The 115343-nt window shown below is 40.4% G+C and carries 110 protein-coding genes and 2 pseudogenes (2 of these 112 only partly in view); 61 read left to right on the top strand and 51 right to left on the bottom strand.

Features of this window, described 5'->3' with window-relative positions:
- Together SJY38_RS19285 and SJY38_RS19280 are read left to right on the top strand one after the other, a co-directional pair.
- Positions 1-1003, top strand: the final stretch of a protein-coding gene (locus SJY38_RS19285; protein WP_377110621.1) for a M4 family metallopeptidase. 5297 nt of this gene lie to the left of the window's left edge; only the last 1003 of its 6300 coding nucleotides appear in the window; the start codon falls outside the window, past its left edge; it ends in the stop codon at positions 1001-1003.
- A 145-nt stretch (positions 1004-1148) separates the two neighbouring features.
- On the top strand, positions 1149-1616 hold the full coding sequence (locus SJY38_RS19280) for a hypothetical protein (RefSeq protein WP_054981966.1): 468 nt from the start codon (positions 1149-1151) through the stop codon (positions 1614-1616).
- 1 nt (position 1617) lies between these two features.
- Here the strand turns inward: SJY38_RS19280 and SJY38_RS19275 are convergent, their stop codons facing one another.
- The 3 genes from SJY38_RS19275 to SJY38_RS19265 form a co-directional block, all read right to left on the bottom strand.
- A complete protein-coding gene (locus SJY38_RS19275; RefSeq protein ID WP_377110620.1) occupies positions 1618-2877 on the bottom strand; it encodes a Y-family DNA polymerase in 1260 nt (419 codons plus the stop codon).
- Positions 2865-3278, bottom strand: coding sequence for a S24 family peptidase (locus SJY38_RS19270; protein WP_004586327.1), 414 nt, complete (start codon positions 3276-3278; stop codon positions 2865-2867). The genes SJY38_RS19275 and SJY38_RS19270 overlap by 13 nt, the downstream gene beginning before the upstream one ends.
- 81 nt (positions 3279-3359) lie before the next feature.
- Positions 3360-3779 (bottom strand): MarR family winged helix-turn-helix transcriptional regulator, encoded by a 420-nt coding sequence (locus SJY38_RS19265; protein WP_004586326.1) that lies wholly within the window; start codon positions 3777-3779, stop codon positions 3360-3362.
- Between the two features lie 123 nt (positions 3780-3902).
- Here SJY38_RS19265 and SJY38_RS19260 point away from each other — a divergent pair, with 123 nt between their 5' ends.
- The 3 genes from SJY38_RS19260 to SJY38_RS19250 all read left to right on the top strand — a co-directional run bounded on the left by SJY38_RS19260 (position 3903) and on the right by SJY38_RS19250 (position 7054).
- A complete protein-coding gene (locus tag SJY38_RS19260; protein ID WP_286741509.1) occupies positions 3903-4646 on the top strand; it encodes a siderophore-interacting protein in 744 nt (247 codons plus the stop codon).
- 140 nt (positions 4647-4786) lie between these two features.
- Positions 4787-5776, top strand: coding sequence for an LLM class flavin-dependent oxidoreductase (locus tag SJY38_RS19255; protein WP_377110619.1), 990 nt, complete (start codon positions 4787-4789; stop codon positions 5774-5776).
- A 282-nt stretch (positions 5777-6058) separates the two neighbouring features.
- Positions 6059-7054 (top strand): patatin family protein, encoded by a 996-nt coding sequence (locus SJY38_RS19250; RefSeq protein WP_029772994.1) that lies wholly within the window; start codon positions 6059-6061, stop codon positions 7052-7054.
- Between the two features lie 67 nt (positions 7055-7121).
- Here the strand turns inward: SJY38_RS19250 and SJY38_RS19245 are convergent, their stop codons facing one another.
- The 3 genes from SJY38_RS19245 to SJY38_RS19235 form a co-directional block, all read right to left on the bottom strand.
- Positions 7122-7985 carry a DMT family transporter gene (locus tag SJY38_RS19245; protein ID WP_286741506.1) on the bottom strand — a complete coding sequence of 288 codons (864 nt, stop codon included), beginning with the start codon at positions 7983-7985 and terminating at the stop codon, positions 7122-7124.
- Positions 7986-8135: 150 nt separating this feature from the next.
- Positions 8136-8846 (bottom strand): AraC family transcriptional regulator, encoded by a 711-nt coding sequence (locus SJY38_RS19240; protein ID WP_286741504.1) that lies wholly within the window; start codon positions 8844-8846, stop codon positions 8136-8138.
- A 74-nt stretch (positions 8847-8920) separates the two neighbouring features.
- Entirely contained in the window at positions 8921-9352 is a 432-nt protein-coding gene (locus tag SJY38_RS19235; RefSeq protein ID WP_004586320.1) for an Lrp/AsnC family transcriptional regulator, read from the bottom strand.
- Positions 9353-9519: 167 nt separating this feature from the next.
- On the opposite strand from SJY38_RS19235, the gene SJY38_RS19230 reads away from it, so the two are divergent.
- From SJY38_RS19230 to SJY38_RS19215, 4 genes are all read left to right on the top strand, one after another.
- The gene (locus SJY38_RS19230; RefSeq protein ID WP_286741501.1) at positions 9520-10602 is read left to right on the top strand and encodes an ornithine cyclodeaminase; all 1083 of its coding nucleotides are present in this window, start codon (positions 9520-9522) and stop codon (positions 10600-10602) included.
- Positions 10599-11510, top strand: coding sequence for a citrulline utilization hydrolase CtlX (gene ctlX, locus SJY38_RS19225; protein WP_004586318.1), 912 nt, complete (start codon positions 10599-10601; stop codon positions 11508-11510). Before SJY38_RS19230 ends, ctlX begins: the two co-directional genes overlap by 4 nt.
- 126 nt (positions 11511-11636) lie before the next feature.
- The gene (locus SJY38_RS19220) at positions 11637-13043 is read left to right on the top strand and encodes a sodium:alanine symporter family protein (RefSeq protein WP_004586317.1); all 1407 of its coding nucleotides are present in this window, start codon (positions 11637-11639) and stop codon (positions 13041-13043) included.
- Between the two features lie 139 nt (positions 13044-13182).
- Entirely contained in the window at positions 13183-14205 is a 1023-nt protein-coding gene (locus tag SJY38_RS19215; RefSeq protein ID WP_377110618.1) for a patatin-like phospholipase family protein, read from the top strand.
- Between the two features lie 329 nt (positions 14206-14534).
- Here SJY38_RS19215 and SJY38_RS19210 read toward each other — a convergent pair whose 3' ends face one another.
- The gene (locus SJY38_RS19210) at positions 14535-14933 is read right to left on the bottom strand and encodes a hypothetical protein (protein ID WP_138684845.1); all 399 of its coding nucleotides are present in this window, start codon (positions 14931-14933) and stop codon (positions 14535-14537) included.
- Positions 14934-15100: 167 nt separating this feature from the next.
- Complete coding sequence (locus SJY38_RS19205; RefSeq protein ID WP_055019010.1) at positions 15101-15664, bottom strand: YSC84-related protein; 564 nt, start codon at positions 15662-15664, stop codon at positions 15101-15103.
- Positions 15665-15801: 137 nt separating this feature from the next.
- Between SJY38_RS19205 and SJY38_RS19200 the strand changes: the two genes are divergently transcribed.
- Together SJY38_RS19200 and SJY38_RS19195 are read left to right on the top strand one after the other, a co-directional pair.
- Complete coding sequence (locus SJY38_RS19200) at positions 15802-17013, top strand: tyrosine-type recombinase/integrase (RefSeq protein WP_054981980.1); 1212 nt, start codon at positions 15802-15804, stop codon at positions 17011-17013.
- Positions 17013-18212, top strand: coding sequence for a cation:proton antiporter (locus tag SJY38_RS19195; RefSeq protein ID WP_377110617.1), 1200 nt, complete (start codon positions 17013-17015; stop codon positions 18210-18212). The genes SJY38_RS19200 and SJY38_RS19195 overlap by 1 nt, the downstream gene beginning before the upstream one ends.
- Before the next feature lie 143 nt (positions 18213-18355).
- On the opposite strand, the gene SJY38_RS19190 is transcribed toward SJY38_RS19195, so the two are convergent.
- Complete coding sequence (locus SJY38_RS19190) at positions 18356-21403, bottom strand: FAD-binding and (Fe-S)-binding domain-containing protein (RefSeq protein ID WP_377110616.1); 3048 nt, start codon at positions 21401-21403, stop codon at positions 18356-18358.
- A gap of 145 nt (positions 21404-21548) precedes the next feature.
- Here SJY38_RS19190 and SJY38_RS19185 point away from each other — a divergent pair, with 145 nt between their 5' ends.
- Positions 21549-21758, top strand: coding sequence for a PGPGW domain-containing protein (locus tag SJY38_RS19185; RefSeq protein WP_154945509.1), 210 nt, complete (start codon positions 21549-21551; stop codon positions 21756-21758).
- 65 nt (positions 21759-21823) lie between these two features.
- Here the strand turns inward: SJY38_RS19185 and ppsA are convergent, their stop codons facing one another.
- Positions 21824-24199: a phosphoenolpyruvate synthase gene (gene ppsA, locus SJY38_RS19180; RefSeq protein ID WP_054981983.1), complete on the bottom strand. Its 2376-nt coding sequence runs from the start codon at positions 24197-24199 to the stop codon at positions 21824-21826.
- Between the two features lie 154 nt (positions 24200-24353).
- On the opposite strand from ppsA, the gene SJY38_RS19175 reads away from it, so the two are divergent.
- Complete coding sequence (locus SJY38_RS19175) at positions 24354-25163, top strand: pyruvate, water dikinase regulatory protein (RefSeq protein WP_004586305.1); 810 nt, start codon at positions 24354-24356, stop codon at positions 25161-25163.
- Positions 25164-25223: 60 nt separating this feature from the next.
- Here the strand turns inward: SJY38_RS19175 and SJY38_RS19170 are convergent, their stop codons facing one another.
- On the bottom strand, positions 25224-26573 hold the full coding sequence (locus tag SJY38_RS19170; RefSeq protein WP_024032363.1) for a class II 3-deoxy-7-phosphoheptulonate synthase: 1350 nt from the start codon (positions 26571-26573) through the stop codon (positions 25224-25226).
- A 986-nt stretch (positions 26574-27559) separates the two neighbouring features.
- On the opposite strand from SJY38_RS19170, the gene SJY38_RS19165 reads away from it, so the two are divergent.
- Positions 27560-28435, top strand: a complete 876-nt coding sequence (locus SJY38_RS19165) for a DNA replication terminus site-binding protein (RefSeq protein ID WP_286936486.1) — start codon at positions 27560-27562, stop codon at positions 28433-28435.
- A 62-nt stretch (positions 28436-28497) separates the two neighbouring features.
- On the opposite strand, the gene SJY38_RS19160 is transcribed toward SJY38_RS19165, so the two are convergent.
- Positions 28498-29712 carry a hypothetical protein gene (locus SJY38_RS19160; protein ID WP_004586302.1) on the bottom strand — a complete coding sequence of 405 codons (1215 nt, stop codon included), beginning with the start codon at positions 29710-29712 and terminating at the stop codon, positions 28498-28500.
- A 774-nt stretch (positions 29713-30486) separates the two neighbouring features.
- Between SJY38_RS19160 and SJY38_RS19155 the strand changes: the two genes are divergently transcribed.
- The 5 genes from SJY38_RS19155 (at position 30487) to SJY38_RS19135 (ending at position 39046) form a co-directional block, all read left to right on the top strand.
- Positions 30487-31725 (top strand): AAA family ATPase, encoded by a 1239-nt coding sequence (locus SJY38_RS19155; RefSeq protein ID WP_004586301.1) that lies wholly within the window; start codon positions 30487-30489, stop codon positions 31723-31725.
- Between the two features lie 15 nt (positions 31726-31740).
- A complete protein-coding gene (locus tag SJY38_RS19150) occupies positions 31741-32703 on the top strand; it encodes a transcriptional regulator (RefSeq protein WP_377110615.1) in 963 nt (320 codons plus the stop codon).
- A gap of 436 nt (positions 32704-33139) precedes the next feature.
- Entirely contained in the window at positions 33140-36283 is a 3144-nt protein-coding gene (locus tag SJY38_RS19145) for an SNF2-related protein (RefSeq protein WP_377110614.1), read from the top strand.
- Positions 36284-37242: 959 nt separating this feature from the next.
- Positions 37243-38709: a DNA recombination protein RmuC gene (gene rmuC / locus SJY38_RS19140; protein ID WP_055254232.1), complete on the top strand. Its 1467-nt coding sequence runs from the start codon at positions 37243-37245 to the stop codon at positions 38707-38709.
- A gap of 160 nt (positions 38710-38869) precedes the next feature.
- Positions 38870-39046, top strand: a complete 177-nt coding sequence (locus tag SJY38_RS19135; protein WP_377110613.1) for a hypothetical protein — start codon at positions 38870-38872, stop codon at positions 39044-39046.
- A 34-nt stretch (positions 39047-39080) separates the two neighbouring features.
- On the opposite strand, the gene SJY38_RS19130 is transcribed toward SJY38_RS19135, so the two are convergent.
- The gene (locus SJY38_RS19130) at positions 39081-39485 is read right to left on the bottom strand and encodes a MerR family transcriptional regulator (RefSeq protein WP_138685408.1); all 405 of its coding nucleotides are present in this window, start codon (positions 39483-39485) and stop codon (positions 39081-39083) included.
- An 88-nt stretch (positions 39486-39573) separates the two neighbouring features.
- Between SJY38_RS19130 and SJY38_RS19125 the strand changes: the two genes are divergently transcribed.
- On the top strand, positions 39574-40824 hold the full coding sequence (locus SJY38_RS19125; protein WP_377110612.1) for an NADH:flavin oxidoreductase/NADH oxidase family protein: 1251 nt from the start codon (positions 39574-39576) through the stop codon (positions 40822-40824).
- Positions 40825-40850: 26 nt separating this feature from the next.
- Here SJY38_RS19125 and SJY38_RS19120 read toward each other — a convergent pair whose 3' ends face one another.
- On the bottom strand, positions 40851-41576 hold the full coding sequence (locus tag SJY38_RS19120; RefSeq protein ID WP_377110611.1) for an aspartate/glutamate racemase family protein: 726 nt from the start codon (positions 41574-41576) through the stop codon (positions 40851-40853).
- Positions 41577-41687: 111 nt separating this feature from the next.
- Here SJY38_RS19120 and SJY38_RS19115 point away from each other — a divergent pair, with 111 nt between their 5' ends.
- Positions 41688-42572: a LysR family transcriptional regulator gene (locus tag SJY38_RS19115; protein WP_377110610.1), complete on the top strand. Its 885-nt coding sequence runs from the start codon at positions 41688-41690 to the stop codon at positions 42570-42572.
- A 205-nt stretch (positions 42573-42777) separates the two neighbouring features.
- Positions 42778-43785: a zinc-binding alcohol dehydrogenase family protein gene (locus tag SJY38_RS19110; RefSeq protein WP_377110609.1), complete on the top strand. Its 1008-nt coding sequence runs from the start codon at positions 42778-42780 to the stop codon at positions 43783-43785.
- 64 nt (positions 43786-43849) lie between these two features.
- Here the strand turns inward: SJY38_RS19110 and SJY38_RS19105 are convergent, their stop codons facing one another.
- Entirely contained in the window at positions 43850-44797 is a 948-nt protein-coding gene (locus tag SJY38_RS19105) for a LysR substrate-binding domain-containing protein (RefSeq protein WP_377110608.1), read from the bottom strand.
- A 1-nt stretch (position 44798) separates the two neighbouring features.
- Positions 44799-45704, bottom strand: coding sequence for a LysR family transcriptional regulator (locus SJY38_RS19100; RefSeq protein WP_377110607.1), 906 nt, complete (start codon positions 45702-45704; stop codon positions 44799-44801).
- Positions 45705-46002: 298 nt separating this feature from the next.
- On the opposite strand from SJY38_RS19100, the gene SJY38_RS19095 reads away from it, so the two are divergent.
- Together SJY38_RS19095 and SJY38_RS19090 are read left to right on the top strand one after the other, a co-directional pair.
- A complete protein-coding gene (locus SJY38_RS19095; protein WP_377110606.1) occupies positions 46003-46758 on the top strand; it encodes an SDR family NAD(P)-dependent oxidoreductase in 756 nt (251 codons plus the stop codon).
- Between the two features lie 186 nt (positions 46759-46944).
- Positions 46945-47736 carry a DODA-type extradiol aromatic ring-opening family dioxygenase gene (locus SJY38_RS19090; protein ID WP_377110605.1) on the top strand — a complete coding sequence of 264 codons (792 nt, stop codon included), beginning with the start codon at positions 46945-46947 and terminating at the stop codon, positions 47734-47736.
- Between the two features lie 117 nt (positions 47737-47853).
- Here SJY38_RS19090 and SJY38_RS19085 read toward each other — a convergent pair whose 3' ends face one another.
- Entirely contained in the window at positions 47854-48480 is a 627-nt protein-coding gene (locus tag SJY38_RS19085; protein WP_377110604.1) for a DJ-1/PfpI family protein, read from the bottom strand.
- A 150-nt stretch (positions 48481-48630) separates the two neighbouring features.
- Between SJY38_RS19085 and SJY38_RS19080 the strand changes: the two genes are divergently transcribed.
- The 8 genes from SJY38_RS19080 (at position 48631) to SJY38_RS19045 (ending at position 59211) form a co-directional block, all read left to right on the top strand.
- Positions 48631-49308: a haloacid dehalogenase type II gene (locus SJY38_RS19080; RefSeq protein ID WP_273611051.1), complete on the top strand. Its 678-nt coding sequence runs from the start codon at positions 48631-48633 to the stop codon at positions 49306-49308.
- 368 nt (positions 49309-49676) lie between these two features.
- Positions 49677-51215, top strand: a complete 1539-nt coding sequence (locus SJY38_RS19075) for a pyridoxal phosphate-dependent decarboxylase family protein (RefSeq protein WP_377110603.1) — start codon at positions 49677-49679, stop codon at positions 51213-51215.
- A complete protein-coding gene (locus SJY38_RS19070) occupies positions 51215-52534 on the top strand; it encodes a lysine N(6)-hydroxylase/L-ornithine N(5)-oxygenase family protein (RefSeq protein ID WP_377110602.1) in 1320 nt (439 codons plus the stop codon). Before SJY38_RS19075 ends, SJY38_RS19070 begins: the two co-directional genes overlap by 1 nt.
- Positions 52531-53709: an MFS transporter gene (locus tag SJY38_RS19065; protein ID WP_377110601.1), complete on the top strand. Its 1179-nt coding sequence runs from the start codon at positions 52531-52533 to the stop codon at positions 53707-53709. The genes SJY38_RS19070 and SJY38_RS19065 overlap by 4 nt, the downstream gene beginning before the upstream one ends.
- 25 nt (positions 53710-53734) lie before the next feature.
- Entirely contained in the window at positions 53735-56083 is a 2349-nt protein-coding gene (locus tag SJY38_RS19060; RefSeq protein ID WP_377110600.1) for a GNAT family N-acetyltransferase, read from the top strand.
- Complete coding sequence (locus SJY38_RS19055) at positions 56076-56714, top strand: hypothetical protein (protein ID WP_377110599.1); 639 nt, start codon at positions 56076-56078, stop codon at positions 56712-56714. Before SJY38_RS19060 ends, SJY38_RS19055 begins: the two co-directional genes overlap by 8 nt.
- Positions 56698-57777 (top strand): heparan-alpha-glucosaminide N-acetyltransferase domain-containing protein, encoded by a 1080-nt coding sequence (locus SJY38_RS19050; RefSeq protein WP_377110598.1) that lies wholly within the window; start codon positions 56698-56700, stop codon positions 57775-57777. Before SJY38_RS19055 ends, SJY38_RS19050 begins: the two co-directional genes overlap by 17 nt.
- 231 nt (positions 57778-58008) lie before the next feature.
- Positions 58009-59211: a multidrug effflux MFS transporter gene (locus SJY38_RS19045; RefSeq protein WP_377110597.1), complete on the top strand. Its 1203-nt coding sequence runs from the start codon at positions 58009-58011 to the stop codon at positions 59209-59211.
- 64 nt (positions 59212-59275) lie between these two features.
- Here SJY38_RS19045 and SJY38_RS19040 read toward each other — a convergent pair whose 3' ends face one another.
- Positions 59276-60145, bottom strand: a complete 870-nt coding sequence (locus tag SJY38_RS19040) for a LysR family transcriptional regulator (protein WP_055254265.1) — start codon at positions 60143-60145, stop codon at positions 59276-59278.
- A gap of 101 nt (positions 60146-60246) precedes the next feature.
- Between SJY38_RS19040 and SJY38_RS19035 the strand changes: the two genes are divergently transcribed.
- The 3 genes and pseudogenes from SJY38_RS19035 to SJY38_RS19025 form a co-directional block, all read left to right on the top strand.
- On the top strand, positions 60247-60747 hold the full coding sequence (locus SJY38_RS19035) for a lactoylglutathione lyase family protein (RefSeq protein WP_008130525.1): 501 nt from the start codon (positions 60247-60249) through the stop codon (positions 60745-60747).
- A gap of 200 nt (positions 60748-60947) precedes the next feature.
- Positions 60948-61196 (top strand): annotated as a pseudogene (locus SJY38_RS19030) (GNAT family N-acetyltransferase); the annotation flags it as partial.
- A gap of 166 nt (positions 61197-61362) precedes the next feature.
- Positions 61363-61548 (top strand): annotated as a pseudogene (locus SJY38_RS19025) (GNAT family N-acetyltransferase); the annotation flags it as partial.
- Between the two features lie 35 nt (positions 61549-61583).
- Here SJY38_RS19025 and SJY38_RS19020 read toward each other — a convergent pair.
- The gene (locus SJY38_RS19020) at positions 61584-61994 is read right to left on the bottom strand and encodes a hypothetical protein (RefSeq protein ID WP_248532920.1); all 411 of its coding nucleotides are present in this window, start codon (positions 61992-61994) and stop codon (positions 61584-61586) included.
- Between the two features lie 21 nt (positions 61995-62015).
- Complete coding sequence (locus tag SJY38_RS19015; RefSeq protein WP_377110596.1) at positions 62016-62498, bottom strand: DUF2938 domain-containing protein; 483 nt, start codon at positions 62496-62498, stop codon at positions 62016-62018.
- Positions 62499-62665: 167 nt separating this feature from the next.
- Between SJY38_RS19015 and SJY38_RS19010 the strand changes: the two genes are divergently transcribed.
- Entirely contained in the window at positions 62666-63550 is an 885-nt protein-coding gene (locus tag SJY38_RS19010) for a LysR family transcriptional regulator (RefSeq protein ID WP_377110595.1), read from the top strand.
- 229 nt (positions 63551-63779) lie between these two features.
- On the opposite strand, the gene SJY38_RS19005 is transcribed toward SJY38_RS19010, so the two are convergent.
- The gene (locus SJY38_RS19005) at positions 63780-64364 is read right to left on the bottom strand and encodes a TetR/AcrR family transcriptional regulator (RefSeq protein WP_377110594.1); all 585 of its coding nucleotides are present in this window, start codon (positions 64362-64364) and stop codon (positions 63780-63782) included.
- 297 nt (positions 64365-64661) lie between these two features.
- On the opposite strand from SJY38_RS19005, the gene SJY38_RS19000 reads away from it, so the two are divergent.
- The 3 genes from SJY38_RS19000 (at position 64662) to SJY38_RS18990 (ending at position 66491) form a co-directional block, all read left to right on the top strand.
- Positions 64662-65213, top strand: coding sequence for a carboxymuconolactone decarboxylase family protein (locus tag SJY38_RS19000; protein WP_141152358.1), 552 nt, complete (start codon positions 64662-64664; stop codon positions 65211-65213).
- 108 nt (positions 65214-65321) lie between these two features.
- On the top strand, positions 65322-66053 hold the full coding sequence (locus SJY38_RS18995) for an SDR family oxidoreductase (RefSeq protein WP_377110593.1): 732 nt from the start codon (positions 65322-65324) through the stop codon (positions 66051-66053).
- Positions 66054-66248: 195 nt separating this feature from the next.
- Positions 66249-66491, top strand: a complete 243-nt coding sequence (locus SJY38_RS18990) for a hypothetical protein (RefSeq protein ID WP_054982018.1) — start codon at positions 66249-66251, stop codon at positions 66489-66491.
- A gap of 120 nt (positions 66492-66611) precedes the next feature.
- Here the strand turns inward: SJY38_RS18990 and SJY38_RS18985 are convergent, their stop codons facing one another.
- On the bottom strand, positions 66612-67523 hold the full coding sequence (locus SJY38_RS18985) for a LysR family transcriptional regulator (RefSeq protein ID WP_377110592.1): 912 nt from the start codon (positions 67521-67523) through the stop codon (positions 66612-66614).
- A gap of 108 nt (positions 67524-67631) precedes the next feature.
- On the opposite strand from SJY38_RS18985, the gene SJY38_RS18980 reads away from it, so the two are divergent.
- A complete protein-coding gene (locus SJY38_RS18980) occupies positions 67632-67874 on the top strand; it encodes a DUF2798 domain-containing protein (RefSeq protein WP_377110591.1) in 243 nt (80 codons plus the stop codon).
- A 27-nt stretch (positions 67875-67901) separates the two neighbouring features.
- The gene (locus SJY38_RS18975) at positions 67902-68420 is read left to right on the top strand and encodes a hypothetical protein (RefSeq protein ID WP_377110590.1); all 519 of its coding nucleotides are present in this window, start codon (positions 67902-67904) and stop codon (positions 68418-68420) included.
- 117 nt (positions 68421-68537) lie between these two features.
- Here SJY38_RS18975 and SJY38_RS18970 read toward each other — a convergent pair whose 3' ends face one another.
- From SJY38_RS18970 to SJY38_RS18950, 5 genes are all read right to left on the bottom strand, one after another.
- Complete coding sequence (locus tag SJY38_RS18970) at positions 68538-69641, bottom strand: flavin monoamine oxidase family protein (RefSeq protein ID WP_377110589.1); 1104 nt, start codon at positions 69639-69641, stop codon at positions 68538-68540.
- A 3-nt stretch (positions 69642-69644) separates the two neighbouring features.
- Positions 69645-70319, bottom strand: a complete 675-nt coding sequence (locus SJY38_RS18965) for a cupin domain-containing protein (RefSeq protein WP_055018975.1) — start codon at positions 70317-70319, stop codon at positions 69645-69647.
- Between the two features lie 62 nt (positions 70320-70381).
- On the bottom strand, positions 70382-70726 hold the full coding sequence (locus SJY38_RS18960) for a carboxymuconolactone decarboxylase family protein (protein ID WP_055013540.1): 345 nt from the start codon (positions 70724-70726) through the stop codon (positions 70382-70384).
- Positions 70727-70750: 24 nt separating this feature from the next.
- Complete coding sequence (locus SJY38_RS18955) at positions 70751-71035, bottom strand: hypothetical protein (RefSeq protein WP_055017033.1); 285 nt, start codon at positions 71033-71035, stop codon at positions 70751-70753.
- Positions 71036-71100: 65 nt separating this feature from the next.
- A complete protein-coding gene (locus SJY38_RS18950) occupies positions 71101-71874 on the bottom strand; it encodes an SDR family NAD(P)-dependent oxidoreductase (RefSeq protein WP_377110588.1) in 774 nt (257 codons plus the stop codon).
- Between the two features lie 169 nt (positions 71875-72043).
- Here SJY38_RS18950 and gcvA point away from each other — a divergent pair, with 169 nt between their 5' ends.
- Positions 72044-72973 carry a transcriptional regulator GcvA gene (gene gcvA / locus SJY38_RS18945; protein ID WP_273611030.1) on the top strand — a complete coding sequence of 310 codons (930 nt, stop codon included), beginning with the start codon at positions 72044-72046 and terminating at the stop codon, positions 72971-72973.
- A 150-nt stretch (positions 72974-73123) separates the two neighbouring features.
- Positions 73124-73978 carry an MFS transporter gene (locus tag SJY38_RS18940; protein ID WP_377110587.1) on the top strand — a complete coding sequence of 285 codons (855 nt, stop codon included), beginning with the start codon at positions 73124-73126 and terminating at the stop codon, positions 73976-73978.
- Here SJY38_RS18940 and SJY38_RS18935 read toward each other — a convergent pair.
- Positions 73956-74105 (bottom strand): hypothetical protein, encoded by a 150-nt coding sequence (locus tag SJY38_RS18935; protein ID WP_377110586.1) that lies wholly within the window; start codon positions 74103-74105, stop codon positions 73956-73958. The two genes, SJY38_RS18940 and SJY38_RS18935, sit on opposite strands and share 23 nt — an antisense overlap.
- 397 nt (positions 74106-74502) lie before the next feature.
- The gene (locus tag SJY38_RS18930) at positions 74503-75477 is read right to left on the bottom strand and encodes a transposase (protein ID WP_377110585.1); all 975 of its coding nucleotides are present in this window, start codon (positions 75475-75477) and stop codon (positions 74503-74505) included.
- 172 nt (positions 75478-75649) lie between these two features.
- Here SJY38_RS18930 and SJY38_RS18925 point away from each other — a divergent pair, with 172 nt between their 5' ends.
- Positions 75650-75982 carry a gamma-glutamylcyclotransferase gene (locus tag SJY38_RS18925; RefSeq protein ID WP_029771802.1) on the top strand — a complete coding sequence of 111 codons (333 nt, stop codon included), beginning with the start codon at positions 75650-75652 and terminating at the stop codon, positions 75980-75982.
- Between the two features lie 44 nt (positions 75983-76026).
- On the opposite strand, the gene SJY38_RS18920 is transcribed toward SJY38_RS18925, so the two are convergent.
- Entirely contained in the window at positions 76027-76707 is a 681-nt protein-coding gene (locus SJY38_RS18920) for a hypothetical protein (protein ID WP_377110584.1), read from the bottom strand.
- 107 nt (positions 76708-76814) lie between these two features.
- Between SJY38_RS18920 and SJY38_RS18915 the strand changes: the two genes are divergently transcribed.
- The gene (locus SJY38_RS18915; RefSeq protein ID WP_377110583.1) at positions 76815-77690 is read left to right on the top strand and encodes a LysR substrate-binding domain-containing protein; all 876 of its coding nucleotides are present in this window, start codon (positions 76815-76817) and stop codon (positions 77688-77690) included.
- 75 nt (positions 77691-77765) lie between these two features.
- On the opposite strand, the gene SJY38_RS18910 is transcribed toward SJY38_RS18915, so the two are convergent.
- Complete coding sequence (locus tag SJY38_RS18910) at positions 77766-79847, bottom strand: TonB-dependent siderophore receptor (RefSeq protein ID WP_377110582.1); 2082 nt, start codon at positions 79845-79847, stop codon at positions 77766-77768.
- A 168-nt stretch (positions 79848-80015) separates the two neighbouring features.
- Between SJY38_RS18910 and SJY38_RS18905 the strand changes: the two genes are divergently transcribed.
- From SJY38_RS18905 to SJY38_RS18885, 5 genes are all read left to right on the top strand, one after another.
- A complete protein-coding gene (locus SJY38_RS18905; protein WP_004586267.1) occupies positions 80016-80639 on the top strand; it encodes a fused MFS/spermidine synthase in 624 nt (207 codons plus the stop codon).
- Positions 80632-81516, top strand: a complete 885-nt coding sequence (locus tag SJY38_RS18900; RefSeq protein WP_377110581.1) for a spermidine synthase — start codon at positions 80632-80634, stop codon at positions 81514-81516. Before SJY38_RS18905 ends, SJY38_RS18900 begins: the two co-directional genes overlap by 8 nt.
- Before the next feature lie 120 nt (positions 81517-81636).
- Positions 81637-82110 carry a MarR family transcriptional regulator gene (locus SJY38_RS18895; RefSeq protein ID WP_054982034.1) on the top strand — a complete coding sequence of 158 codons (474 nt, stop codon included), beginning with the start codon at positions 81637-81639 and terminating at the stop codon, positions 82108-82110.
- 8 nt (positions 82111-82118) lie between these two features.
- Positions 82119-83183 (top strand): HlyD family secretion protein, encoded by a 1065-nt coding sequence (locus tag SJY38_RS18890; RefSeq protein ID WP_054982035.1) that lies wholly within the window; start codon positions 82119-82121, stop codon positions 83181-83183.
- Positions 83184-83193: 10 nt separating this feature from the next.
- Positions 83194-84243, top strand: coding sequence for a DUF2955 domain-containing protein (locus SJY38_RS18885; protein WP_004586263.1), 1050 nt, complete (start codon positions 83194-83196; stop codon positions 84241-84243).
- Between the two features lie 81 nt (positions 84244-84324).
- Here the strand turns inward: SJY38_RS18885 and arfB are convergent, their stop codons facing one another.
- Positions 84325-84738 (bottom strand): alternative ribosome rescue aminoacyl-tRNA hydrolase ArfB, encoded by a 414-nt coding sequence (gene arfB, locus SJY38_RS18880; protein WP_024033019.1) that lies wholly within the window; start codon positions 84736-84738, stop codon positions 84325-84327.
- Positions 84739-84931: 193 nt separating this feature from the next.
- Here arfB and SJY38_RS18875 point away from each other — a divergent pair, with 193 nt between their 5' ends.
- Positions 84932-85504 (top strand): short-chain dehydrogenase, encoded by a 573-nt coding sequence (locus tag SJY38_RS18875; RefSeq protein WP_377110580.1) that lies wholly within the window; start codon positions 84932-84934, stop codon positions 85502-85504.
- 89 nt (positions 85505-85593) lie between these two features.
- Here the strand turns inward: SJY38_RS18875 and SJY38_RS18870 are convergent, their stop codons facing one another.
- From SJY38_RS18870 to SJY38_RS18850, 5 genes are read right to left on the bottom strand one after another with little or no spacing between them, the layout of a single operon-like run.
- Positions 85594-86340, bottom strand: a complete 747-nt coding sequence (locus SJY38_RS18870; protein WP_377110579.1) for an SDR family oxidoreductase — start codon at positions 86338-86340, stop codon at positions 85594-85596.
- A 10-nt stretch (positions 86341-86350) separates the two neighbouring features.
- Positions 86351-87055: a histidine phosphatase family protein gene (locus tag SJY38_RS18865; protein ID WP_377110578.1), complete on the bottom strand. Its 705-nt coding sequence runs from the start codon at positions 87053-87055 to the stop codon at positions 86351-86353.
- A complete protein-coding gene (locus tag SJY38_RS18860) occupies positions 87055-88128 on the bottom strand; it encodes a phosphotransferase family protein (protein ID WP_377110577.1) in 1074 nt (357 codons plus the stop codon). Before SJY38_RS18860 ends, SJY38_RS18865 begins: the two co-directional genes overlap by 1 nt.
- 12 nt (positions 88129-88140) lie before the next feature.
- On the bottom strand, positions 88141-88962 hold the full coding sequence (locus SJY38_RS18855; RefSeq protein WP_055254307.1) for an SDR family oxidoreductase: 822 nt from the start codon (positions 88960-88962) through the stop codon (positions 88141-88143).
- A 9-nt stretch (positions 88963-88971) separates the two neighbouring features.
- Positions 88972-90192 (bottom strand): acyl-CoA dehydrogenase family protein, encoded by a 1221-nt coding sequence (locus tag SJY38_RS18850; protein ID WP_377110576.1) that lies wholly within the window; start codon positions 90190-90192, stop codon positions 88972-88974.
- 115 nt (positions 90193-90307) lie between these two features.
- Between SJY38_RS18850 and SJY38_RS18845 the strand changes: the two genes are divergently transcribed.
- Complete coding sequence (locus tag SJY38_RS18845; protein WP_039037314.1) at positions 90308-91216, top strand: LysR family transcriptional regulator; 909 nt, start codon at positions 90308-90310, stop codon at positions 91214-91216.
- A gap of 55 nt (positions 91217-91271) precedes the next feature.
- Here the strand turns inward: SJY38_RS18845 and SJY38_RS18840 are convergent, their stop codons facing one another.
- From SJY38_RS18840 to SJY38_RS18830, 3 genes are all read right to left on the bottom strand, one after another.
- The gene (locus SJY38_RS18840) at positions 91272-92144 is read right to left on the bottom strand and encodes a bile acid:sodium symporter family protein (RefSeq protein ID WP_377110575.1); all 873 of its coding nucleotides are present in this window, start codon (positions 92142-92144) and stop codon (positions 91272-91274) included.
- Position 92145: 1 nt separating this feature from the next.
- Entirely contained in the window at positions 92146-94131 is a 1986-nt protein-coding gene (locus SJY38_RS18835; protein WP_377110574.1) for an AMP-binding protein, read from the bottom strand.
- Between the two features lie 126 nt (positions 94132-94257).
- On the bottom strand, positions 94258-95064 hold the full coding sequence (locus SJY38_RS18830; protein ID WP_377110573.1) for a class II aldolase/adducin family protein: 807 nt from the start codon (positions 95062-95064) through the stop codon (positions 94258-94260).
- A 90-nt stretch (positions 95065-95154) separates the two neighbouring features.
- On the opposite strand from SJY38_RS18830, the gene SJY38_RS18825 reads away from it, so the two are divergent.
- Complete coding sequence (locus tag SJY38_RS18825) at positions 95155-96084, top strand: LysR family transcriptional regulator (RefSeq protein WP_377110572.1); 930 nt, start codon at positions 95155-95157, stop codon at positions 96082-96084.
- On the opposite strand, the gene SJY38_RS18820 is transcribed toward SJY38_RS18825, so the two are convergent.
- From SJY38_RS18820 to SJY38_RS18805, 4 genes are all read right to left on the bottom strand, one after another.
- Positions 96068-98452 carry a TonB-dependent receptor gene (locus SJY38_RS18820; RefSeq protein WP_377110571.1) on the bottom strand — a complete coding sequence of 795 codons (2385 nt, stop codon included), beginning with the start codon at positions 98450-98452 and terminating at the stop codon, positions 96068-96070. The two genes, SJY38_RS18825 and SJY38_RS18820, sit on opposite strands and share 17 nt — an antisense overlap.
- 163 nt (positions 98453-98615) lie before the next feature.
- Positions 98616-99353: a phytanoyl-CoA dioxygenase family protein gene (locus SJY38_RS18815; protein ID WP_377110570.1), complete on the bottom strand. Its 738-nt coding sequence runs from the start codon at positions 99351-99353 to the stop codon at positions 98616-98618.
- Positions 99350-99940, bottom strand: coding sequence for a uracil-DNA glycosylase family protein (locus tag SJY38_RS18810; protein WP_377110569.1), 591 nt, complete (start codon positions 99938-99940; stop codon positions 99350-99352). The genes SJY38_RS18815 and SJY38_RS18810 overlap by 4 nt, the downstream gene beginning before the upstream one ends.
- Before the next feature lie 150 nt (positions 99941-100090).
- Entirely contained in the window at positions 100091-100447 is a 357-nt protein-coding gene (locus SJY38_RS18805) for a VOC family protein (protein WP_006793291.1), read from the bottom strand.
- Positions 100448-100669: 222 nt separating this feature from the next.
- Here SJY38_RS18805 and SJY38_RS18800 point away from each other — a divergent pair, with 222 nt between their 5' ends.
- The 3 genes from SJY38_RS18800 to SJY38_RS18790 are packed head-to-tail and all read left to right on the top strand — an operon-like array spanning position 100670 to position 102938.
- Positions 100670-101008: a hypothetical protein gene (locus SJY38_RS18800; RefSeq protein ID WP_004588277.1), complete on the top strand. Its 339-nt coding sequence runs from the start codon at positions 100670-100672 to the stop codon at positions 101006-101008.
- Positions 101005-102600, top strand: a complete 1596-nt coding sequence (locus SJY38_RS18795) for a PepSY domain-containing protein (RefSeq protein WP_289107772.1) — start codon at positions 101005-101007, stop codon at positions 102598-102600. Before SJY38_RS18800 ends, SJY38_RS18795 begins: the two co-directional genes overlap by 4 nt.
- Positions 102597-102938 (top strand): DUF3325 domain-containing protein, encoded by a 342-nt coding sequence (locus SJY38_RS18790; RefSeq protein ID WP_289107773.1) that lies wholly within the window; start codon positions 102597-102599, stop codon positions 102936-102938. Before SJY38_RS18795 ends, SJY38_RS18790 begins: the two co-directional genes overlap by 4 nt.
- Positions 102939-103175: 237 nt before the next feature.
- Here SJY38_RS18790 and SJY38_RS18785 read toward each other — a convergent pair whose 3' ends face one another.
- Positions 103176-103697, bottom strand: a complete 522-nt coding sequence (locus tag SJY38_RS18785; protein WP_289107774.1) for a lipocalin family protein — start codon at positions 103695-103697, stop codon at positions 103176-103178.
- A gap of 120 nt (positions 103698-103817) precedes the next feature.
- Between SJY38_RS18785 and SJY38_RS18780 the strand changes: the two genes are divergently transcribed.
- Genes SJY38_RS18780 through SJY38_RS18770 form a run of 3 tightly spaced genes read left to right on the top strand, consistent with a single transcriptional unit; the run spans position 103818 to position 105227 of the window.
- Complete coding sequence (locus tag SJY38_RS18780; protein WP_289107775.1) at positions 103818-104273, top strand: YaiI/YqxD family protein; 456 nt, start codon at positions 103818-103820, stop codon at positions 104271-104273.
- A gap of 1 nt (position 104274) precedes the next feature.
- Entirely contained in the window at positions 104275-104817 is a 543-nt protein-coding gene (locus tag SJY38_RS18775) for a DUF6942 family protein (protein WP_286744827.1), read from the top strand.
- A gap of 17 nt (positions 104818-104834) precedes the next feature.
- Complete coding sequence (locus tag SJY38_RS18770) at positions 104835-105227, top strand: ACT domain-containing protein (protein WP_377110568.1); 393 nt, start codon at positions 104835-104837, stop codon at positions 105225-105227.
- A 106-nt stretch (positions 105228-105333) separates the two neighbouring features.
- On the opposite strand, the gene SJY38_RS18765 is transcribed toward SJY38_RS18770, so the two are convergent.
- From SJY38_RS18765 to SJY38_RS18740, 6 genes are all read right to left on the bottom strand, one after another.
- On the bottom strand, positions 105334-105765 hold the full coding sequence (locus tag SJY38_RS18765) for a hypothetical protein (protein WP_377110567.1): 432 nt from the start codon (positions 105763-105765) through the stop codon (positions 105334-105336).
- Positions 105766-105931: 166 nt separating this feature from the next.
- A complete protein-coding gene (locus tag SJY38_RS18760) occupies positions 105932-106588 on the bottom strand; it encodes a class I SAM-dependent methyltransferase (RefSeq protein WP_377110566.1) in 657 nt (218 codons plus the stop codon).
- A 12-nt stretch (positions 106589-106600) separates the two neighbouring features.
- The gene (locus SJY38_RS18755) at positions 106601-110251 is read right to left on the bottom strand and encodes an AAA family ATPase (protein ID WP_377110565.1); all 3651 of its coding nucleotides are present in this window, start codon (positions 110249-110251) and stop codon (positions 106601-106603) included.
- Positions 110248-111495, bottom strand: coding sequence for an exonuclease SbcCD subunit D (locus SJY38_RS18750; RefSeq protein ID WP_377110564.1), 1248 nt, complete (start codon positions 111493-111495; stop codon positions 110248-110250). The genes SJY38_RS18755 and SJY38_RS18750 overlap by 4 nt, the downstream gene beginning before the upstream one ends.
- A gap of 77 nt (positions 111496-111572) precedes the next feature.
- Complete coding sequence (locus SJY38_RS18745) at positions 111573-111809, bottom strand: hypothetical protein (RefSeq protein WP_004588266.1); 237 nt, start codon at positions 111807-111809, stop codon at positions 111573-111575.
- Between the two features lie 135 nt (positions 111810-111944).
- Positions 111945-112181 (bottom strand): hypothetical protein, encoded by a 237-nt coding sequence (locus SJY38_RS18740; RefSeq protein ID WP_004588265.1) that lies wholly within the window; start codon positions 112179-112181, stop codon positions 111945-111947.
- 382 nt (positions 112182-112563) lie between these two features.
- Here SJY38_RS18740 and SJY38_RS18735 point away from each other — a divergent pair, with 382 nt between their 5' ends.
- Positions 112564-114999, top strand: coding sequence for a M1 family metallopeptidase (locus tag SJY38_RS18735; RefSeq protein ID WP_024032997.1), 2436 nt, complete (start codon positions 112564-112566; stop codon positions 114997-114999).
- Positions 114999-115343, top strand: partial view of a DUF6702 family protein gene (locus SJY38_RS18730; protein ID WP_377110563.1) — the 5' portion only. Its footprint extends 147 nt past the window's final position; the window shows 345 of its 492 coding nt (coding positions 1-345); the start codon lies at positions 114999-115001; its stop codon lies beyond the right edge, outside the window. The genes SJY38_RS18735 and SJY38_RS18730 overlap by 1 nt, the downstream gene beginning before the upstream one ends.

The raw sequence follows: 115343 nt of genomic DNA, 5'->3' as shown, positions 1-115343 counted from the left end.
ACTAAGCACTTATTTCTCAGATTTAGATATAATAGAACCTCACTTCCAAGCTAAAAGTGATGTAATTAACGTTCGTGTTACGTTATCTAATTCATCAAGCACCGCAGAAATTGCACTACCTGAGTATGTAAATGCAATTTTAAGCTCAGATATGCAAGTAAGAGTACTAACCGCTGCTGGTTGGCAGTCGGCCACTGTATTATCAGGTAATGTATATGAGCAAGTGTGTTCACGCTGCTTTAGCTTTGCAATCGCAGATGGTAGCGCATTCGACCTTGATGGAGAGGTTAATGGGGTTGTTGAAGTTGTGGCAAAACTAGCGCAGGAGAGTCTAAATCAGGCGCCAGTATTAGATGTTGATATGCCGGCCACGATAGAAGAGCTTGCTACTATTGAGCTTGATGCTTCTGGCTCTACTGACCCTGATGGAGATACGTTATCTTACGAATGGCGTGTTGAACACCCTCAGTTATCTATTACAGCTGAGGATACTCAAGGTAAAGCGGTACTTACCGTGGGTGAGCTTGAGCAAACGGTTGATGCGGATATTACGTTAGTGATATCAGATGGCTATGAGCAATTTACGCAAGTATACACCGTTAGCTTTTTACATGTTAATCAGCTACCAAGTGTAGAATTAAGTACATCTGCGGTTTCGGTTAAAGCAGGTCAGGAAGTTTCAGTGACAGCGTCTGCAACTGATAAAGAATCCTCAGAGCTTTCTTTTAAGTGGGTTCAAACAATGGGTGTAGAAGTGGCGCTAAGCGATGTTGACTCCAGCACACTTAAGTTTACAGCGCCGAGTGTGTCGCAAACTACAGAGCTGGGCTTCAAGCTTATTGTATCTGATGGTGAAGGTGAGACTGAGCAAAGTTTAGCTGTGACTGTCACTAATGCATCTGGCACAAGTAGTGAAAAGGGCAGTGGCGGTGGTTCATTAGCCTTCATGTTGCTGCTTTTAGCATTTTCTGTTGTGTACACAAGAGCGCAGTGCTTTAAGTAACACTTACTAATAAATATATTCTTATATTGATAAAAGCCCCTTGATGTATTCAAGGGGCTTTTTCTTTTATGAACCAAATGTATTTTAAGTAAGTATAGAGTTGAGTGTGTTATGCTATTTTTATTAGTAATGAGTTGGAATTTTAATGAGTTATCGTAAAATTTTATTATGTATGAGCTGTTTATTTCTAAGTAATGTACTTTTTGCTAAAACTGTTACGCCGAGTAATAAAAGCCGTTTTATACCGTTATTAAAAACAATGCTTGGCGATTACCAGGTGGTAACTGCTAACTCCCCACTGTGTGTGGATAGTCAGTTGAGTTTAATTAACCCAGTTTACCCAGACGCGGGTTTTAAATTAGGCGAGCATATTGCGTTTGAAAGTTTACACAACGGCACCCGTACAACTAAAAAGCCAAATTTTTGTTTTGTAACTAGCTCGTATAAATACAAAAGTGATGGTGTTGATAACAGCTTAAAAATGAGCCGCTGTATTGACCCCAATAACGAAAAAACCATCAGACAAAGCATTAAGTTTACCAGTGTTACAACGCTCAAATATACGCAGAATACCCCCGCAGTAGAATGCACATTTACAAGACAAGTTGATTAACTTACTTGCAATGAATTTGCGGTATATCGTGCCAGCGCGTTGTGTATTGGGGCGATAAGTAATCTCTGTTCATATGGCAGCCTTGGTTTAGTTTGCTGCTGGCTAGGGTGAGTATGCCTTTTCCGTAGCGGTTGTTTATTGTATCAAGACACTGCATTAATTTAGGGTTATCGGCACTTTGGCTAAATAAATCAGTTTGCTGATACTGCACCGAGGTAAGCTCTAAAGCGCCTACACCACATTTATAAAACCGTACACTTGGTTGGTAAATATGAGTAAATACTTCTGATACAGCATTGGCCATTACGCAGGTATCGTTAGTGGGGGTGGCAAATTTATATATAAACGACTTTTTACAATAGCGGTCTTCGTGTTTGCCAGTGGCGGCAAATATATAAAGCTGTTTTGCTAATGAGCGCTGCCCTCGTAGTTTACTGGCAACCGTGGTTACGTGGTTAATAAGGGCGGTTTTAAGTGCAGTTGGCTCACAGATCCGCTCACCAAAGCTGCGAGTAGAATATATTTCTCGCTTATCTTGGCGTACATCGTCCCACGTTAAGCACGCTATACCATTTAGCTCACTCACGGTACGCTCTACCACCACACTAAACGCGCGGCGCATGGTTTTAGGGTTTTGCTGTGCCAGATCCCACGCGGTATGTATGTTCATTATATTAAGCTTTTTAGCTAGGCGCTTACCTATGCCCCATACATCGGCGCAGCTCATTCTTTGTAAAATTGCTTGGCGGCTTTGCTCGTTATTTATAACGGCCACCCCATCAAACCCGCTTAGCTTTTTAGCTGCATGGTTAGCGGCTTTTGCCAAAGTAGGGGTTGGGCCAAAACCAACACCCACAGGGAGTTTAGTTTCGCGCCAAACGGTACGCCTTATTGTATGCCCGTACTCGTGCCAGTTTTGTATAAGGGGTGTATAGCCATTAAAGTGCAAAAACGACTCATCAATACTGTATATGTATTGTGTGTCGCAAAAGCGGCCAATTACGTTCATCATTTTGGCGCTTAAATCGGCGTACAACTCATAGTTACTCGAACGTACAATCACCTTGTGTTGCTCAAGCAGGTGCTTAACTTTAAAATAAGGGCCAAATTTAGGAATGTTTAAGCGCCGAGCTATCGGGCATACTGCACATACGCAGCCATCGTTATTAGTTAAAACCACCACAGGTTTAGAGCGAATAGCGGGGTCGAACACTTTTTCGGCACTGGCATAAAATGCAACGGCATCGACTAAGGCGTACATTTTAATAGCTCAGGGCTTGGGCGGTGCATTCTAATTGATAGTGTAACCACTCCCTCTAACTGAAACTCATCAGCTGAGGTTAGTTGTACCGGCTTATGTAAAGGCGATGCAGAGAGTAACCGTGCATTGGTTTTATCTAATAGCTTACACACAAATAAGCCATTTAAGTTAGCAACAATAACATCGCCGTTATCGGCTTGCTCAGCACGGTCTACAAGCAGTAAGTCGCCTTCAAAAATCCCCACCTCTTGCATGGAATTACCCGAGGCAATACCAATAAAGGTGGCGTCGGGGTGCTTTATTAATAGCTCATCAAGAGAAACACCGAGCTCGGCGTATTGCGCCGCGGGCGATTCAAACCCACACACACCGGCTTCTATATAAACGGGAATAACAAACATAACACAACCTAAAACGCATATACTGTATAAGTGTACAGTATATGCGTTTTGTGTAAGTTATGCCAAGAAATGAAAGACAGATCACGCCATGTTTTTGATCATTTGTTGCGCGGTATCTAAAAAGTCTTTGATTTGCTGCGGGTTTAAGTTTTTACACATTTGATCATTTATTTGCTGCTCAGAGGCTAATAACTTATCAAAAAGTGTGTTGCCTTGTTCGGTGAGCGACAAAATAAAGCAGCGTTTGTCGTGCTCACTTGCTTGCTTATTAATAAGGTTTAACGCAATAAGATCTTTAATTAAGCGGGCAATTTGGGCTTTGTCGCGCTGTGTTTTAGTCACAATGTCGTTAGCGGTACAGTTAGATGTACTGGCAATAATGTGTATACAACGCACGTGCATAGCATTAATACCAAGGTCGCCTGCGTTAATAGCCTCGCGTATTGTTACGCGGTAATTTTGCATCAGCTCAAATAGGGTATTTGATAAAAGCGTGTTCATAAGCTCTCTAATGGTTGACAATATCAATTAGTTTGTTATAGTTGATTTTATCAACCAATGGGGCGTTGTGCAATGCTTGCTTTAAAAAGCAGTTAACTATTTTGTTAAACGAGGTGATTTTAAATGGGTAAACAAGTTCGCAAAGCTACGGTACTAAGTACTGAACAAATAACACCGCATTTACAGCGCATTGTTGTAGGCTCAGATGAGTTTTCGGATTTAACGCAAGCGCATATTGGCAGCTATGTAAAAGTGCTTATTCCCCAAAATGGCAAAGTTGATTTTAATTTAAAAACCGCGTGCATGCGCTCTTACACAATAAGAGACGTTGATGATGCAACGGGCGCGTTAACGCTCGACTTTGTAATAAACATGCACCAAGGTCCGGCTACGCAATGGGCTATAATTGCAAAAGTAGGTGACGAGGTTGGCATAGCGGGCCCAGGCCCTAAAAAGCTTGATAATTACCAGCATCCGCATTATGTATTGCTAGGCGATTTAACCTCAGTTAATGCAATAAAAGGGTACATGCAGCAGTTACCCGCCAGCGCAAAAATTGACGCGTTTGTGCATGCCCCTACTGAGCAAGACATTATTGATTTACAAACGCAGCGTGATGTTAATTGGTTAATTACAGATACACCGGATACCGATATGCTCAGCGCGCTTAACAATTTGCCACACACAAACGAGCCACCTATTGTATTTATGGCATTAGAGGCAGGGTTAGTACGTAAAGCAAAAACCTTACTTACCCAGGATTGTAATATACCGCGCAGTAATATAGTTTCCTCTGGTTATTGGAAAAAAGGCGTAGACTCAGAGGGTTATAAAAAAGAGCGCCAGCAAAGCCCTGAGCTTGCATAAATACCTTAGAGCAAAACAGCCTAACGCTATTTTGCTTTTATCCGTTACCTAACTTGAATTGAATAAATAGCAGACCCATTTAAGTCTTTTATGCTGATGATGAAGCCCATTGTTAGCATGCATTTTAAGGAGCTGCTATTTTGTTATCTTCCATTCCCTTTTCGTTATTAGAGCTTGCCCCCATGATCAAAGGGGACAGCGTTTCTCATACGCTCAATAAAACCACTAAATACGCCCAGCGTGCCGACCAATTAGGGTTTAATCGCTTTTGGCTAGCCGAGCATCACAATATGCCCGGTATAATTTGTGCTGCCACCTCAATATTAGTAGGTCACATTGCAGGTAAAACTCAGCGTATACGGGTTGGCTCTGGCGGAATAATGCTGCCGAATCATTCTCCCTTAGTTGTGGCTGAGCAATTTGGTACGTTAGAGAGTTTATACCCTGGACGAATAGATTTAGGCCTTGGCCGCGCTCCAGGTAGTGATCCAGTAACCAGCCGTGCACTAAATAATGATATGAGCCGCGCAGAAAACTTCTCGGGGGAGGTAACAGAGCTACAAACATTATTAGGCCCATACAATGGCACACACCCTATACGTGCTATTCCGGGGGAGGACACAAACGTACCGCTTTGGTTATTAGGCTCAAGTTTGTTTAGCGCCCAATTGGCCGCGCAAAAAGGGTTGCCTTATGTATTTGCAGGGCACTTTGCACCGCGTTTTGTACACGATGCCATCGCACTATATAAGCGAGAATTTAAAGCCTCAAATGTACTCGATAAACCCTATGTAATGCTTGCCTTACCGCTGGTAGCAGCAGAAACCGATGAAGAAGCGCAGTACCTTTCTACCACCTCAAAGCAACGGGTGCTTGAATTAATACGCGGCAAAGAGCTGTGGCTAAAGCCACCGGTAGAGAGTATGGAAGGTTTATGGAGTGAGCAAGAGCGAGCCCACGTAGAAAACTTTTTAAGCTTAAGCGTTGTTGGCGGGCATGTGAGTATAAAACATAAATTACAAATGATAGCTAAAGAGCTAGAAGTGGATGAGTTTATATTTACCAACGATGTTTACGACAGCGAAAAACGCCTCCGAGCTCTAGAAATTTTAATGGAAATAAAGCATTAATTAAAAAAGGAAGTGTTTAGTTAAGCAAGCGTACACACAAGCCTTGCTACTATGTAGACATCATTAAAAGTGAATACAAACTTATTAACTTTAAGTGATGTCTGAACAAACGCTTTCGATAATTAAACATACTTAGGTTGCCAAGGATAAGGCCCATTTTGCATTATTTATCGTTCTGTTTTTTCAATCAAACTGATTTAAACAATCAATTTTAAGACATCACTTTTATTTTTTATAATGTAGTTATTAACCAAACATCATTAAATTAAAGGAAGGTACACCGTGAACGCTCTAACAACCGCATCGGCTAATTCAGTTACTCATACAGCGCAGCCAAAAGTTGCTCTGATAGCTGAAGGTGGCGGACAACGAGGGATATTCACAGCCGGTGTATTAGATGCATGGTTAGAGCAAAACTACGACCCATTTGATTTATTTATTGGCACCTCTGCCGGCTCGCAAAATTTAACAAGCTATTTAGCGCGCCAAAAAGGTTACGCTAAACGCTTAATTAGAGGGCTTTCGCGTAACAAACGCTTTTTTCAACTAGGGCGTGGTTTAATGGGTAAGCACATTGTTGATTTAGACTGGTACTTTGAAAAAACCACCGAAGTAAACAGAGCCCTTGATTTTAAAACAGCAAAAACCAGCCTAGGTGAGCGAGAGCTGCTTATAACGGCAACCAATGCACGCGACAGAAAAGCCTATTACCTTTCACCTACAGGCGAGGGTAAGCAGTGGCGCGATTTATTAAAAGCATCGAGCGCGTTACCTTTTTTGTATAAACAAGGCGTTAAACTTACTCCTTGGTTAGGTACAAAAGCGGCAAACGAAGCGCATTTAGCTGCAGAGCAATCAAGTGAAGATTTTTATTTAGATGGCGGCTTAGCTGCGCCACTGCCTGTACGCGAAGCTTATAACCGTGGCGCACGAAAAATCGTGGTAATTAGAACCGTTGATGAGCATTTTCAGGCGCAAACTGCATGGGTTCAAAAGCTTAGAACATTTGCATGTGCATCAGGCTACTGCCCAAAAACACTTGATTACTTGATTCAACACGAGCAAGCATACCTAGACGAGCTAACGTTTATTGCCAACCCGCCTAGTGATGTAGAAATTATACAAATTTTTGCAGACGAAAAGCTGCATAGTAAATTATTAGGTAGTTCAAACGACGATTTACGCTTTGATCATAAGCTAGGTGTAAAAGCAGGCCGCGCTTATTTAAAAAGCCAAAACGCACGTATAGTAGATTACGCACACAGCTACGCTATGTAGCTGTGTATTAACGCTTAAATTTAAATTACCACTTAAGTTTAAGCGTTAGTAAAGTGCCGTGGCAAAATTAAAGCTCTGCTTTTTTTAAATTTATAGATGGCTTTTTATTGCTAATTACCGCGCCTAATAAAATAAGCGCTAAAGCAATAAACACTGACCAACTAAAGGGAGCCTGCGAGGCGAGTATTAAAATAAAAGTAGAAAGCACCGGCGTTAAAAAACTTAACGAAGCTAATAGCGAGCGGTTACCAAATCTTAAACCATAATCCCATAAATAAAATGCACCTCCCACTGGGCCTAATCCTAATAAAATAACGCCTAGCCATTGTGAAACAGACAGACTAATAACGGTTGTTTCAAAATAAAAATGTGCACATAGGGCAAGCACAGCCACAATAAGCGAAAGCCAGCCTATGTCATCTACATGGCTATTAAATTGCGACATTAAATAAGAATAACTAGACCACAGTACTGCGCAGCATCCTGCAAAAAAATACCCTAAGTAATACTCACTATTGATAGATAGCCCACTGCCATCGGTAATTAAACTAAGCGTGCCTAAAAACCCCAGTAATCCGCCCAATACTGCTTTAAATTTAGACCTAGGGCTAGCCACAAATACACCCAGTAATAATGGCCAAAGGTACACAATTAAGCTTACCTCTATTAAAGGGCCGTATTTTAAAGCCATAAAATAACAAAAGTGAAAACCAAATAAGCCGGTAACACCTATTATCATTTGTTTTTTAGAAAGCTTAGGAGGGGTTAATAATGGCTGTTTTGTAGCAAAACGTTTTACTAATAAAATAATAAAAGAAAGTGCAAAGCACATAAAAAGTAACTGAAAAGCCGGGAGCGCTTTGGTTAAATTACCCAGTAATGCTAAAAGCCCCCACGAAAATATTGCTAAAAACCCTATGTGTGTTGCCATTAATTACCCTCCGTAAATACTAGGTACTGAGTGTATCAATATAGGTTTTTAAAAATATGCTAAAAAGACGGTGTTCTTGTTTGCTCTGACGCTATTTAACCTACGCTCTGCCTGAGTTTGCTTTATTATCTCGTGTGGAGGTTATCTATATTACTGCTTTGCAAACGTCTTCGGTGGCTGTCCAAAATATAAATTAAACCGGCGGCTAAACGCAGAGGCATCGTTATAACCAATGCGCTCGCCTACTAAAGCAATCGGTAAGTCTGAATGGGTTAAAAGGGCGCGAGCGTGTTGCATTCGCAACATAGTTAAATATTGCAGCGCACTCATAGTGGTACTTTTTTTAAACACAGTTTTAAATTGTGTAACGCTTAAACAGGCTATATCGGCCAGCTCTTTTAACGTGTAGGGGTAGGCTAAATTTTGCTTAACAGTGGTTATTACATTATCTATTCGCTTATCAATATTACTGTGGCTGCTTTGCTCACAAAGTAATAAGTAAAATAAATCAAAAGTTGAATTAGTAAGCTTTTCATCGCTAACAACAAGCAGTTGCTGCTCTATAAACTGTAAGTAACTTAATAAACGGCTATCTATTGAGATTTTAGGGCATAAAAGGTTAATAAGGTTTTCAGGGAGTACGTCTAAATCTGCCACAATAAAACGCGCGGCTTCATCGGCCGTAAAGGCATGCACTACGTTTTTCTCTATAACGATACAACTGCCCGTACTCACCGTTGTTTTAAAGTCATTATTTAACGTTATAAAAATTTCCCCGTGTAGGGGTAAAACGAGTTGATGGTAATTGTGCTGGTGGCGCTTTATATCTTGCGAATAATACCGAATAGAAAGCTTATTCATTAGCTACTCCAATACCTAATACAGAACCCGAGTATTGCCTAACATACTTTAAGTAAAACATGGCGTTAATAAACCTAAGTAGATGACAATAATATACTGGTTTCGCTATTTAAAATGCCTTCTATTTCGCGTACTTGCCTGAGTACGCCATCAAACTCACCTAAATTTGCCGCCTGTATTTCAGCCACTAGATCCCAAGCGCCGTTGGTTGTATGTAACTTTGTTAGCTCTGGTATGCCGCGCATGGTTTTAATTACCTGCGATGTAGATTTACCCACCACTTCAACCATCATTATTGCTCTTACAGCTTCGGTTTCTATGTGTTCGTGTACACGCACCGTAAAGCCTAATATAGCGCCCGATGAGACTAAACGGTCTAAGCGATTTTGCACTGTCCCGCGCGACACCTTTAAAACATCGGCTAGGGCTGAAATAGAAGCGCGGCCATCTTTTCGTAATTCGGCTATTAATGCGTTATCTAATGAGTCGTAAATGTAAGGGGTCATAAAACGCCTTGGGTTATGTGTTTATTACAAATTACTAAATTTGTACTTTAATGCATAGCAATTTGATAAAAAATACTATTATTTGTATAAACTTTTGGCATTTTAAGTAACACCTCTGGCCTATAAACTTATTTCAATTAATTTATTTAGTCATTAAAGAGGTATTTATGAGTCATTTTATCGCACAACCTAAACAAGGTGTTCCATTTGTTAGCGTACAGGCAATGGCCAAACTTATAAATAAAGTCGGAATAGAAAACGTATTGCTTGAGCTTACTCAAAGATTAGAACACGACTTTGCTCGCTGGGAAGAATTTGATAAATCACCACGTTATGCGGCGCACTCTCCAGATGGCGTAATAGAGCTTATGCCCGTAAGCGACGGTAAAATGTTTAGCTGTAAATATGTAAATGGTCATCCAAAAAACACCTTTAAGGAACTTCAAACCGTGGCCGCGTTTGGTATTTTGTCGGATGTTGATAGCGGCTATCCGGTTATGATCAGCGAAATGTGCTTACTAACAGCCTTACGCACAGCGGCTACATCGGCGCTTGTGGCAAAGTATTTAGCGCCTAAGCACTCAACAACACTTACATTAATTGGTAATGGTGCACAGTCTGAGTTTCAGGCGTTAGCTTTTAAAGCTGTATTAGGCATTACTCACATTCGTTTATACGATATTGATAAAAACGCCTCACAAAAAGCCTACAACAACTTAAGTGGCTACGGCTTAAATGTAACTCTATGCAATAGCGCAGAAGATGCCGTACAAGGCGCGCACATTATTACCACCTGCACAGCCGATAAAAAAAATGCCACTATTTTAACCAGCGATATGATCCCCCAGGGCGTGCATTTAAATGCCATTGGTGGCGATTGCCCTGGTAAAACAGAGCTTGATTCACAATTATTAAAGCGCGCAAATGTATTTGTAGAGTACGAACCGCAAACCAGAATAGAGGGCGAAATACAGCAAATGAGCGATACCTTTGCCGTAACAGAGTTTCATAAAGTAATTAATAAACAAACACCTGGGCGTACAAGTAACAACGAGCTTACTATTTTTGATGGGGTAGGCTTTGCAAGCGAAGACTTTACCGCACTGGTGTATATTAAAGACGCGCTGGTGGCTGCGGGTGAGTTTGAACTACTTGATTTAATTACACAACAAGCTGATCCACGTAATTTATTTTCGGTACTTAATAGTACACAAACATCAAAAACACCTAAGCAAGAGCAAGTCGCATGAGCCACATAAAGCAAGCCCCAACAGCGGTGGTGATGGTGCGCCCGCATCACTTTACATCTAATCCACAAACCATGTTAGACAACACGTTTCAAAGTACCTGTAACTCACAAAACCAGAGCCAGCTTGCCTTTGACGAAGTCACTAATGCGGTTAAATTATTACAAAACGAGGGCGTAACGGTTCATCTTTTTGAAGACGAACATACACACACGCCCGACTCTGTGTTTCCAAATAATTGGTTTTCTACCCATCAAAGTGGCGAGCTAGTTATGTACCCAATGTACGCAGAAAACAGAAGGTTAGAATATCGAAAAGATATTATTGATTTTTTGACTAATCACTATAAAGTGTTGTCTGTGACTGATTATTCATTTTTAGCGAAAGAAAATGCATTTTTAGAAGGCACAGGATCGCTTGTTATTGACCACCCCCATAAGCTTGCTTATGCAGTAGAATCTAAGCGCACTACTAAAACCGTGGTTAATACAGTGTGCGAGCAATTAAAGCTAAAACCTGTTGTATTTAACGCCTACGATGAGCAAGGCACTGCGGTTTATCATACTAATGTATTAATGTGTGTAGCCACAGAGTTTGCCATGATCAGCTTAAATATGGTGCCAAATAGTCAGCACAAACAATTAACTAGCCATTTTATACAAAGCCATTTAGAAGTAATAAACTTATCTAATGAGCAAATAAGTAGCTTTTGCGGCAACGCAATAGAGTTACAAGGTACAAATGGTCGTATTTTAGCACTCTCACAAACGGCGTTTAATGCACTTACAACCGAGCAAAAAGCAGCAATACAAAAAACAGCTAAACTTGTTCCGTTACCTATACCAACCATAGAGTCGGCGGGAGGTTCGGTTAGATGCATGATTGCTGGCATACACCTGCAAAGTAAATAACCTACCACTAAGTCAACATCCTAAGGCAGCTTAGCTGCCTTAATCTATGGCTAACATGCATTATTAAATGCCAATTACTCAACTACGCGCTGAGTAAAAACATAATAAATACAAAAGGATTAGCCCATGTTCGATACCGTAGTAAAAAGTGTAAATGGCCTATTATGGGGAGAAGGCCAAATACTAATCTACATACTACTGTTTGCAGGTATTTGGTTTTCGGTACGTTTAAAAGCAATTCAAATAGTAAAATTTAAACACATGTTTAGCCTGTTAAAAGGCAGTAGTAAGTGTAAAAAAGACGACATTTCATCATTTCAAGCATTGTGTACAGGCCTGTGTGCCCGTGTAGGTACAGGTAATTTAGCCGGGGTCGCTGTTGCAATTTCACTAGGCGGAAGCGGCGCCATATTTTGGATGTGGGTTATAGCCATACTAGGCATGGCAACCGGCTTTGCCGAAAGTGTATTAGGGCAAGTGTATAAAGTACGCGATAGTAGTGGCGAATTTAGAGGCGGCCCCGCCTATTATATTCAACAAGGTTTGGGCAGCCGTGCCTTTGCTATTGTGTTTGCCGCGTGTTTATTTTTAGGTTATGGCTTTACCTTTAGTGCTATGCAAACCAATACCATAACCGACGCCCTTAACTATGCTTTTCAAGTACCTACCTTTTATTCTGGATTAGTTATTACCGTATTAGCAGGCTCAATTATATTAGGTGGCTTTAAAGCTATCGCCCGCTTTGCCGAGCGAGTAGTGCCATTAATGGGCATATTATTTGTAGCCGCGGCGGTTATTATTACGATTATGAATTTACCGCAAGTGCCTGCCATGCTTAAAGATGTGTTTTTATCAGCGTTTGGTTTACAAGAAGCCGGCGCAGGAGCAATGGGCGCTGCCATTAAAAACGGTATACAACGCGGATTATATTCTAACGAAGCCGGCGCAGGTAGTGTGCCGCATGCTGCAGCAAGCGCTAGCCCAATGCCTAATCACCCAGTTACACAAGGGTATATACAAATGCTTGGCGTGTTTTTCGATACAATTGTACTTTGTAGCTGTACCGCGGTAGTTATTTTATTGGCCGATGTAGATATAAGCGGCGAAATGGAAGGCATACGTTTAACCCAAAGCGCCATGACCGCACATTTAGCACAAGGCGGTGTGTATTTTGTTGCAGCAGCCATAACCTTATTTGCTTTTACCTCGGTAGTGGCCAACTATGCTTATGCCGAAAGTAACCTGCATTTATTTAAGCTCGATAACAAAGTAGGGCGCACAATTTATACATTACTTTATTTATCAATGATGCTGTGGGGCGCATCGGCATCTCTAAAAGAAGTCTGGGATTTAGCCGATATAGCATTAGGGTTAATGACAGTGGTTAACGTTATCGCTATTATATTGCTCACGCCGACTATTTTGTCTGTTAATCGCGACTACAACACACAAAGAGAAAAAGGCATAGAGCCCGAATTTAAAGTAAAAGACGTTAAAGTACAGGGGAAATGCGAAAGCGGCATTTGGGATTGATTCTCGTATTTTAAGCAATTTTAACGATAAAAAGCGGTTTTATGGCAACATAAAATCGCTTTTTAATTTTGCATAATTATTCAATTTGGGGTTATGTGAACAGCACTAAAATATAAGAATAACAAGGTAAATTGATTTAATGATCGACATTCACGCAGGTAAAACAGCAGCAAAAATTATTAACGAGCAGGGCTTTAAACCGGAATTATTTACCTCTTTTTTAGGGGCAAGTGGCGGGCCTAAATGGTTTACATTATTTGGCTTAGACAAATATATTTTTGGTGAATTTTTTAAAAACCGAACTCAACCACTCAACTTAATTGGTTCATCTGCTGGCGCATTTCGGTCAGCCTGTTTTGCACAAAACGACCCCGTTGCTGCCATCGAGCGTTTAGCAAAATCGTATTCGCAAACGCGCTATTCTAGTAATAAACCAACACCTGCTGAAATTACACTAAAAGCCCGCGCATTATTAGATGATGTATTTGGGGAGCACGGCGTAACCGAAATTTTAAATAATCCTATTTTTAAAGCGCATTTTATAGTGGCTAAATCGAATGGGTTTATAGCCAGTGAAAATAAATTAATTCAACTTTTAGGTTTATCAAAAAGTTACATGCTTAATCGGGTTAACCGAAAATTATTAGGCTCGCAGTACGAGAGATTTATTTTTGGCGCGCCAAACAGCAATTTATCTATAACCGACAGTTATAATTTTAAAACGCAAAACATACCACTTAGCCAAACAAATTTAAAAGATGCCTTACTTGCATCAGGCTCTATACCACTTGTTATGCAAGGCATAAAAAATATTGCAGGCTCGCCACCCGGTATTTATCGCGATGGCGGAATAATTGACTACCACTTTGATTTAAAAATTAATAACCCAGGCTTAATTTTATATCCCCATTTTAATAGCGAGCCAAAAGCAGGGTGGTTTGATAAAAATTTAAAACGTAAAGTAGCACCACAAAATTACGATAACGTGGTGATGATCTCCCCATCAAAAGAATTTATAGCCGGCTTACCTTACGGAAAAATTCCAGACAGAAATGACTTTACCGATCTTGATGCAGACACACGTATTAAATATTGGAATACTGTTTTTAGTGAAACTGAAAAGTTGGCTGAGGCATTTGATAAGAGATTAATGATTAAATAAATGTATTCCTTAGAAATAACAATAAGTTAGGAGTATTTGAAAGTAAAGGCAGATTCGATAGGGAAATAAATCCAATCTCATAAATAAAATTTTATAAAATAATCATTTTCAAAAAAATAGTTTGAGCTTAATTTCATTGCTAATGTATTGCTCCACTAATATAGATAAGCGTCATAAGATATGGTGTAATTTTTAATTAAAAAAGCTAATTATTAATACCTAAATAACTAGCTTTATTATTTATATAACGATTTGGTGAAATAAAATTTCACGGTTTCATTTCTATGAAAAAATTTTTAGTATCGACTAATTCTTACCTATAAAAAATTTTATTCACTAAAATTTTTATCAAGTTTATTAACTAGAGAGCGAAAGTCATTAGTTAGAATTTCCTCTGAATTTGGAACTAAAACTATTGCTTGTGAAAAATATTTATCTTTAAGTAGTTCATCACCATTTTTTTCATGTAATAGTCCAATTCGGAAGTAAGTTAAAGCAAGGTTTAAGTTTGTTCCTTCAATTGAAAGTTCATCTGGGCCAATATACTTTAATAAACGAGCTAGTGAGTTTAATGCATATAAACCGGTGGCAGTATCATTAAACAAATAAGCTTTATGGGCTTCATTGATTTCATTTTTTAAATATGAAGATGTTGAGCTATTTGCAAACGCATTACTTATGGATAGGGTGAAAAATATGAAAAACATCAATATTTTGAAAGTAGTCACTTTTTATTCCTTTAAATAATTAACAGTATTAAAAATATACAAGGTTGTAAAAGAATTTACAACTTATCAATCATAGCTTATAAATTACGTTATGTTAAATTAACTAGTTTATAAGAAAGCGAGCGTGATTATACAAACCAGCCCGCTTTTAGGAGAGTAATTAGATGTTAATTTAGCTCAGAATCTACCCAAAATTTAGTGCCTTTTAGTACTGCTTGAAGTGCAAGGCCATTTTCGGTTAAAGAATATACGGTAACTTGGTCGGCAATGGCTTCTGCAACCAGTGCTCCACCTTTATCTTCGTATTTTGCTGCTGCATCTGCGTTTCCGCCAAAGGCCCAACCGTGTTCAATAAATCTATTTACTGCCGCTTGGTTATGAAAAACCATAACAACGTTAAAATCTTTAACGCCTAAACCAAGCCCTAAACCGGCTTCACCCATATTCATGTAGGTTGATTTACCCGTTAAGTTATTTTTTACTACACCGTACCCGCCACCAAAACTAGCTAAAACGACATTTACGTTAGCGTTATCAAATACGGCGTAACCAGCAGAATTGGCAATTTGTTTTTTAACGTCGGGTTTTTGTGCGTATAATTTGTCGAGGGTATTGTTTTTCATGCTTTGTACTAAAGCGCGTTTTTCGCTAGGTGAAGCACTACCTGTAGTAGCACAACCTGTTAGTAATACACTTATTGTAAGTAGGCCTAACACTATAAATTTTTTCATAAAACTTTCCTTAATAAGATTTATACCAATACACAACTATGTATAAATAAATACACTTTCACTATGTCCAATACTAGACAGTATCGGACTTTAACGTTAAGCTGTAAGTCTATTATTTTATTGAATATTTATACATTATGCTTGTTGCTTTAGTTGATACGTTAAAACAATTAAGATACCAAATTGCTCATCTTGACGACGGTACTCTAAACTCAGAATACCCAGAACTTGCATCCTTTATACAGCAAGTTGGCTTGACTGTAACTGAATCAAAGGACGATCTTAAATTTTTATACCAATTTTTATATGTGTACGGCCGAAAATCTGAGGCAACATTTAATCGTTTTCGTAATGAGCTTGAACGATTTTATTTGTGGTCTTGGCTAATTGCCGAAAAATCTGTATTTAGTTTAAAGCGCGAAGACATTGAAGCGTATGTTGATTTTATGGCTGAGCCAGATAAAAAATGGGCATCAACTTCGGTGCAATGGCGTTACAAAGATGAACAAGGTATTCGTCGATTAAATCAAAATTGGCGCCCTTTTATATTAAAAGAATCAATTGCGAGCCAGCAAACATTAGCGGCTATGTTTACCGCGCTAAATGTATTTTATAAGTTTTCTATTTTAGAAGAAAAAACGTTTGCTAACTTTGTGCCTGTAGTGAAAAAAAATAGCCCCTATTTGGTAGTTCAATCTCAAATTCAGATCCCAGACACCTTAAGTGACATACAATGGGAATATGTATTTGGCGTAACACGCGATTTATGTGAAAAAAAGCCAGAGCTTGAACGTAACCTATTTACGCTCGCGTGTTTAAAAGGGCTATATTTACGTATATCAGAATTATCAGAGCGCCCGCAGTGGTCGCCAGTTATGTCACACTTTTGGCAAGATAATGACGGCTTTTGGTTTTTACGTATTATGGGCAAAGGTAATAAGCTGCGAGATGTTACGTTAAGTGATGATTTTGTTGAGTATTTAAAACGTTACCGATTATACAGAGGGTTACCCGCCCTACCTCGCGTTGATGAATCTGAGCCATTGGTGCATAAAATTCGTGGCCAAGGTGGGATGACCGTTAGGCAAATTAGGCGTTTAGTGCAGCAAAGTTTTGATTTAGCTCAGCAATCTTTACTTGATGACGGGTTTAAAGATGATGCCGAACAACTTGAAGCGGCCACTGCCCATTGGCTTCGCCACACGGGTGCAACACATGATGCGCAAACTCGCCCGCTAAAACATTTGTCGGAAGATTTAGGGCATTCAAAAATTGCGACAACTGATCAAATTTACATTCAAACAAATATTAAAGAGCGAGCAAAATCAGGCGTTAAAAGGAAAATTTAATGGAATACTTAGTAATAGCATTTATTGGTTTTTTATTTTTAGTTTATTCAATTTCAATAAGGCAGTTAGAGCGCACAGAAATAACAGGCCCTATGTTTTTTGTTATTGGCGGCATGTTTTTGGCGTTTTTACTTCCTAATGAAGGCGAAAAATTAAAAACAGGAATAGATTATTTATTACCACTGATAGAGCTAACGCTAAGTATATTTTTATTTTCTGATGCGGCTAAATCTAAGTTAGGTGTATTGAGGCATAGTTTTCAATACCCTAGCCTATTACTATTTGTTGCCCTACCCTTAACTTTATTGTGCGGTATTGGTGTTAGCTTATTTTTATTTGCTGAGTTGTCGATAATTCAATCGGCACTGCTGGCAATTATACTTACACCAACCGATGCGGCTTTAAGTAAAGGGTTATTGCAAAGTACACAAGTGCCAGAAAAAATCAGGGAAGGTATAAATACCGAAAGCGGATTAAACGATGGCTTATGTGTACCCGTATTTTTAATTTTTATTTTATTAGCTAAAAACCCTGACTCTGCAATTACTGCTTCACATACATTAGGTGTGTTTTCAAGAGAGCTTGGCTTAGCATTATTGATTGCTGGTTTTTCTATAGCGATATTTATTCCGGCATTAAATTTTGCAATGCAGCGCCATTACTTTGCAAAAAGCACCAGCCCATTTTTACTTTTAGGTTTTGCGATGGCGGTGTTTTCTATCACACAATATTTTCATGGCAGCGGTTTTATAGCGGTGTTTATTGCGGGTTTGTTATTTGATAAATTTTCTAAAACTGACATTCGCGCTGAGCTAATAGAGGATTCAGAGCACATTGCTGATTTTACATCGTTAATGATTTGGTGTTTATTTGGATTTGTTTGTGCGTATTTAGTAATCCCCAAATTAAATACAAATATAATTGTGTATGCCTTATTAAGCACTACATTAATTAGAATAATTCCGGTTATGTTATCGTTACAATTTACAGAACTTAATTGGAAGGAACGTTTTACTTTTGCATGGTTTGGGCCACGCGGTTTGGCATCTATTGTTTTTACTTTAATGGTAATAGACACGCAAATAGAAAATAAATACGATATAGCCACTATTGCAATGACCACTATTTTATTTAGCGTGTTTATACATGGTATAAGTACAAAGCCAATTGCAGATAGCTTCGTTAAAAAATCTAAATAGCGCTTATAAAAATTAGCGAATTTATTGCTTTGCTATCAACACGTTTTTTAGCTTTAAAATAAATCACTTAACTAAGCGAATTGGTATTAATAAAAAAGGGGTAACTTATTTTTAAGTTACGCCTTTTTTATTTTTAACTTTTACTAGCTAAGTACCTGAGCGAGCAACTCTATTGGGTGCTTTGGTTTAAATTGCTCAAAACGTTTTACTTGGCTGCGACACGAAAAACCGGTAGATAAAAGTTGCTCTGGATTATTTTTATCTACTATTGGTTTCCAACTCATTTCGTACAGTGCACGGGAATTTTCTTGGTTTTGTGCTTCATGGCCATAAGTACCGGCCATGCCACAACACCCGGTATTGGTTGTATTTAGGGTTAAACCAATATCAGTAAAAATTGTTTTCCATACACTTGCCGCTTTTGGTAAAGCGGTTGTTTCTGTACAGTGGCTCAGTAATGTAAATTCAGTATCAGTTTTTTGTTTAGCCGATAGAGATTTAAACGATTGAGTTTGTAACCATTCATGGGCAAGTTGTACATGAAATTCGCCGCGATTATTTTCTAAAATGGTTTTGTATTCATCGCGATAACACATAACTAACGATGCATCTAAACCAACCAAAGGCGAATTAATATCAGCGAGTTTATTTAAAAAATCTGCGCCATTTTTTGCCGTTACTTTAAACTCATGCAAAAAACCTTTTACGTGTTGGGCTTTACCATTAGGTTTAAACGGTAATAGCATCGGCTTTTTACCCAGCGCGGTGATAAGTGTTATAAAACTTTGCACTAACTCGGCTTCGTAAAAGCTGGTAAACGGATCTTGCACTATTAGCACATAGTCATTTTGTTCATCACTTGAAAGTGAATTTAATAACTCAAAATTAAATTTATGTGCTTTTGCGACACGTTTTTCAAGTGAAGGCACACTTAATTGGGGGGTATCTACATACCCTACTGTTTTTTTAATTAAACTACTTACTAAGTTTGTTTTAACAATTGGGTTGATCACGCGTGCAAATTTAGACATTACAGGCGCTGAACTTTCAATGTTTGCGACTAAATAATCTTTAAGTGGGCGCGCGTAGTAACTGTGATAATAATTTAAAAAGCGTGCTCTAAAAGTAGGTACATCGACTTTTATTGGGCAAGATGTTGTACACGCTTTACACGCTAAACATTCATCCATTGACTCTTTTACTTCGTGAGAAAAATCGTAAACACCTTTGTTTTTTTCACGGCTATGAACAAAACGCTCCCACCAGGTAATAACTTCGCCTTTGTTAAGCTCTTTTTCTACTTCGAGTAAATCTACATTTTTAGACTCTTGAAGTCGTAACCATTCTCGCATTAATGTTGCGCGGCCTTTTGGCGAATGCCTGCGATCGCCGGTTACTTTATATGAAGGACACATGGGAGAATTTTCGTCGTAGTTAAAACAAATCCCGTTACCATTACAGGTCATCGCATTGTTAAAACTTGTTTTTACATCGATAGAAATTTGCTTATCGAAGTACGAACGTTTTTGCCCATCTACACTAACTAGTGAGTCCTCACTTTCTATGGGGGTACATATTTTACCAGGGTTTATTCTATTATTAGGGTCGAACGCTGTTTTTATTATACGTAGTTGTTTAAATAAATGCTCGCCAAAAAACTCAGGGCCGTATTCACTTCGGTAACCTTTACCATGTTCGCCCCACATTAAGCCGCCGTATTTAGCGGTGAGTTTTACAACTTCGTCTGAAATTTTTCGAAGCAGTTTTTCTTGTTCTGGGTCGCACATATCTAGCGCCGGGCGTACATGTAAAACACCCGCATCAACATGGCCGAACATACCGTATTGTAAATTATGGCTATCGAGTAATGCTCTAAATTCTACAATGTAGTCGGCTAAGTTTTCTGGAGGTACGGCGGTATCCTCAGCAAAGGCCAATGGCTTTTGGCTGCCTTTAACATTACCGAGTAATCCGACAGATTTTTTACGCATTGCATAAATTTTTAAAATGTCACTTTTACTGCTAGTTAATTGATAGCCAATAACACCATTGGTTTGATTTGCTACGCATTCATCTAATAATGTGCAAAGTGTGTTTACTTTGTCTTTTATATCTTCAGGTGATACTGCATTAAACTCAACCATGTTGAGTCCTTGCATATCTTTATTTGGTACATCGGTTATTAAGTCCGATACTGAATGCCAAATAATATCTTCGCGAGCCAGGTTTAATACTTTGCTATCGACTGTTTCTACCGATGTTGCACGCGCATCAACTAAAAAGGGAGAGTGGCGAAGTGCCGAATCAAAACTGTCGTATTTAATATTTATCAGTGTTTTAAATTCGGCTATGGGAGTTAGGTTTAATTTAGCTTCAGTAACTATACCAAGCGAGCCTTCTGATCCGGTAATTAGCCTACTCATATCAAAAGTTTGTAAGTCATCACTTAGCACATGCTCTAGGTCGTAGCCTGTTAAAAAGCGATTTAAGCGTGGAAATTTTTCTAAAATAGCTTGGCGCTCATTTAAAGAAATTTCCAATACTGTTTTGTAAAGGCTACCGATTAATGATTCTTGCTCGGCTATTACTTTAGCTTTTTCTATGTCTATTGGTGATGTCACCATTGGGCTGCCATCGACTAAATAGGTAGTAAGTCCTAAAACATGGTCGCTGGTTTTACCGTACACTAATGAACCTTGACCTGATGCATCAGTACTGATCATTCCGCCAATGGTTGCTCGGTTACTGGTTGATAAGTCGGGTGAGAAGAAAAAGCCGTACGGTTTTAAAAAGTCGTTTAATTGATCTTTAATTACACCTGTTTGTACTCTAACCCAACCTTCCTCAACATTAATTTCGAGTATTTCGCGCATGTAGCGCGACAAATCAACCACTATTCCAGGTGTGAGTGATTGCCCATTAGTACCTGTACCACCACCACGTGGGCCAAAAGTAAGCGACAAAAATGGGTCGCGAGATGCTGTTTGCAATGCCAGTTGAATGTCTTTTTCGGTTTTAGGAAAAATAACACCTTGTGGGATTTGCTGATAAATACTGTTATCTGTAGAGGCGGTTAAACGCGTTGCATAGCTTGCATCGGTGTCTCCACTAAACCCCTGATTTTTAAGTGTACTTAAGTAGTTTGCGACAAGCTCGGTCGCTGCATCTTGCTGTGTAATTGTTGCTATCATGACGGCGATAATTTAAGGCATTTGTGTAATTATATCATGGTGATGGCTAATAGAAATTGAAGATTTTACAGTTTGTAACACTCTTTTTATCGTATTTTGAGGTTCTGTATTTATAATCAAGTTAAACCACAGTGTAGAGCTTTATATGAAAAAATTACTATTACAGATCATAGGTGTGTTGTTTATTTTGCTGGGGCTATTTTTTGCTGTAGTGCCAGGCCCGTCACTAATATTTTTTATGGCGGGGTTACTGTGCTTTTCGTTTTATTACCCAAAAGCGAGGCATTATTTAAAACTATGCCAAAAAGCCTTAACTAAATCGTGTAATTATTTAGATAAAAAATTAGCACGCTAAATTATGCCACATACAAAAATGCCAGCATAATAGCTGGCATTTTTATTTGTTACGGGTACTGATGATTATTTAGCAAGTTTGTCTGCTAGGTATAACCATGTTTCTAGTACTGTATCTGGATTTAGTGAAACAGAATCAATGCCCTGCTCTACTAACCATGCTGCAAAGTCTTCATGATCTGAAGGACCTTGACCACAAATACCTACATACTTGCCCTTTTCTTTAGCTGTTTTAATTGCCATAGAAAGTAGCTTTTTAATCGCAGGATTACGCTCATCAAATAGATGTGCGATTAGGCCTGAGTCACGGTCAAGGCCAAGTGTTAGCTGAGTTAAATCGTTAGAGCCGATAGAAAAACCATCGAACATCTCTAAAAATTCATCGGCAAGTAATGCATTTGAAGGAAGCTCGCACATCATGATAACTTTTAGACCATTTTCACCACGTTTAAGGCCATGCTCTTCTAGTAATTCGATAACACGTTTACCTTCTTCAAGGGTACGTACGAATGGGATCATGATTTCAATGTTGGTCATACCCATGGTGTTTCTTACGCGTTTAATTGCTTCACACTCAAGGGCAAAACAATCACGGAAGTCTTCAGAGATATAACGTGCAGCACCACGAAAACCAATCATTGGGTTTTCTTCTTCAGGTTCGTACTGCTCACCACCTACTAAGTTTGCATATTCGTTTGATTTAAAATCAGACATACGAACAATTACACGCTCTGGTGCAAAGGCACAGCCTAGCGTTGAAATACCTTCTACTAATTTAGAGATATAAAACTCTACCGGCGATTCGTATCCGGCAATAATGTCGGTAATTTCAGCTTGTAACGCAGGTGATTGTGCATCAAAATTTAATAGCGCTTTAGGGTGAACACCAATCATGCGGTTTATTACAAATTCAACACGGGCAAGGCCAACACCTGCATGTGGTAAACGTGCAAAGTCAAACGCGCGGTCTGGATTACCTACGTTCATCATCACTTTCATTGGTAGTTCTGGCATTTTATCAACGCGCGACGTTAGTATTTCAAAATCTAAAATACCTTCGTAGATGTAACCTGTATCGCCTTCAGCACATGATACCGTTACTTCTTGGCCTGCTTTAATTAAATCGGTTGCGTTACCACAGCCAACTACCGCAGGAATACCAAGTTCACGGGCAATAATTGCTGCGTGACACGTACGCCCACCACGGTTTGTAACAATAGCCGCGGCGCGCTTCATGATAGGTTCCCAATCTGGGTCGGTCATGTCGGTAACTAAAATGTCGCCTTCTTGTACTTGGTCCATTTCTTTAATTGAATCAAGTACACGAACAACACCACTACCAATTTTATGACCAATTGCGCGGCCTTCAGCAATTACATTGCTTGTGCCATTTAATTGAAAACGCTCCATAATATTGGCATCTTCGTTTGAGCGAACGGTTTCTGGGCGCGCTTGTACTATGTACAATTTGCCATCGTTTCCGTCTTTTGCCCATTCGATGTCCATAGGACGACCGTAGTGCTTTTCGATAATTACAGCTTGTTTTGCAAGTTCTTGCACTTCTTCATCTGTAATTGAAAATTTGTTTGAAAGGCTTGGCTCTACGTCAACAATTTCTACTTGTTTGCCGTGTGCCTCATCTGTTGAGTAAATCATTTGAATGGCTTTTGAGCCAATATTACGACGTACTACTGATGGCAACCCTTTTTGTAATGTTGGTTTATGAACATAAAATTCATCAGGGTTTACTGCGCCCTGTACAACCATTTCACCTAAACCGTAGCTTGAAGTAACAAATACAACGTCTTCAAAACCTGACTCTGTATCAATACTAAACATAACACCTGATGCTGATTTATCTGAACGTACCATGCGCTGAATACCAGCAGATAGCGCAACACCACGATGATCGTAACCTTGGTGAACACGGTACGATATGGCGCGGTCGTTAAATAAAGAAGCAAATACGTGTTTAATAGCGACCATTACTGAGTCGATACCACGAACGTTAAGGAAGGTTTCTTGTTGGCCTGCGAATGATGCATCTGGCATATCTTCAGCGGTGGCTGATGAGCGTACTGCAAATGATACATCGGCTGATGTATCGCCATGAAGTTGGCTGTATGCGTCGCGAATGGCTTGGTCTAGGTTAGGTTGGAATGGGGTATCGATAATCCATTGACGGATATCGGCACCGACTTTAGCGAGTGTATTTACATCATCAACATCAAGTGTATCTAAAATGTCGTGAATTTTTGCATTGAGTCCAGATTGCTCTAAAAACTCATTGAAAGCGTCGGCTGTAGTGGCAAAACCACCCGGAACCTGTACACCTGCGTTAGCGAGGTTTGAAATCATTTCACCCAGTGAGGCATTCTTGCCGCCAACACGAGGAACATCTTGCATACCAAGCTCTTGATACCAGAGAACGTATTCTTGCACGGGTCTTTCTCCAAAAAACAAATTGTAGTTGTAACTGTGAGAGTTAAGAAAGAAAACCTTTTATAAAGGTCACCTTCATTCTACACTGGCATTAGACCTCACGTAAACCGTGAGTAAGCCATTTTAGGGATTAAACGTAATAAAAAGGTTAACTATGAGAACTGCTTTTTATATATCAGACGGCACTGCTATTACCTCCGAAGTGTTTGGTCACGCGACTTTGTCGTTATTTCCGGTTGAATTTAATCATAAAACTATTCCTTTTGTAGAAACAGAAGAAAAAGCAAATGAAATTAAAGCGTTAATAAACGCAACTGCTGCAAAAGAAGGTGAGAAGCCATTTGTATTCTTTACCTTCGTAAATCACAACTTAAGTGAAATTATTAAATCGGCCGATGCAATCGCGTATGATTTTTTGTCTACTTACAGTGAAAAAATAGAAAAAGAGCTTAATGTTGCGCCAGTGCCAAAAATGCATCGTACCCACTCTATTCATGAAAAAAGTTATGACTTTAGAATAGATGCGGTTAACTATGCCCTTATGAATGATGATGGCGGAAATATTAAAAACTTTTCTGAAGCCGATATTATTTTAGTAGGTGTTAGCAGAAGCGGTAAAACACCAACAAGCTTGTACTTAGCCCTACAGTACGGCATTAAGGCTGCAAATTACCCAATAACTGAAGACGACTTAGAGAGTGAGGGACTACCTAAATGTTTACTCCCTTACAAACATAAGTTATTTGGGTTAACTATTGACCCTGAGCGTTTGGCTGCGATTAGGCATCGTCGTATGGCAAATTCTAAATACGCATCAATAAGACAATGCCGAATTGAAGTGCGTGAAGTTGAAATGCTTTATAAGCGACATAAAATTGCATACTTTAATTCTACCCATCATTCTGTAGAGGAAATATCTGCAAAAATCTTAATAGACAGTAACCTTGAGCGACGTAAGTACTAACCAACTAATTTGCTGTTTTGCTAAAAAAAGCCGCATAATGCGGCTTTAGTTTTTTATTTATTACTTACGAGCGTCTTTTAATAAGTCAGCTACTAAAAAGCCTACCTCTAATACTTGGTCTGCATTTAGACGCGGGTCACATTGTGTTTTGTAACGTTGCGCTAGGTCATCGTCAGATAAACCGTATGCACCACCGGTACACTCTGTAACGTGCTGGCCAGTCATTTCTAAGTGGATACCACCTGCGTATGAACCTTCAGCTTTGTGTACAGCAAAAAACTGGCTAATTTCGCGCATGATATTATCGAAGCTACGCGTTTTATAGCCTGATGTCGCTTTTTCAGTGTTACCGTGCATTGGATCCGAGCTCCAAATAACTTTACGGCCTTCTTGCTGAACGCGTCTTACAAGTGCTGGAAGTTTTTCTGGCAGTACGTCGGCACCCATACGTGTAATTAGCGTTAAACGGCCCGGAATGTTATCTGGGTTTACTGCATCAATTAAACGAATTAGGTCATCTGGGTCCATTCCTGGGCCAACTTTAACACCAATAGGGTTTTTAATACCTTTGAAAAACTCAATATGTGCATGGTCTAATTGACGCGTACGCTCACCAATCCACACAAAGTGCGCAGAACAGTCGTACCAGTCACCTGAAAGGTGATCGCGACGAGTTAGTGCTTCTTCATAGCCTAGCAATAACGCTTCGTGAGACGTGTATAAGTCGGTTTCTTTAAGGCTTGGCGCAATAGTAGAATTAATGCCGCATACTTCCATAAATTCAAGGGCGTCTTGAATTTTGTCAGCAAGCTGTTGGAATCGCTCTTTTTGCGGATTAGCGGCTACAAAGCCCATATTCCAGCGATTCACTTGGTGTAAATCTGCTAAGCCACCTTGTGCAAATGCACGAAGTAAGTTTAATGTAGCTGCACTGTTGTGGTATGCCTTCATTAAACGTTGTGGATCGGGAATACGCGCTTCTTCTGTAAACTCAAAGCTATTTACAATATCACCACGGTAAGATGGTAAAGATACACCGTCAATAGTTTCTAAATCTGCAGAGCGTGGTTTAGCGTATTGGCCTGCCATACGTGCAATTTTAACAACTGGGCATTTACCGCCGTATGTTAAAACAACAGCCATTTGTAAAATGGTTTTAAATGTATCGCGAATATTAGCGGCATTAAAGTCGCTAAATGATTCGGCACAGTCGCCACCTTGAAGTAAAAATGCACGACCTTCACATACATCTTCTAATTGTTTAAAGAGGCTTCTTGTTTCTTCTGCAAAAACAAGTGGCGGAGCACTCTTTAACTGGCTTTCTACTGTTTTCAGTTCTTCTTGATCTGGGTACTGTGGCTGCTGCAGTATTGGCAGTTCTCTCCAGCTATTTGGGTTCCACGATTGCATGTTCTTTCCTCATTCCTACTTTACCTGATATAAAGAAATTAACGTATGCATGGCCCTAAGTTCAAGGACTATATTCACTATTTACCAACTAATTTGTTATGAGTTAAATATATATAAGCTTATTTGTGATTTTAAGGCTATTCATGCTTAGTTTTAAGCGTGTTTTAATTTTACTATTTTTATTTAAATACAATAAGTTAAATATATGAAGGCGTTTTTTTAACCATCCCAAACCAAATTGAATTCAAAGCCTTAAAGTTAACAGTTTTAGTAGGAACACATCATACTTAAAGTTGTTTAAATGTAATCTTAGCTTTACAGTGGTAATTTAATTAAATCAACCAAGTGACTAGAATTTATTTTGAGTGTGTGATATGTGATTCAGGGTTGTGTAAAGCTATAATAATAAGTCCACTTTATTCTGTACAACTGTGATCAGGTTGTTAGACGATGCAAGCACTCTAATTAGGGCTACTAAAAACAGTCCGTATGAACGACTACTTTAAATATTAAGTTGTATAGAGTTCATTTTCACGGAGCAGCCTTCCCCCTTACAGGAGCCTAGCGCTGTATTACAAGTATCACTTATAAGCAATTATACAATGAGTGCCCAACACTATCTAAAGTGGCGAACCAAGAAATTGATTGCTGGCCTTAAACTAAAGGCTCAATAACTATTTTACACAGAGCGATAATATATAAAAGTATAAACCGCCCTAACAATTACCTGCGTTACAACAAATTTCCTCATATAGCTTATACACATAAGTGTATTGATCACGCCTGGGTTCACTAATTCTTTCTGTTATATGCAAATATTAACGCACCGAATCTAACAAACATAAGCAAACAGGACTAAAGAACACATCATACTTGATTTTATTTAAATATAATCTGAGCTTTAATAAAATAAATAAGCTTTAAAAAAACAAGGCAAAAGGTTAAACTTAATAATTACATAAGTAAGATATGTTCTCAGGGTGGTTATGGTTTCTAAAGTACAAATAAGAAGTCAGTTTGATTTAATGAATGAATTAACATCGTTATTGATTGATGAATTACGTGTCTGTGAATATTCAAAAGCTGAGTATTATCAGCTACCAGATATAAATAGTGTTGATGAAAATATTATTCCCGAGTCAATCCCTGTACAAAAATCAACCGGTGAAATTGCTCATAGGGCGATTTTAAATTCGTTTACTGATATTTATAAAAAAGAGAGTTTAAGTAGTAGAGTACTCAAGCGTCATCCTGGGCTTTTGGTTCTAAAAAATGCAGATGTCGCAGCATTAACTAGTCGAATACAACAAGTTAATAAAGCTAAGGCAGCTTTTAAGGAGTGTGTTTTGGCTATCGATAATAACGATGCTCGATTTGAAGCTGTTCATAACGCGGTTCCAAATTTAATCACTCTTGCAGCCTATCGAAAAATTCATTTTCAAAGTGAGTCCCCTTTTTCAGTGAGATTTACTTGGATGCATAAGCATGCAACTAAAACTCTAACTAAAAAAATGGCACTTGAAATGCTCGATAAGTCCGCTGGTTATAGAAATCCAAGAATGATCGACCAACAAAAATGGCAGTCCCTTGTTGCACAAGAGCAAATGCGAGTAGCTAGTTTAGGTGAAAAAGAAAAGTTAAGAATTCGCCGCCCTACCCGAGTAAGTCCCCAAGTTAATGTTAGGTACACCGCAGAAAATAGGTATCACGTAAGTGCTGCATTGCCGTTTATTTTAATTAACCCACAGCCCGATGTTAAGTTAGGTACTTTGCCAGATTATCAAAAACCAGAGTCTCACCCGAGAAAAAAAGAGTATGACTTTTTAGTGGATAGACTTTATTTAGAACAAGTAGATAAATAATTATGTTAAAAAGGCCACACAGTGTGGCCTTTTTGGTAAGTAGTCTAGTATTTTAACCGTTGTTATTTTTCGACTATTTCTTCTATTTTATCTTCATCAATTAAAACTGCGTTTTCAACAATTCGTTTACCACCTTGAATCTCAATACGCTTATTGTGCTTATTGAGCGTGAGTATCTCATCACAAAACTGATCAGAAGGATGCATTTCATAGGTGTAATCAATAATATTACCGGTTTTATCATCTTTTACATTAGTAATGCTGTATTCCGAAATAGCCCCTTTTTCAATCAAGTCTTTCATTGTTGTGGTCATATCACGGCGTAATGCTTTTAATTTGTTTTCTGTGATATCGTCGGTTGAATAAATAGAGCCGTATTTTTCCATAATAGATAGCAATCTAAAATGATACGTTTTACCAGGCGCGGCATAACGCCAAAGGTGGTATAAACGCAGCATCATCCAACGCGATAAACCACGTTTTAGCTCTTGCGCACTGTTAAAGTAATACCCTTTGTATTCAAGGTTATCAATCATGTTATGAACAAATGCATTTAAACATGCAACACATTTAACGTTGCCGCCTTGGCCTTTTTTACCACTAAAATGAAGAGATGATAAAAAGTTCATATTTGACTCATAAAAAGAGTCATCAATATCTGTATTTTTAGTATCAGTAGCCGAGTATTTAAATGAAAGTTTAGAACCTTGAAGTGCTTCAAGTGATTCTTTAATTTGTGGGTATGGCATTGATTGGCCAACCGCTTTAAGTTCTTGGGCTAATTCGTTCATCGAAAAAACCACGGCATATTGAATACCGGACTTAAAATTGATTTTTACGATTTTACCTTTCGATGCTAGGCGAATTAATGCACGCTCAACTTTTTCTTCTCTATCCGATGGCCACACTAAATATTCTACGTCTTCGCCATCTTTACGCGTGCTTACAACGGCCGGTGTAATTTTTATTTCGCCGTCATATAAAATACCATCTACTTTTTCAGATATTTTACGCGTAATAATTGTTTTTTTAGGTGCTTCTTCCAATGGCAATTTTTTATGCCCAGAACGTACAAAACGCCCCCATAAATCATAGTGGTTAAACGTGTTTGAATAAGCACGTAACCCATGAGCGGCATTTTCGATAGAAATTCGCACATCTTTGTTATCTGTAAATAGTGCTAAACTTTCGTTATCTATTGCACTTTCCACCCCGTGTATTTGGCCCCTAAGTGTATCGGGCAAGTTATCTACCGAGATGTTGACCTTTCGGCTCATTGTTCTGATTTCCATTTTTTATTGCGACAGCTAATAACAACACATTAAGCAACAAAAGTTAAATGTTTAAGTTAGTATAAAACTGATCCGAGCATAAATAAACGTAACGGATCATTATTATACTAAGTAGGGATTGATCAGCTTAATTTCAGATCACTATTTTACTAAGATAAGCTTCTCAAGCTAAATTTTTACTAACTCAATTTATTTTTTGTCCATTAAAAGCGCTATTTTTAAACTTTTTACACGACAAACGTTAGTAAAATAAATACCTGCTGTGGATAACAGCACTTCGAGTTAGCATAGATCTGATCTGTACTTACTACAGATCAGATCTATACCAATTAAACGCCCTGTTCTTCGTAAGCTTAAGTGTATAACTTTATAATTTACTTAGTAAAAAACTGATCTCACACAGTCATTTTGTACATAACTTACTGAGTAAGTTGTGTATAACTCTGATATTTAAATAAGGCTTAGTAAAAAGCTGATCTGCATGTAGATAAAGATCTGATCTTAACCAAGTATAAAGGTGATCTGCTTTTTTTAACATTATTTATAAATATCATATAGTTATATAGCTATTATACACCCTTAACCTTTATTACCTTATATATTTAACCACCTTTAAACTTCTTTATTTATACTAAGCAATCTTAAAGGTGTAAAAATATTTTTAAATGTCTTGTTATTAAAATGCATGTCGCCTTAAATAGTTGTTTACAGCTATTTGAATGGACATTATACTAACTGCCTAACTTTGAGGAAGAAAGTATGTCTATCAATAATAACGCGCTAAGTACTTACCGGCTTTTAAAAGCAACAGCCGAAGTTGCTGAAAAATCTTTAAAAGGACGCATACAACACTATCGCGCTCATCTTAAATCAGAAGAAAAAGAATTAAGAACTTACACCCAAAAAGCGGCAGCAGATTTATTAGGGTGTAATAATCGTACCTTAAAACGTCGTCATGACAATGGTGACTTTGATGATTTAAATATTAAGCGTGGTGCAAATGGGCACTATGCGTACACGTTAGTTAATATTTTTGCGATGGCCGATATCATGGATATTCAGCCAGATCACCGCACTGCTAACGATAAACTCCAAGTTATTGTTATTAATTCACTTAAAGGTGGCTGTGGTAAAACAACCAGTATGGTTAATATTGCTGCTGCGTTGGCGACGACTAATATCAAACGTTATCGTATTGGTATTATTGATTTAGATCCTCAAGGTTCGTCTTCTAGCTTTTTCCCTTCTAACGATCACGACCCTGTTACAGTAGGCGACTTAATGCGTGATTGTATTGATTTAGACGAAGGCGAAACCTGGCCAGAGTTTGTTTCTAGTGCTTTTGTGACTACGCATATTCCAAATATTCGTGTTTTACCCTCAGGTATGGATGATTTTTACTTTGAACACGAGACTGCAACACTTTTAAAAGACACCTCTAATTACGAACAAACACGTCATTATCATAAGCTTTTAGAAAAGGTTATTGAGCCGGTTAAAGACGAATTCGATATTATTTTAATCGATACCGCTCCTACTCTTAACTTTATGTTTTATAATGCTTTAATGGCCTCTACGGCGATGCTTATTCCGGTTCATCCAGAAGCTGTAGATTTTGATGCTAACAATAAATATTTAAAGCGTTTAGGTGAGATTTACCACACAGTAGCGGCACTTGGTCATGAAGGTTGGGACTTTATGCAGTTTTTAGTGACCAATTACGTTAAGGGTAATCATTCACAGCGCGATATTGTTAAAGATGTACGTAGTGCGTTTGGCCGCCAAGTAATGAGCTACCCAATTAATCACAGCTCGGCAATTACGGCTAGTTCATCGTCTTTTAATACCATATTTGATCAAAAAGCATCGGATAGTTTAGCAAGTCGCGAGTCTTTATTACGCGCGCAAGAAAATATTAAAGATGTTGTGGACGAATTAGAAATGCTTATTCGTTCTAATTGGGAGTCAACCCAATCATCACTTAACAACACTAAGTAAGGATGTTACATAAAAATGGCTACAAAACGTAAAAACGACACCCGCTTAGATCCATTTGCAACTGCCGTAGGCAATAGCAGCCTCGATGCATTACTTGAGCAAGCAAGCGCTGGTGATGTAATAAGAATGCCAGCGCCAAGCGACCCTACACGCGAAATAACCTTAGTGTGTAAAGTTATTGCTCATGCAGATATTGAATCTAGCACCACGGTTTACGGTAAAAATCGCCGTGTACAAGCGCTATTAAACGAAAAGTCGGTTTCTGATATTTTACCTGCAATCAGTGAAGATGGACGTAATCAACACCCTGCTTTACTTTGGGATCAGGGAAATACTAACTTAGTACTTGCCGGTTCACGTCGTCGAAAGGCATGTATTTTAGGTAATGCCGATTATTTAGTTTTAAGCTCTCCTGATTTTACCGAGCAAGACGCTAAAATTTTAGCTGTATCTTCAGATCAGTACATAGCCCCAAGCCTTTGGGAGCTAGGGCAAGCTTATCAACAAACTAAAAACGATCTTATTGAGCAAGGTAAAAAAGGCTCTTATCGCGAAATTGCCGCTATTGAAGGTGTATCGCACACCGCAATTGCAGATGCCATTAAAGCGTACGAGCAAATCCCCGCTGATGTAATTTCACTTTACCCAACGGCTAATCACGTAGGCAGAGAAGTCGCTAAAAAGCTTGTTAGTGCAAAGGAGCGCGACGAGCAGGCGTTTAACGCCCTAGTTAGCGAATTACATACAGACGATGAGATTAACGCCATTACAAGCGACGACAAACGCGCTATGGCAATTACTAAACGTTTAACTACCGAGCCTAGCGTGGTTGCTAAACGTGAAGCTGTATTTGAAAACAACTTTATAAACGTACAACGTAATTTAAAAAGTGGTGACGTATCTATTAAAATAGATAATAAAGTATTGACTGACAAACGCTTAGAACAACTTACTAAGCTGTTAAGCGCGTTTAATTAGCCCCTTATTACTTAGTAAAATAGTGATCTTAAAAGCCTGTTAGGTTAGTTAAATTCTGATCTGATGGGCTTTTTACTTAGTAAAATCCTGATCTTTTTTGCTATTTATAACCTATAAATCCTTCATTTTTGCTCTAAAGATCACATTTTTACCAACTGAATTTAGTTTTTACGACTATTTGATGCTGGATCTTAATTTGTTAGTAAAAAACTGATCTGTAAAGCCCCTGCATTGTTAATAAATTGTTTGTAACATGTGTGTTTGCTGTTTACCTATTCTCATTTTTGCAGATAAAGTGTCATAAAGTACGTATAAACCGATTTTTTACTAACCTAGCAGCTCCAACCAGTTTATATAACGTTAATATTGCTTTTGCTGTGCGCAGTTAAAGAATATACTGGCAGAATTATTTTAAAAATTTAATACTTAGAGTGACATGTCTGCTAACTTATCAAAAAATGATTTACTGGCTATTTTTGAAGAAATAAAAAATGAGCAGGCAACCTTGTTCCCTCTTTCTGAGCGCTTTATAAAAAAGCTGTTTAGGCCCAACGTGCTCGATAAAGGCAAAGCGTATTATAAAAACGGCCAAATTAGTTGGTTAGAGCACAGCAGTGATTTTGCTGTTATTGATTCAACGGTACAAGGCGACACCGGATCAGCATTTAACCAACGCATTGAGATCAGTAAAGTACCTACTGGTTACTCTGTTGATACGCATTGTACCTGTAATGCTAAAACCAAATGTAGGCACTTAGCCGCTGTATTATTTAAACTTAAAATAGAGCACTCAGGTGAATACGGAGAAGACTACTTTATTAACGATTGGTTTAGTGAACTAACAGCACTTAAAAGTGTTGATGCTAAAGCTCCTTCGCAAGTTCTTTTATTTGTATTAGACATTGAAAACAATAAAGTATTTTTAACGCCAAAAATTGCCAATTACGACAAAAATAATAATTACACGCTAGGGCGCAATTTAACTGAGCAACAATTAAATAGCTTTGTAACGCCAAACGATTTGCTCGAAAGTGACTTTAGACTCTTTAGTTGGATTCGCTCACAAAATGCAGTGGGTAATTTAGAGCTAAAAGGTCAATGGGGCTTTAGCGCTTTACAACAATTAATTGCCACCGACCGTTTATTTTTACAACGCTCTCGTGTTGCTATTAAAGCGCAAACTGGGCAATCGCTTAACTTTAATTGGCAGCAACAAAACGAGTTATCGCAATTAATTATTGAGCTTGAACACAGTAAAAATTGGGCATTGATTAAAACCACGCCGCCCGCTTATTTAGACCTCGATCACTTTAAAGTAGGCCGGATCAGAACACAGCTTAGCGCCGACGAAATAGCACATTTACAATCTATTCCCGCACTGCACGATGCTAATTTTGATCGCATTTATAAACAACTTGCCGACAATTTTGGGGCCGGTGTTATTCCGCATCCGAATAACGAACAAGTCAATGTTAAGCAACTTGGTAATGCTGTTTTAAAAGCCACTATGGATGAGCAAGGGCTTAAAGTTTCGCTATTATTTAAATATAAAAATAAAAATTATTTGGCGGGAACAGCACCCGCGAGTTTAATAAATAGTGCATTTGAAAACACAGTAACAAATGAGTTAGTAAATTTAGGTTTTGAGTTTTGTAAAGGGGGTTTACAAAGTGAGTTTATATTTAATAAACAATCACCTATACATTTACATTGGCTTGTTTACGAAGTATTTCCTGGCTTTAAAAAGCGTGGCTGGCAGGTAAATCAAACTAAAGTAAATGTAGCCGACCCCCAAGGGCACGTTACACTCGATGTAAACCGTGCTGCAGGTCACCAAATGCATTGTAAAGTGCAATTAAGCGATGCTAAAGCCGCTGTACTTTTTAATACCGATGATGCCACGTATCAATCGTTAAATCGTCAAAGTGAGCTGTTTTATTACTACCCTGTTGGGCGTCAATTTGGTGTTATTAGTAAAGCCGCCATTAATTTACTGACTGAATTTAAACAACGCTTTGAATTTGTAAAAACACGCGATGAATTTAATATCCCGCTTTCTTATTTACCTGAGCTGGTAAAGCATACCGCAGTTACTATAGACCTTCATGATGACTCATTGGAGCGTTATCTTGATGAGTTAAACAACACCGAGCAGGCAATGCCCGTGGTGCCTTTACACGGTTTAAATGACTCGGTAACACTACGTGAATACCAGCAACAAGGCGTTGATTGGCTTAGCTTTTTAAAGCGCCACCAATTAGGCGGCATACTTGCTGATGACATGGGGCTTGGCAAAACGCTACAAGTTATCGCCTTTTTAGCCAGCAGTTTTAATCGCCCGCAAGCGGGCCCTACCCTTATAGTGTGCCCTACAAGTTTGGTAAGTAATTGGCAAAACGAAATAACCAAATTTGCTAAAAGTCTTAAAGTAACCACTATTTTTGGCTCGCAACGTAATGAGCCTTTACAACATTTAGCGCAAGCGCAGTGTATTTTAACTACTTACCCATTATTAAAGCGTGATATTGCTTATTACTCGCCACTTTATTTTGAAAATATTATTTTAGATGAAGCGCAATATATTAAAAACGATACTGCACAAGTCTCGCGCTTAGTTAAGCGTTTAAATGCCGACTTTAAGTTATGTTTAAGCGGTACGCCTATCGAAAATAATTTGTTTGAGCTTAAGTCGTTACTCGACTTTGCAATGCCTTCATTACTTGGCTCGCAAGCCCACTTTAAACAGCACTTTCAAACACCTATTGAGCGCGAAGCCGATTCAGAGCGAGCTGAGCAACTAAAAACGCTTATTATGCCGTTTATATTACGCCGCACAAAAGCGCAGGTAGCTCAAGAGCTGCCACAAAAAACAGAGCTGTTAAAAGAGTTTGAGTTTGAACCTAAGCAAAAAGATATGTACCAAGGTATTACGCGCGCCCTAGAAGAAAAGCTAATCGACTTATTTGCTGAGCAAGGCGCACAAAAAAGTAAGCTCGCATTTTTAGAAGCGCTACTAAAGCTAAGGCAAATTTGTTGTCATCCAAAATTAATTGAGCCAGAAACACAAGCAGGTTCAGCAAAATTAGAATGGCTAACTACGCATTTGCCGTTAATGCTAAGCCTTGGTCGTAAAGTGATTATTTTTAGTCAATTTACCTCTGCGCTCGATTTAATTGCAGAGCGTTTAAACGATATAAATATTAATTTTAGTATGTTAACTGGGCAAACGCGTCATCGCGACAAAGTTATTGACGAATTTACCAGTGGCAAAACCTCGGTGTTTTTAATCAGTTTAAAAGCAGGCGGTACTGGGCTTAACTTAACTCAAGCCGATACTGTTATTCACTTTGATCCATGGTGGAACCCGGCTGTTGAAAAACAAGCCACCGATCGTGCTTATCGTATTGGCCAAACAAATCCAGTGTTTGTTTATAAATTAATTATGAGCAATTCAATAGAGCAAAAGGTATTTAAAATGCAGCAAGATAAGCAAGCGCTTGTTGATGCATTATTTACCGATAAATCAATGAGCTTTACTTCGTTTGATGAGCAGCAAATGTTATCACTTATAAAAAGCTAATTTTTTTACTTAGCATGTGAACTAATTTAACCAAACGGCGTCTATTATATTGCTTGTTGAATAATTGCAGTTATCACAAGCTTCATGTTGATTTCCCTGTTTGGTTACTAAATTTAGTAATGATTGAGCCAGCCCTTTTAGCTGGCTTTTTTTATGCCTGTAATTAACACCTTAAATTGCATTTTTTATAAATTGTTTGAACTAAATTTAAAAACACGCGTCTACTATAATGCTTGTTGAATAATTGCAGTTATCACAAGCTTCATGTTGATTTCCCTGATTGGTTACTAAATTTAGTAATGATTGAGCCAGCCCTTTTAGCTGGCTTTTTTTATGCCTGTATTTAACACCTTAAAATACATTTTTTATAAATTGTTTGAACTAAATTTAAAAGGGCGCGTCTACTATTATGCTTGTTGAATAATTGCAGTTATCACAAGCTTCATGTTGATTTCCCTGATTGGTTACTAAATTTAGTAATGATTGAGCCAGCTCCTTTTAAGCTGGCTTTTTTTATGCCCACATTTTAGTTTTTATAATTATTTATATTTTTATGTGAACTTAATTTTGTGTGCGGCGTCTACTATTATGCTTGTTGATTAATTGCAGTTAACACAAGCTTCATGTTGATTTACCCCGTTTAATTACTAATTTTAGTAATGATTGAGCCAGCTCCTTTTTTAGCTGGCTTTTTTTATGCCCACATTTTAGTTTTTATAATTATTTATATTTTTATGTGAACTTAATTTAATGAGTGGCGTCTACTATTACGCTTGTTGATTAATTGCAGTTATCACAAGCTTCATGTTGATTTCCCTGATTGGTTACTAAATTTAGTAATGATTGAGCCAGCCCTTTTAGCTGGCTTTTTTTATGCCTTTAGTAAATGTTACGCCCCCTACCCCCCACTACCTTTATTCGTTATGATGGCATGTATCTAAATTTTATAAGTTTATTTTATGTTTACTCAGCTATTAACGCATATAGATTGGTTAAGTGCCAGCGCAGGGCTTGCAACAGGGCTCGTACTATATGGCCTAGTGTCGCTCCCTTCTCGTAATAAATTAAAACAACACATTAGCGAGCAACAGCAACAGTTATCGTTATTACAAAACCAGTACGACAATAAACAGCTGCAATACACGGCCTTATTTGATGAGCACGAGCTGCTCGAGCAATCACATCAAGAGCAACGCGATGAAGCGCAGCATTTTAAAACTCGCTTTAGCGAGCAAGAAAAACAAAGTGTTCAATACAACCATTTTTGGCGTAAAGCCGAAGGCGAACTTAGTGCCTTGCGAGAGCAATATAACCAGCGCGATATTGAGCTTAATAATATGCGAACTACGCTTGAGCAAAAGCAGCAAAACTTTACCGAGCAGCTTGCACAAATCGAGCAAAGCAAAAATGTGCTTAAAAAAGAGTTTGAAAACCTAGCTAATAAAATTTTAGAAGAAAAATCGCAAAGCTTTAAAACGCTAAATCAAGAAAGCATTGAGCAACTATTAAAGCCAGTTCAAGGGGAGCTAAAAGGCTTTAGAGATAAAATGGAATCGATTCACGTTGAAGACTTAAAACAACGTGCTGCCCTTAAAACTGAACTACTGCACTTGCAAGCTAAAAGCCAAGCTATTACCGAGCAAGCCGATAAGCTTAGTAATGCCTTACAAGGGCAAAAAAAGACCCAAGGTAATTGGGGCGAACTAATGCTCGAAAACGTACTCGACAGCGCAGGCCTTCGCGCGGGTACTGACTACAAACGCGAAGTATCGTTTAATACCGAAGACGGTCGACTGCGCCCCGACGTAGTGGTGTATTTACCTCAGGGCCGCCACTTAGTGATTGACGCTAAAACATCGCTAAATGCTTATACCCGCTACGTTAATGCCGAAAACGAGCTAGAGGCTAGCCAAGCAATTAAAGAGCATGTAAATGCTGTTACCGCGCGTATTAACGAGCTTGCCAGTAAATCGTACGATCGTCTCCCAGGTATAAATTCGCCTGAAGTAGTTATTATGTTTGTGCCTATAGAATCTGCATTTGTTGAGGCGCTTAAATATCAAAGCGATATTTACCAACAAGCTATCGAAAAAAACATTTTAGTTGCTACACCAACGACTCTGCTTACAAGCCTAAATATTGTTAAACAGCTGTGGCGCTTTGAAGAGCAAACTAAATACTCTAAAGAGCTGGCGAATCGTGCAGAGCGCTTTTATAACAAGCTCAATGGCTTTTTAACGAGTATGGAAGGTGTTGGCAAGCAACTAGACCGCGCCAAAGAAAGCTACGATAAAGCCTTTTCTCAGCTTTACCGTGGTAAAGGTAACTTAATTAAACAAGCTTCAGAATTTAAAGAGCTAGGTGTATCGGTTCAAAAAGAGTTACCAAACGACAGCGTAGAAAAAGCCCAATTAGAGCTAGATTAAATTCGATTTATCTCTACTGTTTTATACATTAAAAGGAAGGTTAATGGTTTCTCCATTACTCAATTCGCAAAGGTTAGCGTTAACCCCTATTAATTATGAGGATAGAGACGCTATTTTTGCTCTTGGTACTGTGGAGCAAAAATAGCGTTATTTAAGTTTTATGGCTGAAAAGCTAGCAAACGCTGAGGCAAAAGTAATTGAATACATAGACGTATATTACGTAGAAACATTATTTTTGGGCGCAAGTTCTCATACTATTGCGGTTGGTTGGCCTCTAGTGCCTGCCAACTTAAAAAAGCTTTATATCAATTTTCATGGTAAAGCGCCGCAAAACTAATACAACTAAAGCTCACATGTACTCGCTTACGCCTTTAATACTCCACCTCATTCAATAACTCATTTATTTTTTCATCGCCAATACACTCTCCATTAGACCAACTTGCATTAAGCAGTGTAATTAAATTACCAATACGCTCTGACTTACGCTGTAGCTGCTCAATTAGTGCATTAGCTTCATGTTGTTTTTGAGTGAGGCGCTCAATAATGGCGTTGTGATCTAGCTCCTCATTAGGCTTACGCAGGGAGGGGATTTCTTCAAGCGAAAACCCTAAACTTTGTGCAAACTTAATCATTTTAAGCTGCTCTACACTGGCTTTGTCGTATTGCCTATACCCGTTATTATTTCGCGTACCGTGTGGCAGCAGCCCTATACTTTCGTAATACCGTATGGTGCTTGCTGCAATACCTGAGTGCTTAGCTAGTTCACCTATTTTCATTATTGCCTCTACTATAAAAAAAGCGGGTTGACCTTAAAGCTGACTTTAAGGTTATAGTGCCTGTAATGTCAATTTATGGTTTATATGTATGTCTGAGTTTGAACAATCTGCTGTATTTACGCCCTTTACCCTACCAAGCGGTTTAACGCTTAAAAACCGAGTAGTAAAAGCCGCTATGGAAGAGAACCTTGCAGAGGCCGACCTAACGCCATCGCAAGTGCTTAAAAATGTATACAATGAATGGGCCAAAGGTGGTTGCGGGTTAATTATTACCGGCAATGTTATGGTTGACCACCTTGCAATGACAGGGCCAGGCGGCCTTGCCCTTGAGCAGCAAACCGATATAGCGCCTTTTGCAGAGCTTGCTCGTTTAGGGCAGCAAAACGACTGTAAAATTGTGATGCAAATAAATCATCCTGGCCGCCAAGTATTTAAAAAAATGGGCGGTAAAGCGCTAAGTGCCTCTGATATTGCGCTTAATATGGGTAAGCACTCTCACTTATTTGCCCAGCCAACAGCTATGGATAAGAGCGAGATTAGTGATGTTATCGCTCGTTTTACCCATACAGCGCAACAGGCCGAAAAAGCAGGTTTTAATGGCGTGCAAATACACGCTGCACATGGCTATTTATTAGCGCAGTTTTTATCTCCACTAACTAATAAGCGTGATGACGAATGGGGCGGTAGCCTTGAGAATCGCGCGCGATTATTACTTGAAATAACACGCAGTATTAAAGCGCAATGCAGCGCCGGTTTTTCGGTATCGGTTAAGTTAAACTCAGCCGATTTTCAGCGCGGCGGCTTTGAGCCGCGTGATGCGCAAGCAGTTGTTAATATGCTTAGTGCATTAAAGCTTGATTTTGTAGAGCTTTCAGGCGGCAGTTACGAAGCACCCGCAATGCAAGGAACAACGGGTGATGAACGTACGCTTGCGCGTGTGGCGTACTTTTTGGAATTTGCCAAAGCAATTAGTGAGCAATCAACCATACCCATTATGACCACCGGTGGTATTAGCCGGTTAGATGTGGCAAATAAAGTAATTAGCTCAGGCGTAGCGCTCGTTGGTATGGCCACAGCACTGGCCTATCAGCCAGATTTAGTTAATAGCTGGCAAGCACAGCCAACGCAAAACCTGCTTATGCCGCGTGTTACCTTTAAAGACAAAACCCTTGCAGGGCTTGCCACTATGGCGCTGGTAAAAAGGCAAATTCGCCGAGTGGGCCAAGGCAAACGCGTTAAAGCAAATGCCTCGGCTATTTTTACTTTAATAAGTGACCAAATACGCGCTGCAAAGCTTACAAAGCGCTATCGAAAACGCTTTGCAAAAGAGCTAAATTAATTAGCTCTAGTTTAAACTGATATTTTCTATGCCACACTTGAAAGCGTTGATTGATGGGCGCTTGCATATGCCCAGTTAACGCACTCTTGCGCTAAAATAGCGATGGTATCTAGGCAGGTGTCTGGCGAGTGTTTGGCTTGTTCATTTAACACAAGCGGTATTTCGGTACAGCCAAACAACACGCAGTCAGCACCTTGAGCAAGCATTAAGTCGTATGCCTTGCTTAACAAGTGGCGACCTTTATTTAAATCGCCCGCTTTTACGGCGGTTATCCCATCCATTATGGCTGCTTGTTGTTGAGTGTTTGGTTCAACAAAATCAATATTGTGCTGCTTAAACGCATTTTGGTAAATGCCCATATTAAGCGTAGCGGTAGTGGCTAAAATACCAACCTTTTGTTTGCCCGTGGCTTTTACTTGTTTTATAACGCTTTTTACAATGCTAATGGTGTGTACATCGGCATTTTTAGTGAGCGCGTCGTACCAGTAATGCGCGGTATTACACGGAATAACAATACAACTTACACCTAAACTTGTTAGCTCTTTAAAGCCTTTTTTAAGCTCAAAAAATGGGTTTTCATCTTCAAGACCCATTAAAAACTTTGTTCTGTCAGGAATTTGCGGGATATTCCTTATAAACATAGGTATATGCTCTTGATCATTTTTAGCGGGCGATAGCGCAATTACCTGATTCATAAATGAGGCGGTAGCTAAAGGCCCCATTCCACCTAATACGCCAAGAGTTCTAAGCATGATTGCATTCCGGTTATTGAGTTTATAGGCGTAATTTATAGTGTTTTATTTAGTTTGAATAATGCTATTATTTTACCACCCATGCACAAATTGCATAACTAAGTGGTCGCTATGAATATTGAAAGTAAATGGTTAGAAGATTTTTTAACGCTCTCGCACACAAAAAGCTTTTCGCAAGCGGCAAAGCTTAGGCATATTACGCAACCTGCATTTAGTCGGCGTATAAAAGCCCTTGAAGACGCCCTTGGCGCAGCCCTAATCGACCGAGAAAACTTGCCTATTACCCTTACCCCAAGCGGTAAAATATTTCATATAACGGCGCGTAATTTAGTTAACCAAATGAATACCTCGGTTAGTATGCTTGAGGAGTTATCGGTGCAGCAAAATTATTCTGTAAAGGTAGCGGCCGCACATTCTTTAGCGAGTTTTTTAACCTTACAACTCGCTAACTTTCAAACGCAAGATGAGCGCGACATTGTACTTAATTTAGAGGCTATAGACGTAGATAAAGCCACCGAAGCGCTAGAGCAAGGTGAATGCGACTTACTTATTGCCTTTGATAACGAACGCCTTAAACTGCCGCCGTTTAGTCATCAAAAAATAGGTAATGCTAAGTTGTTACCTGTTAGCGCCTGTGACGAGCAAGGCAAAGCCTTATATAACCTAGAAAGCGCAGCGCCTATACCGCATTTAGCCTACAGCCTCGACTCCTACATGGGTCGGCAGTTAGAGCCTATTATATCGGGCGCTAAGCTTAAAAAGGTGTTTGTTTCATCCATGACTGAGCTTTTAAAAGTGCACGCTGTAGCGGGCAATGGTATTGCCTGGCTGCTCGACTACGTTATATCAAACGAGCTTAAAAATAATACCTTGGTAGTTGTAGGGAGTGAGCACCATTGCGTGCCAATAACTTACTATGCGTATAGGTATCATGCGGCTTTGCACCCCGGTGGCGAAAGTGTGTGGAATAAATTAACTGAGCTAAATATAACCTAACTGTAAACCCCCGTTACAGTTAATAAGGTATTATTAATTTAAAACGATAACAGCTATGTGCAATGAAATTTTAATTATTTACCTGTTTTATTATGGAATTTTATTTCCATAATAATTGGGTGTTTTGTCTCTTTTTTAATACTCTTGATAAGGCCAAAATAGCGTCATCAACACAGAGTATTAACTAGCTAACGAGGCAACTCCCATGAAAGCAATTGGATATCAAAAAAGTTTACCTATCGAAAACGAATTATCATTACAAGACATTGAACTTGAAACGCCAACAGCACACGGCCACGATATTTTAGTAGAAGTTAAAGCGGTATCGGTTAACCCGGTTGATTTTAAAATTCGCCAAGCAATGCCAGCAGCTGAGGGCGAGTATAAAGTAATTGGTTGGGATGCAACTGGGGTTGTTAAATCGGTTGGCGAAAACGTATCGCTTTTTAAGCCAGGCGACAAAGTATGGTACGCAGGCGACATTACGCGCTCAGGCAGTAACGCGCAGTTTCAGTTAGTTGACGAGCGTATTGTTGGCTATATACCAAGCTCGCTTTCGTATGGCGAAGCCGCAGCATTGCCGCTTACCAGCATTACTGCGTGGGAATTATTGTTTGACCGTTTAAACGTAGCTAAAAATGATGATTCTAAAAGCATTTTAGTTATTGGTGCCGCCGGTGGGGTGGGCTCAATAATGGTGCAGCTGTTAAAGCAGCGTACTAAATTAAATATTATTGCTAGTGCTTCTCGTGCTGAAACAATTTCGTGGTTAGAAGATTTAGGTGCCGATACCATTGTTAATCACCGTAACCCGTTAAGTGAAGAATTTGCAGCTAAAAACTTAAGCGAAGTGGATTACGTAGTAAGCTTAAACAATACAGAGCAGCACTTACCTGAAATTGAAAAAGTAGTGAAGCCACAAGGTCAATTTGCCCTTATTGATGACCCTGAAACACTTAATATTGTGCCATTTAAAAACAAAAGCGTGTCGGTACACTGGGAGCTTATGTTTACTCGCTCGTTATTTAAAACCGACGACATGCAAGAGCAACACGTTATTTTAAACAACGTAGCCACTATGATTGACCAAGGGCAAATTAAAACCACGGTAGGTGAGCACTTAGGTAAAATTAACGCAGCCAATTTACGCAAAGCGCATCAGCACCTTGAATCGCAAACCGCTAAAGGTAAAGTGGTGTTAGAAGGCTTTTAAGGCCTTTAGCTAATATGGTTTTTTTGAGTATACCCAAGCCCCTAACGGGGCTTTTTTGTGGCTATTATTTATATAACTGATTGTAATTAGGAATATGCTTTACCCAAAATGCAGGGCTGCCAATATACTCTTGTACAGTTTTTATAAATTCGCTCACCAGTGGTGTTTGTTTACGGTGAGGATACAGCGCATAAATACCGGTGCCCGATGCGCTGAGCTTATAATTAGTTAATAGCGGCACTAGCCCCATTTCGTCTATGGGTTTTTCTAGGTTAAATAAATCTAGCATCACATACCCTAAGCCCGCTTTTGTGGCATCAAGCATGGCGCGTACATCGCTTACCTTATAGTTGCCTTTCATTTTGTGAGTTTTGTATTCATCACCATGTGGCTGAGAGCTTAATTTAATTTGATCTAGGCTTACATCGCCATTGCCATAAACCACCGCAGGTAAGGCGATAAGTTCTTCGGGTGTGCTTGGCATACCATGGCGTGCAATAAAGTCATTAGAAGCAACCAAAGCAAAGTGCATGTCAGATATTTTTTTTGCCATTAGATTGGAGTCATTCAATTTGCCAATTCTAAATGCTAAATCGTAATGATCGGCAATAATATCGTTGCGCTTATCATCAAGCATGAGGGTTATTTTTACCTCAGGGTATTTTTGCATAAATAAATTAATGGCAGGCTGCACATACTGCTGCCCAAAAAACATGCCCGAGGTAATGCGCAAAATACCTTTAGGTTTTGCTTGGTAGGAGTCTGCAATGCTATGAATATCACTGAGCGTATCAATTAAAATATGCGCTTGCTGGAGTATTTCCTCCCCTGCGGAGGTAAGCGAAAACGAGCGCGTAGAGCGATTAAGTAACTGAATACCTAAACTGCTTTCTAGCTTTTTAATTTGCTTTGAAAGCGATGAGTTGTCCATATCGTGCAGGGCCGCGGCTTTTGCAAATGAGCCTTGCTGTACTACATCAACAAATAACGCTAATTGGTTGGTGATTGACATCTCACTCTCCTAAATCCCAATAAGGTGTATCGGTGTAATAATTGCTCGCAAAATCAACAAACGCGCGCACTTTACTGGGTAAAAACTGCCTGTTTGCGTACACCATATAAAGCCCTATTGGCTCAGGCTCGTAGTCTTTTAATATACGTACTACTTTACCCTGTGCCAGCGCCTCACCAGCTATAAATGTTGGCTGCATGGCAATACCGCCACCTGCTATAGCGGCATTGAGTAGCAGGTCGCCATTGTTAGCAACTAGGTTACTTTCAAGCTTTAACTCGTTTTTAAGCTCGTTCGTTCCACGTAGCTTTTTGGTAGGCTCGGTGTGTGCGTAGCGTAAATAGTTATGCGATTGCAGCTCTTCTAAGGTAGTAGGCGTGCCGTGCTGCGCTAAATAAGAAGGAGAGGCAAACACCGCTAACCTAATAGGCGCTATTTTTTTAGCAATAAGTGATGAGCTTTTTAAAACCCCAATGCGCAGCGCTATATCAATACCTTGCTCAACAATATCAACAAACTGGTCGGTAAGGTTTAGATCTAATTTTAAATTTGGATAGCGCTTTTGAAACTCAACCAATAGCGGTGCTAAGTGCTTTACCCCAAACGACATAGGGGCACTAATACTGAGCACACCAGAGACATTTTCGTTTAGGTTATCGAGCGAATTTTCCATGTCGTCTATATCGTCTAGCACCTGTAAGCAGCGGGTAAAATAGTGATCTCCCGCCTCGGTAGTGCTTACTTTGCGCGTGGTGCGGTGCAGTAATCGGGTAGCAAGCCCCTCTTCTAGCGCAGACACATACTTGCTCACAAGTTGCGGCGATATGTCGAGCTTATCGGCAGCTTTAGAAAAAGACCCCTCTTGTACAACACTTACAAAAGTCTTCATGGTGGTTAGCTTATCCATTATTAGCAATGCCTTGTTTATAATTTTTAAATAAAGATCGTATTAATTATGTTTATAAAAACAGTTAAAGTCCACACATCGCATTTTTGCACAGTTAGTGAGTTTTTATAGCGTTATAAACACATTTTTTTGCGTAAATAACTATTTATTTACAACAAAATGGAGTTAATACGTGCTACTGCAGCAATCACGCTTCTTTTTATCCATTCTAACGCCAAGTCGGGTTTATTAATAATGCAGTATCGCTGTACGTGAATAAGCACGCTTATATTTTTATTAATGACTAAGAGATAAAGCCATGAAAAGATTAAACAACAAAGTAGCCATCGTTACTGGTGCTGCACAAGGTATTGGCGCTGCTTATGCAAAAGGTTTAGCTCAACAAGGCGCTAAAGTTGTGCTTGCTGATTTAGCCGACCCAAGCGCAGCCGTAGCTGAAATTATTGCCGCTGGCGGCCAAGCAATAGGCTGCAAAGTAGATGTAACGAATAGTGAATCGTTAGATGCCATGGTAAAACAAACCGAAGCTGAATTTGGCCCGGTTGAAATATTAGTTAACAATGCCGCTATATTTGCTGCGCTTGAGCTTAAGCCATTTTGGGAAATATCTGAAGACGAATGGGATTTAGTTATGCGCGTAAATGCACGCGGGCCTTTTCAGTGTACCAAAGCAGTGTTGCCTAGCATGCGTAAATTAGGTCGTGGTAAAATCATTAACATTGCATCGGGTACATTTTTACGCGGTGCACCTATGTTTTGCCATTATGTGGCATCTAAAGGCGCGGTTGTTGGGCAAACACGTGCGTTGGCCACTGAGCTTGCTAACGATAATATTTTAGTTAACTGCCTATTAGTTGGCTTAACCGAAAGCGAAGGCGTTAAAAATAACGCACAGTTTGATAAAGCTAAAAATAGCACACTAGGCTCACGAGTAATTAAACGTGCAATGGATCCTGAAGACTTACTTGGCCCTATTTACTTTTTAGCCAGCGAAGACAGCGATTTTATGACCGGGCAATGTATTAACGTTGATGGTGGTGCAATTAACTACTAACACGCCTGATTGCTTATTTAGTGTTAATTTAAAAGCCGATGTTTACGCATCGGCTTTTTAACGTAGGGGCAAATAAAAATCAGTTTAACAATACTGTATTTATAATATCTCAATGGGCGCTTTATTTATTAACAAAATAAAAGCCAATAAAATGAGGGTATATTAATAAAACCCTTAGGTATTACCATGGCTCAACCTGCACTATTTATCTCTCACGGTTCACCTATTATGGCCGTACAGCAATCGCCAACGTCTGACTTTTTAAAAGCGCTTGGCAAGTCACTCAACACCCCACGCGCTATTGTTATATTTTCGGCGCACTTTGATATGGCCCACGATGAAGCGGCTCATAACATTGTAATAACCGCAGGGCGTGCGCCTGAAACCATTCACGACTTTTACAATTTTCCTGCGCATATGTATAACATTAAATACCCAGCTCCAGGTCATCCTGAGCTTGCGGGTAATATTGCAACGCTATTTAAAAATAAAGGCATTACAGCAATACTTGATGAACGCCAAGGCTGGGATCATGGTGTATGGATACCACTGCGCTTAATGTACCCGCAGGCAAATATTCCTATTGTACAAGTGTCTATAAATACTCAATTAGGCGCAAAAACCATGTATGAATATGGGCAGTTACTTGCCCCACTTCGCGATGATAATATATTAATTATTGGCTCTGGCGGCATTAGCCACAACCTACGAGAAGTGTTTAAAACCCCTGCTACACCTAACCGTGTACAAAGGGTAAAAGCGTTTACCCAATGGGTTGAGCACGCGCTTTTAGCGCAAGACACGCCCGCACTTTTAAATTACTTAGCCGATGCACCCCATGTGTTATTTAACCACCCTACCCAAGAGCATTTTTTACCACTCTTTGCTGCTATGGGCGCAGGCGGCAAGCAAGTTGAAAAACTCTTTAGTGATATTGAAATGGATATTTTAGCGCTTGATACCTATAAGTTTTATTAATTTTAATCAGTACAGTGCAAGCACCTTGTGTTTTTTTAATCAAAGTGTAATGGGGGTTTACAAAGCGTATGTTGGGTTAAGAGCAGTAAAGTCCAACATAAAGTTATAAAGTGGGCTTTAACGCAGCTTTTCAATGTAATTAGGTGTGGCGCTATTTTTATGCGCGTCACCATAAATAATTGGTGACGGGTAGTATTCTGCGTCTAACTGTATGGTAGAGGCAACATCTTCACCAAAATAATCAGCAATAAAAGCAAGGCACATATCCATACCTGCTGAAACACCCGCACAAGACCAAATATTGCCATCTTTTACAAAGCGATCTTCAACTACGGTTACAGTGTTATCTTTTTTAAGGTGCTCTAAAAAAGCCCAGTGGGTGGTTACTTTTTTATGCTTAAATAGCCCCGCTTTTTGCATTAAATACATACCAGTGCAAATAGATAAAACACTGTGGCAGTTTTCAGCTGTTTTTTTAAGGTAATTAATAACGTCAAGGTCTTCCATTGCTATACGTGCACCACTACCGCCAGGTACAAATAATACATCGGGCTGCACTGGGTCAGTAAAATGATAATCGGCACTAAAACGCATGCCGTGCTCACCTGAGGGAGTCATAGAATTTAGCGATATTAATTTGGGTTTTTCACATAGCCCCTTTTCTGCCAGCAGGCCTATTAGTTCCCAAGAACCAACTAAATCCAGCTCTTCAGCTTTGTCATAAATTAAAAAATATATTTTCATACTATGTTATTTAGTCCTTTAATTTGTATCGTTTTTAAATAATAGGCGCTGCAATCGTGTTGTAAACTTTATTAATTTGAGCAATCGTTCAAAGTAAGTTAAGCTCAAAACGATTAACTTACAAGTATCTTAAATTTATTGGGAGCAAACATGGCAACCACACTCGCATTTGACGTATACGGTACGCTTATAAACACTCACGGCGTGCTATCTTTACTTGAAGATATGATAGGCGATACCGCGCAAAAATTTTCAAATACATGGCGCGAAAAACAATTAGAGTATTCGTTTAGGCGTGGGTTAATGCAAAACTATATTCCGTTTTCATTATGTACAAAACATGCCCTCGATTACGCGTGTTTAGCGCATAAAACGCAGCTCAGTGATGATCAAAAGCAGCAATTGCTTGAGCAGTATAAAATTTTACCCGCCTTTGACGATGTTAAAAAAGGCCTTGAGCAACTTAAAGCGCAAAATTACCGATTGTTTGCATTTTCTAATGGCGCTGCGGACGCGGTTAATAAATTGCTCGAAACTGCAGGTATTAGTGAGCTTTTTGAAGGTGTAGTAAGTGCCGACGATATGAAAACATTTAAGCCAAACCCAGGTGTTTACAGCCATTTCTTACGCGAGACCAATTCAACGGGCGCAAACACGTGGCTTATTTCGAGTAACCCGTTTGATATTACCGGCGCTATTTCACATGGTATGCGCGGAGCATGGATAAAACGCTCTGAGGATTCTATTTTTGATCCGTGGGAAATTCAGCCAACCACCGTAGCCACCGATCTAGTGGATTTAAAAAATAAGCTTGAAGATATCAATTAAGCTGCATTTTTACTTTTATATCCCTCTTTAGCACTTAAGGTTTAACCGAGTTGTAAAGGGGGCTTACTTCTTATAGTGGTACTGCCCACTTATAATACGTTCGCTTTTTGCTACCTCCTCCCATTTCTCAACTCTTATATTTTAACTATCGCACTATTTTACAAACTGTCATTATTTAGCACGCATTTTGGCACCTTCTCATAGCTCATTTTATACACTTTGTTAGTTTTAAAAGTAATTCCTTATAACTAATCAGTCACTCCTAATTGTGAAAATAAACCTATATCTAACCCTTAATCATTATTGTAAATGCAAATTGTTACTATTAAGATCCTCAACCCCAATACAAGTACAACCAAGGAGCGAATATGTCACAATTACAATCGGCGCAGCTCAGCCCTGTCGAAAATAAAGCAATATTTGAGCAAAACGGGTTACCTCCTCAATTTAATCTCGATCAGTTTATTAACTACCAAATAGCGTCGTTGCAAGGGCTTTCGGCTGTACAACAAGCTATGGCTAAAGCGCAAAAGCCGTTTTCTGGCGTGTCTGTTAATACGCTTGCCGCCACTGTAAATGATGTCGATTTAGCCAAACCTCTTGCTGATTTTCCTGCAGTATTAAACGAGCTTAAAAGTGTGTATTTAGATCACGCTGTGTATTTTCATCATCCGCGTTATATGGCGCATTTAAATTGCCCCGTTACGTACCCTGCGGTTGTAGCAGAGCACATCATTGGCGCAATCAATACGTCGGTAGACACCTGGGATCAAAGCGCTGGCGCGACCCTTATTGAACAAAAATTAATAGATTGGAGCTGTGAAAAAGCAAAGCTGCCAAGCACTGCCGATGGCGTTTTTACCAGTGGTGGTACGCAATCGAACTTAATGGCTATGCTTGTTGCTCGCGAAGTCGCAGTGAGCCGCTATGCACCTAATCATGAAGTAAAACTGCAAGGCTTGCCTGAAGTAGCCTCACGTTTTCGTATTTATTGCTCTAAGGTTGCGCATTTTAGTATTCAAAAGGCAGCGGCATTACTGGGCCTTGGTTATAACGCGGTAGTGCCCGTGGCTACAAACAATAAAATGCAAATGGATATGGACGCACTTAACCACGCAATTGCGGATTCTAAAGCTAAGGGCGAATTACCTATCGCTGTGGTAATTACCGCAGGTACAACCGATTTTGGCTCAATTGACCCTGTTGAAGACATAGCAAAACTTGCTAAAAAAGAGCAGCTTTGGTGCCATGTTGATGGCGCATACGGCGGCGGATTATTGGTAAGCGAGCATCACCGAAGTGCTTTAAACGGCATAGAACAAGTAGATTCAATTACCATTGATTACCATAAATCGTTTATGCAACCGGTTAGCTGCAGTGCTTTTTTATTAAGTGACAAACGCCACTTTAGCCATATTACCCTTTACGCCGACTATCTAAACCCGCTTGCTGAGGCCGGCAATGGTACGCCAAATTTAGTTGATAAAAGCTTACAGACCACACGCCGTTTTGATGCCCTAAAGCTTTGGTTAACACTGCGCACCATGGGTGAAGCGCCACTTGGTCGAGCGTTTGATAAAGTAATTGGTCTTGCTCGTCAAACCCACATTGTACTTAACGACCACCCAGATTTTGAAGTTATAAATTACCCAGAACTTAGCGCATTGGTATTTCGCTTTGCACCAGAGGAGCTAAAACATAACCCCGATTTACTCGACACCCTAAACCTGCACGTACGCCAAACATTCTTAAATACTGGTGAAGCCATGATTGCGCGCACCAAAATTAACGGCCGTCATTACCTTAAATTTACGTTACTTAATGCCCAGTGCCAATTGAGCGATGTGCGCGCCGTGCTTGAACAAATTAGCACTATTGCGTGGCAAACGTATAAGGAGCAAAAATAATGAGTAACCAACCTTATGACTTTATAGCCATTGGCCTTGGCCCGTTTAATTTATCGTTAGCGTGTTTAAGTGAGCCACTGGAGGGCGTGAAAAGCTTATTTTTAGAGCAGCGTAGCCAATTTGATTGGCACCCCGGAATGATGCTAGAAGGTGTTACTTTACAAACGCCGTTTATGTCTGACTTGGTGACTCTTGCAGACCCTACCAGTAAGTACAGTTTTTTAAATTATGCCAAGCTTAATAATCGCTTATACCCATTTTATATTCGCGAGAGCTTTTTTTTACTGCGTAAAGAATACAATCTCTATTGCCAGTGGGTGTGCTCGCAGCTTAGCAACGTAAGCTTTGAGCAAAGTGTAACTCTGGTTAAGTTTTGCCAGCAAAGTGAGTGCTATACTGTTACCTGTAAAACCCCAAATGGGGAGCAGCACTATGTTACGCGCCACTTAGTGCTTGGCACCGGCCCTGCCCCATATATTCCTGATTGCGCAGTGCAAAGTAATTCTAATAACGTACTGCACAGTAGCGATTTTTGCCACCGCCTTGATGAGCTAAAAGCGGCTAAACGCGTTACGGTTGTAGGGGCTGGGCAAAGTGCGGCTGAAATTTATCACACCTTATTACAACAAGCTGTGCCAAACGGTTTGCAACTAGATTGGATTGCGCGTTCGCCGCGTTATTTTCCGCTGGAATACACTAAACTCACCCTTGAAATGACCTCTCCTGAGTATGTAGATTACTTTTATAATTTAAAAACTGAGCAACGAGATTGGCTTAATCAAAATCAAAAAAACTTATTTAAAGGCATTAATGGCGATTTAATTAATGACATTTTTGACACCCTTTACGCGCAAAGCCTAGATGGGCCCATTTCTACCACATTTAAAACTAACAGCAAGCTTACCAATACACGTAAAAGTGCTGGTCGCTTAGTCACTGAGTTTTATCATCAAGAGCTAAATGAAGCCTTTGAAATAAAAACCGATTACTTAATTTGTGCCACGGGCTTTAAATACAAGCGCCCTGCTTTTTTAAACCCCATTGCACAGCAACTCCCAGAAGATGAGCAAGGCCGCTACTTAGTTAGCCGCGAGTATGCAATAGATAGCGAACAAAAACGTATATTTGTACAAAATGCAGAGCAGCACACCCATGGTTTTGTAACCCCCGATTTAGGCATGGCGTGTTATCGCAACAGTATAATTTTGCGCGAAATACTCGGTTATGCGCCGTATCAGGTTGAGCAAAAAATTGCTTTTCAGTGTTTTGATTTAAGCGATGTAGAAACCCATTCACAGCAAAAGAGTAACGCCGCATGAGTTTACGTTTAGCGCTTATTTTGCTTACGGTTATTTCGGTAGTGTGCGACACCTTATTACTGCCGTTTTATCCGCAATTTTTTGCCAGCGAATTTTCTGTAAGTAACCCCACACTTATTGGCGTGTTTGTAGCTAACTGTTGTATTACCGTTATGCTCGCGCTGCCACTGTGGGCAAAGGTTGCCAAAAAATACCACGAGCTGGCTCTTTGGCTTGTAACGCAAGTGATTGCTGCCTGCTTTGGTTTGCTTTGTTATTTTGCAACTAACGTGTGGGAGTTTTGGTTTTATTATCAGCTTATGTTGGTGCTTAAAGCCAGTTACCTGCTTATTTACCCGTTTGCACTGCGTTTAGAGCAGCAAAGTAAGCACCTTTCTATTATTGGCTTGTTTTCGGTACTTATGCACTTTGGTGCTATTGGCGGCGCGTTAGTGGGCGGGTACTTTTTTAGTATAAATACACCGCGTTATGCATTGTTATTAAGTGCTGCGGGCGATGTAATACAAGTGCTGCTGTGCGCCTATTTAATGGTGAGCTTAAAGTTAGGTATTTATCAGCACGCGATTGAAAGCGAAAAACCACGTACTCGTACACCGTATTTTATTTGGCAATTTTGCTTTATAAGCGTGGTTGTTTACTTTAGTGCGTTTTTAATTAGGCCGTTTTTTACTACCCATTGGCAAGGAATGAGCGCACAAAGCAGTGCATTCCAAAGTGCGCTTGTGTACGCCATTCCTGCTTTTGCAGCCCTACTTATGCTGTTGTTTAACCACTTTCGGCAGCACTTACCTTTTCCTACGCTTAGCCGCACCAGTACATTGTTGTGTGCTCTTATTTTTGGCGCTATTGGGCTTTATTTACAGGCGCAAGAGTCGGTGTGGTTAGTTGTCAGCTCTCGCGTTTTATACGGTATAGCGCTATTTCAGGTCATGGTTTTATTAGAAGTGATGCTATTTGCTAAAAGCGAGCCTGCTCACTACGGCAGTGATTTTGCCAAAGTGCATGTTGCGCAAAATATTGGCGTTATTTTAGCGTCGTTATTAGTGGGTATGAGTGTGGAATATTTTAATACCACCGTGCCTTTTTACTTTGCTGCCATTGGCTTTGCAAGCCTTGGCGCTATTTTGCTATGGCGCGTTAAATTTGTTAGCCAAGCTGCACACACAGCCACTTAATAATTAAAAAGATTTAGGAGTTTTTATGTATTTTTCATCTTTTGTAACCACGTTACAACACACAGGTAATGTGACTATGCGGTTACTACAGCAAAGCGATATGCCCATAATTTGCCAGTGGCTTACACTACCTTACGCCCATTTTTGGGGTATGAGTAAACACACCCCCGAGCAAATGTGCAGCGCCTACCAAGATATAATTAACAACCCGCACCATCATGCCTATGTTATTGAGCAAAATAATGAGCTGCTTGCCTTAGTTGAGCTTTACAGCCCAAAGCACGACAAACTACTCGCAGCTGCCTATGAGGTACTGCCAAACGATACCGGCATGCATATTTTACTTGCCCCAAATACACAGCCTAAACGCCATTTTAGTTTTGAAATAATGCAGTGCGTATTGCACAGTATTTTTACTCATAATGCCGATGCACGCGTAGTAGTAGAGCCCGATATTGCCAATAGTAAAATTCATACCTTAAATAAGCGTTTAGGTTTTGTGCATACTAAGCAAATAAACCTTGGTGATAAAAACGCCTACCTTGGGTTTTGTAATAAAGCTGCGTTTGAAACGCACGTTAATTTACATCACAAAGCGCAAACGCCAATAAACACCGACTATATAAAGTTTGACCACTGGCAATGGGCAAACAGGCACTTACAAAGTAAAGCCATTAGCGAGCTGGTACACGAGCGCTTATTGGTTGCAGAGCAAACCCCACAAGGTTTTAAAGTAAATATTGAAGGGGGTTATTTTATATTTAATGGCCGTGCTATGGCGCTTAACCACATAGATATAGACGAGCCAAGCTTATGCTTTTATAACCTTAACAACGAGCAAGTAGAGCTTGATGTACTGCACTTTTTTAGTGTGCAAGGCCCTGCGCTGGGTTTAACTGGCGAGCGTTTAGCCACCTACCTTGAAGAGCTTAACGCCACACTTGCCAGTGCCTGTTATAAACGCGAAAACAACACCCTTAGCGCAGCCGAACTAGCGCAATTAGGGCTACAACAAATAGAGGCCGCAATGAGCGAAGGCCACCCTGCGTTTGTGGCTAATAATGGCCGTATTGGTTTTAGCAAAACCGACTTTTTACGCTATGCGCCAGAGGTGGGTAAACCGTTTAAAGTATTGTGGTTAGCGGCGCATAAAACAGTATGTGATTTTGCTTATAGTGAATACTTTAGTGATTACCCAAGCCATATTAGTGGTGAGCTTGATTTAACCACCCGTGATGCGTTTACCAAAGCGCTAAAAGCGCAAAACCTAAACCCCGACGACTACCTATTAATACCAGCGCACCCGTGGCAATACCAACATAAATTAAGTGTGGTGTTTGCCAACGAGTTTGCTAATAACCGCTTAGTTTACTTAGGTGAAGGCGACGATTTATATCAAGCGCAACAATCTATTCGCACGTTATATAACTGCTCACACCCGCATAAGCCGTATTTAAAAGTGGCGCTGTCTATTTTAAATATGGGCTTTATGCGCGGGCTTTCGCGCGCTTATATGGCGGTAACCCCGGCTATAAATGATTGGGTATTTAATAAAGTAAACTACGACCCCACGCTTAGCGCGTGCAATTTTACTGCACTAAGAGAGTACGCCACCTTAGGGTATGCGCATCATACCTTTGAGCAAAGCGCGTTGGGCGATACACCGTACCGTAAAATGTTTGCCTGTTTATGGCGCGAAAACCCAAACCATAACTTACAAAATAATGAGCAGCTCACCACCATGGCCGCACTACTGCACCTAGATAACAACGGTAAAAGTATGGCAGGTGCATTAATAGATCAAAGTGGTTTAAGCACTCACGCTTGGCTGCAACACTATTTTAACGCCTATCTTATCCCGTTAGTGCATTGTTTTTATGCCCATAAATTAGTGTTTATGCCGCACGGCGAAAACCTTATTTTAAAGCTTAAAAATTCAGTCCCTGTAGGCGCCTACATGAAAGACATAGGCGAAGAAGTCGCGCTGCTTAATAGCACTGAACCTTTACCTGATGAGGTTTCGCGTATTCATATTGCTATGCCAAAAGAGCTTGAATTACTGAGCATATTTACCGATGTATTTGACTGCTTTTTTAGATACCTAGTGGCTATTTTAGTAAGAGAAGAGCGCATTACCGAGCACGACTTTTGGCACGGCGTTGCGCAAAGTGTTAAAGCGTATCAACAGGCTAACCCTGCCTTAAATGCGCGTTTTAAAGAGTATGACTTTTTTAGTGATGAATTTGCACACTCTTGCTTAAACCGCTTGCAGCTTGGCAATAATAAACAAATGGTTGATTTAACCGACCCAGCAGGCAGTTTACAGTTTGCCGGAAGTTTAAATAACCCAGTATCGGCAAAGCTGTATGGCTAAGCCTGTAACCCTTGCGCACTTTTTATTTTGCCCAAGTGAGCCAGCTACTGCGGCTCAACCAAGCTTAGATTTAGTGCGCACATTAGCGATTCATTGCAAGGCGCACTACCCACATGCGCCTGGGCAATTTATTAGTCGGCATTTATATTTGCAGCTTTGTTGGCAAACTATGTATGCCTATTGTTATTGGCATACTTCTAAACAAAATGCACAAAACCCCACGCAATTACAGCTTAAAATTAATGGCGCTTATAGCCGAGGGTTTAACCTCAGCGGTGCGCCTATATTAAGTAAAGCTGAGCAAAACAATGCACTTATTGAGTTTATTAGCTGTGTAGGAAAGTGGATAAATACCGATTATGCGCTGGGTAAAAAAGAGCAAGGACGCTTATTAATCGACACCCTTAACAGCGCATTTGAGCGCGCCCATAGCTTAAATTTAGCAAGCGCTGATCACACTACACATTGCCATCAGCAGCTACACAATTTAATCAGCAATCACTTTAATTTAAACACCCCATTTAAATTAACGGCCGGTCGCTTAACGTGCTGTCGTTATTATTTAGCTGGTTACAGCAAATGCCAAACCTGCCCTAAAAAGGATATTAAAACCAATGAACACACGTCTTAAAACGATAGACCTTGCCCGAGGTGCGAGCGTTTTTATTATGATTTTGGTACACACTTTATGGATGTACTCGAGCACAACGCTTCAAAGTGAGAGCCTATTTGGTGCTGTTATTCATATACTTGGCAAAGGCACCGCCTCGTTTTTGGTGGCAATGGGGCTGTCTATGGCGCTTTCGCGCAGGCAAACCCCCATGTTATTAATTAAGCGTGGTATACAGCTTTTACTCCTTGCTTATTTAATGAATGCGGCAAAATTTTGGCTACCCATTGAGGTATTTAATACCATGCCCGAGGCATTTATAAATGCCTATGGCTGGCAAAGCCCGCTCAGTGCTGGGCAGTTACAATTTATGGTGTTAACTGGTGATATTTTACAACTTGCAGGGGTGAGTTTAGTGCTGTTTGGTGCGCTTAATATTGCCCGCTGGAAAACCACATGGATTGCATGTTTAGCCGTGGCTATTGCACTTGTAAGCCAGTTTGTTAGGGGGCAGCAGTTTGCGCTTTCGCCTTACATTAGCGATTTGTTTTTTGCTAATAACTACCAAGTTTATTTTCCGGTATTTCCGTGGGTAAGCGCTATATTAACCGGCTACGTGCTTGGGCGTGTATATATAAATAGCCAGCATAATGCAGCGTATTTATTTAATGTGTGTGCAAAGTTAGGGGCCGCATTATTAGTGATTGGTTCAGTGTGGTTATTTATTGATTTTAAAGGCCAGTTTGGTAACTTTTTTCACTTAAATGGCGGCGGTATTATTTATTTAATTGGCTTAAATTTATGTGCATTAGCCTTAATAGAATATGCCATTGCCAATAAATTTAATGGCCCTATTACACGCGCTCTTTTATATGCGAGCAAACATGTAACGGCCCTTTACATTATTCAATGGGTGCTAATTTGCTGGCTTATGGGCGTGTTTGGTTATCATACCCAGTCGCTTTGGCCAACGTTGTGCTTAATGGTACTTATGAGCTTATTAACCTTTGCAGTGCACAAAGTGTATTTGCAAGCTAAGCAAACCATACTCGCTATTAAGCAAAAGCCTAAGCGCACAGCATAAATTAAACTCGCTGGCTATAACTGGTAAAGTAATAGCCAGCCATAAAAAACGAACATAAAAAATGAGCAATATACACATGGGCTAAGAGTATATAAAATCTACTTATAACGTGGAGCATACAAAAGGAGTCTATTAAGTAGGTAATGAGTGCAGTCGTGCTTTGCATTTACCACGTTATTTATAAGCAAGATTGTGTATTAGTCAGTTACTTTGTTTTTTTTGGAGTTTAGTTTGAAAGTAGAGCAGCCTGTATTAGGCAAAACTGGCACGTTAATTTTTTTAGTAATTATTAGTGCATTTCCCCCTTTAACTACCGATTTATATCTTCCTGCTTTACCTACTATGGTAGAGAAACTAAATACTAACCAAGCCATGGTTAACTTAACACTTAGCGTATACTTTGCAGCCTACGCCATAGGATTATTGTTTTGGGGCCCACTAAGTGAAAAATTTGGCCGTAAACCTATTTTGCTTATGGGCCTTGGAATATACGTAATAGGCAGTGTGCTTTGTGCGTTATCTAATTTTGTAGAAATGCTTATAGGCGCGCGTTTATTACAAGCCTTTGGCGGAAGTGCAGTAACGGTTGTAGCCACGGCAATAGTAAAAGATTTGTACGATGGCCGCGAGCGAGAAAAAATTATCGCCACTATTATGTCGCTGGTTATTATTGCCCCTATGGTGGCGCCTGTGCTGGGCGCATTGCTATTAAAAATTGCTAATTGGCATATGATGTTTGCTGCTTTAGCCGTGTTTGGCTCGGTGGCTATGTTATTTACCTTTTTTTACCGCGAAACCTTACATACACGCTACGCCGGCTCTGTTTTTCAGTCGTGGGGGCGATTAGCTGTAGTAGTTAAAAACCCGCCATTTTTATCGCTATTGGCTGTTTTTACTATTGTGCCTATGGCGTTAATGTCGTTTTTAGCGGCGGGCTCTTATGTATATATCAACGGTTTTGGTTTGTCTGAACAAACTTTTAGTTACGCCTTTGCAGCGAATGCTGTGTGCGCCTCGTTTGGGCCAACAATTTATATGCGGCTTTCTAAACGTGTATCGCTAAAAAAAATAATTACTGCGAGTTTTTTAACCCTAACAGCATGCGGTATAAGTACCATTTTTATAGGTGGTTTATCGCCTTGGGTATTTGGTGCATTAGCAGCAATAGCCACCCTAACCGTTATTATTACCCGCGTGCCCGGTACTAATTTAATGTTAGAGCAACAAACAACGGACACGGGCTCTGCTGTGGCCGTTATTCAGTTTTGCTCTATGATTGCAGGCGCAATAGGCATGGCGCTTGTATCGCTTAATGCAGAAACATTAATTAAAAACTTAGGTGTTATTCAGCTAAGTATTGGCCTTATAGCGCTTACTTTATGGTTGGTATTTAAAAATAAGGCGTATGTAAGCGCCTATATGTCTAAGGTTTAAACACGCTAAAACCCAAAAAGGCAGTACAGTAAATTAAAGCTGGCTGTACTGCCTTTTTAAAAAATTATTCCCCCGCTTTTATCGCCTCAATTACCGTGTGCATGCGCTTTGCCATTGGCCTGTTACGATGATGACACACATAAATATTTTCGCTGATTGGATTAGCTAAATGGTGCGTTTTTATAAGCGCTGGTTTATTAAATGCGCCCACCGCATAGGCAGGTAAAACAGTAAAACCTAGCCCTAAACTTACCGGCTCGAGTATTAAACTTATTTGGTTAGAAAACCCCGTGCGCTTAATTTGATCAACATGCTCAAACTCGCTGTAGTTTTCGCTAAGTAATAGCTGCGCGTGGTGTTTTGCATCGGGGTGGCCAATAAAGCCAAGCTCACATAAAACCTCCCATGTTGGGTTTTTAATATGTGCGGGGGTTACTAATAATAAAGCTTCTTGGCCAATTTTGTGGCTGGTAACTTCGCTAAGCGTGGGGGCTTGGGTTAAAAAGCCTATGTCGGCACTGTGGTTTGCTACAGCTTGCTCTACACTGGTATTAGGTGCAAAGCGATAATCAATATTAAGCTCGGTATGCTCAGCCTGTAATGCTAATAATTGGCTATAAAATTGTAGCCCACAACTACCAGGCGATTGTATTTTTACTAGGCCGCTGTAGGGCGAGTCATCTTTTAATTGTTGTTCTAAAAATTGCCATTCTTTTAATAACAAACTGCCTTGCTGATACAGGTTTTGCCCATGCACGGTAAGGGTAAATTGTTTGCCGTGGCGCTCTAATAGCGCGCAGTTTACTTGCTGCTCTAGCTTTTTAATATGCTGGCTTACGCCTGATTGGGTCATAAATAAGCGTTCGGCGGTTTGGGTAAAATGATTTACCTCAACCAACGTACAAAACGTGTTTAACCATGTCGGGTTTATCATTACAAAACGTACTCAAAATGATGATTAATGATAATTTTACTTAATAAGTACGGGTTCGTAAACTAACTCCATCAACTAATCACAGTTAAAGAGGAAGCATTATGAGTCATACATATCCACGTAGTTTTTCGCACATTGGTATTTCAGTACCAGATGTTGAAAAAGCCGTAGAGTTTTACACTAAGGTGATGGGCTGGTACACCATAATGGAGCCTACCGTGATCACTGAAGATAACAGCCCCATTGGCGAAATGTGCACCGATGTATTTGGTCCAAATTGGGAAAAATTTAAAATAGCGCACCTTTCAACAGGCGACCGTATTGGTGTAGAAATTTTTGAATTTAAAGACCAAGAAAACCCTAAAGACAACTTTGAATACTGGAAAACCGGTATCTTCCATTTTTGTGTACAAGACCCAGATGTAGAAGGCTTAGCGGATCGCATTGTTGCTGCAGGTGGTAAAAAACGTATGCCAGAGCCACGTTACTACTACCCTGGCGAAAAGCCGTACCGCATGATCTACATGGAAGACCCGTTTGGTAACATCCTTGAGATTTACAGCCACAGCTACGAGCTTATTTACAGCGCAGGCGCTTACTAAATAGCACTTAGCTTAAAAAGTACTTAGCTAAAAACAAAGGCCGCAGTATTTATTATTGCGGCCTTTTTGTTTTAAATAGACTTGTAGATTATTAATTTGGCTAATATTGGGTGTATAAAAATCAATATCTTCATTTGATTGATTATAGGTACATACACTGATAGCTTACTAATTGCACAAAGTTGCTCTAAAGGAAAAACATGAATCTGTCACTGGAAGACATCACCGCCGATAACTATGAAGCCATATGCGAATTGGATGTTACTAAAACGCAAGAAGAATACGTAGCGTGTAATATGTGGTCGTTAGTTGAGGCGCACTATAATAGCGGGTATACCTGTAAAGCGATTTACCTAAATGCTCTGCCAGTTGGCTTTTTTATGTGGGTACAAGAAACCCCTAAAAAGGTTTCTATTTGGCGCTTTATGGTAGATCAAACTTATACCAACTCCAATAAATAGCTGATCTATTTTACTTGCTAAAACAACCCATTTCTTTGTTTTAAATTTCGTAAAGGGAACAACCATTTACATCAATTTCCGCCTAGAACTGAATTGTTTTTTCGGCGTAAAATTTAGAGCACATACTTAATGGAGTTGGTATTATCAAAATAAAGGCATTGGGCGCAAAGCACTGGCTATGGCAATTGAAGAGATTAAAACGATTTCTAAGCTTGAACAAATCGAGATTTGTTATAACCCGCAAAACCCAATAGCTAAAGATTTTTATTCAAGTTTTGGGTTTGAGGAAGTTGGCCTCGATGAAGACGACATGTTAGCCGTTATTAAAATTAGCCGTTAACTCATTGATAAGTAGACCGCTAATTTTAAGGAATATTAAACCGTTTTAGCAGGTAACTTTGCGGCTGTTACTGCTAAATAAGTGAGCCCAATAATACCTGTTAGTGCAAAGGCCGATAAAATAAATGGGTCAACTAACAGGTTATCTTTAAATTCAAAGGTGCCTGCTGATATTTTTTTCCAGCCCATAAAGTGCTGATTGGCGGCCACTGTTGCGCCAAAAAAACCAATTACTAAAGCAAAATATTTGCCTATCCAGTGTGTAACCGCGGGCGTTATTAATAATAAACCTAATAGCCCAATTACAGAGCGCTGCACTCTACAATAGGGGCAGGCATACACAAAGCCTAATAAATCAGTGCTCCACGCAGCAATTGAAATAACAATAGCTATTAAGCCCACTATTTTAATATGCGTAGAATAGGTGCTTAAATTTAAAATGTTCATGTACTGCTTTCCTACTTAAAATTATGCTAAAACCAGTGCGGTTAAAAACATGCCTAAGCCAAACACTGTGTGCCCTGCAAAGCTTTTTATGCGCGTAACTGTGGGGTTAGGTGTTTTTGCACCTGCGATACCCGCCCCCATGCCTGGCATCATTATAAAAAAGGGGGCAACTATGCCAAACCACGAAACAAGTAATGTAGGTAGTATGGTTGGTAAATCAAGCCATTTGGTGTTTACACACACCATTAATATTAAACCGTACGTTATGCCAATTAGGTAATGTACAACCCAACCAATGGCAAGCTCACCCGGTATTTTTTCGGCCTTAGGTAGTGCAGGCTGATAAAATTGCCCCGACTTCATATGGCCTACCCAGCGCCCAACTAATCGCCAATTTGTGGCGGGTAAATCAAAAAACTTAGCGAGTAGCCCCGCGTAAATATCTAACACTATTGTGCCCCCTATACCTATTAATATAAAAGTATAGATAGAGTCGTTGATCATGTGTTGTGTCTCCCGACGATACGTAAATTGGTAGGCGCTTTGCTGTTGAATATACCTAGCATAAATAGCAAAGCGCGTAGACTTGGTTATGTAATGTGATAATATTACCAAAACACCATTATGAACACTAATGGTAAAAACTTGTTTTGGAATGAATATAAATCATAATGCTTGAACGTAATCATCTACACATCATTAAAGAGGTTAACCGCCTTAAAAGCGTGACCGCCGCGGCCGAGAGTTTAAACTTAAGCCAGTCGGCTGTGAGCCATACTATTGCTAAATTAGAGCGTCGATTTGGCGTAAAACTGTGGCACCGTAAAGGCAATACACTGGTGTATTCTCAGGCGGGGCTTTATTTACTTTCGCTTGCAGACAAAATGGTCGCCGAGTTTGAATATGCCGAGCGCGTATTGCAAGAATTTGCCCAAGGCCGGCGAGGAATAATGCGCATAGGCATGGAGTGCCACCCGTGTGAGCAATGGCTAATGGGTAAAATTCAGCAATTTTTAAAAGCATGGCCAGAGGTAGACGTAGAAATAAAAAGTGCCTTTAGATTTGATGGCATTGCAGCACTAAAAGCCAACGAAATTGATGTGCTAATAACCCCCGACCCCATCAATACAGAGGGCTTAAACTTTAGGTCGGTGTTTAACTACAATTTATGTATTGTAGTGAGCGAGCAAAACCCGTTATACAACAAAGCGTTTGTTACAGCGCGAGACCTCGAAGACCAAGTACTTTACACCGTGCCCGTAGGCTACAACCGCTTAGATGTATATACCCGATTTTTAGACCCCGCTAACGTGCAACCCAAACGCAGAGTACCTATAGAAAGCACTGAGATGATGTTGCAATTAGTATCTGCCAATCGGGGTGTAGCAGCATTACCCGAGTGGCTAGTGTCGTCGCACGAAAGCCGTTTAGGTATAAAAGGTATCAGCATAGGTAATAAAGGGCTGCAAAAAAGCGTTAATGTAGGCGTACGCGATGACGACTTACAGCTTGATTATGTAAAAGGGTTTATAGAATCAACGCGCTCAAATGTGTAAATGGCTTTGCTGTTAAATGTAGGGTGTTAAAGTGAATTAATAATTTGGGGGTATTAGCTTGAGCTTCCAAGTATACATAAACGTAGGTCGGATAAGCGAAGCGCCATCCGACACACTAAAATACCTTACCATTTATTATCACCATTTTATGTTGTTGAGTGGCTAACAAGTGCTATATGCAGTCAAGATTTGATCCTTCAGATCTCTATGACGAACACCTTAGCATCTATTAAAAAGGGTGATGTGTAAAAATATCGTCTATCATGGCGCTAACCTTATTTTTGTTGTTATTGATTTTGGCAAAAGTACGCAAACCTGTAATTTGGATTTGTATATGGGTCGCGAGATCTTCAGCATTTTTATTCTTATTTACTTCACCTAATGACTGCGCTTCTTCAATTAACCTGACCAATGCTGAGGAAATATTAACTAGATGCGCTTTAGTTACATCAATTAAATCTTGATTCTCATCAGTTAATTCTGAAATAGTTTTTGACAACATACAAATGCCATTTGGAGCACTATTTTGTGACTCGACTATTATTAACTTCATAAAGGCTTTTAGTGCATCAAGTGGCGAATCATGTTCGTCTTTACATTGTTGTAATAGTGAGAGGCTCATATCAGCATAGTTAGCTAAGGCTTCTTTAAATAAACCATCTTTATTACCAAATGCTGAGTATATGCTACCAGGGCGAAGATCTACCGCGTCTTGCAGATTTCGCATTGAGGTTGCATGAAAGCCTTTCTTCCAATAAAGGTTGGTTGCCTTATCTATCACTTCTTGGCGGTTGAATGTCGAGCTCTTTGCCATAACTCCAACTAAAAACGTTAAATGAACAGTCGTTCAATTATAGTTATATTTTATCTTTAGGTAAAGTTAAACTCAGCAGAGGTGTCTTGTAATAAAGCAAAATATTTCAAGGGAAATTTCTATGTAAATACAATGAATTACATTTACGTGCACAAATATTTGAACGATCGCTCAAAATAATTCTTGAGCGATCGCTCAAGTTTATGTATAGTTCACTCCATCAACTAAGGGGCTTCAAGATTATTCCCTTTTTATAGGGAATTCCCCCTAAACAACTTATGTTATTGGAGATTAAAAATGAGCAAATTTACATTACACACAGTAGAAACGGCACCAGAAAAAAGCAAAGCAATTTTAGAGGGCGCTAAAAAGCAAATGGGGGTTGTTCCTAGCTTATATGCAGCAATGGCTGAATCACCAGAAACTCTAAAAGCTTATACACAGCTACATCAATTATTTACAGCAACATCATTCAATGCTGAAGAATTAACCGTAGTATGGCAAACAATTAATGTTGAGCATGAATGCCATTATTGTGTGCCAGCTCATACTGGTATTGCACACTCAATGAAGGTTGATGCCGCTTTAACAGAGGCGTTACGTAACCAAGAAGCGATGCCAACAGAAAAATTACAAGCACTTCAAGATTTCACGCTAGCTATTGTACGTCAACGCGGTAACGTAACACCTGAACAAGTTGATGCTTTCTTTGCCGCAGGTTACACGCAACAACAAGTATTAGAAATCATTCTTGGATTATCACAAAAAGTGATCAGCAACTATGTAAACCACATTGCTGAAACTCCAGTAGATTCAATGTTTAAGAAATTTGAATGGACTAAAAAGTAACGGGTTAAACTGTGCAGTGGTAGTAAATACCGTATTACAGCCTAATAAATTTTCCGTTGCGATAAAAATCGAGCAACCGCAACGGGTGCTAAACCAGAGGAATATCAAATGAGTTTTATCATTAAAGACAAAGTAGCTTTTGTTACGGGTGCAAATCGCGGCATAGGTAAAGCCATTGTTGAGTCACTTTTGCAACACGGTGCCAAAAAAGTATATCTTGGTGTTCGTAACCCTGAGTCAACTAAAGCATTAGAAGATCAATACGGCCATAAAGTAACAACTATCCAAACGGATATTTCAAGCACTGACTCAGTTAACAAAGCGGCAGCTGAAGCAACTGATGTTGACCTTGTAGTTAATAACGCAGGTATTATGTTGTCAACTACACCTTTAGCAGAGAATGTTTTTGAGTCTTTAGCTAGGGAAATAGACGTTAATGTTTATGGTTTAGTGCGTATTGCTAACGCCTTTGCTAAAGCGCTTGAGCGTAATAAAGGTGCGTTAGTCCAACTAAATTCAGTTGTATCGATGAAAAACTTTCTTCAGGAAACCACTTACTCGGCATCTAAAGCTGCATCCTACTCAATAACACAAGGTTTGAAAGACGCATTTGCCGAAAAAGGTGTTCAGGTACTTAGTGTTCACCCAGGCCCAATTGAAACAGATATGGGAAAAAGAGCTGGCTTTGATAACTTAGCAAGTGCTGAGTCTGTTTCTGAAGGCATTATAGACTCTCTTGAAAAAGGCGACTTTTTACTCTTCCCAGACGATATGGCTAAGATGATTGAAGGTGTTTACCAAAGCTACGCAGACAATATTATCTTGAAAGATTTTTCATAGTAAATCTTGAGCTAATAGCTAAGGGTTATACGGCTATCTACTCTCTAGCACTGTTATTTTCTTTTGTTGTTATAGCAAAGAAAGATAGATAGAAGGAAATGGACCATGGCAAGCTTTGGTATTATTTCTGTATTAGTACTTAGCTATTTAATTTCTATTCAGTAAGCTGAGTTTTAATGACACCTTGGAGCAAACATGAAAAAAATTCCGCGTAAGTATCAATACCCACTTACTGTTTCTATGGTGTCATCTTCAATGTTGCTAGGAACATCTGGGGTGATGGCCTATAAAACCCTGCCTGATGAGGCTTCGTTTATCAGTGCATGGATTAACTCTATTGAGCAAATTATCCCTTTTGCAATAATGCTATTATTAGTTGTCGCACCAACGATTAAACTCCTTGTGACGAAAATATTGTTAGAGCCAGAAGCAAAATGAGAAGTTGTACTGACTTTAAGCGCTTATTTTTATCAACGTCATCAATACTATAATAGCCAATAGCGGTCTATTAGACTTATCTTTTTATTGTAGTTAGCACTTAATCTGTTCTAGCAAAAACTAACTCACCATGGATTTAAATAAGTCTGATGGTTTATCCATTTTTTGAATTATTTTTTCTCTAAATGCGACCACCCTACTAGCAATCAACTGACGATCACTCCATACAATATAAGCTTTGCCTTTCGGGCACTCTACATCGGGCAATACCCTCTGTAGTACTGCGTCTTTTTCAAATTCTAATAACACTTCTTTCGGTATCAAGCCTATCCCCATGCCCGATTTAACTGCATTAATCATTAAACGGAGGCTATTTATTGAATACTTAGCCATTACAGGTAGCTTTGTAGTTACACCTTGGTACTTAAATTCCCAAAAAGGCATGGTATTTCCTGCAAGTAAATTATGTTCAAGTAATGACTCTATATTATTGGGAATACCTTGAGCTTTAAGGTATTTGGGTGATGCAGCTAAGACTAGCTCTGTTTGAAATAAGGGTTTTTGAATTAATGTAGGTATATTGCTCGGTGTAGTAACAATCGCGAGATCAATACGTTCATCAATATAGTTTTCAGTGTCAGAAGAGAAACTAATGTGGATTTTAACACCGGGATGTTCTGTCATAAATTCGATTGCTAGATTCTGAAGAAAATAATCAGCGAAAGGCTCTGGACACGATACATAAATCTCACCCGTTAATGTTGCCTGTGTATTAGAAAGGTTGAGCCATTGTTCATCGACTTGTTTGAAAATGGGAGCAAAGCGTCGGTAATATTCTTCACCTGCATTAGTGAGTTGGAATTTTTTGGCATGGCGATGAATGAGTTTCTCACCTACTTTTTCTTCTAATTGACTCACAGCCCTAGAAAGCGTCGGGGCAGAGGCTGTAGCTAAAAGACTAGCTGGGGCGTAACCACCACATTCTACTGACAGGCAAAACCAATATAAATTGCCGAGCTCTTTTGCATCCATAATATCTAATCATTCAAATATGAATTTATAAATTTCAATAATAGCTATTTTTGAAATAAGAGCAAGGCTTTAAAATATGCCCTCTAAATTATTCAAGGTGTGACCAATATGAAAAAATTCCCTCAAAAATTTAAATATCCGCTAATAGCCTCAATGGTTTTACCTTCAATGCTTTTGGGTATGACAGCTATTATGGCCAGAAAAATGGTGTCTAGCGATGTCTCATTTATGAGTGCATGGTCTTACTCTATAGGAGAAGTTATTCCTTCTGCACTATTGCTTTTAGCTGTAGTTGCACCAACAGTTCGACTTTTTGTTAGCAAAGTATTATTAGAATCTGAAGAGAAATAATTCACCATAAAATATAGGAAAAACGAAATGGGGAAACAATTATTAATAGAAGTATCACTAATATCGAGTGTATTCGTTATTGTCGGGTTAATGTGGTTGGCGTTACGCCATTCAGCGATGAACTCTTCGGCTATCATGCAAAAGCTATTAACCGGCTTGTTAGCTATTTTTTTAATTATGGCTGGCACAGTAAAGTTCTTTGAGCCGTTCAATACTATGTTTACTAAACAAATAGCTTTGAGTGGACTGCCATTACCCGAGATAGCTAGGTGGGCTGGTCAATTAGGTGAAATTTCAGCAGGTTTAGGATTTTTGATTGTGCTTACTCTATCCAAGGTTCTAACAAAAAATATAATAAGAAAAGTATTTTATTGCTCATCACTATTAGCGCTATTTATTATGTTTGTCGCAGTATATGTTCACTTAATTCCAGAAGTTACTGCTGAGTTTTTACCATTACAATCAAAGCCTCCAATTCTAACGTTAATTGTTATGTTGCTGATTGGGTTGAATGTATGGATATTTAGGAAGTTTAAAAACGAATAAGTTAATCTGTTTAAATCACTATAATGAAGGCTGTTTCTTGAACGCTCATAACTCCCCATCAGCTGCCGTTATGAGCAATTCATTAAAACGCTAAGCTCAAACCTCAGCCATTACACATCACGCGTTAACTTTTTTCAAATACTGCTCAACACCTATATTTGCTGCATCAACCGCACCAGCTACATAGCCTGGAAATTGCACCGACCATTCGCTGCCAATACCGACTAAATTTTGATACCACGGGCCATTTTGCGCGGTTATGTAAGGAGCCGGCGCATGTGTATTCGCAGCATGTGTATCTAAATGTGCTGCAGTGAGTGGGTCTTGCGCCCAGTCTTTAATAATATCGGCTTTAGGTGTAGCGGCTTGTGCGCCAAAAAGCCTAACTAACTGCGCTCTACAATGGGTGATTAAATCTTCATTACTAATGCGTTTTCTATCATCAGCGGGTATGCCAATAAAGCCAAATAATGCGGCTTGGCCTTGTGGGTTTGATGCATCGTGTATTTCTGCCATTGGCCCAACACTGCTGCGGGCGCTGCCTGAGAGCGTTTGCTTACGCCAAAATGGCGTATCGTACACAGCAATATACTTGGCGTGTGGTGCCATCCAGGTTGCGGTATTTTGCCACTGCGTTACTAAATCGCTTGGCAATGCGGGGGTAAATGTTATTTGGCTTACGGCTAAGCGTGGCGGCAGCGCAAGCATTACATGCTCAACGTTTACTTTATTATCGGTTGTGTTAGAGGTGCTAAAGTTAACTTCAATATTACCGTTTTGGTTGGTAATTTTTTTTACCAAAGCACCGGTAACTATTTGTTTGTTTTTGAGCTTTATTTGTAAGGCATTAATGAGTGTGCCCATGCCACCTTTTAGCCGCATAGACTTAGGCGCATGCGTATAACCGGGCATTGCTGTTGGCGGCTGCGTATGTGAGCGCTCTACTAACGTATCGCCTTGCTCGTACTGGGCAAATGTTTCTAGGTTTAGCGTTTTAATAATGGCATTTAATTGCGGCTGAAACTCTGGCCAAAACCACGTTGGGCCAAGGTCAAAGTTATTTGCTGTAGTTTGCGACAGGCTTGTAAAGTTCATAATACGGCCACCTAATTGGTCTCTGGCTTCAAGCAATATGTAATCGGTAATGCCGCGTTGCTCTAACTGGTAAGCAGCATACACGCCGCTTAGCCCACCGCCTATAATCGCAATTTTTGTACGCATTATTTAGCCTCCACAGCCTATGTTTTTAAAATTCCCTACTTTTAGGTAAATTGTAGCGCTGTTATTTCCCGCTGATATTAACGCTTTACTCGTGCTTGGCAGCCTTAGCCAGCTTCCTTTTGAATATTCTACCTCGTTGTGTATTACGCTGCCGCCCAGTACAAATAGCTCTAAGGCATTATGTGCTTTTAGGTTATCAAATAGGGGCTGTTGCGGGGTTAACTTAACCAGTTTAGTTACTTCGTTATCATCTTGATAAAGCGGGCATATTGTGCGGTTATTTTGTGTTATCCACGTAGCCGGATCGTGTGTATTTATGCGCACAGAGGTGGTTTCTGTTACGCACATTTGCCACAGTTTTACAAAAATGGTTGCGCCACTTTTACTTTTAGGTGCATGTGAAGACCCTGGCGGATTTCGTAAATAAAAGCCTTGTGGGTAGTCGCCCGACTCATCTGAAAAAGTGCCCGAAAGTACCATTATTTCTTCTCCACCTGGGTGAGCATGGCTTGGAAAAGTAGACTCAGGCGCGTAGCGTACTACGCTTGTTGCTCTGGCTTTTTCAGCGCCTATTCTGTCGAGCATTACGCGCTCAACACCCGCCTGAGGCGATGTTTGCCAACTATATTGACTTGGCAGCATTAAAGCGTGTTGTGAAAAATCTGAATTGACTCGCATTTGTCCAACCTAAATAAAATAAGAGCAATAACATAAGTTATTGCTCTATAAATTTACGCTTATTAAGCGTTTTGTAATTGTGCGTGGGCGTCAAGTACTCGTGCACTGTAAGTTAGCGCTGCACCTGCATTTAAGGCTACAGCAACGCCTAACGCTTCAGATATTTCACCAATTGTTGCGCCGTGCTCAACCGCTTTTTTAGTGTGCATTGCAATACACCCATCACAACGTGTTGTTACGGCAACAGCGAGCGCTATTAGCTCATGTAATTTAGGCGTTAAATGGCCTGTTTTTGCGCCAGCGCCATCCATTGTCATTAATCCGCGTAGGGTATCTGGGCTTTGCTTAGCAAACGCACCTACAGTGTTCATTACTTCGGTGCGGTACGCGTTCCAATCTTGTGACATTTTTTACTTTCCTATCTTAAGTTTTTACTCAGCTACGCAGTAAATGCGTACTTCTGGGTCATTAGTAAGTAGTGGCGCGAGCGCGGTAACTACATCGGCATTAAATAAATCGCTTTCTAAATACTCATGAGCGTGCTCAATAGTTTCAAAGCCGTGAAGCACTTGTACATCTTCATCACGCGCTAATAGCTCTTTTGAAACTGCGCCTCTTACAGTGTCTAAAAATGGGGCTTTGTAGGTGTTAAAAACCTCTGTTGCTGCTTTTCTATTACCGTGGTCAACACTTAGTGTAATTTGTAAATAAACCATATTTGCTCTCCAGTGTTTAAATCTAGCTATGGGCTGCTTTAGCCCATTAGCGCTTACAATATTTATTAGTTACGACCTGCCATTACGCCGCCGTCAACATCCCATACGGCACCCGTTACCCAAGCGGCTTTGTCGCTTAGTAAAAACGCAATGGTATTGGCGACATCTTCGCTTGTACCTACACGGCCAATTGGATGAAAGCTGTTAAAGCCTTGTAGGGCATCGTTTACTTCTGCTTTAGGAATAAAACCTTCGTAAATTGGCGTTTGTACAACCGCTGGCGATACTGCATTAACGCGAATGTTGTGCGCTGCTAATTCCATTGCTAAATGTTGAGTTAGCGCATGTAAACCTGCTTTAGCCATTGAATACGCCGACGAGGGTGTAGCGGCAATAGCTTGCTTACCCCACATAGAACCCACATTAACAATGGCGCCTGCGCGTTTTGCTGCCACTAAATTAGCGGCTACTTTTTGTGTAATAAAAAATAGTGCGCGGTTAATTTGCATGTACTGATCGTAATCAGCCGCTTCGTGCTCTAAAAATGGTTTAGGGAAAAACACACCGGCTGCATTTACCAGTAAATCCACGTCTGCGTGGTCTTGTGAAAGTGTGTTAATTAAGTTTTGCACGCCTTCGTCGCTGGTTAAATCAGCGGTTAACACCTCAACAGTGCCTAAAGCTGATAACTGCTCTTTTGCTGCTTGGGCTTTTTCTTTACGGTGGCCAACAATAACAGCGTGGCCGCCTTGCTCTAAAATTAATCGAGCCGTTTCAAAACCCATTCCGCTAGTACCACCAATAACGAGTAATTTTTTACCTAAAAATTGCTTAGTCATGTTTATTGCTCCAAGCGCCACTAAGCGCTGTATTTGTTATATAAATAAAAAGTATTGGGTTGCCTAATAGCAAGTAACTTGCTGGTTGGCTTGGGCGGTATTTTTTACTTATTTACTTGCTTTAACAAACGAGATAATCTGAATCATCAGTAAAGAAAAAGTTTATCGTATGAAATCACCTATACACCTCAATGCATTAAAAGCGTTTGAAGCAAGCGCAAGGCACCAAAGTTTTTCAGCGGCAGCTGAAGAGCTAAATGTAACGCCTGCAGCCGTTGGGCAGCTGGTAAAAACATTAGAAGAGTGGCTCGACACGCCGCTGTTTCATAGAATGAGCTCAGGTAAAACACGGCTAGTAACCACCGAAACCGCGCAAAGTGCCCTGCCACTAATACGCGAAGGCTTTGATAAACTTGCCCAAGGGCTAGACATTTTAAAAGACAACGCCATAAGTGGCGCGTTAACAGTGGCAGTAAGCCCCGCATTTGCCGCCAAGTGGTTATTACCTAGGTTGCATTTCTTTCAAGAGATATGCTCGCAAACCAGTGTAAATTTAAATACTAATTTAAAACCTGTTGATTTTACTGAGCAGCGTATAGATATAGGCATACGCTTTGGTGTAGGCACTTGGCAAGGCTTGAACGCAGAAAAACTAATGGATGAAGAGGTATACCCGGTATGCTCACCTAAGTTTTTAGAAGACTCAAACCGCTTAAACACCATAGATAAATTATTGAACGAAACCCTAATACACGATCAATCAATGGACGACCATACGGGTTTTCCGTCTTGGTCGGCGTGGTTAAAAAAAGCCGGAGTAACAGGCCCTTTAACCACTAAAAGCATTCAAATAAATAACTCAGCGGCTGTATTGCAATCAGCTATTGATGGTCACGGCGTGGCGTTAGCACGCAGTGTTATGGCTAAAGATGATCTAGCCGCAGGGCGATTGGTCAGGTTATTCCCTGATATTTATTTTGAATCGCCTTTGGCGTATTACGTTATTTACCGCCCCGAATGTGCTGAACTGCCAAGAATACACGCATTTAAAGAATGGCTGTTTAAAGAGGTAGAAAACCCGCGGGCTAAAAGAGATTAAAGCTCAGGAGTACTTTGATAAAATACAGCAATAAAGAAAATATTTACCATGGTAAAAGATAACCTCTGTGGTTAAGTACGTTCATTCCCCGTAAGTTTTCGCTCCAAGTTAGCCACTTTACCTGTTTCTATTTTTGTTTTAGGAATAGCGTTGTGTGTTTTACCCGCCGGTGAATTAGCACGAAAATATGGCCGGCGTGCAGCCTTTATGGCAGGCACTGGCGCGGGTGTTTTAACCGGATTATTAGCGGCTATTGCGTTGTATATAGACAGCTTTTGGCTGTACTGTTTGTCTGCGCTATTGGGCGGCGCTTATGCGGCAGTGGCTTTGTCATTTCGGTTTGCTGCAACCGATGGCGTGCCCGAAAATAAACGCCCGCAAGCGCTTTCTATGGTAATGGCCGGTGGCGTAGCTGCAGGTGTTATTGGCTCGCAGTTAGTTACGCATACCATGCACCTGTGGTCAGACAAAATGTTTGCTGCCACATTTATTGCGCAAGCCATTGTCGCGGCTCTCGCTGGTGTTATTTTGTTTGGCGTTAAATTGGCTAAGCCTTTAGCAAATCAAGCATATTCAGGAAGACCATTGAGAACAATTGCTTTGCAACCACGATTTATAAGCGCGGTTATTTGTGGTGCAGCATCGTATATGGTGATGAACTTTTTAATGACATCGGCACCTTTGGCAATGCATATGTACGGGCATAGCCAAGAGTCAGCAAACTTAGGAATGCAGTGGCATGTTATTGCTATGTATGCACCTAGCTTTTTTACCGGTAAGCTCATTGCACGTTTTGGGGCTGCTCGTATTTCTGTTTTTGGTATTATTTTAACTGCAATTTCAGCAGCTATAGGCTTTTTAGGTGAAGGTGTATATCACTTTTACGCGCTATTAATTTTGTTAGGCATAGGTTGGAACTTTGGCTTTTTAGGGGCATCCGCATTAGTGCTAGAAACGCACAAGCCAGAAGAAAAAAACGTGCTCAATCGTTTAGTGACTTTATAGTGTTTGGCTTAATGGCGGTAGGCTCTTTTTCATCAGGTGGGTTATTAAGTGCGTACGGTTGGCACACCGTTTTATGGGCGTCGTTTTTGCCTTTATTACTGGCCGTTATTGTTTTGATATTAACCAAAAAATGCCAAGCCAATTTTAGCGAGCAAGCTTAAACACACTAACTGCCCTACAAGCCGCTTTTATTAGCAAGCTAAAGGTTATTAAGCTGCTGGCAAAATTGCCTTACTTTTAATTCTTGTAGCGAGGCTGTTTTATATGAAATATAAACTCAATTAAAATGACACCCATCTTAAATTCTTCACAAGAATATAATTTATTTAAGATGACACCCACTTTAATTATTTCAAAAAATCGACTTAATTAAATGCCTAATTTAAAAACACGTAAGCTCAAGGCATATTAAAAGGTATATACTGCGGTTATTTTAAAAATGTGCTGCTATTTATGTAGTTAACTAAATTTAGGGCACGCTGAAACCAGCATTTAGGCTGTTTTTTAAATGAAAGAAGGGTTTTTTAGGCTAGTAGCTTTTCGCAATTACTAAAATTAACTCGTCGCTTTTTATTTAAATGCTCGCAGTAACCTACATGTGATTGCGGCTTACCTACAGCGCCATGAAATACGCGTGTAAAGTCTTTAGTGAGTTTTAACCAATTCTCTGGTGCTACGTTTACTCTTTCTAATAAAGGGAGCTGTGTGTTTTCAATAAAACCTGGTTTGTCATCGCGAATAATACGGCCTGTCAGCTCAATTAATTCGAGGTAACATTTAAGCTCAAACGGTAAACCTTTAGGCATAAATTTACAGGGTTTACCTGCAAATTTTAAAAGTTGTTTGGGTTGTTTTGCGTTTTTAGCGCCCTGAATGCGCTTTTGCACGCTGGTGAAGTTTGAGCACTCGGGGGTTTTAGCTACTTTTGCTCTTATTGGGTTTAAATCAACGTAAGCCATGCAAGCTGCAAGGGCTGCTTCATCAAGGAGAGCTTGTGATTTAAATCGCCCTTCCCAAAATCGGCCAGTGCATTTATCTTCTTTATTTGCTTTACGAGCAATGTGTTCGTTTAAAACGCGCATAAACCAGCTAATGCTAGATAACCTTTCTCTGTATTGAATAATAGTTTGGCTTAAAAAGTATCGCTCTGTACTGCTAAGCGCCTCACCTTGTAAAAATTTTTGTGTAAGGGGCGTGCCTTTACATAGCTTATGCCAGCGTAGCAATATAGCCTTGTCATTCAACCTATTCGCTTTTTTATCATCAACATAAAGCACAATATGCGTGTGATTACTCATAACTGCGTAAGCACATATATCAATACAAAATATTTTAGCGAGGCTAAATAGCTTTTGCTCTACCCAGCCCCTTCGATGTTCGTAGGATTTACCCGTTAATGAATCCTCGCCGCATAGATAGGCATGGCGTACACAGCGCGAAATACAGTGATAATATTTTGTATCTGCCAAACTGATTTGGCGTTTTCTTGCAATAGCCATGTAGCACCTAGTTTTTGATGAACCAATTAAAAAAGTAGATGCTTATTGCGTAAAGTGCAAAAATAAAGGTGGGTGTCATTATAAAAGTGAAAGTTTCACTCGGGATTTTTTTCATATTTAGTTAAGCTTTAGCTTAGCTAAACATAATCATTAGCCTAATTTAGGAGTTTACGTGTTAGAAGCGTTATTTGTTTATGGTACCTTGTGCCCAGGGCATCCGAACGAACATATTCTTGCCAATATTGGCGGTACGTTTGAGCAAGGCAGTGTAGTTGGCAATTTAATTAACGAGGGCTGGGGCGCCAAAATGGGCTTTCCTGCACTGGTATTAGACGAAACAGGCCAAGAGATAAATGGCTATGTGTTTAGCTCAACTAATTTAAAAGATCATTGGCATGTGCTCGATGAATTTGAAGGCGATGCGTACTCACGCATTTTAACGCAAATAAAATTGTTAAACGGCGAATACGTTCAGGCAAATGTATATGCTCTTAACGTTAAGTAATTTATATAGCAGCGCTTTTTAAGCTAAAGCGCTGCTATGATTTTTTAATTAACTGCAAAATCGCGAGTTTCTAAATAGCTTGGTACGCTTTTAAAACAGGCCTTTAGCTTACTTGCAAGCGCTGTGGTTACTGGCGCATCACATTTTAACTGGCCATTATATTTTCCGTTAGTTAGTGCTACTAAACTGAGTGAGTCATAGCTTGGTTTACTTTGTATTTTATGAATTACCAACCCCTGCTCTGCTGAAACCTTTATTAAATTAAACTCTTCTTTTTCAGGTTGTGTTATAGCGATCTTTTTTACATATAACGGATTTTTAAAGGTCAGCTTTGTTGAAAACAAAGCCGTACCTCCGCGCTCAAAATGGCCATTAAACACAGTGGTATTTAACGTGGGTGTCAGCTTATTTATTAATAAATTTAAATCAAATTTGGTTGGTAAAATGGTGATCTGAGTTTGTTTTGTTAGTGACTCGTTCAGTGCTTTTTTGATTATTTTAAGATGGGTGTCATTGGTAGTTACTTCGTACACTATTTGGTAGTTGTGTGGGGGGGCGTATAAAGGCATGTGGCTGGCAAGTACTTTATCGCCGGCTAATATAAGCGCCATGCCATGAAACCCCACATAGCTGTGGGCTTTATGTGTGTTGTGTGCCTTGTGCTGAGGGTCGCTTGCTAGTGCTGCGCTTGAAAATAAAATAAAAATTAGCAGTATGTGTTTCATGTTAATGCTCAAAAATAAATATAGCGTCACTATAAGCTGATTTATATGTATAAATAATCGATAATAAGTTATTAGTTGTTTCCTGTTAATCAATACGGTTTGGCGCTATGCATTTAGATGACATTGAAAAAGTAATTCATATGGCGAGTTCGCAAAATCTGCACACAACCGCTAAGCATTTTAATATTACCCCAGGTGCGCTGTCTAAAACGTTAAAAAAGGTTGAGGCAAACTTAGCCACGGAGCTGTTTAATCGTGTGGGCAAAACCTTAGTACTTAATGATAAAGGCAAAGAGTTTGTTAAGTACAGTAGTGATTTAGTTCATAATTACCAGCAGCTTACTAGCCGCTTTAAAAGCAATAATCATAAATTTAATGCGGTTATTGCAGGCCCAGCCATTTTACTTAAAAGTGGCTTAAAAAAGTTACTTACCCCCCTTAGCAACCTGCCCTGTTCGGTACGTATTAATAATGTGTTTGAAGGTGAAGCCATAAGCCAAGTTGCATCAGGCGCTGCGCATATTGCGCTAGTAACTCGTGAGGCATTAAATAACAGCTCACACGCTAATTTAGTGGCGGTTGATGTATTTAATACTGGGTTTAGTGTGGCTGCGCATGCTTCGCATCAGCTAGTACAAACTGGCTCTTTAACGCTTAATAAAAATCAATTACTAGAGCTTGCTTTTGCATGCCCATTGTTTTCACCCCTGTGCGGCTTAGAGCAAGGTATAGGCTCCGACGGCTGGCAAGATGATATTGCACCGCGCAATATTGTATTTAGATGTAGCGATTACAGTGCATTAATAGAGGTGGTTCAAAGTGGCTTGGCCTTGGCGTATTTACCTAACTTTGTGATTGATGATTTAGGGCTTACAAAATTAACTGTAAAGGGGGTTAACAGTCACTACAGTGAAAGCATTGTAATGATATACAAACCTTCAAAGGCCGATGGTTGGCTTAATAAACTTATGCACACTTTATAAATGGGCTTAAAAATATAAAGCGCCTTAACCACTACATTAAGACGCTTTAGGATGAAAACTTTAATTTGCTAGCTATTAAAAATTATACGCTAACGACATTTTAAATTGAGTTGGCGCACCTGGGTAAACCCATAAAGCGTTGTAGCTGCTTTCGGCGTAATCTTCATCAAAAATGTTATTAACACTTATATTAAGCTCGGTTTGATCGGTTAAGTTAACGTTGCCAAACACGCCTACTAATTGGTAGCTCGGTAACCTAAAGCTTAAATCGGCGGCATCACCTAAACGGCTGCTGGTGTATTGGTAGCTTGCACCAAACTCAAGCTCTTTACCCATTAACGCTGTTTGGTGGCTAAGCGTAAGGTTTAAGTTATTTTTTGGTACATTAACCAGCGGGCTGCCTTTTTCAATTGGCACGCCCCAATCTGCATTTATAATGTCGTTTGCAGTGGTGGCATCTATATAGGCGTACGATAAGTTAAGCGCGGTTGCATCAGTAATATAGGTGTTTAAATCAAGCTCAAACCCTTTACTATCGGCTTTACCAATAGGCGCTGAAAAACCAACGTTTACAGGGTCTGCCACTAACATGTTACTTTTAGACGCATCAAAAAATGCCACAGTACCGTTTATGCCTAAGTATTCAAACTTAGCGCCAACCTCAAACGAGTCACTGTATTCAAAGCCAAACGGGTCGCCGCTTGCATCTGTGCCGCTCAGTGGTAAAAAGCCTTCTGAGTAACTGCTGTAAAAAGTGATTGCGTTATTTAGCTCGTACACTACGCCAACACGAGGGCTTACTTGGCTTTCAGAGCTTGTTGAAAACACGCCGCTGTTGGTTTCTAAAATATCTTGGTCTACGCTGTCAAACCTTAGGCCCACTAATAGCTTAAATTTGTCGGTAATATCCATTTGGTCTTGAACATAAATACCGTACGCCTTTTGCTCTTCGTCGTTTTCGTAAAGCAGGCTTACTGCTGGGCGTTCTACATCGTAATTTGGCTCAAAAATATCAACGGTATAAGTGCCGTTACCGCCTCGATAGCGAGAAAGCGCAGTGCGTAAATCGTACTTGTATGCATCGGCACCTATTAATAAATGGTGCGTAATACCGGCTGTGTCTACACTGCCGCTTAGCTCAAACTTTACACTTAAATCTTCTACTTCGTAGTCGCGATAACGCTGCTGGCGAGTAAGTGTGCGGCCATCATCAAATAGCGATTGGCGCGATGGCGAAAGCTCAGCATCTGACGAAAACCCCGTTAACGTAGAGCTGCGGTAGTTTGCACCGGCCACTAACGACCATTCATCGTTAATATCGTGATTTAAAGTAATTTGGTGCCCGCGTGAATACACCTGCGTGTCGCCATCGTTTGGGTTACCTAAATAACGCGAGCTTGGTACGGTCTCAAAATCGTTATCGAGTACGACAACACCACGGTCAAATAACTGCGCTAAATCTACGTATTCAAACTCATAAGTCACACTGGTTGATGCGTTTATTTGATGATAAATAGACGGCGTAACTACCTTTTTATTGGTGTACACCTCATCGCGGTAGCTGTCGCTATCTTGCCACGCGCCATTTATTCTAAACGCGGTGGTATCGTTAATGCCGTTTGTGTAATCGCCTTCAACGCGATTAAAACTGTCGCTGCCTAAGCTTAGTTTTAGCTCACCTTGCGGCTCAAACTGTGGCTTTTTAGTCACAATATTTACAGTACCGCCGGGCTCTGAGCGCCCATAAAGTGCTGAGCCTGGGCCTTTTAGTACTTCAATGTAATCAATGTTAGATACATCACGCGGGCCGCTAAAACCACGCCCACCGCTAAAGCCATTAATTAAATAGCCCGATGGCATGTTTTCGTTACCCGAAAGGCCCCGAATAGAAAAGCTATCCCATAATGCGCCACTGTTATTTTTGCGCGAAATACTGGCCGAAAAATCAAGCGCGTCTTGTAATTTAGTAATGCCTTTTTGATCAAGCGCAGCACTGCTAACACTTACAATAGATTGCGGCATTTGCTTTTGAGGAATGTCGCCACGGTATGCTTGTTTATAAGTAACCGATATTTTTTCAATTTCGTCGTTTTGCTCTTGCGCCACTGTTTGCGCACTTAAGCCTAAGCAGGCTAAATATATTAAAGAATACTTCATGATAGTAGGGAAATCGAAGGTGTTATATTATAACAACAAGTTTAACATGCGTTACTTTATAACAAAACAACTTTTTAAAAAATCACAGAGCGATTAATTAATGCACTAGCGACTGCCCTGTCATCACGTTAGTATGGAGATCTCTTTAGGTTACATAACGATAATTACATGAGTATAAAAACAAACGCGTTAATCTATTTTTTAGCCTTTTGCAGTGGCTTTTGCATTATGGGTATTGAGCTATTAGGCGGGCGTATTTTAGCGCCTTTTTTTGGCAGTAGTGTGCACATTTGGGGCAGCATAATTACCGTATTTATGCTTAGCCTTTCTTTTGGGTATTTACTTGGCGGTAAGCTAAGTACTAAAAATGCATCGCTTACAAAATATGGCTTAATATTTTTAACTGCCAGTATTATGGTGGTGCCTATTGCGCTTTTTTCGCAGCCAATAATGGAATTTATTTTTACCCACATTGAAGATACACGCTACGGCTCGTTACTTGCCTCTACGGCTTTGTTTTTTATTCCTACCGTTATTTTAGGCATGATCTCGCCTTACTCGGTGCGTTTATTAGTCACCGACAGCCATAAAAGTGGCCAAGTTGCGGGTATTTTATATTTTGTAAGCACGTTGGGCAGCGCCTTAGGGACTATTATTACCTCGTTTTACTTTGTACTGGCGTTTGATGTAAACACCATTATAAGTGCCTTTGCGTTAACCTTGGGCCTGTTAGGCGTGCTGGCAATTACTGTTAATAGCCTTGCTGGTAATAAGGAGCTTGCCCATGCGTAACTGTTTATTATTTTTAGCGGTACTGTTTTCGGTTGCGGCGCACAGTAATGTAGTGCATGAGGAGCGTTCTTTATATCGCAATATTATTGTTGATGAAACACATGACCTTCGCTGCTTAAAATTTAATACAAAAAGTAGCCAAACCAGCCAAAGTTGTATGTACAAAAACAACCCCGACAAACTGGTTTTTAACTACACAAAACTTACGTTTGCCAGCCTTTTAGTAACCGACAACCCTAAAAATGTGCTTATTATTGGCCTAGGTGGCGGTACGCTTTCTAATGTCATTCATGCGCTTTACCCTGCAGCTAAAATTCATAATGTTGAAATAGACCCAGCAGTGTTAAAAGTAGCCCGCGATTACTTTAACTTTATAGAAACCGATAACGTTACGTCAAGCGTGCAAGACGGGCGTATATTTATAAAGCGCGCAGCCATTAAAAAGCAAAAGTACGATTGGATTATTCTTGATGCGTTTAACGGCGATTATATTCCTGAGCACTTACTCACCAAAGAGTTTTTTGAAGAGGTAAAAAGCGTATTGGCCGAGGGCGGTGTAATTGCCGCTAATACGTTTTCGAGCAGTAAATTATACGAACATGAGTCGGCAACTTACCACGCCGTGTTTGGCGATTTTATTAACGTAAGCCGTGCTAATCGCTCTAACCGTATTATTTTAGCGGGTGTAAACTCTATGCCTACTGAGGCGCAAATTAATCAGCGAATTAAAGCACTTAACCCGCGTTTAAAAAAATACGATGTAGATTTAAAAGCAATTAGTACCTATATGCAAAGTACCAAAAACAAGCAAGATTGGCCTGCCAATACAAAAGTGCTTACCGATCAGTACTCCCCTGCTAACCTCCTTAATTTTTAAATCCACAAATTTATGTAGCCCCAGTTTTGGGGCTTTTTTTATTTGCAACACCCCTCAATATTTACTTAGCACGCTAACTAATGTTAAAATACTTAGCATGCTAACTAATTTGAGGTGGTTATGACTACTCAAAAACCTTTTCACGAAACGCTCGATTTAACCATTATTGGTAACATGGGGCGGGTTCATAGGCTGTGCCGCGAGGCCATCACTTTAGCTGTAGAACCTTTAGGGCTTACGCAATCGCGCTGGACGGCGCTAACCCATATAAATATGTTGGGCGAGGGCATAACGCAGCTTGAGCTTGCGCAGAGTTTAGGAATAGAAATGCCCTCGCTTACTCGCACATTAAAGCAATTAGAAGAGCAGCTATTAATTACCCGTAAAGTTGATGAGCACGATAAACGCAGTAAAAAAATTTACTTTACCGAGCAAGGTGGGGCAATTTTACAGTCGCTAAACGAAAAACTCATTGATATTAAAAGCCAGCTATACAGCGGGCTAAGCACACAGCAACTCGATGCGCTTGCTTATGGCATCGTCAATATGGAAAAAAACGCACTAAACTGTATTAAAAATCAAAGTAAAGAGTAAGAGAGACAATGACACCAGATCAAAAATTTACTCGTTATGTAAGGCTTTCGTTAGCGGGTTTTGTTGTTATATTTATTTACTATTTAATTGCCGACATGTTTATGCCGGTAACGCCGCAAGCGCGGGTTTATCATCCTGTGGTGCAAATTGCCCCGCAAATAAGTGGCCGTGTTACTAAGGTATTGGTTAATAATAATCAAACCGTAAAAGCTGGCGATGTATTGTTTGAAATAGACTCAGGCCCGTATAAATTAGCGCTAGAGCAGGCACAGCTCGCCCTTGACGACGCTAAATTACAAAACAAACGTTTAGATACCAATGTAAAAGCACTGGAGGCGCAAATTTCGGCGGCCAAGGCAAAGCTGCACGAACAGCAATTACTAAATAACCGTGGCGAAGCATTATTTAAGCAGCGCTCTATTTCAGAGCAAGAGCTTGAAAGCATTAAAGCTAACTTTGAAGCAAGTAAATCAAATGTCGCCTCATTAGAAGCGCAATTGGCAGAAGCAGTACTTGCCCGCGGCGAAAGCGGCGCGCAAAACTTAGCGCTTCGCCATGCTGCAAACCAATTAGCACAAGCCGAGCTTAACTTATCGTACACCCAAGTACGTGCGCTAAGCGCTGGTGTGGTTTCTAACTTACAACTACTTGATGGCGCATATGCGGTAGCGGGTAGCCCGCTTTTAGCTATTGTGGCTAATAAGGCCGACCTTGTTGCCGATTTTAGAGAAAAATCATTACTAAATATGAAACCTGGTAGTTTGGCGCGAGTGGTATTTGATAGCCGCCCAGGTGAGGTTTACAACGCGCATATAAGCACGTTTGAGGCAGGCGTAAGCGATGGGCAACTCAGTGCTAATGGCTCGCTTAGTAGTACCGAAACCAGTAATCGTTGGGTGCGCGATGCTCAGCGCCAGCGTATTCATTTAGTGATGCCAGATAACGCTAAATTAATTGCTAATATGCCAAGTGGTGCGCGTGCCACTGTGCAACTATTGCCAGAGTCAACAATCGGGCAATGGTTAGCGTCGGCTCAAATTAGGTTTATTAGCTGGCTACACTACATTTATTAATGGAGGCCGTATGACTCAAGCTGTTAGCCAAGCACCGCAATTAGACTCAAACGGTTTACGCCAAGCGCTGCGCATAGCCGGTGGCTGCACCATAGGGTTTACTATTAGTAAATTAATGAACTGGCCATACGGTATATTTTTTACTGTTTACCCTATGTTGCTACTTGGTTTAGTGCCGGTGTTAAATAAAAGCATTGTGCGCCAGTTTTTAGCCAGTGCCGCCATTAGTATTCCAATGGTTTTAATTATGCAGGGCTTGTTTTCGCACCTTCCGGTACTGATGACCATTATTGTATTTTTAGCGTTTTGCTTTTTGTTTTATCAAATGAGCTCAGGTGCGGCTTTTTTATTTGGCGCACTAGGCGTGGTTGGGTTGTCGATTCAGCTGCACTTTTCAAGCTATGTAACCGGTACAAGTAGTGTATACCCGCTTATTTTAAGTAATGGTTTGGCTACTGTTCTCTCTATTGTTATTGCGTTTGTTATGCATGGTGTTTTTCCTGATGTAACCGCGCGTGCCGTGAGGGCGGTACCCGCTAAAGCCAAAGAAAGCATTCGCCATGAGGTATTATTATGCGCAACGGTTGCTACGCTTTCGTTTGTGGCGTTTCAAGTCCTCGATTTACAAGATTCAATATCGGCGCAAGCCTCATCGGTATTAATTTTGTTTTCGCTGTGCTGGAAAGCCGCAGGTATGGCCGGTTGGCAGCGCGCTATTGGTACATTAATTGGCTGTAATGCCGCGCTGTTGGCGCAAGTGTTATTGTATAATCACTCTGACTTTTTATTATTTCCGGTGCTTATACTGTGGACGTTATCGTTTGTATTTAGCCGTTTTCATATTATTGGTGGCGGCGCACCGGGCATAGGATTTGGTGTGTTAACCACGTTTGGTATTTTGTTTGGCAACTCACTAGGCCCCGGGCAAGACCTTGTTTATAGCGCCATGTATCGCTTTAGCTCTGTTGCGGTGGCTATTGTGGCCAGTTTATCTGCGGTGTATGTAATGCACCATATATTAAATCGCTTTAGTGCCACCCGCCATCATACCTACGAATAGCCCACTCACGCCTACGGTTAACTATTAGCTGTAGGCGTAAATTAAGCATACTTTACTGTAAAGCCTTATAAACTTAGTGAGTTATAACTTAATGTTACCGCGCAGGGCTTTGGTTTGCCCATGTTTGGTTTTTTTATCCATGCGCTTGCGCTGCGAGTTACGGCTTGGCTTGGTTGCGCGGCGGGCTTTGTTTACTTTGGTTGCACTTAAAATTAAATCTTTTAAACGTTTTAGTGCATCTTCTCGGTTAAGCTCTTGGGTGCGAAAGCTTTGGGCTTTAATTACCACCACGCCCTCTTTGGTGATCCGAGAGTCGTTTAGCTTTAATAGACGTTCTTTGTAAAAATCGGGTAACTTTGAGCGGTTAATATCAAAGCGTAAATGAATGGCGCTGGCTACTTTGTTAACGTTTTGGCCACCGGCACCTTGCGAACGTATAGCAGTTAGCTCTAGTTCCCATTCATCTATAGTGACAGTATTTGAAATAGTTAACATTACGTTCAGCTCTTATCGACAAAAATGCAGTATAACATTTGTAACTATATTTGTGCTGAACCAGCTTAAGTTAAAGAACTTTAAAGTATTTATACTACTTTATAGCCTAAATACACCTAATACTTTAGTTATGTATTGGCAAGCGCTTACATTTAGTTTTTAATGGCTTTAATTAAATAATAGGAAACGCCCAATGAAAAAAATAATTTTATCACTTAGCTTATTAGCAATGAGTTTTTCAAGCCTTGCTGAAGATATTAGCGAAGGCCAATTACAAAGCTACATGAAAGCACTGCCGGCTGTTTCTAGCTGGGCTAGCAGCCAAGATTCGTTAAAAAACCTAGATTTAGCAAGCATGCTAGGTGGCTCTGCTGATCAAAATGTTGAAGAGCAAAGCTCTCTTGCTAATAGCGCATTAAGCATGATTAAAGAGCAAGGTTTATATAAAAGCTTTGCCGATATTACTAACCGTTACGGTTTTTCGCCTGAAGAATTAGTATCTGTTGGCTCAGAAGTATCTATGGCTTACATCGAGAACCTTAAATCGGGTCTCTCAGCTGAAAACCAAGAAACAGCAAATAAAGTAATGGGTGGCCTGCAAAGCCTTAAAAGTGCTAAAAGCAGTGACGCTAGCTCGTTAATGGGCTCGTTTGGTAAGGCTTCAAGCGCGGCTGAAGAATCTACAGGCCCATTAGTAAGCGAAAACAACCTTGAGCTTGTGAGCGAGTACATGCCACAGCTGCAAAAGATTTTTGCACTACTATAATTTTACAAATAACCTAAACCTAGGTTAAGTAAACACGTACATAAAAGGTGGCATTTGCCACCTTTTTTAATGCCTAAAATTTAAAAACCTTACGACATTTTACGAATTGTACTCAGCGGCGCTATTCGTAAAATCCAATGCAGAAATGCCCACGGCCAGCTTGGCACAAAGCTGTTGGCTTTTTCTTTATTTATTGCTTTTACCAGTGCTTTGCAGCCAGTTTCGGTATCAACAATAAACGGCACTGTTTTTACTTTTTCGTTTATTTCGCTTCTTATAAAACCTGGGTGTACGCAGCTTACTTTTATAGGCGTGTGCATTACATCTATGCGTATGCCTTCACTTAATGAGGTAATAGCCGCTTTAGTGGCGGCGTAAACGGTCATGGCGCGCCTAAAACCACGTACAGCACTAATAGATGAAATAGTCACTAAATGACCATGGTTTTGCGCTCTAAAAATTTCCATTGCGGCCTCAGCTTGCGCAAGTGCGGCCACAAAGTTAGTTTGTGCAGTTTGTTTGTTGGCATTAAAATAACCCGTACCAATAGAAGCGCCCTTGCCCATACCAGCGTTTATAATCACTCTATCAAGGGCGTTAAGCTCATCTTTAAAGGCGTTAAATACGCTAAATACTTGCTCGTGGTCGTTAACATCAAGCACTTTTATGCTAATGGTTATATTTGGGTTTATTTGTTCAAGCTCACTTTTTAGCTGCTCTAATAGCTCAAAGCGCCGAGCACATAAAGCAAGATTACAACCTTGTTTTGCAAACTCTTTTGCCATGCCTTTGCCTAAGCCTGAACTTGCACCTGTTATTAGTATGTTTTTGCGCATAATTAGCTCCTTAGGTGTATGTAATTAATTTTTGTTGTGGGTGGCACTCTAAAAAGTGATGCTCGTTTAAACTGCTTATCGTTAATTTTTGATTTTTTCCTTTGCCGCGCGCCACTACTTTGGTTACGCCTGCGTTTACTAAGCTCCAATTAATATCAATAAAGCGCTCGAGCTTTAGCCCCATTAAATGGCTGGTTATAATGCTAATAGGCCCGCCAGAGGTGTAAATAAGTACCTTTTTACCGTGGTTTTCATTGGCTATTTGTTCAAGCGCGCCAAGTACACGGGCAGTAAATGCATTAAAGCTTTCGTTATATTGAGTGCTGTCGGGATTGAGTACCCATTGCTGTATGGCGCTAATAAATACCGTTTTAAAGTATTCCATAGGCTCGGCTTGCTTGCTAAGTGCCGCGCGAACTTGGCTTGGGGTGGCAAGCTGTGGGTTATAAACGGCTAAAATATGCTCGTGATCGTACTCGTTTAATCGCGCATCGTTTATTAATACCGGCGTATTATTAGCACTTGCTAAACTAAGCTCTGCGGTTTGATTATGGCGCAGCATACTGCCTGCAAATACAGCATCGGGCGTAAGCTGCTTTTGTGCTAAATATTCACCTAGTAGTGTGGCTTGCTGTAGCCCTTTTGTTGAGAGCGTATCGTAATTATCAGCCGAAAAACTGGCCTGCCCGTGGCGTACTAAATATAAAATACACATTAGACTTTACCTTGGTTGTTAATGGCTTTTTTACAGCGCCATAAAAGGTAATGCACAAACACCCAAAAGTGTTTAAAGGCGGGGTTTTTAGTTTGCCCATGGTGATAGCGGTAATAAATTTGCTGCACAATGCCGGCAAGTCTAAATAGCCCGTACACTTCGTAAAAGGTAAAATCATCTACGGTTATATTCATTTTTTTACAGTAGTAGGCTACTACTTCTTTGCGCGTTAGCATGCCCTCTAAGTGAGTGGGTTGGCGGCGCGTGGCTTGGGCTAAAAAGTCATCTCCTGGCTCTACCCAGTAAGCCAGTGTATTGCCCAAATCCATCAGTGGGTCGCCAAGGGTGGCAAGTTCCCAATCTAAAATACCCAGTACGTTGGTGTAGTCGTTTGCATCAAGCACAACGTTATCAAACCTAAAATCGTTATGTGTTATGCAAATACGCTCGTTACTTGGCATGTTGTTTTCAAGCCACTTAATGACTTTTTTGCCGCTGGGTACATTCCAAGTTTTGGCTTTAGTAAAGCGCTCGCTCCAGCCGCTAATTTGGCGCTGGGTGTAGCCTTCGCCTTTGCCTAAATGGCTTAAATTGGCCTGCTTGTAATCTACTTTGTGTAACTCTACTAGGCAGTCGAGTACGTTTTCGCACAGCTTTTTGGTGCGCTCGGGCGTGGGGGTTAATCCGCGTGGTAAATTTTTACGCGGAATTATCCCCGTAAGCTTTTCCATAACGTAAAAGTCGGTGCCGAGTATGTTTTCATCGTCGCAAAACGCCTCCATATTTGGCACATAGCTGTAAACTGGTTTTAGCGCTTGCTGCAGCTTATATTCACGGGCCATATCGTGTGCGCCTTTGGCTTTGGTGCCTTTGGGCGCACGGCGTAAAATAAGCGATTGCTCTGGGTACTCTAGGCAGTAGGTCCAGTTTGATGCCCCCCCTGCGTATTGAGTAACACTTGGCTCGCCAGTTAACTGTGTAAGGTGCTGTTTAAGCCAGGCATCTACTCTTTGTGTATCGAGCTCTTCGCCTTGGCGTACGTTTTTGGCTTGATCTAATAATTGTGTGTTCATTGCTAGCCTTTATTATTTTGATTTTAAACGTTGCATAGAGCGTGTTTTTTTCAGCATATTTTTAATGTACCACTCAACGGGGAGTAGTTTTTTCATTAAAAAGGCCTGTTTACCTAATTTATGGGTCAAAATTAAAAATGGGCGGTTAAGCGACTGCTGATAAATAATATCGGCAACTTGCTCTGCGTTTATGGGGGAGCGCTCAAAGGCACGGTTAAGCATGGTTTTCATGGCCGGCTCGCTGGTGCGCATGGATTCATCAAGATTGGTTTTAAAAAAGCTCGGGCACACAACACTTACATCTATATTATCGTGGGCGAGTTCGAGCTTTAGGGTTTCGCTAAAACCTATAACCGCCGCTTTTACGGCGTTATAACTGCTCATAAACGGAATAGGGGTAAGCCCAGCTTGTGAAGCTATATTAATAAAGTAGCCACCGCCTTGTTGCACAAAGGCGGGGTAAAACGTTTGGCACACCCGCACCATAGAGAGCAAATTAATATCCATAATCCACTGCCATTGCTCAAGCGATTCGCCCTCAAGCGAGCCGCCCGTGGCAACGCCTGCATTATTTATAACAATATCTACGCCCTGCCACTTGGTCTGGATAATATCGTAAAGCCCCTTTACATCTGCTTGCTTGGTTACATCACAGGCGTAAAAAAAGGCATCGCTTTTTAGTGCTTGCAGCTCACTAATGGTTGTGGCTGCACGCTCGGCGTTTATATCGGCAATACAAATTTGTAAGTTAGCGCCCAAATTACTTGCGTAACTCAGGGCTAGCGCTTTACCCAGCCCTGTGGCTCCACCTGTTATTATTAGTCGTGTTTTCATGGTGTTGCCTTAGCGGTATTTGTTAAGTTCGAGGCGCGAAACCATGCCCATATGTACTTCGTCTGGGCCATCTGCAAGGCGTAAAATACGCCCCATTGCATTAAACGAGGCTATAGGAAAGTCGCTCGACACCCCAGCGCCCCCAAACACTTGTATTGCCATATCTGAGACCATTTGCAGCATATTAGGCACGACTACTTTTATGCTCGATATTTCGGTCATGGCGTGTTTAACGCCTTGAGAGTCTATTTTCCATGCCGCGTGCAGGGTTAATAAACGAGCTTGGTCTATCGCCATACGCGCTTGCGCAACGCGTTCTAAATTACCGCCTAATTTAAGTAAGGGTTTACCAAAAGCGCTGCGCGACAGCCCGCGCTTAATCATGAGCTCTAAACAGCGCTCTGCTGCGCCAATTGCGCGCATACAATGATGAATTCGCCCAGGCCCCAAGCGCCCTTGTGCAATGGCAAAGCCTTTGCCTAACCCTAAAATAAGATTTTGTTTTGGTACGCGTACGTTATTAAACTCCATTTCGCCGTGGCCGTAGGGGGCATCAAAATCGCCACAGGCACTTAGCATACGCTTAATGTTTACACCGGGTGTGTTTAGCGGCACAAGTACCATTGAATGCTGGCTGTGTTTATCGTTTTCGGGATTAGAAAGCCCCATAAAAATAGCCACCTGGGCATTAGGATGACCAAGGCCAGTGGTCCACCATTTTTTGCCATTTAAAATAAGCTCGTCGCCATCAACATCTATGGTTGCTTGCATGTTTGTCGCATCTGATGAAGCGACATCGGGTTCGGTCATGGCAAATACTGAGCGAATATCGCCATTTAATAATGGGGTTAACCACTGTTGTTTTTGCTCATCGTTTGCAAAATGATAAAGCACTTCCATATTGCCGGTGTCGGGGGCATTACAATTAAATATTTCTGAGGCAAATAAACATTTACCCATTTGCTCTGCAATAGGGGCGTACTCTAAGCAGGTTAAGCCTTTTGCTAGTTCTGCATCGGGTAAAAATAAGTTCCACAGGCCAGCGGCTTTTGCTTTAGTTTTTAATGGCTCAATGTGCTCACTTAGTTGCCAAGTGGTCCAATCGTTTGAATTATTTTTAGCATGGTTATGCGCAACTACTGCTTGCTCAATAGGCAATACGTGCTCATCCATAAAGGCGGTTACCCGCTTTAGGTAGTCTTGGCTTTTTTGGCTTGGCTCAAAGTTCATTAGGGTTGCCTGTTTATTTTTTAGTTAACCCAGCATAAAACATTCGCCACAATGAATTAAATGAAATATATTACCAGTTAAGTGTGAATTACATTCATAGTTTGAGTGGGTAATAATGATTGAAGCTAAAAATATTCAGCAGTTAGATTTAAATTTACTTAAAATATTTGAATGTCTATACCGTGAAAAAAACATGAGCGAAACCGCAAAGGTGCTGTACATAACACCCTCAGCAGTTAGCCATGCTATAAAACGTTTGCGCAGTGTATTAAACGATCCGTTATTTGAGCGCCAAGGGCAATTAATGCTCCCCACCCCTGCGTGCCAACGTATGGCACCCGAGCTAATAGATTTACTCGAAAAATTACGCCAAGTGCTACAAGCCTGCGGTGATTTTAATTTAGCGACCACAGCGCAAACTTTTAAAATAGCCCTGCACGATGCAATAGAGCCTATTGTTTTGCCTAAATTGCAACTTGCACTGGCAAAACATGCTCCCAATGCAAGCTTAGCGAGCGTAAAATTAAGCCGTGAAGATATGCATAAGCAATTAGCTAATCATCAAATAGATATGGCAATTGATGTAGCACGGCCAATAAAAGCGCCCATTAGCCACGCTGTTCTCTCAAGTGATCACTTTTGTGTACTCATGAAAAAAAACCACCCGCTTAAAAACCAACTCAATATAGACAATTATTTAGCGGCTAAGCATGTTGCGGTATCTAATCGAGCAACCGGTACTGTTATTGAAGATATTGCGTTATTGCAATTGAGTTTTAATAGGCAGGTGGCTATACGTTGTCAAAATTATTTTGCCGCGAAAGAGGTAATAAAAGACGCGCCATTTTTACTCACCCTGCCCTCTATGGTGGCAAGCCAACTGCTAGACGACACGCTAATAGCACGGCCAGTACCCACTACTATGCCTGCTATTTATCAGCATTTATATTGGCATCAAAGTACTGATAAAGACGACGCTTTAGTATGGTTACGCGGGCAAGTACAGCACATTTTTAAACGTTAATAGCTATAAAAAAAGCGCCAAACTTAGTGAACTAAATTTGGCGCTTCGCGTTTTTTTAAGCGTTTACAAGGCGTTTGTTTTTAAACTTAAGCCCAGCAATTAATAACAGCGGCCCAATAAACATGGCAAGGCCATATACACCGCCTGGTACTGCGTATTCGGGCTTATTTAAAAAGCTTATAGCAATTAAAATAGCCAACGATGCGTTTTGAATACCCACCTCAATCCCAAGTGTTAGTGAATCGGTCAGGTTAAGGTTTGAAAGTTTAGCTATGAGCAAGCCAATGACCATTGAGCCAATATTTAATGCAAGGCAGGCCCAAAATACAGCATCAAACGAGCTTGCCAGTAAGGCGCGTTCTTTTATTACTAGCGCGGCTATCATGGCGAGCATAAAAAATAACGAAAAACGCCTAAAAAACGGCTCGCTTTTAATCGCAAATTCGCTTTTAAAATGGCGCAGGCTTATCCCTATGGCTACAGGCACTAATGTAATGACAAACAGCCCAAGCGATGTAGTTAATATAGAAAAGTTAGCATCGTCTTGCGGCGCAAATTGGTGCATGGCAAAGCCAATAATAAACGGGGTGGTAATAATGCTAATAGCGGTTGAGGCAGCGGTTAAGCTTACCGAAAGCGCTAAATTAGCCTTTGCCAGCTGGCTCACTACGTTTGACATAGTACCACCTGGGCACGCGGCTAAAATCATTAACCCTATTGCTATAGGCGTGGGTAAATTAAGTAAATAACACAAACCTAAAGCCAGTAGCGGCATGGCAATAATTTGGCCTAGTAAGCCCATAGCAATTGCTAAGGGCTTTTTAAAAAGCCGCGTAAAGTCGCCAACTGTAAGCCCAAGCCCCATGCCAAACATAATAAGGGCAAGAGCGAGTGGGAGTATGATTTCTGTTAAAAATGATGCGTTCAAATTAGGCGGCCTCTGTTGTTTTTAATGCCAGCACTTCGTAGTTAAATGAGTACGGGGTTAGCAGCGTTTTTATCTGTTGTTGCAGCGCGTTTAACTCATCTTCATTAACTAAAATTGTGGCTTTTATGCCTAACTTTTTATCAGCAAACACATTTATTTGCACGGTTTTGTTGATTAATTGCTCGCTTAGAGTCTCTGTAATGGTTTGTTTTATTTCTAGGCAAACCAGTTCGGGCTTATAAATTTTACCTACGGCAGTAAGCGGTATTTCATCAATTATATAAATAGCTTTTGGTATTGCTGCTCGCTCAGGTATGTTGGCGCTAACATACGTGGTGAGCTCATCAAGTTTAAGCGTGCTATTTGGGCTTAGCGTTACGTAAAGTACCGGCACTTCGCCTGCATAGCTGTCGGGGCGTGGCACGGCGGCTGCAAGTGTTACATCGGGGTGGCTGGTTGCGGCATCTTCTATCATTTTGGGGTCTATATTGTGCCCGCCACGTATTATTAGCTCCTTTTGCCTACCACATAAAGATACATACCCGCTCTCATCTATTTTTCCTAAATCGCCGGTTCTAAAATACTGTTGGCCGTTTTCATCAACTACCCATGCGCCTTGGTTATGCGCATCTTCTACGTAACCGGGAAATACGTTATTACCGGTTATTATTATTTCGCCAACATCGAGTGTATCGCACATTTTAACAAGCGTGCCTTGCTCGTTTATATCGGCAATTTTAAGCGTAATACCAGGTATTGGCAGCCCTACAGAAGCCTCTTTATTAATTGGGTTTACAGGCATTAACGTACTTACCGAGCTGCCCTCAGTTGAGCCATAACCCTCTACCAGTGGGGTGTTTGTGAGTTTAGTAAACAGGGCTTGTAAATCTGATGAAAGCGGCGCGGCCCCACAAATAGCAAACTTCATTTTAAGCGGTGGCACCGATATTTTTTGCGAGGTAATTTGCTCAACCATAGCCGCGTAAACAGTAGGTACGGCGGTCATAACGGCTACATCGTAATTATTAATTAGGGTGAGTAAGTTTTGAATGATGTTTTTACCTCTAAAGCCAGAAGGGCTTGCGAGTAAAATTTTACAGCCTTTCATAACCGAGGCTATGCCTGTGGCTACCGCCGCATTTACATGAAATATGGGCAAACCTACTAGCATGGTATCGCCTGCGTTTACTGGCGAAAGTAAATTAACCTGCCCTGCATTGGTGAGCTGGTTTAAGTGTAAGTGCTTGGCAAGTTTTGGTAGGCCGGTGGTACCACCCGTATGAAAATACGCGCACACATCGCTTTGCTCAGGCAAAATAAAATTAGCTGCTTGCGTATTTTGCGCCGCGAGTAACTTTTTAAACCCATACACGGGTACTTTATTATTTTGCGAGCACGCTATGTCGTCACCAAATAAGCTAATAACCGCTTTTAGGCCAGGTATATGCTCTTTAATCGCCATTACTTTTTGCCAAATATCGCTACCAGGGACTGGGCCTAGGGCAATGATTACTTTGGTATTGGCTGAGATCATAATTTCTTTCATTATGGACTCATCAAACAAGGGGTTTATGGGGTTTGCAATGCCAGCGGCCTCTGCTGCCCAAAGCGATACATAGGTTTCAGGGAAGTTAGGTAGCACCAGCGAAGTTACCTCGGTTTTTGTAATACCCAACGAGTGCAATGCATTACCAAGCCCTGTTACGTTATTGGCAAGCGCTTTGTAGCTCATTTTACGGTGCGGATTTGCAAAGCTTTTACCTTTAAAGGTCATTAAAATGCGGTGAATAAGCTTTTTTGCAAACGGAATTTGCGCTTCGCTAATGCAGTCGCCATCTAAAATGTATTCAATAGCGGTTGCATCACCAAAGTTTTTTGCCGATTGTAAAATGGCATGATAAGTAGAGCGAGGAAGTTGCTCTGGTGATATTTCCGCAAGGTTTAAATTGCCAACATCGGCGTGGTTTTTAATTGTTGTTATATTCATAAAACCCTCAACGTATCTTTATAATGTGTGTTTGCGTGTGAGTGCATAGTATTTAAACGCGGCTTTGGTGTGTGGGCCATTACCGCGCAAAATTTAGTCTATCAAAATTAAGTTATTGCCAGTGTTTTAATCTAAAAAACTGTCATCTTGTGCGGCAACAACCTGATACATGGGCTGAAAGTTCCCCCATGTAACTAGCTCTGAGCCATTGGCTTGTTTAGTGTGTAGCGCAACATCGTGAGAGATAAGCTTAGGCTCGCCTGCGGCTTGCGCTAATAATTGGCTTTGGCAGCAGCTATCTAGCAATACAAAATTGGCAACTGCGGCATCAACCGACGAACCAACGGTAAGTAAACCATGGTTTTGCAAAATAACAGCGCAGTGATCACCCAGTGACTTAGCTATCATGTCGCCCTCTTCGCTGTCGGCCACTACGCCGCTAAATACATCAAATACGCTGTGGTTTTCGTAAAATACGCAGGCATCTTGCGAAATTGGTTTAAGTAACTCTCCTAATGCCGAAAACGCACGGCCATAACGTGTATGGGCATGGGCTACTGCGTTTACGTCGGGTCGCGCCATATGTATGCGTGAATGAATAGCAAACGCGGCATTATTAATCGGTGTGCTGCCTTCAATAATATTACCTTTATGATCAACCCGAATAAGATCTGACGCTTTAATATGCGCAAAGTGCATACCCACTGGGTTTACCCAAAAGGTATCGGGCTCAATGCAGTCGCGAAGTGTTATATGCCCAGCAAGTCCTTCATCAAAACCGTACATGGCAAATACTCTAAAGCCTGCGGCTAGGCGTTGTTTTTCGTAGCTGCGTTGCTCCTCAAGGGTGTTAAATTTAGGCGGCATAATAAGTTTAAATTTGTCGCTGCCTATGGTCATTTTTGCGGCTTGCTGCTCTAGTGTATTGCTCATAATAATCCTAAATTAAACTCTGTTGACTTTAGTTTAGTCTCGCTTAAGATAAATAGAAGTGATGTTAATTAATGGTTAAACATAAATACTATGCATGGAAAGATAGATTTAAACCTGTTTGTAATACTTAAAACGGTATACCAAGAGGGCAGTATTACCACTGCAGCGGATAAACTGCATTTAACGCAACCTGCTGTTAGCCATGCGCTTTCTCGCCTTAGAGAAAAGTTTGACGACCCATTATTTATTCGCCACGGGCGGCGTATGGTGCCCTCACCTTTTTGCCAAAAAATAATAGCGCAAGTTATTGAGTCGGTGCAGGTATTAGAGTCAACCTTAAATAACGAACGGCTTTTTGATATAGCCGCCTTTAAGCGCGAAATAAAATTTGGCTTTAGAGATATTTTAGAATCGATATTTTTTCCGCCGCTAATGAGCGACCTACTCACAAACACCCCCAATATCACGATTAACAGCCGACAGGTGTCACATGTTGATATGGAAAAATCACTCGAAAACCAAGAGCTCGATATAGTCATTGATGTGCTTACCCCAACGAGTAACCACATAAAAAACACCTTTATTTGTAATGAGCATTTTTCGCTAATTTGTAGGCGCGATCACCCAATATTAAATGACTTAACCGTACAAAATTACGCAAAGGCATCGCACGCGTTGGTGTCGTTAAAAGGTGCGCAGGTAGATATTATTGATATGGCGCTGGCAAAGCATGCACTTGCCCGTAATGTAGTGCTTAAATGTGAACATTATTTTGCGGCGACTAAAGTGATTAGCCAAAGCGACATGATAATGACAATGCCAAACGCGTACGCGCAGGTATTAAAAGAGCAAATGCCTGTGCATGTAACTAGCTTGCCGTTTGATGTGCCGTTAATGCCTGTGCACATGTATTGGCACGAACAAGCCGATGACGATTTAGTAAATAGTTGGATGCGAGAAAAGCTGCTAGGTTTAGCCCAGCAACTTATCCCTGCTGACAAACTTAAAAGCGGTAATTAAATTGTGCGTGATAACTGCGCCCACGCTCTGATAAAAAACGGTGTGCGTAGCTAATAACTGGCACATCGTTGGCCTGCGAAAAAGTGTGTTTATCGGTTAAATTTTTAGCCAATAACGCCACCGACCAATCTCCTTCACTGCTACCTAGTTCTATGCGTAAATTTAGCTTTTCAAAAGCACTTTGCTTGGCTATTGGGTCAAGGTCTTGCTCTAAAAAGTAATCGTCACTAAAGTTAAGCGCTAAATTGCTACTTAAAGTAAGGTTTGAAAACACCTCGGTATTGTAATCAATCGCTATATTGCCTGAGTAATCGGGAGCAAACGCGCCAGTTTGCCCGGTTAAATCTTGAAACGCTTGGCCAAGTAGCTCGCTTTGCATAACCGTTGGCGAGGCACTGGCGTATTGCTCGTATTCAAAATCAAGCACCGCAAGGTTTGCCGATAGCTGCCAATTTTGATTTATTGCCCAGCGCGAATCGAGCTCAATCCCTTTTACTTTGGTTTCGGCAGCATTTTTAACTACAAATGCATTACCATTAAATTCAGAAACTTGTAGGTCATCGTACAGGGTGTAAAACAGTGTAGCGTTTACTTGTAGAGTATTTTTAATTGGCTCGGCTTTTATGCCAAATTCAAAGTTTGTGGCTTTTTCGTCGTCAAACTCAAAGCCTGAGTTTTCATCAACCGTGTTACCTTGTGAGCCATTTAAGCCAGAACCATCAAAACCACCAGCTTTGTAGCCTATGCCAGCGCTTGCAAATAACATGGTGTTGTTAAACCCTAAATACTGCACACTAATATTGGGTGATAAGTGCGATTCATCACGCTTAGCGTTAAGGTTATGTACCCCCGCGCCTGAGAGCTGCCCTGCAATAGTGGGCGCAGCGGCATTGGCAAATTGTTGTACGGCTTGCGGTGTGTTTGGCTCAAATACGCTATACACACTTTGTACGCTGCTCACTTCTTTTTCTTCTTTTTGATAACGCAGGCCAAAATTAGCGCGCCATTGCGCGTTTACATTCCAAGTAAGGGCGGTAAATGCGGAGTAGCTTTGTTGGTCTTGATCAAACAGCGCATTTACGCCCAATGATGTACCCACTAAATCAGGAATAAGTAACGATGCACCAAATAAAATATCGTTTGGGTGTTCAAGCTCGCTGCTCATGTAAAAAATGCCCGCTACGTATTCAAGCGTGCGCCCTGTTGGCGAGCTTACTCTAAACTCTTGCGTAAACTGGTTATAGGTTTCTAAGTAGTCTTGTTTTATAAGCGGGATTTCTGAAAAGTCGGCGTCAAAGGTTGAATCCCAATCGTACTCGCTATACGTGGTTACAGAGGTAAATTCGTATTCGCCATAGTTATAGGTTAATTTAAGTGATGCGTTATCAAGCGTGGTTTTACTTTGCTCATTAAGCCCACCTGGGTGACCATCGCCCGATACCGAACTTGTGTAATCAAGGCCCGAGTTGTCGCTTAATAAAAGTGAACGATACCCTACATTGCCTGGGTTAGTAGGGTCATTTGCTATTTGTAAATCTCGGTTGGGAGTATCAATAATGTATTGGTAGCGCGAACCGTGCGACTCAAACTCACCGTGTTCCCACTTAAACAATGCGTTTATATCATCGTTTATTTGCCAATCTATTGATAAACGTGCACCTGATGAGTCGTTAGATTGCTCATCACTTTGGCGCGCTTGGTTATATAAAAAGCCATCAACAGAATGATCAAACGCGGCAATACGAATGGCTAAATCATCGTTAATAGGAATATTTATAGCGCCTGTAAAGCGCTTTTCGTTATCAAAGCCAAACTCTGCCGATACGTTGCCTTCAAGTACATCGGTTGGCGAATTTGAGATCATACTAAAGGCTCCTGCTGTGGCGTTTTTACCAAACATAACCGACTGCGGGCCTTTTATAAGCTCAAGGCGCTGCATATCTAAAAATGGAAATTTAGCCTGATGCCCGCGCCCTAAATACACGCCATCTTTATACATAGCAACCGATTGCTCAAAGCCTGAGTTAGTACCCGAGCCTATGCCGCGTACAAAAATACGTTTGCTGCTTGAGGTTTCGGTTATATGCACGTTAGGTAGGTTTTCGCTTAGGGCGAGTAAATCGTCAACACTGTTTTGCTCGAGGTAGTCGCCAGAAAGCGCTTGAATAGAGGTAGGAATATCTTGTAGCGATTGGACCCGCTTTTGCGAGGTGACGGTAATGGTTTCAAGCTCACTTTTATTTATTTTTTGCTCGCCAGCTTGTGCCATACCCACGCTTAATGCGCTGAGCGTAAATAAAGTAAGTGTTTTTTGTTTTAAAAAAGCAGGTTTTAAACGTGTGTGTGATTGTGTGTGTTCAGTTGTCATAGCTGCAACTCCATTATAGAGGTTATTTTTATTGGATAATTTTGCGTCTATTTCATACTGACGAGTCTTAAAATAAATAACAGTGATGTTTATTTATTCAGCACTATTAGTAATATTTATAGTTAAGCGAAAAAGTGTTGTCTTAAATGGGGTTATAGCGGGTTTAAAGTGGGTTAAAAAATACTTGCGGATTAGCGGTTTTATTTGCTATTGCCGAGCTTGGGGTGTTTGCTGCATTGATAAAGGCAGTAAGCTGTGGTGCATTTTCGCAAAAAATAATATCCAGTGCTAGGCGGTTTTTGCCGTATAAACCTCGGTGAATCATATTGGCTGAAAACAACAGTAAGTCTCCCGCATTAAGTTTAATAACTTTGCCTGTAGTTAGGTTATCGCTTGGCAGTTTATTATTTTTTGCAAGACGTACATTTAGCTCCTCTGGTGTATCCCAATTTTTATGCGAGTGGGGTACAAGCTCTATACCTGGCTCGTCTTCAAGGGCTAACCGGCAGTGCACTACGTCGGGCCCGTTTAACGCAGCTTGTTGCTCTTGCACATTTAAATGGTATTGCATATCGCGATGCCAATAATTTTTTTGTGTAACATTTACGGGATTGAAAAATAACTGAGTATTTAAAAACAGTGGCTCACTAATCGCCTTTTTTACACGCTTAATTAATTTGTTATCAGCTATTAAACTAAATAAGGCTTCGTTTTGCTGCGCCGTTAAATACTCACTATTTGTTATGCCTGAGCTGTTAATTGCACGGGATTTATAAAGCTCACGGTTATTAGCCTTCCACTTTGTATGAAAGGCATTAACTAGGAGCTTAATTTTATTTAGCTCTTCGGTGCTGTAAAGCCCCTTTACAAGCATATAACCGTTTGATTTATAGCTGTTCATTGTGGTTCTTTATTTAATATTGCAGCAACGCGCCCAGCAAGTTCTGGCAGTACATCTTGTGCAAACCATGGGTTCTTTTTAAGCCAAATATTATTGCGTGGGCTTGGGTGTGGTAGCACCAAATGCTCCGGCCAATATTCACGCCACGATTTTACTAACTCGGTTAAGGGCCTGTTTTTAGTATGCGGTAAATGATAAGCCTGCGCGTATTTACCAAGCACGATTGTTAGCTCTAAATTTGGCAGAGCGGCCAGTAATTGCGCTCTCCAAGCGGGTGCACATTCTTTACGCGGGGGTAAGTCGCTCGTCTTACCTTTACCAGGGTAACAAAATCCCATAGGTAAAATAGCTATTTTTTGCGGATCATAAAACTCATCAGCACTTAGCCCAAGCCATTCGCGTAGGCGGTTTCCGCTGGCGTCGTTAAAGGGCTTGCCAGTTTCGTGTACTTTTATGCCCGGTGCTTGGCCGGCAATTAAAATACGCGCATTGGCATTAAATTGTATAACGGGGCGAGCACCTAACGGTAAATGAGGTTCACAGATCACGCATTTACTAACTTGCTCAATTAAATTGATCGGATCCATATAAATCTGGCCTTAAATGCTTAAGTTTTGTTCTAAATGGCCATTTAGACCTAATGAGTTGGTAAAAAATCGGTTTATTTTACTCAAATTAGTTATTAGTTGGTAAAATCGTGATCTCATTTAAAAATAACAACTAATCACTTGATATATTTATTGTTTTTCTGACCATACGGCAAATTCGTTACCACTGGGCTCGGTAAAATGAAAGCGGCAGCCACCGGGGAACTCAAAAATAGGTTTTACTATTTTGCCGCCATATTGCGCTACTTTTTTATAGGTAGCGTGAATGTCGTTACTGTAAAACACCAGCAGTGCGGCCCCATGTTGAGTAAGTGATTTAAGCGGTGCTTTAAAAAAGCCACCATCAAGCCCCTGGCCGCTAAATGCCGTATACTCTGGGCCGTAGTCGGTAAATTGCCAGTTAAACACGTTAGTAAAAAAGCTTTTTGTCGCTGTTAAATCGCACGCGGGAAACTCTACATAATTTAGTTTTTCGTGGTTGCTCATTTTAAATTAACTCTTTGGCTTGCCAGTATTGACCACTGTAAACCTTCGTAATTAGCTAAGCAATAACCCTAAAACAGCAGAGATCAGTATTTTACTAACATGCTAGGCACTAATGTTAAATTAACTAGAATATACAAATGAGAATCGCTATCTTTTGTATTTGTAAGCTTTATAATAACGCCTTATTTTTATCCTCGTATTTGAATAAGGGATTTGTTAACTATGCAGGCACCTCTGCACATAGCACCTTTTACAAAAACTAACCTAGCTGCGCTTTTAAATGTGGCCCAAAGCTATAGAGTGTTAGTATTTTTGCGTTTTATTATTGCCATAGTGGGTGGTTATGCGTTTACCTCAGCGTGTATTTCATTATTAAGTGTACTGCTGCCCATTCCTAAGCAAGATGCCGTATTACTGTGTGTGTCTATCAGTATTTTAATTTACGCCGCAGTGTTTATTTATGCGTTTTCGGTTAAGTCGTTAAAAACTGTTTGGATCAGTATTTTACTAAGTACCGGTTTTTTTGTTGCTGTATTAGCATTACTGAAGGGTTGGCTATGAAAGACAGTTTTTTTAGGTCGATGACATGGCTACATACATGGGTGGGCTTACTTACCTGTTGGATTATTTACGTAATATTTTTTGCAGGCACAGCGAGCTTTTTTAGAGACGAAATAAACTTGTGGAATCAACCGGCTATACACAATGTGCAAGCCCAAACCGACAGAGTGGCCGCGCAAAGGCAGCAAATTATAAAGGGCTTTGATTATTTAAATCAGCACGCTGCAAATTCCCCTAGTTGGCGTATTACCTTGCCTGAAGAGCGAATACCGTATTTGGTATATGGCTATGCAAAACCTAAAGAGCCGGGGCAGCGCCGCAGCCAGTTTGTAAATACCCAATTAAACCCAAACACCATGAAAGCGCTGCCTCCTTTTGTTGAAAGTAAAGGTGGTAACTTTTTTTACCGGTTGCATTATCAGCTTTATTATTTAGATGCCATAACAGGTCGCTGGGTAGTGTGTTTTGCCAGCTTTTTTATGCTGCTGGCAATAATTTCGGGCGTGGTTATTCATAAGCGCATATTTAAAGATATGTTTACCTTTAGGCGCAATAAAGGGACTCGTAGCTGGTTAGATGCACATAATTTAAGCTCGGTACTTGCCCTACCGTTTCATTTAATGATTACCTACACAGGCATTATTACGCTTATATTTATGTTGTTCCCCTACCCTGCGTTAACGACGTACGACAAGGGTATGCGTGGCTTTTTTAACGATGTAACACCTAGCAATAACGTGACTAATAACGCCCAAGGCAGTGCAGAATTGCTCCCTATAAACACTATTTTGGATCAAGTTTATACCAAGTGGCCTAGTGCAGATATTACGCGTGTTCAGGTTAGTAAACCGAATATGGCCGCTTCAACAGTAACGGTATTGGTAAGCCCTGCAAAGGCGCTTCGCGATCAATCTCCGCGGCTTTTGTTTAGTGGTGCTACGGGCGAGTTAGTTGCACAAACTGATGACGAACTTAGCAGTAGTAAAGCACTTTATGAATCACTTAACTCTATGCATACAGGGCGCTTTGCTACGCCTTTACTGCGCTGGTTATACGTACTTGGCGGAATTGCAGGCTGCGTAATGATTGGCTCTGGCTGCATAATGTGGGCTAAACGCATACGCGAGCGTAATAAGGGTAAAGCCTCATTTGGCTTACAATTAGTCGAAGCTTTAAACCTTGCCACCATTATGGGTTTACCACTGGCTACTTGCGCCTTTTTTATTGCCAATAGATTACTTAGTCCAACCGTAGCAGGGCGTGGTGAAAAAGAAGTTACAGCGTTCTTTTTAGCATGGTTAGTGGTTGCCGTTATGGCACTTTTAAAGCGCGATAGGCTGCAATGGCGTGTAATGGCTGCCATAAATGCCCTCGCGTGTTTGAGTGTACCGGCAATAAATGCGCTTACCACACAGGGTAATATAGTGAGCTACTTACTTAATAAACAATGGGCCTTGTTTATTTTCGATGCGGTATTTTTACTGTTTAGCATACTGTTTTTAGTACAAACCGAAAAATTACGTACTGCTTCTAGCGCATCTAAAAAAACAGCTAATAACCTAGCCGATAATAAAAAGAGGCAAAAAGCATGATTGATTTACTTAGCTTTAGCCTCTGTTTGTTTGCTTTTAATGGTTTTGCTTTGGCAAAACCAGCGCATTTTAAAACGGTGTTTACAACGCGTCCCTCTAAGCTGCAAAGTAATTTGCTACTAATAGTTGCTTGGATCAGTTTTTTACTAAGTTTATTGTTCTGCGTGGTTACGCAGCAGGGATACGGTGCTTTACTGTTTTGTGGCTTTATGGGTCTAAGTGTATTAATTATAACGATTTTTTATAATTTTATAGAAAAGTTGATTAAGCCATTTAGCTTTTTAAATATGTTACTGATTGGCTTATCGGGGCTATTACTGGCAGTAAATTCACTTTAGTTAGTAAAAACCTGATCCAAAGAAAGCCATTAATTTTAGACAAAAAAATGGCAAGCTATAAAGCTTGCCAACAATAGGGGGATATTCAGTATGTCCAACACTTGCATGTCTCGTTGCAAGTGCAGCTAATATAGCCCTAACATATTTAACTTACCTTACAGTGAGATGATCGTTTTATTACAGCTGTAACAATCATTTGCTCAACAACTGTAAAGCCCCTTTACATAGCTAAATAACCTACTGTTTAACCCAAATAATTTGCTCTGTAGCAAAGCCTAGTTTGTTTGCTTTAGCTATAAAATGTTGTTTAAGTTTGTCACTAACGGTAGGTGTACGCGATAAAAACCATAAAAAGTCGCGGTTATAACTTGTAATAAACGCATATTGGTAGTCGTCTTGGTCTAATTCAAAAATAACGTAAGCACCATAAAATGGGCCAAAAAACGAGACTTTAAAATGGCCTGTGTCAGTCCCTTCTACAAATTTAGCTAAGCCCTGTGCTTCATCCCACTTTTGCTCTTTAGTTATGAAACCTTTGTTGAGCACTTTTACAGTGCCATCGTCGTTTACGGTGTAAGTCGCGGTTACTTGCTCCATACCCTCTTCAAATGAGTGTTCAAGGCGGGCAATTTCGTACCACTTACCTTTGTACTGCTCTAAGTCAAAGTTTTTAACCGGAGTAATGCCCTCAGGTGCGCTTGTGCAGGCGGTGAGTAAAAATAACCCTGTAATGAGTAAAATAGTCGTAATGGCCTTCATGAAAGCTCCTTTTTAAAAGTGATAGTGTTTGTACGGCTCTAAGCCAATAAAGTTTGCTAGCCGATTAAAATAAATTGCTATAGGATCAGCTAAATACTAGAGCAATTAAAAGATTTAAGCATGAAAATATGGGTAGATGCCGACGCATGCCCTGTGGTAATAAAAGAAATACTTTTTAGAGCCGCTGAGCGCACGCAAACACCAACCATTTTAGTAGCTAACCATGCAATGCGCATTCCGCCTTCAAAATTTATAAGCCGCGTACAGGTTTCGAGCGGGTTTGATGTGGCCGATGACGAAATAGTAAAACGCGTAGAAAAAGGCGATTTAGTTATTACTGGCGACATACCGCTAGCCAGTGAAGTTATAGATAACGGTGGCCAAGCACTTAACCCGCGTGGTGAGCTTTACACGCCAGAGAATATTCGCTCGTTATTAAACGTGCGCGACTTTATGGATACCATGCGCTCAAGCGGCGTAGAAATGAGTGGCGGGCCACCACCGCTTAGCCAAACCGACCGCCAAAACTTTGCCAATAACCTCGACCGTATTTTAGCGCAGAAAAAGACGAGCTAGTGTGAGTGAGCAACTAATTGGCTTAGGTGAGCAAGCCTTTAGCGTAGCCGTTTATGTGGCAAAAGCGCCGCCTATGCCCTACTTTGCAACTCTACACAGTGTTGAGCCTGTAATAAACGAGCAAATAAATACCATAAACCAGCACTGTGGTAATGGCTGGCGTAAAGTGTTTAACGTATACGCTAAAGTGTTGTTTGCGCTACCGAGTGAGCATTACAGCTTTGCTAAACAAGCCGCTAGCTGGCAAGCTTATCGCGATACACTTTTACTGCAAAAAAACAGTAAAACAGCGCTGTTATTTAGTGCGCCCATCATTAACGGCACAAATAAAAACCAACTGCATATTATTGCTGGGCGAACCCATGCTAAAAACTTATTACAGCAAGGTAAGCTTAATGCGCAATTTAATTGGTTAGACGATGAGTTTGCAATTGATACAACGAATAACATTATTGTGTGCCCGTACTTTGATTACCGGCAGTTAAGTAATATTAAAATAGCCCGATTAAGCGAGCTAGTTGCCAAGCTTAAAACATCTAATTAAAAATGTAAGGACTCAACATGGCGGGAATTTTAGAGCTAAATACATTATTAAAATCAATGAACCCCGAGCTTAAACAAGGTGAATATATATTTTGTTGTTTAGCAGGCAACCTTGCTGACTACGTTCATTTAAACCCGCTTGCCAGTTACATTGAAGAAGAAGGCCTAACCCTTATTTTAAATGCAGATACCGCCGATAATGCCGGTATTACTTATGAAGCTAAATATAATTTAATTACCCTTAATGTGCATTCAAGCCTTGAGGCTGTTGGGTTAACCGCTGCGGTATCGGCCAAATTAACCGAGCATAATATTAGCACTAACGTAGTAGCTGCGTTTTATCACGACCATATTTTTATACAAACCGATAAAGCGCAGGCCGCGATGAAAGCACTTGGTGAGATTGGTTAAAGGTAGTTGATATAAACCTAATCTGAGTAACACGTATTTAGTGGGATGCGCCCTATGCTTATGTAAAACACAAAGCCGATATTGCAGTATCGGCTTTTGGTATTAATTAGTTTTGATTGCAAAAGTGGTGCGCTACAGGCTCAATTTTTACTGTATCGCCTGCATTTACTACCACGCATTGCGTGTTTTTATCGAGTTTTTGCTTTTGAATAATAGTAAATTCGCCCTCGTTGACAGCGTATAAATTGTATTGATAGGCATCGTTACCGCCTTCAAATAACGCGGTAAATAACCCTCCCACTAACCCACCAATTATTGCTCCGCCGAGCATTTCTTCAGTGTTACCATCTAAGCTGTCTACAAAGCCGAACCCGGCGCCAGCTGCTATGCCTGTGCCTACTTCAGATGAAAGTGTGACGGGTTGCATTGATTCTACTGATGCGTAGTAACGCTTAATAATTTGGTTTTGATTGTTTCGATCTACCCCTTGTGATGCGCAGCCTGAGAGTAGTAATACCGCGATAAGATACTTTTTCATGTTGAGTCCCTGTTAATATTTAATAGGGAAATAATAAGTAGCAACGCATATAAAAGATGTGAGAAGTTTGTTTGTTGCTGTCAGGAAATGTAAGGATGTGTATAAAATAAAACACCGAGTATGCATACTCGGTGTTTTGGGGTTATGTTACTTAAATTTTATACTATTAAACAACGTATCCGCTAAAACCAAGCGCTTTAAAATAAAGCTTAGGAATACCGTATTTGCATTCATTAAGTAACTCGCTAAAGCGCATTCTATCAAGTGAGTAAAATTCACTGTCTAAGTTTTGAGCTGTGTAGGCTTGCCCTGCATCACTTAAGCCTAAATCGGCACACACAGTAATTTGTGCTTCGCGCTCAAAGTCGGTTTCGGGTTTCATTAAATCGCTAATAAATAAGTTTGCGCCTTTATTTAAATTAGCTTTAATATTTTTTAATAGCTGCTTTTTGCTGCCGTCGTCTTTTAAAAAGTGCATTACGAGTAGGCATAGCGCCGCATCGGCCTTAGTAGATAGCTTATCAAGCTCGCCTTCAATAACATTAACGCGCTTTGCTATGCCGTGCTCTTCAAACGCTTGTTTAGCAATTGCGAGCATATCACTTGAGGTATCTTGCGCGGTAAATTGCCAAGTAGGGTTAAGCGCGGCAAGGGCGAGTATTTCTTTGCCTGTGCCTGCGCCCACGACTAAAATATGTGCGTTATCTTTAAGGGTTGCTTTAAGTTGAGCATTAGTAAGTTGGTGCAATAGCTCATAACCAGGGACTAAACGGGTAATGCGGTCGTTGTAATGCGTTGCTTGCTCGCCTGTGAATGTTGGCATTTTTTAACTCCTTTATAAGACTTCAACAGTGGAGTATCCACCACTTTTTTTACTTACATGTACTTGCGTGGCTACGCGTTCACTCATTTCACTCACATGCGATATAACCCCTACTTTACGGCCTTGTGCTTGTAATGAGTCGAGTGCGTCCATAGCAACGCTGAGTGTTTCGCTATCTAACGTACCAAACCCTTCGTCAATAAACAAAGAGTTGATTTGCACTTTGTTTGAAGAAAGCGATGCAAGCCCTAAAGCCAGTGCTAGTGATACTAAAAATGATTCACCACCAGAGAGCGTATTAACAGAGCGTTGTTCGTCGGCCATATCGCGGTCAATAATGGCTATATCGAGCGATTGCGCAATGGCAGTGAGCTCGTAGCGTTTATTGAGGGTTTTTAAATGGCTGTTAGCATAATGCAGCAATATTTTAAGGGTTTGTGTTTGCGCTAAATTACGCATGGTTTTACCGGTTGCATCCCCTAATACTTTATTAAGCACGTGCCACTGCTCTACCTGCTTTTTAAGGGTAGCAAGTTCAGCGTGTTTGCCTTTAAGTGCTTTGGCGTTTTGATTGTGTTGCTCAAGTGCGGTATTAGTGCCAAGCAAACTATTTTGTAGCTCAGTTTGCTCATTGGCTAAGGTCGTTTCTTGCTCTGCTAATTGGCTTTCGCTTTTTTCGGGCTTGTTAGTATTTTGGTGATCTGTTTGCGCCTTTTGCTGTTGCTTAAGCGCTGCATTTGCATCTGTGAGTGCTGCTAAACGCTGCTCAAACTGCATTAATTGCTCTTTTATTTGCTCACTAGTGAGAGTTAGTAAAATAGCGATCTGTTCGTGATTTGCCTCGCTATATTGCGCTTTAAAGTCGCTAAACCAGGCATTGTAGCGCTCTTCAAGTGTACTTTGCTCTTGAGTATGCTCTGCCAAGCGCTGCTCAATATTTTTGAGTGTTATAGCGTGCTCATCGCGTTTTTTAATTGCGCTGTCGTGGGCTTGTTGGCTTGTATGTAACGCCTTTTGGCACTGCTCAAGCTGCGCATTAAGTTTTGCTTGGTAATCATCGGCACTTAATGGCTCGTTGTTAAATAAAGCAAGGCGCTCTGTGCGTGTGGTATTTTGCAGTTGTTGCGCTTTGGCTAAATCGTCTTTTAAAACTTTAAGCGCTTGCTCACTTTTAGCAATTAACGGTGTGAGTTGCTGTAATTGCTGATTAGCGCTGTCTATTTGTTTTTGACTTTGTTCAAGCTGAACCTGTGTTTGCTGGAACTGCTCAACCTGCTGGCTTAAATCGCTCATATTAAGCGTGTTGTTTTGCAATTTCTGCCAAAAGTCACTGTGCTCAAACTGTGCATTAAGGGTGCTGGTAAGCTCGTTAACTTGCGTATTTAGCTCTGCATGTTTAGTGTTTATTTGGCCAAGCTTATTGGTTAATTCAACATGCTGATTATGCAATTGCTGCTGTGTATGTTGCTCGGCTTTTAAGTTATTTATTAGCTGATTTACTTTTTCTTGCAGGGCTGTTTGCTGTTTTTGCGATTCAAAATAGTGCGACTTTTGACTGCTGAGCTGGGCGTATGTTTCATCAAGCTGCTGTGCTGTTAAGTCGTTAAGCTCTGTACGTGCCCCTTGCATTGTTGTTTTAATTTCTAGCTGCTTTGCCTGTGCGCTCTGTATGGCTTGGCTGTATTGGGCGTGCTCAGTGACAAGTATAGCATGTTGAGTTTGGTGCTGGTGCAGCTTAGCTTGGGCGCTATCGTGTTGCTGCTTAGCTTGGTTATAACTTGTTTCAAAATCGGCTATTAGGTTATTTAATTGCGGGTTTTGGCTGCTTGCATACGGGTGCTCTTTTGCCCCGCACACTACACATGGCTCGTTAGGGGTAAGCTGCGTGCGTAAATGCTCTACGTTTTCGCTGGCACGCAGGCGAGCTTGGTTTAATGCGTATTCACTGTGTTTAAGTGCTTGCTCGCAAGAGGCTAAGCTTTGTTGCAATGTTGTTTGCGTTTGCTCACTGTGTACAAGCTTGGCCGCAACCGCCGCTTGTTGTTGTGTGCTGTTTTTTATTTCTTGATTAAACTGCTGGTAGCGCAAACGCTGATCTTTTAAATATTCAATATTTTTAAGTTTGCTATCGCATTGTTCAATATTAAATTGGCGTTGTTGTTCACTTAGCTGGTTAAGATCTTTTTGTTTATGCGCAAGTTGTTGCTCTTGCAACTCTACTTTTTTAGTTTGCTCTGCTAACAGCGCCGCTTGTTTACTTTGCTCTTCTAACAGCTGTTGGTTTTGCGAAGCGGTTGCCTTTATTTGCTCATTGGCACTTAAATACGTATTAAAGCTATGTTGGTAATAATTCCAATCATTAGCCAATGGTTTAAGCTGCGTGTGCTCGTTTAGCCACGTTTGATGCCCAGTGCTGAGTTTTGTTGCCTCATCAAGTGCATTTTGGCTTTGCGTGCACTGCGTTTGTAATTCGCTAAGTTGCTGCTGCTCTTTTTCGCTTTGCTGAGTTAGGCTTGTAATTGTTTGTGCGTGTATAGCAAGTTGGCTGTCGAGCTCGCGGGCTTTTGCAATAATTGGCTCTGCCGTTTGCTTTTGCACTTGCGCTGTTTTTAACTCGCTTTGCTTTGTTGAAAGTGTTGCGGCCTGCTCTTTTATAAGCGCTGCATGGTCAATCGCTTTTAAATCGCTTATTTGCGTACTAAGTGCTTTGTTTTGCGCCGTTAAGTACTCATGACGTTTGCGGTTGTCTTTTATTTCAAGGGCGCTTTGTGCTTGTTTAGCTTGCTCACTTTGCTTTGCTATTGCGTCAAGTTGTTGTTGCGCGTGTTGTTGCTGCTTTATTGCGTGTTCTAGTGCCTGCGATAAGCTAGCTGCTTGTTTATACCAATTTAAGTTTTGCTCTGTTGCTGCATGCGATTTTTTAGTTTGCTCAATTTTTTTAAGTAACTCATCGCGCAGGGTTTGTTTAGCACTTAATTCGTCATCGCTTAATAAGGTGTAGCTTGCAAGGCTTGCATTAAGTAATTCATATTGATCTTTTAGCGCTTTATTACGCTCAAAAATACGTTTACCAATTAAGCTAAATTTATCGGTGCCGGTTAAACACTCTAAAAGTTGTGCGCGTTCATCGCCTGTGGCTTTTAAAAAGGCTGCAAACTCGTGCTGTGCTAATAATACCGCGCGGGAAAACTGATCAAAGCTTAGCCCTATTTTGTTTTCTACTTCTTTTATGGTTTGGCTTTTATCGGCTATTAGGGTTTCATCGGGCAAGGTTAGTAACGTATGCTCAGCTACTTTTAACTTGCCTGTTGCTTTTTTGTGGGTACGGGTAATAACGTAGCGTGCGCGGTATAGTTGTTTATCTTGGCCAACAAAATCAACTTCAGCAAAGCCTTCCCATTTGCCTCTGCGCAGTAAGTTACGCGCATCGTTTAGCTTTATGCTGTCGCCGTTAAAATCAATTAAGTTGCCTTTATCGCCTTTTAAGCGGGCTGTTTTAGTATAAAGCGCTAAACAAATAGCATCTAAAAAGGTGCTTTTACCTGCGCCTGTGTCGCCGGTTATAGCAAACAAGCCCGCATCTTTTAGTGGAGCTTGAGTAAAGTCGATTTCGGCATCGACTATTGAGGCTAAATTATGAATACGAACTGCGGTTATTTTCATAGTTGCTCTTGCTCCGTCAGCTCACTTATTACATCGTTTAACAGTGTTTTTAGCTCATCTGGTACAGCTTGGCCGGCCATATCTTTGTCGTTTGCAAAGGCTTGTTCTAATAAGTTTAATGGGTTGAGCATTTCAATTTCGCTTAAATCTTCAAATACGGCGCTGTTATCGCTTGTTATGGTTTGTTCTCGTACCCGCTCAATGCCACAAAATTTTACGTGTTTACCCTCAAGTGCTTGCTCTATTTGTTCTCTAAAGGTGGTGTCGGTATCACTTGATTTAAGTTTTACGCGTAAATAAGGGGCAATAGTATGTTGTGATGTATCGAGCGCTTTAATTTGCTCGCATAAGTCGCTTAATGGCACGCACTCCCCTTTTGGTAAAATAATCACTTCAGCAGAGCGTGGAATGTAAAGGGGGTTTACAGATGTGCTAATAGTTTGTTTTTCATCACTTTTAAATTCTACTATATTAACTTGGTGCGTGTAGTTACGCTCTGAAAACGACATAGGAATAGGCGTACCGCTGTACCGAATAACGTCTTTTTTAGCGACTTGCTGCGCTTTGTGTAAATGCCCCAGTGCTACGTAGTCTGCCTTGTTACCAAATACATTGGCCGAAATAGACTCCTCCCCACCAATCACTAAATTACGTTCTGAGTCACTTGAAATATCACCGCCTTTGGCATGTAAGTGCCCCATTACAATTAACGGCGAATTTTGCGTGTTAATGCTATAGGCGTGATCAAGAGCAAGCTTATAGGCTTTTTCAACGCCTTGTGCGTAACTAGGGCCGTTTTTAGTATGACTAAGTGAACTTATATCGCTGGTACGTAAAAAAGGCATAGCGACGATTACAGCGCGTTTATTTTGCGTATTTATTTCAATCACGGTATTGGCTGGGTCGGTTACTTCAAAGCGCCCCACTACATGGGTGTCAAACTGAGCAAGTAATGGCTGCGCCGCTAATATACGATTTGCTGAGTCGTGGTTGCCGGCAATAATAACTACATGCAATTGCGGGCAACGCTTTTTAGCATCTTTTATAAATTGGTAAAGTTGGTTTTCGGCGCTGGCACTGGGTGTGGCTGTATGATAAATGTCGCCTGCAACTAAAAGTATATCTATGTGTTGCTCTACAAGGGTGCTAAGTAGCCAAGTAAAAAATGCAGCGTGCTCATCACGGCGGTCATGTTCATAAAATTGTTGGCCTAGGTGCCAATCTGAGGTGTGGAGAACTTTCATATCGCGCTCTTAAAAAACCATAAGAGCGCCAATATACCCAAGGCAAGTAAAGATGCAAGCCTCGGGAGGGCTTTAGTTTAGGTAAAACTATATATAGCAATAATAATGACAGGAAGCGCTAACAAAGCCATACCTAGCGGCATTTTTAAACTTTTAGTTTGCTTTGCTTGCAATGCTTTTATGGCATTCGTTTCGTTACAGGCGGCTACTTTATCAATATAAAAATAACCTGAGTCTAGATACTGCTTACAACTTTGCTGATTTGCTGGAATGGCTATTAGCTCTTGTTGTTTTTTTAGGATATAAAAATCCATACACCCACCACATTGCTTACTGGTAATAAGTACATATTTGAGAATAATTGTAACGATTTTATTATGCTCAAATAAAAAAAGTGGGCGATTTTAAATATAAAATGCACTAAATATCAACCTAAAATTTCACTATTTTTAATTTATCGTATAAATAGTTAATATTAGTGAGATCACGGCAATATTTGCGCCAATTATTAGCCACTTTTTACTGTGTTTTTGTTCAGTAGATAGGCGTTTTAGTGCATCTTGCTTATTGCATGCCGACACCACATTAACATACGAATATTGGTTTGATTCGTAGCGCTCTAGTAAGTCTTTATCAGCAGGGATAGCTTCGAGCTGATGATCTTTTTTTACAATGTAAAATTTCATATCGGGCTCCTTTAGTTTAAATATGCTGCTTAATTTGTATTGAACCTGAGCGCATTAAAACCGTGTAAACACTGCTAACGCTATAAATTTAAGCTCAATTAAAACAACATATTTTTGCACCTTAATTTAATCCTAAGCTAATGGCATGAATTAGGCCTGAACCCTTATAAATACAGTGTTTGTACCTTAATTAATACACATCAACTAGCTGTACAGTGTAAACCCCCTTTACAGTTTTAAAAGCGGCTTAATTTACTAATTCAAAAACCATGTTAAAACAACGTGAATATTACCGTGTTTAATGGGCGGTTGGTCGCTAATTAATTGAACAAAAATAGTAACTTTGTCAAAGTACGCTCACAAAATTCCACTAGGACTCATAATGAAAAAAACAGTTCTTACGCTAAGCGCGTTTGTGTTGCCTCTGGCAATGTCGAGCGCTGTGTTAGCGTCATCCGTTGAGCAAACTAAAGGCTCATTCGTTGATAAGTTTCGCCAGTTAGACGAAGCGCTTCCTACCCCAAATGTTTATCGTAGTGCCGCCGGTGAGCCTGGCGAAAAATACTGGCAGCAACGTGTTAATTACGACATAGATGTAAAGCTTGATGAAAAAAAGCGCCGCTTAACAGCAAGCCAAAGCATTGAGTATAAAAATAACTCGCCGCATACACTTAAATATTTGTGGTTACAGTTAGATCAAAATATTTTTAAAAGCGACTCAATTGCCGAAACCACAAAAACGTTTAAAAGCACGCTAAATAGTTTACCTGCACAAAAGCCGGCTAAGTTAAGTTTAGGTGAGCTACGTCGTCAGCAATTTATGAGCGACAACGAGCTAGGCTATACAATTAGCAATGTAAAAGATGACAATGGCGATGAACTGCGCGTTACTGTTGTTGATACGCTAATGCGTATAGATTTAAACGAGCCGTTAAAGCCAGGCAAAGAAGCTGAGTTTAGTATGAACTTTGCTTTTAACATTGTTGAAGAAGATGCCGTAGGTGCGCGTTCTGGTTACGAGCACTTTGAAGAAGATGGCAACGATATATTTTTACTTGCGCAGTGGTTTCCGCGTTTAGCTGCTTACACCGATTACGAAGCATGGACAAACAAGCCGTTTTTAGGCCGTGGTGAGTTTACGCTTGAGTTTGGTGATTACGATGTAGAAATTACTGTACCTGCTGATCATATTGTATCGGCAACAGGTAAGTTAGATAACGCAAGCAAAGTGCTTACTCGCACGCAGCGTAACCGCTTAGAAAAAGCTGAAACAGCAAAACGCCCTGTATTTATTGTTACTGAAGAAGAAGCGTTAGAAAACGAAAAACAAGGTACCGATAAAACAAAAACATGGCACTTTAAAGCAGAAAATGTGCGTGACTTTGCGTGGGCGTCGTCGCGTAAATTTATGTGGGATGCAAAGGGCTATCAGCAAGGTGGCGATGAACAACCTTTAGTGATGGCTATGTCGTTTTACCCTAAAGAGGGTGGCGATTTATGGAAAAAGTATTCAACTGAATCTGTAGTACATACGATGGAAGTGTACTCTCGCTATTCATTTGACTACCCATACCCTGTAGCGCAATCGGTAAATGGCCCTGTAGGTGGTATGGAATACCCAATGATCACTTTTAATGGACCACGTACAGAGCTGCAAGATGATGGTTCGCGCACTTATTCTCAAGCTGAAAAACGCTTTTTAATTGGTGTGGTTATTCATGAAGTTGGCCATATTTACTTCCCTATGATTGTAAACTCTGATGAGCGCCAATGGACCTGGATGGATGAAGGTTTAAATAGCTTTTTAGATGGTGTTGCAGGGCGTGAATGGGACCCAACTATACCGTGGGGTGTTGAGCCGCGCGATATTGTGAGCTACATGAAATCGCAAAACCAAGTACCTATTATGACGCAGTCAGACAGCGTACTACGTTTAGGTCCTAATGCTTATACTAAACCAGCTGCGGCACTTAATATTTTACGTGAAGTTATTTTAGGCCGTGACTTATTCGACTTTGCTTTTAAAGAGTACGCACAGCGCTGGAAATACAAGCGCCCTACTCCAGCAGATTTTTTCCGTACGATGGAAGAAGCCTCGGGTGTTGATTTAGATTGGTTTTGGCGCGGTTGGTTTTACAGCACCGACCATGTAGATATCTCGTTAGATAAAGTGTATCAATTACGTTTAGATACTAAAAACCCTGATATTGACTTTAAACGCTTACGCGATATAGAAGCAGACAAACCAACATCACTATTTGTTAAGCGCAACCGTGAAGAAGGTAAGCAAACTTGGGTTGAAAAAAATCCAGATATTACCGACTTTTACGACGAAAACGACCGCTTTACTGTTACCAATAAAGAACGTAACGCGTACAACAAGTTTTTAAAAGGCTTAGAGCCGTGGGAGCGTAAAACGCTAGATCGCGCGCTTGAAGAAGATAAAAACTACTATGTTATGGAGTTTTCAAATCTAGGTGGCTTGGTAATGCCTATTTTATTAGAGCTAACCTATGAAGATGGCACAACCGAAGAGCGTTACATTCCCGCTGAAATTTGGCGCCGTAATCACAAAAATGTACAAAAGCTTATTGTGACAGATAAAAATAAGCCATTGGTATCGGTAAGCGTTGACCCTCGCTGGGAAACAGCTGATGTAGATGTTGAGAACAACAACTACCCTCGTCGTATTATTCCTTCACGTATTGAAGTGTATAAAAAGAAAAAGAGTAAAGCGAAAGTAAGTCGAGATATTATGCAAGACATTAAAACTGAGCTTAAAAAAGACGAGAAAAAAGATGGTGAGGAGCAGCAATAATGCGCTTTTTGCTTATTATTGTTTGCCTTTTAGTTGCTGCGCCAAGTATGGCGCATCAACTAAAGTCATCGGTTACTACGGTGCTTTTTAATAAACGCACTAACAATATTGAGCTTATGCATCGCTTTTATTTGCATGATACTGAGCATGCTGTAGCGCATTTATTTAATGGAAAAGCCGATATCATTAGCAACAAGGCCGACCAACAACGTTTTGTAGAGTATGTTGAGTCGCATGTTGCGCTGCAAACCTTAAAGGGTAAGCCATTAACGCTTAGCCAAGTCGGTGCGCAAATTGATGGAAAGTTTTTTTGGGTGTATCAAGAAGCTCCTATCCCAAAAGGG

Source organism: Pseudoalteromonas sp. R86517 (assembly GCF_042466295.1).
Taxonomy (GTDB): domain Bacteria; phylum Pseudomonadota; class Gammaproteobacteria; order Enterobacterales; family Alteromonadaceae; genus Pseudoalteromonas; species Pseudoalteromonas atlantica.
The sequence above is the reverse complement of the archived record's forward strand: the minus strand, read 5'-3'. Positions and strand labels throughout refer to the sequence as shown.

Bases quoted from the DNA above. Each gene is read 5' to 3' on its own strand.
- SJY38_RS19205 (WP_055019010.1), bottom strand. From the start codon at position 15,664: ATGAAAAAATTTATAGTGTTAGGCCTACTTACAATAAGTGTATTACTA.
- SJY38_RS18865 (WP_377110578.1), bottom strand. From the start codon at position 87,055: ATGTGTATTTTATATTTAGTACGCCACGGGCAGGCCAGTTTTTCGGCT.
- SJY38_RS19005 (WP_377110594.1), bottom strand. From the start codon at position 64,364: ATGGCAAAGAGCTCGACATTCAACCGCCAAGAAGTGATAGATAAGGCA.
- SJY38_RS19220 (WP_004586317.1), top strand. From the start codon at position 11,637: ATGTTCGATACCGTAGTAAAAAGTGTAAATGGCCTATTATGGGGAGAA.
- SJY38_RS19175 (WP_004586305.1), top strand. From the start codon at position 24,354: ATGAGAACTGCTTTTTATATATCAGACGGCACTGCTATTACCTCCGAA.
- SJY38_RS19235 (WP_004586320.1), bottom strand. From the start codon at position 9,352: ATGACCCCTTACATTTACGACTCATTAGATAACGCATTAATAGCCGAA.
- SJY38_RS19265 (WP_004586326.1), bottom strand. From the start codon at position 3,779: ATGAACACGCTTTTATCAAATACCCTATTTGAGCTGATGCAAAATTAC.
- SJY38_RS18780 (WP_289107775.1), top strand. From the start codon at position 103,818: ATGAAAATATGGGTAGATGCCGACGCATGCCCTGTGGTAATAAAAGAA.
- SJY38_RS19095 (WP_377110606.1), top strand. From the start codon at position 46,003: ATGAAAAGATTAAACAACAAAGTAGCCATCGTTACTGGTGCTGCACAA.
- SJY38_RS19090 (WP_377110605.1), top strand. From the start codon at position 46,945: ATGGCTCAACCTGCACTATTTATCTCTCACGGTTCACCTATTATGGCC.
- SJY38_RS18995 (WP_377110593.1), top strand. From the start codon at position 65,322: ATGAGTTTTATCATTAAAGACAAAGTAGCTTTTGTTACGGGTGCAAAT.
- SJY38_RS18855 (WP_055254307.1), bottom strand. From the start codon at position 88,962: ATGAAAACACGACTAATAATAACAGGTGGAGCCACAGGGCTGGGTAAA.
- SJY38_RS19155 (WP_004586301.1), top strand. From the start codon at position 30,487: ATGTCTATCAATAATAACGCGCTAAGTACTTACCGGCTTTTAAAAGCA.
- SJY38_RS18770 (WP_377110568.1), top strand. From the start codon at position 104,835: ATGGCGGGAATTTTAGAGCTAAATACATTATTAAAATCAATGAACCCC.
- SJY38_RS19195 (WP_377110617.1), top strand. From the start codon at position 17,013: ATGGAATACTTAGTAATAGCATTTATTGGTTTTTTATTTTTAGTTTAT.
- SJY38_RS19275 (WP_377110620.1), bottom strand. From the start codon at position 2,877: ATGTACGCCTTAGTCGATGCCGTTGCATTTTATGCCAGTGCCGAAAAA.
- SJY38_RS19000 (WP_141152358.1), top strand. From the start codon at position 64,662: ATGAGCAAATTTACATTACACACAGTAGAAACGGCACCAGAAAAAAGC.
- SJY38_RS18815 (WP_377110570.1), bottom strand. From the start codon at position 99,353: ATGAACAGCTATAAATCAAACGGTTATATGCTTGTAAAGGGGCTTTAC.
- SJY38_RS18750 (WP_377110564.1), bottom strand. From the start codon at position 111,495: ATGAAAGTTCTCCACACCTCAGATTGGCACCTAGGCCAACAATTTTAT.
- gcvA (WP_273611030.1), top strand. From the start codon at position 72,044: ATGAAATCACCTATACACCTCAATGCATTAAAAGCGTTTGAAGCAAGC.
- SJY38_RS18920 (WP_377110584.1), bottom strand. From the start codon at position 76,707: ATGAAACACATACTGCTAATTTTTATTTTATTTTCAAGCGCAGCACTA.
- SJY38_RS19035 (WP_008130525.1), top strand. From the start codon at position 60,247: ATGAGTCATACATATCCACGTAGTTTTTCGCACATTGGTATTTCAGTA.
- SJY38_RS19165 (WP_286936486.1), top strand. From the start codon at position 27,560: ATGGTTTCTAAAGTACAAATAAGAAGTCAGTTTGATTTAATGAATGAA.
- SJY38_RS19200 (WP_054981980.1), top strand. From the start codon at position 15,802: ATGCTTGTTGCTTTAGTTGATACGTTAAAACAATTAAGATACCAAATT.
- SJY38_RS19160 (WP_004586302.1), bottom strand. From the start codon at position 29,712: ATGAGCCGAAAGGTCAACATCTCGGTAGATAACTTGCCCGATACACTT.
- SJY38_RS18745 (WP_004588266.1), bottom strand. From the start codon at position 111,809: ATGGATTTTTATATCCTAAAAAAACAACAAGAGCTAATAGCCATTCCA.
- SJY38_RS18990 (WP_054982018.1), top strand. From the start codon at position 66,249: ATGAAAAAAATTCCGCGTAAGTATCAATACCCACTTACTGTTTCTATG.
- SJY38_RS18930 (WP_377110585.1), bottom strand. From the start codon at position 75,477: ATGGCTATTGCAAGAAAACGCCAAATCAGTTTGGCAGATACAAAATAT.
- SJY38_RS19080 (WP_273611051.1), top strand. From the start codon at position 48,631: ATGGCAACCACACTCGCATTTGACGTATACGGTACGCTTATAAACACT.
- SJY38_RS19055 (WP_377110599.1), top strand. From the start codon at position 56,076: ATGGCTAAGCCTGTAACCCTTGCGCACTTTTTATTTTGCCCAAGTGAG.
- SJY38_RS19110 (WP_377110609.1), top strand. From the start codon at position 42,778: ATGAAAGCAATTGGATATCAAAAAAGTTTACCTATCGAAAACGAATTA.
- SJY38_RS18905 (WP_004586267.1), top strand. From the start codon at position 80,016: ATGAGTATAAAAACAAACGCGTTAATCTATTTTTTAGCCTTTTGCAGT.
- SJY38_RS19010 (WP_377110595.1), top strand. From the start codon at position 62,666: ATGCTTGAACGTAATCATCTACACATCATTAAAGAGGTTAACCGCCTT.
- SJY38_RS18830 (WP_377110573.1), bottom strand. From the start codon at position 95,064: ATGAGCAATACACTAGAGCAGCAAGCCGCAAAAATGACCATAGGCAGC.
- SJY38_RS19125 (WP_377110612.1), top strand. From the start codon at position 39,574: ATGTCTGAGTTTGAACAATCTGCTGTATTTACGCCCTTTACCCTACCA.
- SJY38_RS19120 (WP_377110611.1), bottom strand. From the start codon at position 41,576: ATGCTTAGAACTCTTGGCGTATTAGGTGGAATGGGGCCTTTAGCTACC.
- SJY38_RS19270 (WP_004586327.1), bottom strand. From the start codon at position 3,278: ATGTTTGTTATTCCCGTTTATATAGAAGCCGGTGTGTGTGGGTTTGAA.
- SJY38_RS18915 (WP_377110583.1), top strand. From the start codon at position 76,815: ATGCATTTAGATGACATTGAAAAAGTAATTCATATGGCGAGTTCGCAA.
- SJY38_RS18895 (WP_054982034.1), top strand. From the start codon at position 81,637: ATGACTACTCAAAAACCTTTTCACGAAACGCTCGATTTAACCATTATT.
- SJY38_RS18885 (WP_004586263.1), top strand. From the start codon at position 83,194: ATGACTCAAGCTGTTAGCCAAGCACCGCAATTAGACTCAAACGGTTTA.
- SJY38_RS19100 (WP_377110607.1), bottom strand. From the start codon at position 45,704: ATGGATAAGCTAACCACCATGAAGACTTTTGTAAGTGTTGTACAAGAG.
- rmuC (WP_055254232.1), top strand. From the start codon at position 37,243: ATGTTTACTCAGCTATTAACGCATATAGATTGGTTAAGTGCCAGCGCA.
- SJY38_RS18980 (WP_377110591.1), top strand. From the start codon at position 67,632: ATGAAAAAATTCCCTCAAAAATTTAAATATCCGCTAATAGCCTCAATG.
- SJY38_RS18975 (WP_377110590.1), top strand. From the start codon at position 67,902: ATGGGGAAACAATTATTAATAGAAGTATCACTAATATCGAGTGTATTC.
- SJY38_RS18900 (WP_377110581.1), top strand. From the start codon at position 80,632: ATGCGTAACTGTTTATTATTTTTAGCGGTACTGTTTTCGGTTGCGGCG.
- SJY38_RS18910 (WP_377110582.1), bottom strand. From the start codon at position 79,847: ATGAAGTATTCTTTAATATATTTAGCCTGCTTAGGCTTAAGTGCGCAA.
- SJY38_RS18860 (WP_377110577.1), bottom strand. From the start codon at position 88,128: ATGAACACACAATTATTAGATCAAGCCAAAAACGTACGCCAAGGCGAA.
- SJY38_RS18820 (WP_377110571.1), bottom strand. From the start codon at position 98,452: ATGACAACTGAACACACACAATCACACACACGTTTAAAACCTGCTTTT.
- SJY38_RS18790 (WP_289107773.1), top strand. From the start codon at position 102,597: ATGATTGATTTACTTAGCTTTAGCCTCTGTTTGTTTGCTTTTAATGGT.
- SJY38_RS19260 (WP_286741509.1), top strand. From the start codon at position 3,903: ATGGGTAAACAAGTTCGCAAAGCTACGGTACTAAGTACTGAACAAATA.
- SJY38_RS19170 (WP_024032363.1), bottom strand. From the start codon at position 26,573: ATGCAATCGTGGAACCCAAATAGCTGGAGAGAACTGCCAATACTGCAG.
- SJY38_RS19215 (WP_377110618.1), top strand. From the start codon at position 13,183: ATGATCGACATTCACGCAGGTAAAACAGCAGCAAAAATTATTAACGAG.
- SJY38_RS19075 (WP_377110603.1), top strand. From the start codon at position 49,677: ATGTCACAATTACAATCGGCGCAGCTCAGCCCTGTCGAAAATAAAGCA.
- ctlX (WP_004586318.1), top strand. From the start codon at position 10,599: ATGAGCCACATAAAGCAAGCCCCAACAGCGGTGGTGATGGTGCGCCCG.
- SJY38_RS18960 (WP_055013540.1), bottom strand. From the start codon at position 70,726: ATGTCACAAGATTGGAACGCGTACCGCACCGAAGTAATGAACACTGTA.
- SJY38_RS18950 (WP_377110588.1), bottom strand. From the start codon at position 71,874: ATGACTAAGCAATTTTTAGGTAAAAAATTACTCGTTATTGGTGGTACT.
- arfB (WP_024033019.1), bottom strand. From the start codon at position 84,738: ATGTTAACTATTTCAAATACTGTCACTATAGATGAATGGGAACTAGAG.
- SJY38_RS19070 (WP_377110602.1), top strand. From the start codon at position 51,215: ATGAGTAACCAACCTTATGACTTTATAGCCATTGGCCTTGGCCCGTTT.
- SJY38_RS18845 (WP_039037314.1), top strand. From the start codon at position 90,308: ATGATTGAAGCTAAAAATATTCAGCAGTTAGATTTAAATTTACTTAAA.
- SJY38_RS18965 (WP_055018975.1), bottom strand. From the start codon at position 70,319: ATGCGAGTCAATTCAGATTTTTCACAACACGCTTTAATGCTGCCAAGT.
- SJY38_RS19015 (WP_377110596.1), bottom strand. From the start codon at position 62,498: ATGATCAACGACTCTATCTATACTTTTATATTAATAGGTATAGGGGGC.
- SJY38_RS18850 (WP_377110576.1), bottom strand. From the start codon at position 90,192: ATGAACTTTGAGCCAAGCCAAAAAAGCCAAGACTACCTAAAGCGGGTA.
- SJY38_RS18785 (WP_289107774.1), bottom strand. From the start codon at position 103,697: ATGAAGGCCATTACGACTATTTTACTCATTACAGGGTTATTTTTACTC.
- SJY38_RS19185 (WP_154945509.1), top strand. From the start codon at position 21,549: ATGAAAAAATTACTATTACAGATCATAGGTGTGTTGTTTATTTTGCTG.
- SJY38_RS19065 (WP_377110601.1), top strand. From the start codon at position 52,531: ATGAGTTTACGTTTAGCGCTTATTTTGCTTACGGTTATTTCGGTAGTG.
- SJY38_RS18955 (WP_055017033.1), bottom strand. From the start codon at position 71,035: ATGGTTTATTTACAAATTACACTAAGTGTTGACCACGGTAATAGAAAA.
- SJY38_RS19115 (WP_377110610.1), top strand. From the start codon at position 41,688: ATGAATATTGAAAGTAAATGGTTAGAAGATTTTTTAACGCTCTCGCAC.
- SJY38_RS19190 (WP_377110616.1), bottom strand. From the start codon at position 21,403: ATGATAGCAACAATTACACAGCAAGATGCAGCGACCGAGCTTGTCGCA.
- SJY38_RS19135 (WP_377110613.1), top strand. From the start codon at position 38,870: ATGGCTGAAAAGCTAGCAAACGCTGAGGCAAAAGTAATTGAATACATA.
- SJY38_RS18890 (WP_054982035.1), top strand. From the start codon at position 82,119: ATGACACCAGATCAAAAATTTACTCGTTATGTAAGGCTTTCGTTAGCG.
- SJY38_RS18760 (WP_377110566.1), bottom strand. From the start codon at position 106,588: ATGCCAACATTCACAGGCGAGCAAGCAACGCATTACAACGACCGCATT.
- SJY38_RS19150 (WP_377110615.1), top strand. From the start codon at position 31,741: ATGGCTACAAAACGTAAAAACGACACCCGCTTAGATCCATTTGCAACT.
- SJY38_RS18800 (WP_004588277.1), top strand. From the start codon at position 100,670: ATGCAGGCACCTCTGCACATAGCACCTTTTACAAAAACTAACCTAGCT.
- SJY38_RS18740 (WP_004588265.1), bottom strand. From the start codon at position 112,181: ATGAAATTTTACATTGTAAAAAAAGATCATCAGCTCGAAGCTATCCCT.
- SJY38_RS19060 (WP_377110600.1), top strand. From the start codon at position 53,735: ATGTATTTTTCATCTTTTGTAACCACGTTACAACACACAGGTAATGTG.
- SJY38_RS19280 (WP_054981966.1), top strand. From the start codon at position 1,149: ATGAGTTATCGTAAAATTTTATTATGTATGAGCTGTTTATTTCTAAGT.
- SJY38_RS18970 (WP_377110589.1), bottom strand. From the start codon at position 69,641: ATGCGTACAAAAATTGCGATTATAGGCGGTGGGCTAAGCGGCGTGTAT.
- SJY38_RS19020 (WP_248532920.1), bottom strand. From the start codon at position 61,994: ATGAACATTTTAAATTTAAGCACCTATTCTACGCATATTAAAATAGTG.
- SJY38_RS19240 (WP_286741504.1), bottom strand. From the start codon at position 8,846: ATGAATAAGCTTTCTATTCGGTATTATTCGCAAGATATAAAGCGCCAC.
- SJY38_RS18805 (WP_006793291.1), bottom strand. From the start codon at position 100,447: ATGAGCAACCACGAAAAACTAAATTATGTAGAGTTTCCCGCGTGCGAT.
- SJY38_RS18755 (WP_377110565.1), bottom strand. From the start codon at position 110,251: ATGAAAATAACCGCAGTTCGTATTCATAATTTAGCCTCAATAGTCGAT.
- SJY38_RS19230 (WP_286741501.1), top strand. From the start codon at position 9,520: ATGAGTCATTTTATCGCACAACCTAAACAAGGTGTTCCATTTGTTAGC.
- SJY38_RS19130 (WP_138685408.1), bottom strand. From the start codon at position 39,485: ATGAAAATAGGTGAACTAGCTAAGCACTCAGGTATTGCAGCAAGCACC.
- SJY38_RS18765 (WP_377110567.1), bottom strand. From the start codon at position 105,765: ATGAAAAAGTATCTTATCGCGGTATTACTACTCTCAGGCTGCGCATCA.
- SJY38_RS19085 (WP_377110604.1), bottom strand. From the start codon at position 48,480: ATGAAAATATATTTTTTAATTTATGACAAAGCTGAAGAGCTGGATTTA.
- SJY38_RS19040 (WP_055254265.1), bottom strand. From the start codon at position 60,145: ATGATAAACCCGACATGGTTAAACACGTTTTGTACGTTGGTTGAGGTA.
- SJY38_RS18875 (WP_377110580.1), top strand. From the start codon at position 84,932: ATGAAAAAAATAATTTTATCACTTAGCTTATTAGCAATGAGTTTTTCA.
- SJY38_RS19105 (WP_377110608.1), bottom strand. From the start codon at position 44,797: ATGTCAATCACCAACCAATTAGCGTTATTTGTTGATGTAGTACAGCAA.
- SJY38_RS19245 (WP_286741506.1), bottom strand. From the start codon at position 7,985: ATGGCAACACACATAGGGTTTTTAGCAATATTTTCGTGGGGGCTTTTA.
- SJY38_RS18825 (WP_377110572.1), top strand. From the start codon at position 95,155: ATGCATGGAAAGATAGATTTAAACCTGTTTGTAATACTTAAAACGGTA.
- SJY38_RS18735 (WP_024032997.1), top strand. From the start codon at position 112,564: ATGAAAAAAACAGTTCTTACGCTAAGCGCGTTTGTGTTGCCTCTGGCA.
- SJY38_RS18870 (WP_377110579.1), bottom strand. From the start codon at position 86,340: ATGCGCAAAAACATACTAATAACAGGTGCAAGTTCAGGCTTAGGCAAA.
- SJY38_RS18795 (WP_289107772.1), top strand. From the start codon at position 101,005: ATGAAAGACAGTTTTTTTAGGTCGATGACATGGCTACATACATGGGTG.
- SJY38_RS19050 (WP_377110598.1), top strand. From the start codon at position 56,698: ATGAACACACGTCTTAAAACGATAGACCTTGCCCGAGGTGCGAGCGTT.
- SJY38_RS19145 (WP_377110614.1), top strand. From the start codon at position 33,140: ATGTCTGCTAACTTATCAAAAAATGATTTACTGGCTATTTTTGAAGAA.
- SJY38_RS18985 (WP_377110592.1), bottom strand. From the start codon at position 67,523: ATGGATGCAAAAGAGCTCGGCAATTTATATTGGTTTTGCCTGTCAGTA.
- SJY38_RS18835 (WP_377110574.1), bottom strand. From the start codon at position 94,131: ATGAATATAACAACAATTAAAAACCACGCCGATGTTGGCAATTTAAAC.
- SJY38_RS18810 (WP_377110569.1), bottom strand. From the start codon at position 99,940: ATGGATCCGATCAATTTAATTGAGCAAGTTAGTAAATGCGTGATCTGT.